Raw genomic sequence first — 114,556 nt, 5'->3', positions numbered from 1 at the left:
CGTGGCCGGTCGGCGTGCGCGGACCGCAGCGCCGCGGCCCGGAACGCCTGCGGTGCCTGGGTCAGCACCGTGCCGTCCTTGGGCAGCGTCGCCACCACGCGTCCGTCGACCACCCGCTGCACGACGTCGAGCATCGGGAGGACCGGCACGGCGCCGTCGGCGCCGGCCCGGACGGCCGCGATCACGTCGTGGTGCAGCCGGTCCGAGGCCAGGGGGTGCGCCGGGCTGTTCACGAGCACGACCGCCGCGTCGCCGGCCACCGCGGCCAGCCCTGCCCGCAACGACTCCGACGCGTGGTCGCCGCCGACGGCGAGCGCGTCCACGGGCTCGCCGTCCCACTCCACGCCGGCGGGAAGTACCAGCGCGACCCTGTCACAGGTCCGGCGTGCGGTGGCCACGGTGTGGTCGACCAGACGCATCCCGTCGAGCGGCTCGAACTGCTTGAGCCGTCCGAAGCGGGTGCTGCGGCCGCCGGCGAGCACGATGGCCCACGTCGGGCCGTCACGGTCGGTCATGTCGTCCTCCCTGGTCGGGTGCCCGCCCGCCCGGAACGGCGGACGGTCACTCGGGGAGCCCCCGTATCCGTGATCGAGGACGATCGACGACCCGTTACTCTCGCTCCCCCGACAGCTCTGCGATGAGGGGACACATGACGGTGCGACCGGACGTGCGGGGCACGGCGGACGTCGCGCCGACCGGCCCGGACGTGCTGGCGGGAGCCCCCGCCGCGCAGACCCTGGCCCGCGAGATCGTGGCGGAGCCGGGCTCGCCGCGAGCGGTCGGTGTCGTCGGGCCCGCCGGGAGCGGCAAGACGGTGACGCTACGGGTGCTGGCCGACGCGTGGTCCGCCGCCGGTGTCACGGTGCGTAGCGAGCTCTCCTCCGACGACGACCCGTCCGGTGTCGCGGTGGTCGTCGACGACGCGCACCTGCTCGACGAGCCGGACCTGGAACACCTGCAGGCCTGGGCCGCTCGACCCGGGGCCCGGATCGTGGTGGCCGGACGTCCGTGGCCGCGCGGGGTCGCGGTGGCCCGGCTCGGCGCGGCGCTGGCCGCCGCCCGCCCGCCGCTGGTGCTGGGCTCGCTGGACCGGACGGGGGTCGCGGCCCGGGCCGCCCGCGTACTCGGACGGCGGCCCGCGGGCTGGCTGGTCAAGCTCGCGCACGAGAGCACCGGCGGGTCCCCGCTGCTCACCGACCGCCTGCTCGTCGCGATGCGGGACGAGGCCGGCGCCGACGTCGCGCGCCTGGCAGAGGGCGACGAGCGTCCCGTGCCCACCGGGACGTTGCGGCTGCCCCCCGCCCTGGTCGAGCAGATCGGCTACGCCGTCGACGGCCAGGACCTGCGGGTCCGCGAGCTGGTGCTGGCCGGAGCGCTCGGCGCCCCGATGGACGCCGAGGTCCTGGTGCCGCTGCTCGGGCTGATGGACGCGGCCGGCAGCGGCATCGACGAGCTCGACGAGCTGGTCGAGCAGGCACGGGCGGCCGGTCTGTGCCGGTCCGACGGCACCGTCGTGCCGCTGGTCGGGGTCGCGCTGCGGGACCGCACACCGCCGGCCCGCCGCACCGAGATCCGGCGGACGCTGGCCGAGATCGAGCTCGACCGCGGGGGCAGCGTGCTCGCCGTCGCCCGCACGATGGTCGGCTCGCACGCCACCGGGGACCGGGCCGCCGCCGTGTTCGCCGCGGCCGCCGACGAGGCCGCGCGCGCCGAGGACGACGACGCCGCGGCCCTCTACGCCGAGGCCGTCCGGGCCGGGCGTCCCCCGCTGTCGCTGGCCGCCCGCCGCGCCGAGGCCCACCTGCGGACCGGGGACCTCGACGCAGCGCTCGCCCAGTCCGACGCCGTGCTGAGCGCGCTGGACGCGGTCGACCCCGACGACGCGGTGCAGGCCGGCTCCGTCGCCGCGTCCGTGCTGGCCCGGCGCGGGCTGCTGGCGCGCAGCGCGGAGCTCTACCGGTGGATGGCTGCGGCGTCCGGCGGGGTCGCGCCGACCGTCGCCGTCCCGGTGCTGATCGGGACCGGGGCGCTGGACGAGGCCCGTGCCGCGCTGCACGTCGTGGATCCCCCCGCGCCGTCCGCCGGGAGTGCCGCGTCGGTGCTGGGGGCACCGCCGTCGCTCGGCGGCTCGCCCCTGGGACGTCCGCCGACGCTGCTCGCCGGGGCCGAGGACCTGATGGCCCGCGGGATCCTGGACTCCGTCGAGGGTTCGCCGACCGCGGCGTTGTCGCAGCTCGCCCGCGCCGCCGGGCTCCTGGAGACGGCGCACCGGGCGGCGCTGCTCCCGGACACCCCGGCTGCACTCGCCGCGCTGGTCGCGGTGCACACCGGGGAGTTCGACGTCGCCGGATCGGTGCTCGAGCGGGCGCTGGCGGTCCGGCTCGGCGGCCGGCGCGCGCAGGCCCGGCACCGGCTGCTGCTCGGCTGGATCGCGCTGCTGCGCGGGGCGACCGGCACCGCGGCGTCCCGGCTGGCCGCGGTCGACGCCGACCCCACGACGTCCGGGGACGGCGGCCTCGAGGCGCGCGACGAGTTCCTGGCCGCGTCCCTGCAGGTCGCGCTCGCCCGGCGCTCCGGTGACCTGGGTTCGCTGATGCGGGCCTGGACCCGGGCGCGGGAGGCGATCGTCCGGCACCCGGTGGACCTGTTCGTGCTGCAGCCCCTCGGCGAGCTGGTCACGGCCGCGACCCGGCTGCGCGAGCAGAGCTGGGTGCGTCCGCACCTGGACGAGGCCACCGCGCTGCTGGACCGGCTCGGCCGCCCCGCCCTCTGGTCGGCCCCGCTGCACTGGGCGCAGCTGCAGGCCGCGGTGCTGGTCGCCGACGCCGACGCCGCCCGCCGGCACACCGCCGCGCTCGCCGAGGCCGCGGGCGGGAGCCGGTTCGCCGCCGCCATGGCCGCCGCGGCGCCGCACTGGGTCGCGCTGCTCGACGGCGTCGTCGACCCGGAGCCGGTGGAGACCGCCGCGCGCGGGCTGCACGCCGTCGGGCTGTCCTGGGACGGCGGCAAACTCGCCGGTCAGGCCGCCATCCGCACCGACGACCGCCGCGCGATGACGGCGCTCCTCGCCTGCGCCCGGGCCCTGCAGGCCGAGTCCCGTCCCGGCGAGGAGCAGCCCGCCCCCGAGCCCTCCGGTCCGTCCCCCTCCCCGTCGTCGTCCCCGCCGTCGCCCGGGGCCGCGTCGACGGAGCCGTCCGGCCTGCTCAGCGAGCGGGAACGCGAGGTCGCCGCGCTCGTCGTGGCGGGCCGGACGTACAAGGAGATCGGCGAGACGCTGTTCATCTCCGCGAAGACGGTCGAACACCACGTCGCTCGCATGCGTCAACGCCTGGGCGTCGGCGGTCGTGGAGAACTCCACGACCGCCTCCGCACGATCCTGGCGACCTGACCCGCCGCCCGGTTCCGCCACTGTCCTGGCCCCACTCACCGGCCCCGGGCCCACCCGCCGCGCCAGGGCCTCCGACGTCCAGCGAGCGGCACTCTCGTCGGAACCTTTGCGACGAGGGTGCCGACCGCTGCCCGGCCGACCCACCCTGCGCCGCGCGGGCGGATCAGCGAACGGCACGCTCGTCGGAACCTTTGCGACGAGAGTGCCGCTCGCTAAGTCGGTGACGCCTCAGCGGTAGGGCGCGGAGGAGGCGAGGATGCCCTCGCAGCTGCGGACCACGACGCGGGCCGCGTCGGCGGAGCTGCGGCCGGTCAGGGGGCTCTCGGCGCGGCGCTTCCAGCGGGAGAGGGCTTCCCGGGCGGCGGCGTGGAGCTCGCCGGGCTCGGTGCCCGGGTCCAGGCCGAGGCGCGCGGCCGGTGATCCGCCGTCACCGCCGAGCAGACGTTCGGCGTCCTCGGCGGCGTCCGGGGAGAACGTCACCGCACCGCCGCGCAGTGCGGACAGGGTCCGCAGCTCGACGAACTCGTGCGCTCCGGCGAGGATCCGTTCGACCTCGGCGCGCAGCGGGGCCGTCGACGGGCGCGGTTCGCGGGTCAGCACCAGGTCGATCGCCAGCAGCGCGGAACGGGACTTGAGCAGATCGCGGCGCTCGGCGAACTGGTTGGCCAGCACCGTTCGCAGCTCGTCGAGCCCGGAACGTCGGATGAGCTCGGTGGTCAGCGCGGAGGAGTCGGTGACGCCCTGCCGGATCAGGGTGGTGCCCAGCCGGACCCCGAACAGGCCGAAGCGCTCCAGCAGGGCGATCCGGGTGTCGCTGTCGGGGCGGTCCAGCTCGGCGCGCCCGAACCGATCCGCCGACAGCAGCATCGCCTCGACGTCCGCGCGGGGCAGGGCGGCCAGCTCGGTCAGCGCCGTGAACTCGTCCTGACGCATGGTCCGCGCGCTCTCGGCGAGCAGCCCGGCGACCGCGACGACGGTCTGGCACAGCCCGCGCAGCTTCTCGTCACCGCGGTAGCGCCGGGCGATCCGGCGGGCGGAGGTGAGTGCGTCGAGGCGTCCGACGCCGATCTCGTCGGCGCGGGAGAGGACAGCGATCGTGTTCACCGGCGTCGCCCGGGCCACGCCGCGGTCGTGGAAGGCCTCCAGGAACCGGACGTCACCGGCGTGCAGGTGCCGCATCAGGTAGACGACGGCGTCGGCCGGCGACGGCGAGTCGTCCGGGGTGAGGAACGCACTCGCCCGGGCCGAGGTGTCGGCCGAGAGCGACCCGATCCCGGGGGTGTCGATCAGGTTCGTGGTGCGCAGGCTCTGCGACGGCCAGTCGACGAGCAGCCGGTCCACCTGCTCGACCGGCATCCCCTGAAGGTCGAACGAGAGCGCGCCCCGGTTGCGCGAGATCGTCAGCGGTCGCGGGGGCCCGTTGCGCGGGAACACCTGGACCTTCGGCGACGGCGCGTCCTGGTACCAGGTGACGACCCGGGTGCACTCCCCCGCGTCGGTCGGCGCGATCTGCTCACCGACGAGCGCGTTGAGCAGAGTCGACTTGCCCGCCTTGACCTTGCCCGCGATCGCCACCCGCAGCGGCTCGCCGAAGCGGTCCAGGTGGTGCTGCAGCCAGCCGGCCGCCTGCGGGCTGTCGGCGTAGGCCTCGATCGTGCGGCGCAGCAGCTCCCGCACCGACGCGGTCAGGTCCATCGACGTCGGCGGCGGGGCCGGGGCGCGGAAGCCGTGGGTGGGGCCCGCGGGATCGCGCTGCGGCGGGACCGGCCCGGACGGTCGGCTCCAGCCGGGTCCGCTCATACCGTCGTCACCGCCCCGACCAGGGAACGGGCGCGCTCGGCGAGGGCCTCCACCCGCTCCAGCTCGGCGCGCAGGTCGGCGATCCGCTTCTGCCGGTCGGCGTCCGAACGCACGGCGGTCTGCGCCGCGCCGACCGACTCGGCCAGCGCGGTCGAGAGCTCCTCGGCCAGGACGGTGAAGTGGTCGCGCAGCTCGCGCTGGATCTGGCGCAGGTTGTCGCGGGAGTCCTTGCCGACCTGGAACGTGGCCTCGTCGATGTGGCGGCGCACCGCGCCCTTGGCCTCGGCCTGACGGCGCTGCACCAGGCGTTTGCGCTCGTCGCGGACCGTCTTCGCGCCGAACAGCAGACCGGCGCCGATCGAGACCGGGTTGAGCAGGGCGAACCCGGCGACGGTGGAGGCCAGGCCGAGCATCAGCATGCCGCCGTAGCCGCCGCGCATGCCGACGAACAGCTTCTGCCCCGCGCCGAACTTCTCCCCGACCGGCAGCTCCAGGGCGTCGACCTTCCCGGCCACCGCCCCGCCGGAGATCCTGAGCTCGGGGAGCTGGACGTCGATGTCCTCGGCGAAGTGCTCGGCGACCTGCTCGGCCAGCCACCGGGCCCGCTCGGTCGTCCACACGAAGTTCTGCGCCACGGCCTGGGAGACCTGGCGGTGGAACCACTCGGCGAACTGCTCCCAGATGTCGGACGGGTCGGCGTCCTCGAGCAGCTGCTCGGCCTCCCGGGACACGGTGCGCAGCCGGTCGCGCAGGTCGTAGTCGATGTCGGCGATCAGATCGGCGATGCCGTCGTTGAGGGTGGTCTGCCAGCGGGCCGAACGCTGACGCAGCGCGTCGACCCGGGCCTTGGCCTGCTCCAGCTCGGTGGTCAGCCGCCCCGCCCGTTCCGGGTCCTCCTGGCTGAGCAGCTCGGCGCGCATCGTCGCCGACAACGACTGGCAGGTGATCAGCACGTCCTGGCCGACCGACGTGCGGTCGAGGTCGTCGGCGCGGGCGACGACCTTGCGCAGCAGGAACCCGACGAGCTCCTGGAAGCCGGACTCGGCGATCAGGTCCAGGTCCTGGGTGCGCGCGGCGTGCAGACGCAGCGCCGAGGACACCGGGTAGATCCGGGCGTCGATCCCGGCCGTGCGCAGGTGCCCCTCGTCGAGCTCGACGATCCGCCGCCAGTGCGGGTAGAGGTCGGTCTTGGTGACCACGCAGCCGACGTTCGGGCACAGCTTCATCGCCGCGCCCATGAACTCCAGCTCCGGCGCCGAGTACTCCTGCGAGGCGTCCGAGACGAGCACGACGGCGTCGGCGGACGGCAGCGCGGACATCGTCGCCGCACCGTGCGCGGAGCCCAGCCCGCCCACCCCGGGGGTGTCGACGAGGACGAGCCCGGACGCGAGCAGCTTGCGCGGCAGCGTCACCTCGGCGCGGGTGAGACGGGCCCGGTTGCCGGGGTTGCCGGCCTCCGAGACGTACTCCGCGAGACGCTCGACCGGGACCGAGGTGCGCTCGTCCGACCCGCCGCCCTCGCGGACCAGCGTCACGGTGGTCTCCTCGCCGTGCCGCACGAGTGTCGGGACGGCGGTGGCGATGTCGTCGTCGACGGGGCAGACGGTCGCGTTGACCAGCGCGTTCACCAGCTGGCTCTTGCCCTGCTTGAACTCTCCGACGATCAGCACCCGGACGTTCGGGTCGGCCAGGCGGGCGCGGGTCTGCTGCAGCCGGGTCGCGAGGTCGGGTCGCTCGTAGGCGGTGGTCGCCTTCAGCGCGACGTCGACGAGCTCGACCGCCTCCGGTACCGCCACGAAACGACGCCCCCTGCCCCCTCGTGCGACCGGGCCACCCGGCCCGGTGCAAGCGTCTTGCTTACACGAACGAAACCGGCCCCGTCCCACCCGGGTGGGTGAAACGGGGCCGGTGCGCGGTGGACGGTCCGGACCGTCCGAGGCGTCGGATCAGGCGATGTCGACGTGCGTGTCGTTGTGCGACAGGAAGTCGTTGTGGCTGTTGTCCTCGACGTGCGTGTCGACCGAGTTGTCGGTGGTCTCGTTGTTCGAGTCGTGGATCTTCGTGACGTCGTTGTCCTCGGTGTGGACCTTGTTGTACGAGTCGGTCGTCGAGTTGTCGACCGACGCCGCACCGTTGCCGGAGAAGGCGCTGCCGTCGTCGACGCTCACGTCCGAGATCGCGCTGCCGGAACCGAACGCGGTGGTGTTGTCGTTGCCGCTGACGACCGCGTTGCCGTCGCCGACGACGTTGTGGTTGCCGGTGGTGATCGTCGAGTCGTTGATGTCGTCGCCGGCCGCGACGGCGCCGTCGCCGGTGGCGTTGACGGAGTGGTTGTCGATGTTCTGACGGAAGTCGCCGCCACCGGTGTCGATGTTCTGGTTGACCGACTGGTCGATGATCGTGTCGCGGTCGTCGATGTTGTTCGTGACGTAGTTGTTGGTCACGTACTTGTCGATGTACTTGATCGCGGCCTCGTGGTCGGGCTGGCCGTGGTGGGCCTCGACCGGCGGGGGCGGCGGGACGCTGGCGCCGGCGACCTGGGTGTGGTGACCGCCGGTGTTGTAGTCACGGTCGAAGCTGACGTCGTCGTTGTCCTGGGCCAGCACGATCGCGTCGTGGACGTCCTCCGGGCTGACGTTGGTCAGGCCGCAGGCGCGCAGGGCGGCGTCCGGGTCGTCTTTGAACTCGGCCAGCGCCTTCGGGTCGCGCAGCAGGTCGAGGATGAACTGGATCAGGGACTTGTCGGCGGACATCTCGTAGTTCTCCTTGTGCGAGGTGGTCGGAGAGCCGTGCGGGGCTCACCGGAAGCGGGGATGGAGCGAGGAGGTGCGGGTGCCGGGCCGGTCGGGGGCGGCCCGGCACCCGGGTCTGTCGGGCGGCTCAGCCGAAGTGCAGGTCGGTGTCGTTGTGCGAACCGACGTGGGTCTCGCTGTTGTTCTCGAGGTGCGTGTGGACCGAGTTGTCGGTGTCGACGTTCCCGGAGTCGCTGGTCGAGCTGTAGTCGTTGTCCTCGGACCAGCTCTGGTTGTGCGAGCCGTTCGTCGAGTTGTCGACCGACGCCGGGCCGTTGGCGGAGAACGCGCTCCCGTCGTCGACCGAGACGCCCTTGACGGCGCTGCCCGAGCCGAAGGCGGTGGTGTTGTCGTCGCCGCTCACGACCTGGTTGCCGTTGCCGACCACGTTGCCGCTGCCGGTGGTGATCGTGGAGCCGTTGATGTCGTCGCCGGCGGCCACCGAGCCGTCGCCGGTCGCGTTCACCGAGTTGTTGTCGATCGTCTGGCGGAAGTCGCCGCCGTCGGTGTCGATGTTCTGGTTGACCGACTGGTCGATGATCGTGTCGCGGTCGTCGATGTTGTTCGTGACGTGGTTGTTGGTCACGTGCTCGCGGACGGCCGTGTCGTGCCCGCCCTTGTGGCCCCAGTCGCCGCCGTGGTCCTTGCCGCCGTCCTCGTGGTGCCGGCCGGCGGGAGAGCCCCAGCCGCCGTCCTTCCAGTCGAAGCCGGTGTCGTAGTTGCGGTCGAAGCTGACGGTGTCGTTGTCCTGGACCAGCGTGATCGCGTCGTTGACGTCCTCGGGCGAGAGGTGGCCGAGTCCGTACTCGTTCAGCGCCGCCTGCGGGTTCTGCTGGTAGAAGTCGCGCAGCTCGATCGCCTTGCTCTCGCCCTCGAGGCCGAGGAGCTCGCGGATGAAGTCGATGAGGGTCAGGTTCTCGGCCATCGGGATCGTCTCCGGGTGTGTCGGTGGGTACCGGAGCGCTGCGGCGACCGGTGTTGAGATCGAAAGGTAGGGACCGGGGGTCCGCCCGCCATCGGGGATCTCTCCGAGTCCGATGGGGACCCCCGGGGGGATCGGGGGGAAATCGGTTAGGGGATCGGAAGGAACGGCTAACGGCGGCCGGTGGATCTCCGATGGGCGTGTGAGGAGGGCCGGTGCCACCGGCTCGACGCCATGCTTCGCAGAGGGGACGACCGCCATGCCGTACCTGCTCGGGATCGACCTGGGTACGACCTTCACGGCCGCCGCCGTCCTGCGCCTGCGCGGCGGTGAGGCGGCCGGCGAGCCCGAGATGCTCGCCCTGTCCGACCACGGCACGGAGATGCCGTCGGTGCTCCTCGCCTCCGCCGACGGCGAGCTGCTGTTCGGTGACGCCGCCCAGCGCCGTGCGCTCGGTGAGCCGGACCGTGTGGCGCGGGAGTTCAAGCGCCGCATCGGTGACCCGACCCCGGTGTCGCTCGGCGGGCGGGCGTTCGCCGCGCACGAGCTCGCCGCGCTGGTCGTCCGGCACGTCGTCGACGTCGCCGCGCGCCGTGAGGGAGAGCTGCCCGAGCGCGTCGCCCTGACCCACCCGGCCTCCTGGGGCGCGCACAAGAAGGAGCTCCTCGGCGGGGCCCTGGCCGCGCACGGGCTGACCGTGACGTTCCTGGCCGAGCCGCAGGCCGCGGCGCTCTGCTACGCCCGCGCCGAGCGCGTCGGCCCCGGCTCGACGATCGCCGTCTACGACCTGGGTGGCGGCACGTTCGACGCCGCCGTCGTCCGCAAGGACGCCGCCCGCGAGGTCGGCAGCGGGTTCACGCTGCTCGGCCGTCCCGAGGGCGTCGAGTACCTGGGCGGGGTGGACTTCGACGAGGCCGTGTTCGACCACGTCCGGAAGGCGGTTCCGGACGCGTTCGCCGACCTCGACGAGTCCGACCCCGACGTGTGGGCCGCCGTGGCGCGCGTACGTCGCGACTGCTGCGAGGCCAAGGAGGCGCTGAGCTCGGACACCGAGGCCTCGGTCGTGGTCTGGGCCCGCACCGGCCGCACGTCGGTGCGGCTGCACCGCAGCGAGTTCGAGGAGCTGATCCGGTCTCCGCTGGAGGACTCCGTCGAGGCGCTGCGGCGTGCGGTGTCCTCGGCCGGGATGGAGTCCGCCGACCTGACGTCGGTGCTGCTGGTCGGCGGGTCCTCGCGGATCCCGCTGGTCGCGCAGCTCGTCTCCGAGCAGCTCGGACGCCCGTTGGCGGTGGACGCCGACCCGAAGAACGCGATCGCGACGGGGGCCGCACTGGCCCTCGCTCCGCAGCCCGAGGCGTCGTGGCCGGGAGTCGACGTGCCGGTCTACGCCGAGACCGACGCCGAGCGCACCGGTCCGATCGCCGTGGTCCCTGCGGCGGCCCCGGCCACCGCCGCCGTGCCCGCGGCCGGTTTCGCCGGCACCGCGGTGATGGCGACCGAGCCGCCGACCGAGCGGTTCGCCGCCTGGTCCCCCGGCCCCGCACCCCTGCGGCCGGCCGTCATGGACACCTACGTCACCCAGGACCCGGCCCCCGCCCAGCGACGGTCGGACATGCGGGCCCGCCTCCTGGTCGGGGCGGGCGGCCTGGCCGGCGCTCTCGCGATCATCGGAGCGGTCCTGTTCTGGCCGACGACGGCCAACCCGACGGCGACCGGCATCAGCGCGGCCCAGTCGACGGCCACGCCGACGACGTCCGCCCCGGCCCCTGCACCGGGCACGCCGGCCGCTGCCGTGGCGGCACCGGCCGACAGCTCCGTCCCGACATCGGAGAACGCGGCCGCTCCTGCGACGGTCACCTCGGCCGCGGTTGCGGCACCGGCCGCAGCGCCCGTGCCGGCAGCCGCTCCCGTGGCCCCCGCTGCGGATCCGGCAGCGGCCAAGAGGGCGGCGGACGCGAAGGCCGCGTCGGACGCCGCTGCGAAGGCGGCTGCGAACAAGGCGGCGGCCGACAAGGCGATCGCGGACAAGGCCGCGGCGGACAAGGCGGCTGCGGACAAGGCCGCCGCAGACAAGGCCGCAGCCGAGAAGGCGGCAGCCGACGCGGCGGCGAAGAAGGCTGCTGAGGAGAAGGCCAAGAAGGAAGCCGAGGAGAAAGCGAAGAACGAGGCCGCGCAGAACCCGGCCCCGGCGCCGACCCCGACGACCTGACCGATACCGCATTCCGCGACACGCCGGGACCCACCCCCACCCCGATCGGAAACGGACACCGGGCGGAATGATGCGAGCCGCCGGGCCGGCGTGGACCGGGAGCCCCCACGCCGGCCCGGCCCCACCTCTCGATCGGGCAACGGTGTGACCACGTCGGAGTGAAGTAGGCCGTATCCGGCCTGCTACGCGTGGTAAAACTAGTGCTCTGAGCTGGGAAGAAGGGGGGCCGCGGTGGCGCGGTTGGCAGGGTTGGTCATCGGGATGGCGGCAGCTGCGTTGCTCGTGGCGTATCTGGCGTTCGGATGGCCGGTACTGGTGGTCGGGGGACCGCTGTTCGTCGGGATCGTCGCGACCGTGCTCGTGGTCGCCCTCACCGAACGGCCGCGGCGCGCGCTGCGCGACCGCCGGAGCGGAGTCACGCCCGACAGCCCCTGGAGGACCGCCGCCGAGCGTGGCGAGATCCCGAGTGCCGGTCTGATGAGCGGCTTCTTCGAGATCAGCCCGCAGACGTCCGTCGCGCCGATGGGGGCACAGGTTCCGATGCAGGCCGGACCGTCGCGTCCCGCCCGCCCGGCGGGTGTCTGAGGCGGTCGGAGAGAATCGGCGTCGTGCATCTCGCAGCGACGCTCGATCCTCGTGCCGGTAGGGCCCTCCGGTGCTGATCGGTATGGCCTTCGCGCTCGTCGCGATGGTCTTCAACAGCGTCGCCGCGATCCTGCAGGCGGATGCGGCCGGGCAGGCCCGGCGGACCCGCGCGATCCTGGCGCGTCCCCGGTTCATCGCCGGCCTCGGCATGGACCTCCTGGCCTGGACCTGCACGGTCCTCGCCCTGGGGTACCTGCCGGTGTTCGCGGTCCAGGCCACGCTGGCCGGGTCGATCGCGATGACCGCGCTCTACGCGCGGTTCTACAAGGACGAGTGGCTGCGCCCGGTCCACCGGATGGGGATCGTCGCGAGCATCCTCGGCCTGATCCTGGTCGCCAGCAGCGCCGGGGAGGACCGGGTGGCACCGCGCACGGGCGAGGGCGGCACCGCGCTCGTCCTGCTCGGGGCACTGGCCGCGCTGTTGCTGATCTCGGTGGCGCTGCGCAAGGTGAGCCGCCCGTGGCCGTCGGCGATCGTGGCCGGGCTCGGGCTGGGCGGCGGCGCGGTGGCGGTCCGGGCGATGCACGTGTCCGAGGGCAACGTCTTCGTCGGGCTGCTCACCGAGCCGCTGGTCTACGTGCTGATCGGCATGTGGGCGACCGGCCTCTACAACTACGCCCGCGCGCTGCGGCTGGGTGACGTGTCCACGGTGACGGCGCTGTTCATGGTCACCGAGGTGGTCGTGCCGGGCATCGTGGGGATCGCGCTGCTCGGCGACACGATCCGCGACGGCTGGTACGTCCCGATGGTCCTCGGCCTGCTGCTGGCGGTGTACGGCGTGTCGATTTTGGCGCGGCGCAAGAGCGAGAAGCGGACACCCGCCCGGGTCCACTGACTCCCCGGACGGCCGCCGGCGCCGGTAGCGTCGCGTCCCGTGTCGACGTTCGAACGCCCCGGTGTCACGATCCACTACGAGGAGCACGGGACCGGTTTCCCGATCCTGTTGATCGCCCCCGGCGGGATGCGGTCCGCCATCGACTTCTGGGGCCACGCCCCGTGGAACCCGATCGAGCACCTCTCCGACCGCTACCGCGTCATCGCGATGGACCAGCGCAACGCCGGCGAGTCGGTCGCCGACATCCACGGCACCGACGGCTGGTCCACCTACACGACCGACCAGCTCGCGCTGCTCGACCACCTCGACGTCGGCGAGTTCGGGGTGCTCGGCATGTGCATCGGCGGCTCCTACATCGCGAGCCTGCTGGCCACCGCGCCGCAGCGGGTCCGGGCCGCGGTGACGCTGCAGCCGATCGGCCGGCACGAGAACCAGGAACGCTTCCACGAGATGTTCGACAACTGGGCGCAGACGCAGCGCGAGTCCCACCCGGACGTCACGGAGAAGGACTGGGCCGAGTTCCGCGGGAACATGTACGACGGCGGCGGCATCCTGTTCAGCGTCCCGGACGAAGCGCTCGCGCGGTTCACGACGCCGTGGCTGGTCCTCAAGGGCGGCGACGAGTTCCACCCGGGGCCGGTGTCACAGCAGCTCGTCGATCTCGCACCGGGCGCGACGCTGGTCGAGCAGTGGAAGGAACCCGAGCACCTCGAGGCGGGGAAGAAGGCCGTCGACGCGTTCCTGGCCGAGCATCTGGGCGACTGACCGCTCGCGGAGTTCGGGCATCGACGCGGCTCCGTTTCGTCCACGACAGGTCGTCCCCGGCTCGGCCAGGATGGCTCCATGCCGAGCTGGGACGACGTCGTGAGGATCGGGTGCGCGCTGCCGGGGGTCGAGGAGTCGACCTCCTACCGCACCCCCGCGCTGAAGGTCCGGGGCAAGTGTCTCGTCCGCCTGCGGACCGAGGCCGAGGGCGGCCTGATGATCGTCTGTCCGTTGGAGGAGAAGGAGGCCCTGCTGGCCTCCGGTGACCCGGCGTTCTACACCACGCCGCACTACGACGGGTACGGATCTATTCTTGTCGACTTGACGAAGATACGTCTCGACCAGCTGACCGAGCTGATCGAGGACGCCTGGCGGGGCAAGGCTCCGAAGACGCTCGTCCGTCGTCACGACGAGAACTCGGCACTCTGACGAGAAGATCCTGAGGCGACTGTCGGGGGTCCGTGCCAGGGTGATCGGCATGCGGTACGTGGTGATCGGGGCGGGCGCGGTGGGCGGCACGATCGGGGCCCGTCTGGCCGAGGCGGGACGTGACGTCGTCCTCGTCGCGCGGGGGCGGCACCTGGACGCGATCCGGGAACAGGGCGGGCTGCGCCTCGACGATCCGGACCGCTCGCGCGTCGTCGGGGTCCCTGCCGTCGCGTCGGTGGACGAGGTCGACTGGCGGCCCGGCGACGTCGCCGTGCTGGCGACCAAGACCCAGGACACCGAACCGATCCTGGACGCCCTCGCGGCGCGGGCACCGGACGTCGTGGTCGCGTGCGCGCAGAACGGCGTCGCCAACGAGCGGATGGCCGCGGCCCGGTTCGCCCGGGTGCAGGCGGTGCTGGTGATCCTGCCGGCCGAGCACTACGAGCCGGGCGTGGTGATCGCGTCGTCGGTGCCGGTCCCGGGCGTGCTCGACGTCGGCACGTACCCCTCCGGCGTCGACGACGTCAGCGACGCGATCGCCGCGGACCTGACCGCCGCCGGTTTCTCCTCGAGGGCCGACCCGGCCGTCATGGAGGGCAAGTACGGCAAGCTGCTGACGAACCTGGCCAACGCCCTCGACGCCGCGTGCGCCTCCGACGACCCCGCCGTCGACGAGCTGCGCGAGGCCGCCGCCGACGAGGGCGAACGAGCCCTGGCCGCGGCCGGGATCACCGCCCGTACCGGCGACGACGACCGGGTCCGCCGCGAGGGGCTGATCACCCAGCGGCCGGTCGGCGGCCGGGAGCGGGGCGGCAGCTCCTCCTGGCAGAGCCTGCAACGGGGCGCGGGGTCGATCGAGGCCGAGTTCCTCAACGGCGAGATCGTCGCCCTCGGCGCCGCGCACGGCGTCGCGACGCCCGTCAACGCGGTGCTGACCCGCGTCGCCGGGGAGATGGCCGCCGCCGGGGAGCAGCCGGGCTCCCGGCGAGGCCAGGACCTCCTGGCCGCGGTGGCGGCGTTCCCGCTGCTCGGCTGAGCGACGTAACAACGGGTTGGTCCGGCCGTCATCGCGCGGTCACGCCCGCCGGGTGGACTGCTCTGGATGACTGTCGAGCCGACCCCCCTGCGCATCGCCCTGCTGACCTACTCGACGAAGCCCCGCGGCGGCGTCGTGCACACCCTGGCGCTGGCCGAGGCGCTCGCCGGTCTCGGCCAGGACGTCACGGTGTTCTCGCTCGGCCGCGGTGGCGACACCGGCTTCTTCCGCGACGTCGCCCCGGCCGTCCGGGTGCGCGTCGTACCGCTGGCCGAGATCGAGGGCGAGGACCTCGGCCCGCGGATCCTGCGGTCGATCGCGACCCTCGGCGCCGGCCTGGAGCCGGAACGGGGCGCCTTCGACGTCGTGCACGCCCAGGACTGCATCAGCGCGAACGCGGCCGGACGGCCGATCCGCACCGTGCACCACCTCGACGAGTTCACGACCCCGCAGCTCGTCGCCTGCCACGAGAGGGCGATCCGGGCCCCGGTCGCGCATGTCTGCGTCTCCGACCCGGTCGCGGCGGAGCTGCGCGAGGGCTGGGGCATCACCGCGACCGTCATCCCGAACGGGGTCGACGCGGCCCGGTTCGCCGCCGCGGCCGGCCCGGACGCCGCCGGTGCGCGCGCCGCCTGGACCGACCGACTCGGGCGCTACGTGCTGGCCGTCGGCGGGATCGAGCCGCGGAAGGGGTCGATGGAGCTGCTCGAGGCGTTCGCGCTGCTACGGGGCGCGCACCCCGGCGTGCGGCTGGTGATCGGCGGCGGCGAGACCGTGTTCGACTACCGCGACTACCGCGTCGCCTGGCAGGCCCGCGCCGACGAGCTCGGCGTCGAGCCGGTGGTGCTCGGCCCGGTGCCCGACCCGGACCTGCCCTCCCTCGTCGCAGCGGCGGAGGTGTTCGCGTTCCCGTCGGTGAAGGAGGGCTTCGGCCTGGCCGCAATGGAGGCACTGGCCGCCGGCGTTCCCCTGGTGGCCTCGGACCTGCCGGTCCTGCGCCGGACGTTCGACGGCTCGGCCGCGTTCGCCGGATCGGTCCCCGAGCTCTCGGCAGCGCTCTCCGGGGTGCTGCACGACGGCCCGGACCCCGGCCGCCGCGCCGCGGGCCGGACGCTGGCCGCCCGCCACACCTGGGACGCCGCCGCCCGGGCCCATCTGGAGCTCTACCGCCGACTGCCGGCGGCCGAGCGGGTGGTCATCCGATCGTGAGGTGGGCCCCGCCGGACCGTAGCTGCGCGGCCGAGAACGGGACCCCGTCGCCGTTACCGCTACCGATCTTGATGCGGTAGAACTCGCTGTCCGCCGGGACGTCGTCGAGCGTGAACGAGAATATGCAGTCGCTGTAGTAGTAATAGCCGCTCGACGAGCTGGGGGTACCCGAGCCGAGCGATCCGCTGCCGACCAGCGTGCCGTTCGCGTCGTAGATGGTGACGGGCGCGCCGTAGTCCACGTACGACATGAACCCGAGGCCGCTGCACGACGAGCTCGACGTCACCGACGTCGACGACGACGCCAGCGTGACGGTGCCCGGCACCGTCATGGTCGCCCCGGAGGCGAGGGACCCCAGCATCGCCACCACCAGGATCGCCCCGACGATGCCGATCGCGATCCATCCCCACCGCATCCCCTGCGGCGAGCCCCACCCGGCCGTGGGCGGCGGTCCGTATCCGGGTCCGAGGCCGGCGGGGTGCCCGCCCGGCAGGGCGTACGGGGCCCAGGCGGCGTCGGGACGACGGGGGTCCGGCCCACCGGGGGTCGGACCGGGCCGGAACGGTGCGGAAGCGGCCGGGACACCCGGACCCATCCCGCGCGGCGCCGGCCGGTACGCCCGCGGGACCGGGGAACCCGCGGGCGGCACGGCGTGCGGCGATCGCCCCGGTGTCGCGGCGTGCCGGGCCGGTGTCACGGGCGCGATGGCAGCGGTGACCTCGGTCGGGTGCGCTCCGCCGCCGGAACCGGCTCCGCGGTGCTCGGTCGTGCTGCTCATCGTCATCGTCCCCCGACGTCGGTCCGGGTCGTCCGTCCGACGGCCCGCTGCTCGGCTTTCGGTGGAGTCCGTTAGGCCGTTACGTCGTATCCACAACAAAGATGAACTGTGCGAGCCGCGCGGTCGGCGCCGATAACAACAGCCTGTCGCACCCGATGAGCAGGGAGAACGGCCGGGAACGCCCGGCCTCGGGTCGTCGGGAGTGGTCGTGATGGTCGAGCGGTGCCGGTGTGGAGCGGAGCTGCTGCCCGAGCTGCACTTCTGCGTCGGATGCGGGACGAACCGGGTCGGCGCGCCGGGCCGTCCGGCTGTCCGCCCCGCCGTCGCACGGCAGGCCCGTCACGGCATCCCGCGTCCCGCCGCCACGGTCGTCGCGCCGGCTCTCCGCGAGCCGCGACACGGCTCAGCCGCCCCACGGCACGGTGTCGCGTCCGCACCGACGGTGTCGCGACCCATGTCCGGACCGGTACCGGCCTGGACGCCTCCGGCGCCACGGCCGCAGCCGGCCTGGGCTCCGCCCGCGGCACCGGTTCCGTCCTGGTCACAGGGCCCGTACGCCGACCGTCCCGCGCCGGGCACCTCCTCCACACCGTGGATCGTGGCGTCGGCCGCCCTCGTCGTCGTCACCGTTCTCGCCGCCGTCGCGGTGCTGGCACTGAAGCCGGCGTTCCTCTTCGGTGAGGCGGTCGCGCAGGCCCCGGTGTCCTCCGGCTCGTCGCCGTTCCTGACCACCGCACCCGCCGGTGCGACCCCGACGGCCGCAGCCCCCGCGACGTCCTTCCCCACGGCCTCGTCGGCCACCGACCGGCTCACCGAGCAGGCCGACCTCGACCGCGCCGCGGTCGAGAGCGTCACCGGCTGGTGGGTTCCGCAGCTGTCGTCCAAGCGGTCCGGCACGGTAGACGGCGGCATCAGCTACGACTCCGACCGGATCCTGAGCCACTACCAGGGCCTGGCCGTCCAGTACCCCGGCGCCGCCCTGCTGTGGTCCGGCGACTGGCCGGTGTTCAAGGGCAGCGACTACTGGGTCGTCGTCGTGGCGCAGCCGTTCTCGACCGCCGCCGAGGCCAACGCCTGGTGCGACGCGCAGGGCTTCGGCGCCGACGACTGCCTGGCCAAGAAGCTCTCGCACTCCGGTGGCCCGCAGGGCACCACCGTTCCCCGTTCGTGAACCACCGCCACCCGGAGACGACGATGCACCCGACCGGTCCGCGCCTGCCCGCTCCCTCGGTCCTGTTCCCGTGGCGCGCGTGGGTGGCGCATCCGCTGCTGCGCTCCTGGACGACCTGGCTCTTCGTGGCCCTGGTCGCGGTCCCGCCGCTGGGGCTGTCGCTGACCTCGTCGCGTTCCACCGACCTCCTGACCGCCGCCGCGGCGTTCGCCTTCTACTTCGCCGCGGCCTGGTTCCTCGTCCTGTGGGTCGTGGTGCGACCGCAGCGGGTTCACGGAGCCCTGCTGGCCCAGGTCGTGGCCCTCGCACTGGTCGTGGAGTTCCCGCTGGCGACCTGGCTCGAGACGGTGCTGAACGCCGACCCCGACAACCTCCTGCTCGGGATCGTGACGGTCGGGGTCCCGGAGGAGGTGGCCAAACTCGTTCCGGTGGCGATCCTGGCGTTTGCCCGGCGTCGGCTGTTCTCGACCCTGTCGCCGCGGGACTTCCTGTTCCTCGGCGCGGTGAGCGGCCTCGTGTTCGGTGCGGTCGAGGCCGTCCACTACGCGGTCAACGTGATGGACGTGTCGACGACACCGGAGGCCTTGGTGCTGGTGTGGCGCCTGGTCACCGGCCCGATCGCTCACGCCTGCTGGGCCGGTGTCGCCGCGTACTTCCTCGGCCTCGCGACCCGTTACCGGGACGCCGGCCCCTGGCTGGCCCTCACCGGTACCGGCGTCGGCGTGACGGCCGTTCTGCACGGACTCAACAACTGGGTCGCGGGTGACGTCTTCCCGGTCTGGGTGCTGATCACGGTGGTCAGCACACTCCTGTTCCTGGCCTACGCCCGCGTCGGCATCGCCGTCGGCGCGCCGGGACCGGATCGGTCCCCGGCCCTTCACGGAGCACCGAGGCCGATGCGGCCCCACGTCGAGCTGGACCTGCCGACGATGCGGATCCCGAGGTCGCGATCCCTGAGTCAGGACATTTCCCTCGCGACCGGGGCTCGCGCGTCCTAGCGTCGAGGTGTGGACACCGACACCGAGATCCGCACCGTCGAGCAGCTCCAGGACCTCGTCGGGCCGGTGATGGCGTCGGCGGCGAACAAGGTCCGGGACCGGATCGGTCCGATCCACCGCGAGTGGCTCGCGACGTCACCGCTCCTGCTGCTCGCCACGAGCGACGCCGACGGCCGGTGCGACGTCTCCCCCAAGGGCGACCCGCCCGGCTTCGTGCACGTCATCGACGACCACACCGTCGCCGTCCCGGAACGGCCCGGCAACCGCCGCGTCGACGGCTGGCGCAACGTCCTGGCCAACCCGCACGTCGGGCTGCTGTTCCTGACCCCGGGCCGCTCCGACACGCTGCGGATCAACGGCCGGGCCCGCCTGCTCACCGACGCGCCGTACTTCGACGAGCTCGTGGTCAAGGGACGTCGTCCGATCCTGGCCTGCGAGGTCGACGTCGAGGAGGTGTTCTTCCACTGCCCGAAGGCGTTCATGCGGTCGAAGCTGTGGGAGCACGAGCAGTGGCCGCCGGACACGCTGCCGTCGGTCGCGAGGATCGCCAAGGCTCTGACCCGGCCGGAGACCCCGCTCGCCGAGCTGGAGGAGTACTACGGCCCGTCCTACGCCGAGCGCCTCTACTGAGACCGGTTTCCGCGAACAGCCGTGGCCGTCGCCGCCGGTCGGTAGCTTCCCGCCGGTGGGTGCCCCGATCCGTGGAGGTGGGCAGTGGCGGCCTTGCTGTTCTTCGTCGGGATCGTGTCGATCGGGATCGGTGCGGTCTTCTTCTGGATCGCGATCGGGTCGAACCGAACGAGCAGTGGGTCGAGCGCAGGAGGTTCGACGAGAGGGGCGAGCCGTCGAGAGATCCGATGGTTCGTCGGAAGTCCCGATCCGGGTGGACCCTGGTCGGTCACGATGGCCGGACGCTCGACGTCGACGGTGGTCGACTGTTCGTGCACAAGGGCGACAAGGTGGTCGACCGGTTCGACCGACCGACACCCGGCTCGGCAGAGTCGTCGCGCGGAACGATCGGGTACGAGCGGAAGGAATGGATCCTGCGGTCGGGCACGGTGGTCCACGTGCTCGGAGAGGTCCATGACCGGCATGGAGGTCTGACGATCGGACCGCCCGACTCCGCTCCGCACGTCGAGGTGTCGACCAGTGCCAAGCACGACCGGGTCAGCGGTGGGCACGGGGTCAAGGGATGGTCGGCGCGTATCGGTCTGGTGTTGGCGGTCGTCGGCCTGGCGCTGACCCTGGGCACCGTGCTGCTCGGGTAGGTCGTGGACCGTCGCTACCGACCTGCGGCGTTCCGCGACGCCTCGGTGCCCGCCGTCGGTGCGGCGGGCCGTGTCCTGCTGGTCGGCGACGCCGTGCACGTCATGCCCCCGACCGAGGGCCAGGGCGGCAACACCGCGATGCTCGACGGGTACCACCTGGGCCGGCGGCCGGCCGCCGTCGTCCGGCGCGGGACCGACGCCGGGCAGGCGATCGAGGTCCTGCGCGCGATCCTGTACCGCTGCGCCGGTGCCGTTCGGCGTGGACGTCTGCGCCGGACGGACCATGGTCTGTCGACCTCAAGATCGAGCCGAGCGGGCGAGCGGTCAGGTGAACGGTCGTCCGTCGTCAAAGTTGTGGATCTCGACCCGAGGTGTGACTGGATCGATGCTCCACAGGGCACTGATCAGGTCGAACACGGCGCGAAAGACCGTCGAAGATCGTTTTCGACGTCGTTCGGACCGGACACGACGAAGGCCCAGCTCCGGTGTGGACACCGTGTGAGCTGGGCCTTCGTTTTACGAGCGGATGACGAGAATCGAACTCGCGTATTCAGCTTGGGAAGCTGATGTTCTACCATTGAACTACATCCGCAGAACGTGCCCCGACTCTAGCACCCTGCTCCGGACGGGTGTAGGGCCCGGGCCCGGACGCCGAATGATGGTGACCACCTGGCGAGAAGTGCTCGACGGGCCCGATCCCGGTCGTCCAGACTCTGTTCCGGCGGTCAGCTCCCCGGCCGGAAGGATTCCGATGTCGATGTTCGACCCCTTGGCGGGCGATCTGGATCACGAGCACGACGTTCTGCTCGTGGCCGGGAGTCGTCCTGAGGTCGCGCGTCTGGCTCCCGTCGCCGCGTCGATCGCGGCGGCCGACCGGATCCGCGCCATCACCGTGGCCACCGGTGCCGACCCGATGGGCGTGCACGAGGCGTTCGACGCGTTCGGCGTCCCGACCGACATCACGATCCTGCTGCCGCTGGACACCGCGCCCGGCGTGGCCGACGTCGCCGCCGCGCTCATGACCCGTCTCGACCGGCTGATGGTCGACCAGGACCCGTCCGCGGTGCTGGTGCACGGTGGTGGCCTGGCCGCCGAGGTCGCGGCCACGGTCGCGTTCTGGCGCCGGATCCCGGTCGTGCACATGCAGGCCGGCATGGGTACCGACGACCTGCTCTGCCCGTTCCCGCAGGAGGCGCACCGCCGCGTGATCGGCCAGCTGGCCTCGCTGTTCCTGACCACGAGCGGCGCCGCACTCGGCAGCCCGCTCGGGCCGAACGTGCTCACCATCGGCGACACCGTGAACTCCCTGCCCCGCCCGGAGGACGTCCGGTGCGCCGACGCCCTGGGCCGGGTGCGCGACGACATGCGGCGCCTGGTGCTGGTGGCGCTGGACCGGCCGTCCTCGCACAGCGCGCTGGCCGGCATCGCGTCGCTGCTGGAGCGGCACTCCGACATCGAGGTCGTGATCACCGGCGAGTTGGCGCGCGACGAGCCGTCGCTCTCGCTGGGACGGCACCCGCGGGTCGTCGTCACGCCGGAGCCGTCGATGTCGGACCTGCTGGTCGTGCTCGCCGCGGCGACCGTGCTGGTCTCCGACGATCCCGACCTCGTGACCGACGCCCCCGGCCTGGGCACCGTCGCGGTGCTGGTCGACGGGCCGAACGTGCCGCAGCCCGGCGACTCGATCCGTAGCATCGGCGGCTCGTCGGTGTCCCCGACCGTCGCCCAGATCCTGGACGGCGACCACGGGCGCCGGCCCGCTCCGTCGGACGGGCTGGAGGCGGCCCGCGCCGAGCAGGCCGTGGCCTGGATGTTCGGCCTCTGCCGGTCGCCGCACCTGGCCGAGGACGAGGCCGCCGCCGAGCCGGTCGAGGACATCACGGCCTCCTCGGCCGACGCCGAGGAGTCGAGCGACGCCTGAGCCGGGCGACGCCTGAGCCGGGCCCACGCCGGGGCGGGCCGGACGCGTCGATAGGCTGAGCTTGCCCAGCTCCTCAGGTCCGGGAAGAGGTGCACGAGCCGGTGCTGCTGTCCGACGGCGACCTGCGCAAGGAGATCGACTCCGGTCGGCTGACCCTCGACCCCTGGGATCCGGGGATGATCCAGCCGTCGAGCATCGACGTGCGGCTCGACCGCTTCTTCCGGGTCTTCATGAACTCGCTCTACACCCACATCGACCCGGCCGAGCAGCAGGACGAGCTGACCACCGCCGTCGAGCCGCAGGGTGACGACCCGTTCGTGCTGCACCCGGGCGAGTTCGTGCTCGGGTCGACGTTCGAGTCGGTCGGCCTGCCGGACGACCTGGCCGGGCGGCTGGAGGGCAAGAGCTCCCTCGGACGCCTGGGCCTGCTCACCCACTCCACCGCCGGGTTCATCGACCCCGGCTTCACCGGGCACATCACGCTCGAGCTCTCGAACGTGGCGAACCTGCCGATCACGCTCTGGCCGGGGATGAAGATCGGCCAGCTGTGCCTGTTCCGGCTCTCCAGCCCGGCCGAGAAGCCCTACGGCAGCGACGGTGTCGGCTCCCGCTACCAGGGGCAGCGCGGCCCGACCCCGTCCCGGGCGTTCCAGAACTTCCACCGCGTGGACACCCGCCGCTCCTGAGTCGCCCGTCGGGAACCTGGGGGCAGGTCGGTTGCGGCGCTAGGCTGACCGGCGATGGAGCCCACGCCCGAGCCGACCCCGAACCTGCCCGCGGTGCCCCCGGAACGACGCCCGGTGGTGGACCCGTGGGACACCGGCCGTCGCCGGGCCGCGGGCCCCGAGCCCGAGCCCGAGCCGGGTGGCCCCGGCCGGCAGCCGGGTGCCGGCCCGCCGAAGGGCGACGGCCCGGACTGGCGGACGCGACTGCGTCCGCGGAACCTCAAGCTCGCCGTCGGGCTCGGGCTGGTCGCGGCCGCGCTGCTCCTGCTGCCGTTCCTCGACGACCCGTCGCGCTGGTACGTCCCGGTCGGGATCGGCTTCGGCACGCTGGTGCTGCTCTACCTGCTGCGGCTGGACCGGCTGCTGTTCGGCTGGGCGCCGCACGTCGCCGGTGTCGTCCTGGTCGGGGCGCTGGTGTGGGCGACGAGCGGGAACCCGTGGTCGTGGGGGCTCGCGGTCGGCGCCGGGGTCGTGCTGGCCGGGCTGCTGCTCCTCCCCCGCTGGAAGGTGCTCGCGGTGGGCGTGGCGGTGCTGGTGATCTCCGGCGTCGGGTACCAGTTCCGGTCGGCCGAGATCACCGAGCAGCAGGCGCAGGTCGACGCCCAGGCCGGTAACGAGATGCGGATGGTGCTCGGCGTGGACCGGCCGCAGTTGGCGCTGGTCTCGCTCGACTCCGGGGTGGCGGGCAACAACCCGCGCCGGGTCTGCCGACTGGTCGACGACGCGGCGCTGGCCCAGCTCATGCAGGTCACCGCTGCACCCTCGTGCGAGCAGGCCGTCGCGGTGCTGCACTCCCGGGCGGGCTCCGGGCGCGAGACCGAACCGGACCGCAGCACCGACCCCGAGGTCGAGCCCGGCGGATCGGTCACCGTCGACGGCTGCGCGACGGTCTGGGGCACCTCCGCCCCGTCGATGGGCCGGGTCGTCCTGACCCGCACGAACGCCCCCACCCCGACCTACCAGATCGCGGCCTTCCAGCCCTGCTGACCCGATCCGCCCCCAGCGGACGGCACACTCGTCGGAACCGATGCGACGGGAGTGCCGTTCGCTGGACGGCGCGGCGGTGGTGGCGGACGACGAGGGCCGGCCCACCTGCTCGGTGGCCCGGCCCTCGTCGTGACTGACGTGCTGAGGATCAGCTCGTGGTGTCGGTCTTCTCCTCGGTCGGCTTGTCCGCCTCGGGCTTACCGTTGCCGGAGGAGCCGTCGCCGGCGGCACCGTTGGCCGCGCTCCCGTTGCCGGAGGTCCCGTTCTCGTGGGCCTCGTCGTTCGGGGTGCCGTTGTGGGCGGCGCGGTCGGACCCCTCGGTGGAGCCGGCGGCCTGCGGGGACAGCTCGGCGGGCTCGTCCTCCGACGCACCGGCGCCGTTGGTGGAACCATGCCCGTTGGTGCTCGGGTCACCGCGCTTGACGGCCGCGAGCAGCATCTGCGACACGTCCTGGACCTGGACGTTCTCGCCCGATCCCTCGCCCTGACGCTCGGTCAGGCCGTCGGAGATCATCGTCCGGCAGAACGGGCAGCCGACGGCGATCGTGCCCTGGGCCGAGGCCCCGTCCCCGCCCGCGGCGGCGGCGCTGTCGAGGGTCGCGATGGCCTCGGTCGTGCGGTTCACGTTGACCCGCTGACCGATCCGCTCCTCCATCCACATTCGGGCACCGCCCGCGCCGCAGCACATGGAGCGCTCGGCGTGACGCGGCATCTCGGTGAGGGTGGATCCCACGGCCCCGACGAGCTCGCGGGGCTCCTCGTAGATCTCGTTGTGGCGTCCCAGGTAGCACGGGTCGTGGTAGGTGACCGGTGCGCCCTTCTCCTCCGCCGGGGCGGCGACCGGGACGAGCTTGCCCTCGCGGACGAGCTTGTTCAGCAGCTGCGTGTGGTGCACGACCTCGTAGTGGCCGTCGAGCTGCGGGTACTCCTTGCCCAGGGTGTTGAGGCAGTGCGGGCAGGTGGTGACGATCTTGCGGGTGCCCGCCTCGCGGCCCTCGAACACGCCGTTGAGGACCTCGACGTTCTGCTGGGCCAGCATCTGGAACACGAACTCGTTGCCCGAGCGCCGCGCCGGGTCACCGGTGCAGGTCTCCTCCGGGCCGAGGACGGTGAACTTGACGCCGGCCCGGTGCAGCAGCTCCGCGGTGGCCCGGACGGTCTTCTTCTGGCCGTCCTCGAACGCGCCGGCGCAGCCGATCCAGAACAGGTACTCGGTGTCGTCGGAGAGCTCGCCGTCGAACACCGGGACCTCGAAGTCCAGCGCCTTGGTCCACTCGAGGCGGTCCTTGGCGTTCTGGCCCCAGGGGTTGCCCTTGTTCTCCAGGTTCTTGAACAGGACGCCGAGCTCGGACGGGAACTCGGACTCGATCAGCACCTGATGGCGGCGCATGTCGACGATGTGGTCGACGTGCTCGATGTCCACCGGGCACTGCTCGACGCAGGCGCCGCAGCTGGTGCACGACCACAGGACGTCGGGGTCGATGACACCGCCCTGCTCGGCCGTGCCCACCAGCGGACGCGCGGCCTGCTCCGGGCCGGACCCGCGGACGCGCTCGAAGCCGGACTCCGGCACGCCGTGGCCGGGGTGCGCGGTGAGCCCGGCCGAGAAGTCGATCGAGCCCTCCTCCGGCATGTCCTTGCCGCCGATCATGTACGGGGCCTTCGCGTTCATGTGGTCGCGCAGGTCCATGATCAGGAGCTTCGGCGAGAGCGGCTTGCCGGTGTTCCAGGCCGGGCACTGGCTCTGGCAGCGACCGCACTCGGTGCAGGTCGCGAAGTCGAGCATGCCCTTCCAGGTGAAGTCCTCGATCTTGCCGCGGCCGAAGACGTCGTCCTCGCCCGGGTCCTCGAAGTCGATCTTGACGCCGTTCGACTCCATCGCCGGCAGCGCGCCGAGGGCCTTCGGGAAGCGCTTGGCCGAGACGTTGATCGGCGCCGTGAAGATGTGCAGGTGCTTCGAGTAGGCGATGATCACGGTGAAGACGAGCATGACGCCGATGTGCAGCAGCAGCCCGATGCTCTCGACGATCTCGAGCGCTCCGACGGACAGGCCGCTGAACAGGTAGCCGACACCGATCGAGGCCCAGGCACCCGACTCGTACGGGAAGACGCCCAGCGCCGAGGACGCGCCGCGGAACAGGAACATCGTCCACAGCACGTTGAAGATCATGAACAGGATCAGCCAGGCGCCACCGGTGTGCGACCCGTAGAAGCGCGAGTCACGCTGCTTGCGCGCCGGCTGGTTCTGCAGCCGGATCACCGAGAACACGCCGAGCGAGATCAGCGCGAGTACGGCGATCGTGTCCTGCAGGAACCCGAGGACGGCCCAGCGGCCGATGATCGGGATGTGGAAGTCCGGCACGAACAGCGCGCCGTAGGCCTCCAGGTAGACCGAGGCCAGGATGACGAACGCCCAGAACGTGAACAGGTGCGCCAGGCCGGGGATCGACCACTGGAGCAGTTTCTTCTGGCCGAAGACCTCGACGAACTGGGCGCGGATGCGCTGACCGAGTCCGTCGGTACGGTCGTTCGCCGGCTGCCCGGACCGGATCAGTTTGTAGATCCAGAAGGCGCGCCGCCCCGAGATCGCCAGGGCGATCACGGTCAGAGCCAGACCGATCACCAACCGCCACACCATGCGTGCCTCCTTGAACCTCTCTCCGCGTAGTGGTGGGTACGCGGAGGCAATCGGCCAGAAGGGTAGTGCGCCCCGCTGCGGGACGCCCGCTCCTGTTCACGGCCGGGTCGTGCTTGTTACCGAACAGTAGTGGCCGACTCTGACAGTTCCGACGTCGGCGGGAAAGCCGAGTGGTGCAGGTGGGGTACGGGTCACGTGTGACACGTACCGCCCCAAGGGAATACGGCCGATCGTGTCCACCCGGTCGCGTTCCGTGTGCCCGGCGGCCGACGGCCGGGTCACTCCACTACTATCCGGCTGGTCGTCATGGTTTAGTCGGACCGGTCACGAGCGCAAGAGCAAGCGGGAGCCTGCGGACCACGGTCCGCTCGGAGGAGGAGCCGTGAAGACCTCGTACGAGGCCGCATCGTCGTGGCTCGCCCAGGGGCAGCTCAGCACCGGAAACCTGCAGGGCTGGATCACCAACAACATCGTCCCGTTGATCCTTCTCGCGATCGCGGTGATCCTTCTGTGGATCGGCGGCAAGGGCGACAACGCCGGGGTCGCGCGTCGCAGCGTCGGCCTCATCGTCGGGCTGATCGCACTGGGCATCGCGGTGAGCGGCAGCGGCCCGGCCGTCGGACAGGCGATGGCCAACCTGCTCACCGGGTGAGCCGTGCTCGTTCGCACTGACGACGAGGTGTACCGCGTCGACGCCGTCTGGCTGGGCCCGCCGCGCGCGACGTTCCCCTGGCGTGCCCGCTACGTGAGCTACGGAGTCGGCCTGCTGGTGATGCTGTTCATCATGTTCCTGCAGCGCAGGCTCGGGATCGGGCTGGACTTCTTCTCGGTGGCCTGGTCGCTGGTCGGCACCGTCGCGATCACCCGGTTCCTCGGCAACAAGATCGACTACGAGCGTCCGCTCGGTCAGGTCGTCAGCCAGTTCTGGGCCGAGGTGACCGGCCCCCGCGCACGGAGCCGGGCGGCCGGCGGCTCCGTGCGCGCGGGGCATGTCCGGGTGCGGGCGTCCGGTGGGCGCGGACGGGGTGCCGCCACGTCACGTACCTCCTCGCCCGCGCAGGTCGGGGCCCCGTCGGGGCCCGGATCGGTCGCCGAGGTGTGGGCCGGCTCCGGCACGGCGGGCGCGCCGAAGGCGTCCCCGGTGCGGGTCGGCTCGCGTACCCCCGTCGCCCCGGCGGGCGGGTCGCGACCCGCGGCCCCGTCCCGTGCCGAGCGCAAGGCGGCGAAGAAGGCCGCGCGGCAGACGGGGAAGGCGGCGGGGAAGGGTACGACGACGTCCGCGAAGAAGGCCGGGACGGCATCCTCGCCGAAGCCCGCCGGCCGGCCGGTCGAGTGGGAGAAGGCGGCCCGTACGACGACGGTGGCCGACGCCTGGCAGAAGGCGGGTTCCCGTGGCCGTCGCTGAGGGCCGACGACGGGGGCGGGGCCTGGCCGGAGAGGGCGGGTCCTCCTACTCCCCGACGATCGCGCTGCGTTCCATCGACGGGCACATCACCCGCACCGGAACGCAGGTCATGGCCTGGTATCGCCTCGCCGCGCAGGCCTGGAGCTTCCGCAGCGACTCCCAGCGCGAGGTGCTGATCCGCCAGGTCGCCGCGCAGATGGGCGAGCTGCAGGGGCGCTGGCTGCACCTGCGCGTCACGACGCGCCCGTACCCCGTCCACATGTGGGCGGAGTCGTTCGACCAGAACGCGCTCGGCCGGATGCCCGACGTGCCCGGCGCCCTGGGCTGGGACGGGTTCCTCGAGGGCGAGCAGCGCCACCTGATGGGCCTGTCCATGTCGGACAAGGAGGTCTTCCTCGGCGTCGAGGTCTCCGGCCGCGGGATGCTCGACCGCTGGGTGGAGAAGGCCGCCCCGGTGCTGGACCGGATCGCGCCCTCGGCCGTGCGGGCCGAGCTCGCCGCCGTCGAGTCCGAGGTCAACCACCTCGACGTCGTCGTCGCCAACTCCGGCATGGACGCCGTGCCGGCCAGCGCCGAGGACATGGCCTGGCTGATGCACCGCTCGGTCGCGCTCGGTCTGCCCGCCCCGCGCGGGCTGTCGTCGGTGCCGCGCGGGATCTCCCGGTGGGAGAGCGAGGACCTAGCCGCGTTCACCGAGGGTGTGGACCTGCACCAGGAGCCCTACGCCCCGACCGTGCAGGTGGTCGGGCGGATGCGCAGCCAGGCCGTCTCGCGCAACGTCGCGGTGCTCTCGGTCGGGCTGATGGACGGCCTGCGCATCCCGGAGATCGACGACCCGTGGATGCAGCACTCGGACCGGCTGCCGTTCCCGGTGGAGTGGTCGGCCCGGATCTACGTGCGCCGGCCGGAGGACGTGACCGGTGAGCTGCAGCGTCAGATGGGCAAGGTGCGCAGCCAGATCCGGCACTACACCCACGACCACGACCTGGACCCGCCTATGTCGCTGGCGCGCCAGGCCGACCGGGTGCTCGAGGTCGAGGACGAGCTGACCAGCGGCCTGACCCAGCTCAACACCCGCCTCTACGGCTGGTGGCGGATCGCGGTGTCCGGCCGCGACGAGGCGGAGGCGACCACGCGCGCCCAGCAGGTCGTCGACCTCTACCGGCCGAAGGTGCAGATCGAGCACCCGGAGGCGCAGTACCGCTACGCGCGCGAGTTCATCCCGGGTGAGCCGCTCGCCTCCACCGCGTACCGGCGCCGGGGCAGCGTCACCTGGGCCGCGGCCGGCGTCCCGGCGGCGACGGCCAGTGTGGGCGACCGTCGCGGGATCATGCTGGGCGAGACGTGTACGGCCACCCGCCGTCCGGTCGCGTGGGACCCGTGGCTGGCCCAGGAGGTCCGTCGCGCGTCCGGCCTGACAGCGATCGTCGGCGGCCTGGGGTCGGGCAAGTCGTTCCTGACCGGGCTGATCGTCTACAAGACACTGCGCGCCGGTGCACGGTGGACGGTGCTCGACCCGTCCGGCCCGCTGGCCGAGCTCGCGCGCCTGCCCGAGCTGGCGCCGTTCTCCCGGCACATCAACCTGCTGCGCGCCGACCCCGGCATCCTCAACCCGTACCGGGTGGTGGCCGAGCCGCGGCCGGACCACTTCTCCGACGAGGAGGACCCGGAGCGCGCCTGGCGCCGGGAGCGCTCGCTCGCCGCGGCCACCCGCCGGCGCCTGGTGCTCGACGTGCTCTCCGGCCTGCTGCCCTACGAGATCTCGCGCCAGCCCAACACCCGGATCGTGCTGTTGCGCGCGGTCCGCGAGGTCGGCGGTCAGCCGGACCGCCACCCCGGCATGGTGATCGAGGCGCTGCGCCGCCACGCCCGCGAGGGCGAGGAGCACGCCGGCGTCGTCGCCGACTTCCTCGACGAGCGCCGCGAGCTCCCGCAGGCCGCCCTGCTGTTCCCGGACGAGACCCGCGACGACCCCTGGCAGGCCGACCGCGACTACCGCCTCACGGTGCTGACCATGCAGGGCCTGTCCCTGCCGCGGCCGGGCAGCCCGCGCGAGGAGTGGACGGACAACGAGTCGCTCGGCGTCGAGCTGCTCAACCTCGCGTCCTGGCTGACCCAGCGCACGATCTACGACGCCGACCGGAACCTGCGCAAGGGCGTCGCGCTCGACGAGACGCACTTCCTGTCCCAGGTCCCCACCGGCAAGGTCCTGATCGACCGGCTGGCGCGCGACTCCCGGAAGTTCAACGTCCGCGCGCTGTTCGCCTCCCAGCTGGCCGGCGACCTGCTGCGGGTGTCCGGGTTCGCCTCCCTGGTCAACGCCGTGTTCGTCGGCCGCACCGACGACGAGGAGGCGCAGGCCGAGGCGCTGCGGCTGCTGCGGGTGCCCACCGACGTCGGCTACGAGCAGATGCTCGGCACGCTCTCGCCGCGCCCGCGCCACGACGACCGCCCGGACGACACCCCGCGCCAGTTCATCTTCGCCGACGGCCACGGCGGCGTGGAGAAGATCCGGATCGACCTGGAGGCCCCGCACGTCGAGCACGTGCGCGAGGCACTGGACACGAACCCGGACGCGAGCCGGATCTCCTCGTCCGGGACGCCCGTCGTCGCCGAGATCCAGGCGCCGGACGAGCCGGCTCCGCTGCCGTCGGCGCCGCCGCCGGTCTCGGAGGCGGCCTGGCCGAACACGGGCTGGAGCGACGTCGACGGCGACGACCTCCCGACGCGGATCGGCCCCGGCGAGGGCGACCACCTGCTCACCGGCGCCGACCGGATGCGCGCCGGCGGGGTGACGGTCGTCCCGGCCGAGGCCGAGCTCCTCGACGACGAGCAGCTCGACCTCCTCGACGAGCTCGACGAGGGCTGGCACGAGGACCTCGCCGACCCGCCGACGTCCCCCGCCGACCCGCCGACGTCCCCCGCCGACCCGCCGACGTCCTCCGGTGCGCGCCCCGGGGACCCCGGAGTGGTCGAGGCGGCGGAGCCGCAGGTCCTCCCCGGCGAGGGCGGGCGGTGATCGGGGCCGCCGATCCGACCGGTGGTGCCGGCCTCTGGCCGGTGCTGCTGATCGTCGCGGCCGCGGTGTGGGCGGGTCTGCGCAAGGCCCGACGTGCGCGGGGTGAGACCCCGGACCCCCGACGTCGGCGGCGCGGGTACTCGCTGCTGGTGGTCGCCGCCCTGGTCGGGGGCAGCATCCTGATGGGCTCCCCGGCGATGGCCCAGCCGCTGGACTGCAAGCAGGCCCCGGAACCGGACCGTCCCGGCACCGGGCTCGTCGGGTCGCTGGACGGGCCGAGCGCGCTGCACGGCGAGGCCGGCAGCGTCTACGAGGAGGTCGGCTACGCCGGGATGGTGTGGCACAACTACGACCTCGGCTGCGCCGCGTCCGGCGTCCTGAACCCGTCGGTCACCACCGACACCTGGCTCGGCAACCAGACGTTCAACCTGGCCAAGCTGACCGTCGGCGGCGTCAACTGGGCGCACTACCTGATCGCCGAGGGCGGGTCGGTCTTCGCGCCCCTGGACGACGTGATCTCCACAGCCACCCGGGCGATGTACGAGACCGTTTTCACCACGTGGGTGGGCATCGCCCTCGTCGCGTTCGCGGTCATCCTGCTGGTGCTGGCCATGCGCGGTGACCTCGCCAGACAGGCGCAACGGGCGGGGATCGGCGTGTTCGCGCTGCTCATCGCCTCGGCCGCCTATCTGGCCCCGGTGGACTGGTCGAAGGCGGCGGACGGCCTGCTGCTCGACGGCGTCACGCAGATGCAGGAGGGCTTCCTCGGCCAGATCGGGCTGGGCACCCGGGACACGCTGCCCACCGTGCTCGTCGACCAGGTCGCCTACCGCAACTGGCTGCGCGGCACGTTCGGCTCCCCGGACGTCCCGCAGGCCCAGGAGATGGGCCGCGACCTGCTGCGCGCGCAGGCGTTCACGATCGACGAGGTCGACCAGCGCCAGGACAACAGCGAGCTCGCGGAGCGGAAGAAGTCGGACTACGCCGCGCTCGCCGACCGGATGGGCGACCGCTACAGCTACTTCACCGGCGCGTCCGGCAGCCGGATCGGCGCCGGGATGCTGGCCGCGATCGAGGCCGTCTGCATCGCGCTGTTCCAGCTGCTGTCCAAGGTGCTGGTGCTGGTGGCGATGCTGATCATCCGGCTGATGGTGATCACCGCGCCGGCGATCGCGGTGGTCGCGCTGCTCAAACCCGAGGTGATCCCCGCGCTGTTGCGGGTCGGCGGCGCGGCGATCGTGAACACGCTCGTCGTCGGTGCGCTGGCCGGGCTGCACGCGTTGCTGGTGGTGTCGCTGTTCCGGCCCGGCGCGAACATCGACCTGTGGCTGGCGCTGCTGGTCACCGGCGTCGTGACGATCGTGCTGTGGGCCGTCGCGCGGCCGTTCCGGCGGCTGGTGTCGATGGTGTCGCTGACCCGCGAGCAGTTCGGCGGGATCGTGCCCGGCGTCGCCGACGGGCCGACGGCGCGGATGTGGCAGCGGATGCGCGGGTCGGGCGGGGACACCGCGGACCGGCAGTCGCGCTGGTGGTCCGAGCGCTCCGGCGGGACCGGCGACGTCGACCGGGACGCGGTGCGCCCGGAGGCCGAGACGGTCGCCGGTCCGGCGGGCCCCGGCGCGCGCTCCTGGCGTCGACGTCCGGCGTCGCCGTCGCCCGAGGCGGGCCGTCCGACCGGTGTGATCGCCGAGCCGCGACGCGGGGCGCTGCCGGTCGGCGGGCAGAGCCGGACGGCGGGGACCGGCGGCTTCCCCGGCCGCACCGACCCGGGCGAGGTCGACGACCGGTCGATCTACCGGCGCTCGGACTCGCCGCGCCGGGCCGGTCAGCCGGTGCCGGTGAGCCCGGAGCTCGTCGACGGCGTGCCCGTCTACAAGATCTACCGCCCGCGGGCCGCGCGCACCGCCGACGGGTCGACCTGGAGCCGTCGTGCCGATTAGGTCCTCGCGCGGGCGGGCCGGCGCCTACCGCTCGGTGTGGCAGTGGCCGCTGCGCTCCCCGGTCAATCTCGGGATCTCGATCGTCGTGCTGGTCCTGGTGGTCGCCGGGCTGGTGTTCGTCGGCGGCAAGCTCGGCGGGTCGGCCGGGAACGGCGGGCTGCTGGCCGCCGGGGAGGGTCCGTCGGAGTCCGCGCAGCCCTCCACCGGCTACGCGCCGCCGAGCACCACCCCGACGCCGACCGCCCTGCCCCCGGTCACCCCGCTGACCCCGCGGGAGCTCCCGCTCTCCGCCGCCCCGCCCGAGGCGCTGGCCGCGGCCCGGAACTGGACCGCGGCCTGGGTGAACCACCCGCCGGGCACCACCAACGAGCGCTGGACGGCCGGCATGCGCCCGTTCACCACCGACGAGTACCTCGGCGTGCTCGCGGCGGTGGACCCGTCGAACGTGCCGGCCACCGCCGTCACCGGTCCCCCGAAGCCGACCCGGGTCTCGCCGCGCAGCGTCGAGTGCGAGGTCCCGACGAACACCCTGAAGCTCTCCGTCCTCGTCGTGGACACCGACGCCGGCTGGCGGGTCTCCCGCTACGACCGGGTGTGAGCCGGCCGTGAGCACCCCGCTGACCCGGAGCCTGCGGCCGTTGCGGCTGCTGCTGCCGATCGTCGCCATCGGCGCGGTGCTGGTGCTGTTCCTGACCGTCGGGTTCCTGGCGTTCAGCCCGAACCTGAACAACCAGTCCCGCGGGTCGACGACGTGCGACACCGGCATCGGCACCGTCGGCGAGGGGGGCGGCGGGGGCACCACGATCGACACGCTGAGCCCGGACCAGCGGGCCAACGCCGAGGCGATCATCGGCGTCGCGAAGGGGATGGGGGCGCCGCCGCGGGCCTGGCTGGTGGCGCTGGCCACCGCCATGCAGGAGTCCACCCTGCGCAACATCGACTACGGCGACCGGGACTCCCTCGGGCTGTTCCAGCAGCGGCCGTCGCAGGGCTGGGGCACCCCGGCGCAGGTCACCGATCCGGCATACAGCACGACGATCTTCCTCGAGCGGCTGATGGAGGTGCCGGGCTGGGAGCGGATGCCGGTCACCGACGCCGCGCAGATCGTGCAGCGCTCGGCCTTCCCGGACGCCTACGCCAAGTGGGAGGGCCTGGCCGCGAGCCTCGTCGAGCAGGTCGGCGACGTCGCGAACCCGACCGGCTGCGGCACCGCGCCGACCGGTGCGCTGCCGCCGGGCGCGGCCGGGACGGCGATCTCGTTCGCGCTCAAGGAGGTCGGCAAGCCCTACGTCTGGGGCGCGACCGGCCCGGACTCCTACGACTGCTCCGGGCTGATGCTGCGTGCGTTCCAGGCCGCCGGGCTCACCCTGCCGCGGGTCTCGCAGGACCAGTACAACGCCGGCGCGCACGTCCCGGTCAAGCAGGCGCAGGCCGGTGACCTGCTGTTCTACGCGACCGACCCGTCCGACCCGTCGACGATCCACCACGTGGTGCTCTACATGGGCGACGGGCAGATGGTGGAGGCGCCGAACAAGGACAACCCGGTCCGGGTCAAGCCCGTGCCCTGGGACTACGAGGAGCTGGTCCCCCTGGCCACCCGCCCCGGGACGACGGCGAGCCCCGCCTGACCCCGGAGTCGATCTCCCTCCCGGGCGGGCGTCCCGTCGGTTGCGCCATCATGGCGCCATGCCCGACCCGACCGGACGCGCCGCCTCGACGACACCCCTGCGCGACTACCTGGACCGCCCCGCCCCGGGCTCCGCGGGTGAGGACTACCTGGTCGTGCCCCGGTCGGTCGCCCAGTCGATGCCGCTGCGCTGGCAGCAGGTGTTCACCGGTCTGCTGGCCGACCTGCACGACGCCTACGGGCACCTGACCTGGCCGGAGTACCAGGTCGGTGCGGCGCGGCGGGAGCTCGTCGCCGACCTCGACGACGACCAGCTCGACGCCCTGGGCTGGTACACCGACCTCGCCCCGGACGGGCACCTGGAGTTCCACGACGCCGACGGCCGCCCGGTCGCCGACCCCGAGACTCAGCGGGTGCTGGCGCCCGTCCAGGACCCGATCCCGCCGGCGTCCGCGGGGCGGGTCGAGCCGCGCCCGGCGCCGCGGCGGTAGCGGGGGTCCGGCCCGTCCAGGGTGGTGGCGACCAGCTCGTCGACCTCGAACAACAGCCGCGCCCGGTCGATCGGCCCGGCCTCGACGACGTCGTCCTCCCCGGGCCGGGCCCGCAGCCGCTGGCGGTGGTGCCCGGCCGCGTTGTGCTGGACGGTCAGGACGTAGGGGCCGCGACGCTGCCCGGTCGGCGTACGGACGTTCGCCCCGATCTGGGCGAGCGCGTCGACGTCGTCGTTGGTGGCCACCAGCGCCCGGGCTGCGGTGCCGGTCATCCCGCGCCGCATCAGCTCGACGACGAGCCGGTCGGCGTCGTCACCGGCGTCGCGGACCGCCTCGGAGAGCACCCGCGCAGGAACCCGGACGGTCGAGCCGGACGCCGGGGTGAGCGGCCCGAGCAGGTCGACCAGGGCCTCGGCCGCCCGATCCGGCGGGACCCGGAGCAGCGCGATCTCGTCCTCGTGCCGGACGGCGAGCACCGCGTCCGCACCGTCGACGGCCACGACCGCACCGAGCAGGGCCCGGTAACGGTGCAGCAGGTCCAGCGAGAGCGCGGGCCGGGCGAGCAGGTGCAGGTCGCGGGCCAGGTCGGTGTCGCGACCCGGGTCGAGCCCTCGGGCCCGGAGACGGTCGACGGTGCCGGAGACGATCCGGGCGCGTTCGGGCAGCGACCGGCCGTGGTGCGGCGGGTCCAGCGCCGCCGGTGGGGTGTCGATGCCCAGGACGTCGAACGCGACGTCGGCCTCGACGAGGGTGAGGACGGTGGCCCGGGACCAGTCGGTGCCGACGCCGGTGCTGCTCCCGGTGCTGCTCCCGGTGCTGCTCCCGGTGCCCCTGCCCGGTCCGCGACCGACGGTCATCGCTCGTCCTCCTCGTCGGGTTCGGCGCCGAGCACCGGCGGGGTGGCCTGCAGGTCGAGGTCGAACGCCTCGCTGCTCGGCAGCAGGTAGCGGTTGCGGTGGTCCTGGTCGGAGCCCCGCCCGCCGGCGCCCATGCCGCCCATCGGCGTGACGCCGTTCGTCCCGGTGCCGGACCGTCCGGGCGCCGGTTCGGAGATCCCGCGGCCCGGCACGGTCTCGGAGACACCCGCGCCGCCGTAGCGACCGGGACCGCCCTGCCCGGTGCCGCCCGAGCCCCCGCCCGAGCCCCCGCCCGAGCCCCCGCCCGAGCCACTGCCGCTCCATCCGGTGCCCGGTCCGCCGGCCCGGGGGGCCGGTTCCGCGCCCCACGCGCCCGTCCCGCCGGCGCCCGGGACCCGTCCGGGCTGGTTGCGCAGCAGGTTGGAGCCGAAGTCGGAGCCGGACCGGGGTAACGGGAGCGACGGTGTGCGCCCGATGCCGCCGTTCGAGCCGGACGGGGGCACGGCGCCGGGGACGTAGGCGGGGACGCCGGCCGTCGGTGCCCCCGGGGCGGGCGTGGTGGGTGACGAGGGCGCGGGCGGGGTGACGTTCGGGGCCCCGGTCCCCGCGGACGGGGCGGTCACCTCGGCCTGTGCCAGCGGCGGCGGTGCCGTCGTGCGGTCGCTCCCGCCCCTACCGTCGTCGCCGCCCTTGCCGTTGCCGGGCGCGTCCGGTGCGGACGGGGTCGCCGGGGCATCGTTCGCACGTGGAGCGTCGATACGTCCGGCCCCGTTCCCACCGCCGTTCCCGTTCCCGTTCGCGCCGTCGCCCGCTCCGTTCCCGTCGGTGCCGGGTCCGTTCGCCACGGACGGTGCCGCGGGGGTCGGAGATCCCCCGTCGGGGGCGGACGGAGCCGGAGTGACCGGGGTGGCGGACGGGGCACCACCGCCCCCGGTCGCCGCCGACCCGCCTCCGGTGCTGATCCCCCCGCCGACCCCCGCGGACCCGTTCCCGGCGGGAGCCGAGGGCCCCCCGGGCGGTCCCGACGACGGCGTCGAGGTCGGGAAGGCCTGGACGGCCACGCGCGCGGCGCTCTCGTGGGCCTGCAGCAGGTGGTCGGCACGCTTGCCCTCGGACGCGTTCATCATGACCTGGGCCACCTGGTCGGTGACGCCGGCGCCGGCCAGGATCGGGGCCGGGAGCACCGACTGCGCGGCCGGCGCCCAGTCGCCGAGTGCGCTGGTCAGAGGACCCTCGTGGTAGGTGAACTTGTTCTTCAGCCCATCGAAGGAGTGACCGTAGGTGCCCACCGGGACCGTGCCCTGCGCCGAGGCGTCCCCGCTCGCCCCGCCGGCCGCGGCCACCTGCGTGAGGGCCTCGGTGGCGCTCCCGGCGGCCCGGCCCTGCCACCCGACCTGCATCTCGCCGAGCTGACGGCGGACCTGTCCGTCGGAGTCACGGAACCGCCCGCCGAGGTCGTCCAGCGCGCCGTGGGTGGAGTCGATCGCTTGGGCGCCGCTCCCCTGTGACGTCCAGGCGATCTTGTCCTTCAGGCTCCACCCGGACCAGTCCACCCCCGGAAGGTCCTCGAGGGCGACGCCCTGCGACGGCTCGGGATCGGGCAGGAACCAGTCGACGACGGGGACGTCGTGCCAGTTGAAGCCCTGCGACCCACCCGGCTCGGCCATCGCGTCCCCTCCTCGTCGCGGCGTACGGAGGCACGGTAGGGACGGCCGGGACCGGGCGACGCCGGATCGGCGGACGCGGCCGCGGATCGTTCACATCGGTGAACGCACGGCATGTCGTCGCAGCTCGGAAACCGGTCCGGAGAAAGTTGAGCCGGGTGGGAACAACTCTGCATGCCCGCCCGTTGGACCGGGTACGAGCAAGTTGAGCAGGACGTACTCAAGCCCGATGCGATCGGCGCTCCCCGTTCTGCTACAACTTGAGCCGAGCACACTCAGACCTGAAGTACGCAAGATACAAACGGAGGCAGTCACCATGGCTCGTACGGTCGGTATCGACCTCGGGACCACCAACTCCGTCGTCGCTGTCCTCGAGGGTGGCGAGCCGACGGTGATCGCGAACTCGGAGGGGTCCCGCACGACCCCCTCGGTGGTCGCGTTCGCTCGCAACGGTGAGGTTCTCGTCGGCCAGTCGGCGAAGAACCAGGCCGTCACGAACTCCGACCGCACGTTCCGCTCCGTGAAGCGGCACATCGGTACGGACTGGAAGACGCCGGACATCGACGGCAAGACCTACGGCCCGCAGGAGATCAGCTCCCGCGTGCTGCAGAAGCTCAAGCGCGACGCCGAGGCCTACCTGGGCGACGAGGTCGCCGACGCGGTCATCACCGTGCCGGCCTACTTCGAGGACGCCCAGCGCCAGGCGACCAAGGAGGCCGGGCAGATCGCCGGCCTCAACGTGCTCCGGATCGTCAACGAGCCGACCGCGGCCGCTCTGGCCTACGGCCTGGACAAGGGCGACAAGGAGCAGACCATCCTGGTCTTCGACCTCGGTGGCGGCACGTTCGACGTCTCGCTGCTCGAGATCGCGGAGGGCGTCGTCGAGGTCAAGGCGACCAACGGCGACAACCACCTCGGCGGCGACGACTGGGACGAGCGGATCGTCACCTGGCTGGTGGACAAGTTCAAGTCCGCCCAGGGCATCGACCTGACCAAGGACAAGATGGCGATGCAGCGGCTGCGCGAGGCCGCGGAGAAGGCCAAGATCGAGCTGTCCAGCTCGTCCTCGGCCAGCATCAACCTGCCCTACATCACGGTCGACTCGGACAAGAACCCGCTGTTCATGGACGAGACGCTGTCCCGCGCGGAGTTCCAGAAGATCACCTCGGACCTGCTCGAGCGGACCCGCAACCCGTTCAACCAGGTCGTCAAGGACGCCGGCATCCCGGTCGGCTCGATCGACCACGTGGTGCTCGTGGGTGGTTCCACCCGCATGCCCGCCGTGACCGAGCTGGTCAAGGAGCTCACCGGCGGCAAGGAGCCCAACAAGGGCGTCAACCCGGACGAGGTCGTCGCCGCCGGCGCCGCGCTGCAGGCCGGTGTCCTCCGCGGTGAGGTCAAGGACGTCCTGCTCCTCGACGTCACCCCGCTGTCCCTCGGCATCGAGACCAAGGGCGGCGTCATGACCAAGCTGATCGAGAAGAACACCACGATCCCGACCAAGCGCTCCGAGGTCTTCACCACGGCCGACGACAACCAGCCATCGGTGCAGATCCAGGTGTTCCAGGGCGAGCGTGAGATCGCGGCCTACAACAAGAAGCTCGGCATGTTCGAGCTGACCGGCCTTCCGCCGGCCCCGCGTGGCGTGCCGCAGATCGAGGTGTCCTTCGACATCGACGCCAACGGCATCGTCAACGTCTCCGCCAAGGACACGGGCACCGGCAAGAGCCAGGAGATGACGATCACCGGCGGGTCGAGCCTCGGCAAGGACGAGATCGACCGCATGGTGCAGGAGGCCGAGGCGCACGCGGACGAGGACCGCAAGCGTCGCGAGGACGTCGAGACCCGCAACCAGGCCGAGACGCTCGTCTTCCAGACGGAGAAGTTCGTCAAGGAGAACGACGAGAAGCTCCCGTCCGAGGTCAAGGACTCGGTGAACGCCGCCCTCGGGGAGACCCAGGAGGCGCTCAAGGGCACCGACTCCGACGCCATCAAGGCGTCGGTGGAGAAGCTCGCCACCGAGTCGCAGAAGATGGGTTCGGCGCTCTACGCCCAGCAGCCCGACGCCGGCGCCCCCGGCGCCGAGGGTGACGCCGGTTCCGCCGGTGGCGCCCAGTCCGGTCAGGACGACGTGGTCGACGCCGAGATCGTGGACGACGACGACAAGGACAAGGGCACCAAGTGAGCACCGGCGACCTTCCCCAGGACAGGACGGTCGGCAGTGAGAACGGCAAGCAGCAGGACGAGCCGGTCACGATCCGGGACCGCCGCAGGGTGGACCCGGTGACCGGCGAGGCACGCCCGGACGGCGCCGGCGACGGCGTCACCGCCGAGGCCGGGAGCGAGACCGCTCCCGGCCCGGCGGCCGGGCCGGGCGACGGCGCCGACCCCGAGGTGGAGAAGCTGACGGCCGAGGTCGCCGAGCGCACCGCGGACCTGCAGCGCGTCTCCGCCGAGTACGCCAACTACCGGCGCCGGACCGACCGGGACCGCGAGAGCACCCAGCTCTCGGCCAAGGTCTCGTTCGTCTCCGACCTGCTGACCGTGCTCGACGACTTCGAGCGGGCCGAGCAGCACGGCGACCTCACCGGTGCGTTCAAGTCGGCGGCCGACAAGGTCGTCGGCGTGGTGAACAAGCTCGGCCTGGAGCCGTTCGGCATCGAGGGCGAGCTGTTCGACCCGGCGATCCACGAGGCCGTCCAGCACGAGCCGGCCGAGGCGAGCGGGCCGACCGTCACGGTGCTGACCGCGGTGCTGCGCCGCGGCTACCGGATCTCCGACCGGGTGCTGCGCCCGGCCATGGTCACGGTGCAGGACCGCGCGGAGAACGAGGTCGCGCCGGAGGTCGTCGCCGAGGCGGCCGAGGGCGGGGCGGAGCCCGCGGACGGCGGACCCGGCTCGGGCGAGCCGCAGAACCCGGCCTGAGGCCGGCACACCCGGCCTCGGGCCGGTGATCGATATCGACGTGGACGCGAGGCTCCGGTCCGGCAGCAGCCGGGCCGGAGCCGAAGTCGGAGAGGAGGCGCGGTGACCCAGCGCGACTGGATCGAGAAGGACTTCTACAAAGATCTGGGTGTCTCGAAGACGGCGTCCGCGGATGAGATCAAGAAGGCCTACCGCAAGCTGGCCCGCGAACTGCACCCCGACGCGAACCCGGGTGACGCGAAGGCCGAGGCCCGGTTCAAGACGGTCTCCGAGGCCTACGGCGTGCTCGGCGACAAGGACAAGCGCAAGGAGTACGACGAGACCCGCGAGATGTTCGCCGGTGGTGGCGGCTTCGGTGGCGGGGGCTTCGGCGGGGGCGGCTTCCCCGGCACCGGCGGAGGGTTCCCCGGTGGCGGTGGCTCGCAGAGCTTCGACCTCGGTGATCTCTTCGGTCAGGCCGGGCGCGGTGGTGGCGGTGGAGCGACCGACATCAACGACCTGCTCGGCGGCATCTTCGGCCAGGCCGGACGGGGTGGCGCCGGCGCGGGTGCTCCGCGCGGTCAGCGCGGTGCGGACGTCGAGAGCGAGGTCCGGATCTCGTTCGAGGACGCGGTGCGCGGCGCGACGCTGCCGATCCGCCTGTCCGCCCCGGGGCGCTGCGAGCGCTGCGGCGGGACCGGGTCCAAGCCCGGGACCACGCCGCGGAGCTGCCCGACCTGCAACGGCGTCGGCCTCGTCAGCCGCAGCCAGGGGTCGTTCGCGTTCTCCGAGCCGTGCCGCGACTGCCGCGGGACCGGCCGGATCATCGACGACCCGTGCCCGGAGTGCCGCGGCGACGGCGTCAGCTCGCGCACCCGGTCGCTGACCGTGCGCGTGCCGGCCGGCGTGACCGACGGGCAGAAGGTCCGGCTCGCCGGCCAGGGCGAGCCCGGACGCGGCGGCGCACCCGCGGGTGATCTCTACGTGCTGGTCCACGTGAACCCGCACAAGGTGCTCGCGCGGTCGCCGAAGAACTCCGACGACCTGGTGATCACCGTGCCGGTGACCTTCCCCGAACTGGCGATGGGTGCGACCCTGACCGTGCCGACATTGGACGCGACGGTGTCGCTGAAGATCCCGGCGGGCACCACCAGCGGCCGCACCCTGCGGGTGCGCGGACGCGGCGTGGAGCGCAAGAACGGCAAGAAGGGCGACCTGCTCGTCACGGTCGAGGTGGCCGTCCCGCAGAAGCTGGACGACGCGGCGACCGAGGCGTTGCAGGCCTACGCCGAGGCGACGAAGTCGTTCGACCCCCGGGCCGACCTGCTCGGGAACGCTGGGAGGTGACGGCGGTGGCGGCACGACGGGGGCACGGTGCCGGTGACGGTCCGCGCCCGACCGAGACCGGGCTCCCGCCCGGCGCCGGCGCGGACAGTCCGGTGTTCGTGATCTCCGTGGCCGCCGAGCTCGCCGGGCTGCACGCCCAGACGTTGCGCAGCTACGACCGTCTCGGGCTGGTCAGCCCGGGCCGATCGGCCGGCGGCGGGCGTCGCTACTCGGCGCGCGACATCGCCCTGCTCCGCGAGGTTCAGCGCCTGTCCCAGGACGAGGGCGTCAACCTCGCCGGGGTGAAGCGGATCATCGAGCTGGAGCAGATGGTCGGTGAGCTGCGGGAACGCCTCGACGAGCTCACCGCCGAGCTGGCCGCCGCCCGGACCGCGGGACAGCAGGCCGCGGCGGCGGTGCACCAGTCCTACCGCCGCGACCTGGTCCCGGTGGACCGCCGCTCGGCCCTCGTCGTCTGGCACCCCGACCGCAAGGACTGACACTCACCCAGCGAGCGGCACGCCCGTCGGAACCTTTCCGACGAGCGTGCCGCTCGTTCGTGTGTGGGGCGCGCTCCGGAGGGACCCCGGGTCCAGCCGGCGGCACTGTCGTCGGAACCTTTGCGACGAGCGTGCCGTTCGCTGGATCGGGACGGGTTCAGGCCGGGGTGGCGGGGGCCAGGGCTCCCCGGCGGGCCAGGGTGGCCAGGACCAGGGCCCCCGCGACCGGGACGGCGGCGAGGACGAAGAACGGGACCGCGGCGGGGACGGACGGGTCCAGGAGCGCGCCGACGGCCGTCGAGCCGATCAGGACCGCCACCCCGCCGGCCGAGGACAGCACGCCGAAGTAGGCGCCCAGGCGTCGTTCCCCGGCCAGTCGCGGGACGAGGTCCTGCGCGACCGGGACGGCGAGCATCTCGCCGAGCGTCAGCAGCACGACCATCGCCACCGCCGGCACCAGCACCGCCCAGGACGGCGGGTCCGGCAGCAGCCGCGCCACCCCGACCGCGGCGAACGCCAGCGCCATCAGCGAGAAGCCGAGCACGATCGCGCGTCCACGCCCGATGGAGCGCGCCCAGCCGGTGATCCGCAGCTGGCCACCGATGACCATCACCGAGGACAGCACGAACAGCCAGCCCAGCGCGGACTGCCCGCCGGTCGCGCGGCGCAGCTCGTCGGGCAGGGCCAGGTAGAGCTGGTTGTAGCAGAGCAGCCAGCCCGAGTAGCCCGCGGCGAAGGCGAGGAAGCGGCGGTTGGCCAGCACCTCGGACCACCCGGCCAGCAGCGGCTCGCCGGCGTGTGCGGCCGGGCGGCGGGGCAGCCAGCGCAGATGCGCCAGCCCGACCAGGACGAACGCGAACGCCGCGACCATGCAGGCCAGCCGGAAGTCGACGAGCAGCAGTGCCGTCCCGACCAGCGGACCGGTCACGGTCCCGACCTGCCCGCTGACGGCGAACAGCGCGAACACCTCGGAACGGGCCGGGCCCTCACCGGAACGCTCACGCTCCCCGGCCTCGCGGGCCAGCGACGACTCCACCGCCGGCGAGAACAGCGCCGCCGCGAACCCGGTGAGCAGCGCCCCGGCGATCACCCCCGTCGCCGACCCGGCCAGCCCGAGCAGCACGAACCCGAGCACGCGCAGCGCACATCCGGCCAGCACGACCGGCTTCGGCCCGTACCGGTCGGCGAGCGCTCCCCCGACGACGAACAGCCCCTGTTGGCTGAACGTCCGCAGCCCGAGGACGAGCCCGACCATCGCGGCGGCGAGCCCGAGGTCCTCGGCCAGGTGCGTCGCGAGGTACGGCAGCACCATGTAGAAGCCGACGTTGAACGCGAGCTGGGTGAGCACCAGCAGCCGCATCACCGGCGGCAGGGCCGCGAGCTGGGTGATCTGACGGGGCCGCCACCTGCGAGGACGGACCGGGTCCAGGTCCGGCGACGCGGCCGTCCGGGGGCTGATCTTCACCACCGTCCATTAGTAGCAGCCGTGCCCGATTGGTGCGACATTGTGGCAGCTACTACATATGCGCGTTGATGCACATCTATTGACGGTCTGCGCAGCCTTGCAGACGATCTCTCGGGCGCTCGGAGACACCGGCGCCCCTGCCCGATCTCCCCGGTTCTCCCGAGAGGCCCACCCCCGCGATGCCTGCCGCTCTTCCCACCCGCCGTCGACGCGTCGGCGTCGTCCTGACCTGTGCCGCGTTCGCTCTCGTGACGGCCTGCGGGGGTGGCGGGGCCGGTTCCGGCACCGTCGTCCCGGACGCACAGCTGACGATAGCGATGCAGTTCGCGCCCGGCGCCGGCTACGGCATCGACACCGACGACGCGCTGGTCGTGTCGCAGCTCGGCGTCAGCGAGTCGCTGGTCGCCTCCGGCGCGGACGGCGTCGCGCGGCCGTCGCTGGCCACCGAGTGGGCTCGGACCGACCCGCGGACCTGGCGGTTCGTGCTCCGGCCGAACGTCACGTTCCAGGACGGGACGCCGCTGAACCCGGCCGCCGTGGTGAAGGCGCTGACCTGGGTCGCCGGCGTCAGCGCCCCGCCGCGGGCGATCAAGGGAATCGGGCTGACCGCCGTCGCCGACGGAGCGGACGCGGTGAAGGTGTCCACCACGGCCCCGGACCCGATCCTGCCGCTGCGCCTGAGCAGCTCCAACGCCGCGATCCTGGCGCCGTCGGCGTACGCGTCGAACCCGCCGAAGGTCCAGGACACCGGCACCGGCCCGATGCGGATCACCGCGGTCAACGGCACCCAGAGCGCCACCCTGGCGCGCTTCGACGGCTACTGGGGTGGTCGTCCGCAGCTCGCCGGCGTCACCGCGAACTACGTCTCCGACCCGGCGGCCCGCGCGCTGTCGCTGCGCGCCGGCGACGTCGACATCGCCCAGGAGCTGCCCGAGTCCTCGGCGCTGGAGTTCACCGGGTCGAACGGGTTCGTGAACCAGACGGTCGCCTCGCCGCGGACCGACTCGCTGCTGCTGAGCCAGTCCGCGCCGCCGTTCCGCGACATCCGGGTGCGCCAGGCGATCACCAAGGCGATCGACCGGACCGCGCTCGGTGAGCAGGCCCTGGCCGGGTCCGCCGTCCCGGCGTCGGAGCTGTTCGGCCCCGCCGTCGCGTGGGGGTCGCAGGAGCGCCCGCCCGCACCGGACGTCGAGGGGGCGAAGGCGCTGCTCGCCCAGGCGGGGTACGGGCCGCAGAACCCGCTGCGGGTGAGTCTGGGGACCTACGCCAACCGCGCCGAGCTCCCCACCCTGGCCACGGCCGTGCAGGGGATGCTGCGTGCTGTCGGGGTGGAGGCGACGATCCAGGTCGCCGACTACGACGCGAAGGAGCCCGACCTGCTGGCCGGGCGCTACCAGATGTACCTGCTCTCGCGCAGCTACCTGCTCGACGTCCCGGACGCCGGCGCGACGCTGACCAGCGACTACTCCTGCCAGGGCTCCTACAACATCAACCGCTACTGCTCGCAGGCCTTCGACGCCCTGATCGCCCCGCTCGGCACGACGACCGACCCGGCGGCACGCCAGGAGATCTTCCAGCGCGCGGCCGCCCAGCTGAACACCGACGCCGTCGGCGTCCCGCTGGTGCACACCCAGGCCAACGGCGTCGGCTCGAAGGTCACCGGCTACACCGTCGACCCGCTGGCCAAGACGCTGGTGACGGCCGGGCTGGCGAAGACGGAATGAGTGCGGCGTGAGCGCCGTGCTCGCTCGTCGCCTGCTGGCGCTGCCGGTCGTACTGTTCCTGGCCTCGGTGCTGATCTTTCTGCTGCCGCGGATGGCCGGGGTGGACACCGCTCGCGCGATCCTGCGCAGCCGGCTCGGCGAGGCCGAGCCGGATCCGGCGGTGCTGGCCGCGATCCGGCTCGAGTTCGGTCTCGACGCCTCGCTCACGACCCAGTACTGGCGCTGGCTCTCGCACGTCGTCGTCGGCGACCTGGGCAACTCGTTCACGACGCGGACGTCGGTCGCGGGCCTGCTGTTCCCCGCGCTCGGGGTGTCGCTGGTCCTCACGGCGGCGGCGCTGGTCCTGGCCGCGCTGGCCGGCATCCCGGCCGGGGTGTGGTCGGCGCGGCGCCCCGGCGGACGGCTGGACCGGGCGGTGACGGCGACGTCGGTGCTCGGGGTGGCGACGCCGGAGTTCGTGCTGGGCACCGTGCTGGTCCTGGTCTTCGCGGTCGCGTTGCCGGTGCTGCCGGCGACCGGGTGGGGGTCGGTCGCGCAGGCGGTGCTGCCGGTGCTCACCCTGGCCGCGTTCCCGGCGGCGCTGGCCGCGCAGCTCACCCGCGCCGAGACCGTCGACGCGCTCGCGCGCCCGCACGTCATGGTCGCCCGCTCCAAGGGTATCGAGGAGCGGGCGGTGCTCTGGCGCCACGGCGGACGGCTCGCGCTGACGTCGGTGACGTCGCTGTCCGGGCTGTTCTTCGGCGGCCTGCTCGGTGGTGCGGTCGTGGTCGAGGTGGTGTTCGCGGTGCCGGGGCTCGGCGGGCTGCTCTACGACTCGGTCGTCGGCCAGGACCTGCCGGTCGTACAGTCCGGGCTGCTGGCCGTCGTCGCGGTGGCGGCGCTGGCGAGCATCGCGGCGGAGGGGCTGCAGCTCGCGCTGGACCCGGTGGGCCGGAGCACGGCCACATGACGGCCGTCGCCGTGACGATGCCGTGGTGGCGCCCCCGTCACCCCGCCCGGATCGCCGTGGTCACGGCCGTCGTGCTGCTGGTGGTGCTCGCCGCCCTGCCGCTGGACGCGATCACCACGAACCTGTCCGAACGGTTCGCCGGGCCGTCGGCGGCACACCCGTTCGGGACCGACCAGCTCGGCCGTGACGTGCTCGCCCGGCTCGCCGCCGGGACCCGGCTCTCGGTCGGGTTCACCATGGTCGCGCTGGTGATCTGCGCCGTCGCCGGGACGCTGCTCGGGGTGCTCGCCGCGTCGGCCGGACGGGCCGTGGGCCAGGCGTTCCAGCGGATGGTCGACGTGCTGGTCGCGATCCCGGCGATCGTCGTCGGACTGGTCGTCGTCGCCGCGAGCGAGGGGCCGCCCGGTCTGGACACGCTGCTGCTGGCCGTCGTCCTCACCGGATGGACGCCGTTCGCGCGGCTGACCTACCAGCTCACCCTGCGCGAGCGGAGCCGCGAGTACGTCGAGGGTGCGGTCGCGGTCGGCGCCGGCCCGTTCCGGATCGCGTTCCGGCACGTCCTGCCGAACATGCTGCGCCCGCTGACGGCGCACGCCTGCCTGCGGTTCGCGAACGTGCTGCTCTCGCTGGCCGGGCTGTCGTTCCTCGGCCTCGGCGTGCAGCCGCCCACGCCGGAGTGGGGCGCGATGCTCGACGAGGGCCGCCAGTACATGTTCGTCGCGCCGCAGCTGGTGCTCCTGCCGGCCGTCGCGATCGTCGGGACCGCTCTCCTGGTCACCGTGCTGGGCCGCCTGCTCGAAAGGCGGTGGAACGGTGCCTGATCCTGGTATCGGACAGTAGGCTGCTCCTGCGAGCTATGTGCGACAGGCTCGCGCGACGACGACGTCAGGAGAGAACGTGGCGGAGACCGACGCGGGTGGACGGCGCCGGGGCACGGTGCGCCCGGAGCTCAAGGAGATGCTCGACGGGGTGGGTGTGGTCCCGATCCGGACGGGCGTCGACGACGCGCGCAGGGCCTTGCAGGCCGAGGGCGCGGTGATCGTCCGCGGGCTTCCGGACGACCCGGAGCAGCTGGTCACGACGGCCGCGGTGACGCTCGGCGGGAACCTGCGGGAGCTGTTCGGCATCCGTCCCCAGGGCGGCGTGGACTCCCCGCCGCTGGGCCTGCACTCCGACGGCGCCTACCTCCAGGTCGACGTGCACGGCCGGACCACGCGGCTGCGCGACCCGGACGAGGACTACCTCTACATGCACTGCGGCGACCCGGCCGACTCCGGCGGGGACTCCGTCCTGGTCGACGGGTACGCGCTCGTCGAGGCGATCCGGGAGCACCTCCCGGAGCTGCACGCGTTTCTGACGGGTGTCGACGTCGACTTCTTCGGCAGCCGCGTCGACCCGCCGCGCGGCGTCCCGCTCACGCCGCTTGTGCGGCGCATGGTCGAGCACACCCGCGGTGGACGACGGGTCGTGCGCGCCAGCGACTACGCGATGCCGGTGCCGCGGGTGCCCGGCTGGGACGCCCACCTGGCCCACATCGAGACCTACGCCGACGTGCTGGCGACCGCGTTCGAGGTCGCGCCGCGGTTCCGGCTCGAGGGCGGGGACCTGTTCGCGCTGGACAACTACCGCTTCCTGCACGGCCGCGACGGTTTCCGCGGCGAGCGCCGCCTGCACGTCCTGTCGGTCCGTAGCAGCGAGGCCTTCTGACTCACAAACGGCCGGGCCACAGGCCCGGCCGTCCGGCGTTCGTCGTGGTGCTGCCTAGTCCATCGTGAACGGGTCGTACGTGATCCGGTCCAGCGGCGTGCCCGCGACGAGCATGCGGGAGACGGTCGAGCGGATCATCGACGGCGAGCCGCAGACCAGCACGTCGTGGTCGGCCCAGGCGCCGTAGCGGGTGACGACGTCGGCCAGGGTGCCGGTCTCGGCGCCGGAGGCCTCCTCCTCGGTCTCGACGACCGGGATCACGTCCAGCCACGGCTCGCTGTAGGACAGCTTGCGCAGCGCCGTGAAGTCGTAGAGGTCCTCCCACGTCCGGCCACCGACGAACACCTGGGTGCGCGGCGGGTTCGGACGGCGGCGCACCTCGTCGAGCAGCGCCTTCATCGGAGCGACGCCGGTACCGCCGGCGATCATCAGCAGCTCGCGGTCGGCGTTGTCCGGGACGGCCATCCGGCCCATCGGCGGGCCGATCCGCCAGGTCTCGCCGACCTGGGTGTGGGCGACGACGGCCCGGCTGACCCAGCCGTTCTCCACCGCGCGCACGTGGAACTCGATGGTCCCGTCGCGACGCGGGGCGTTGGCCGGGGACAGGTAGCGCCACAGCCGCGGGCGGTGCGGCGTCTCGACGCTGACGTACTGACCGGCCTGGTAGGGCACGGGCTCGCTGGTCGCGATCGTCACCACGGCCAGGTCCCAGCCGATGCGGCGGTGGTCGACGACGCGGCCCATCCAGGACGCCGGGCCGCGCTCGGCGGCGGCGGCCTGCTGCATGGCGTTCGCGACGGTGCCGTAGGCGCCGACCCAGGCCTTCTCGATCTCCGGGGTCCAGGCGTCACCGGCGTAGGTGGCGATCGCGGAGAGCAGCGCCTCGCCGACCGCGTCGTAGTGCTGGGAGAGCACGCCGAACTTGCGGTGGTCGCGGCCGAGCTGCTGCAGGAACGGGACCAGGTCGTCGGGCTGGTCCACCATCTGCACGACGTGGACGAGGGCGCGCAGCAGGCGGCTGCGCTGCACCTCCATGTTGACCGGGAAGAGGTCCCGGGTCTCCGGGGCGCGGGTGAACAACGTCGAGTAGAAGTGCTTGCCGAGCTCGTCGGCCTGAGGCTCGACGGCGGCGAAACTGGCCCGGATCAGCTCGACCGTGCGCTCGGCCTCGGTGGCCGGCCGGTTGGGCGGGGCGACGTCCCTGGCGATCAGCTGATCAGCGGTCATGCCTGGCCGACACTCTCCTCGGTCGTGCTCGTCCCCGTCCCCGGGCCGCTCGTCGTCACTCGGGTGCTCGCGCGGTACGCTACGCGAACTCCGCCGTTCGCCGGTATGGCAAGCGGCAACCGGAGGAAAGATCCGGCGGTGATCGGACGCATGGTCACGGTTTCATCCGTTCGGGGACGGGTTCACTCGTCATGGCGTGGGGTGCGCCGCCGACAGAATAGCGTCCGCGCCTCCCCTTGCCGACGTCCCGGTGCCGTTGTGTCGCTTCGGCCGACCGTTTGGTGATCCCACGTCGGGATGGCACCGTATCGGGGTGCCGTTGCGAACCCCCGCTCTGGTGGTCGGCCCGCGCAAGCGGCCGGTCGTCTCCGCCCCGGTCCGTCCGTCGGTGACCCCGCCCGCGCGCCCGGCCCCCGAACCCGAGCCGCGTCCCACGCCCGGTTCCAAGGGCGAGCACACCCTGCAGGAGCAGTTCGGCAGCGTCGCCCGCGCCGGCCGCTTCTACGACGACCAGGTCCGGGACCGCCTGCTGCCGCGCATGGTCGAGTTCATCGGCCGCATGGAGATGGCGTTCATCGCGACCGCCGACTCGCACGGCGAGTGCGACAACTCCCTGCGCGCCGGACCGCCCGGCTTCCTGCAGGTGCTCGACGAGTTCACGCTCGCCTACCCCGAGTACCGCGGCAACGGCGTGTTCGCCAGCCTCGGCAACCTCGCCGAGAACGGTCACGTCGGGATCCTGATGGTGGACTTCGTGGAGTCGCTGATCGGGCTGCACGTCAACGGCCGCACCCGGATCCTCGACGACGACGCCTTCCGCGTGGAGTACCCGGAGCACGCGCGGGATCAGGCCCCCGGACGGCGGGCCGAGCGGTGGGTGGTGGTCGACGTCGAGGAGGCCTACATCCACTGCCGCAAGCACATCCCGCGGATGGAGCGGGTCACGCAGAAGCGCGACTGGGGCACCGACGACCCGGCCCGCAAGGGCGGCGACTTCTTCGGCGCGAAGGGCACACCGGCCCGCGTGACGCGCCCGCCCCGCCGTCGGTTCCCGTCCACCACGCACCTCTCCGGCGGGGCCACCAAGGCGCTGCGACGCCGCTGAGGGGACTCAGTGCCGGGTGCGGTGGCGACGGGTCGCGCCCACGATCACCGCGAGCAGGGCCAGGCCGAGCAGCACGATCCACACCACACCGGCGAGCACCCCGATCCCGGTGACGGCGACCGCGACGTAGAGCGCGACGCACAGCCCCAGCGCCACCCACGTCACGGCCAGCGGCCGGTCCGCCCGCACCGCGGCGACGATCACCGGCCAGGCCCCTTTCGGCAGCTCGCGGGTCTCGTAGCGAGCCAGCAGCGCCCCGACCAGCAGCACCGCCACCGCCCCGATCCGGGCGCCCGCCGTGCCGCCCTCCGGCCGCGCGGACAGGGCCAGCACCACGAACACCGACACCAGCAGCACCAGCCGCAGACGCCAGGACAGCTGCCAGAGCACGGCGGCGACGGTCCGCAGCACCCCGGTCTCCCCCGGCGCGAGCCGCCCGGCGTCGACGAGCCCGCCCAAGGCCCGTCCGGGGTGGTGCGAGCGGGCGTCGAGGACGGCCAGGTCGTGCCGGGCGCCGGCGTGCGTGGGGTCGAGACGCAGCGTCTCGGTGTAGGCGGCGCGCGCCGTCGTCCGGTCGCCGAGGTCGCTGGTGACGTCGGCGAGCAGGAAGTGCGAGCCGGCCTCCAGCGGGGCCAGGTCGACGACCCGGCGGGCGACCTGCGCGGCGTCGGCGAGGCGCCCGGCCCGTTGCAGCACACGGGCGTAGCCGGTGGCGGCGTAGCGGTCGTCGGGGGCGAGCGTGACGGCCCGGTAGCCGGCCTCCAGCGCCTCACCGTGCCGGTTCAGCATCGACAGGTGCAGGGCGCGCAGCCGGTGCGGGTGCTCGGCGTCCGGCTCGGCCGCGCACGCCGCCTCGGCGGCGGCGAGTCCCTCCTCGTGCCGGTCCGGCCGGTCGCGGTCTGCGGCCAGCAGCAGCACGGCCAGGCCACGGAGCAGCCCGGGGTCCTGCGGGTACTCCGTCAGCCCCTCGCGGACGGTGCGCTCGGCGTCGTCGAGACGCCCGACGGCCCGCAGGTGCTCGGCGCGTTCGACGAGGGAGCGGGGGTCCCCGCTCATGCTCGTTCCGCTCCGCTTCTCTCGGGGCTCATGCCTTGCGGTTCTTCTTCAGGTACGCCGCCAGCTCGTCGTAGCTGCCGTCGGTGTTGCCGAACAGGGCGACGTTGCGGGCGGTGGAGAACCACGGGCCGGTGCTCGGGGTGACCTCCCGCGCGGCCGCGACGAGGTCCTTCGTCGTCAGCGAGCGGACCTTGCCCGACCGCATCGACTCGGCCAGCGCGCGCTCGGTGGCGGTGTCGACCAGGTGCGCCAGGTCCGCGCCGGAGTAGTGCTCGGTGGCTCGGACGACGCGGTCGAGGTCCAGGTCGGTGACCGGGCGGTCGCGCAGGTGGTGGCGCAAGATCGCGGCCCGGGCGGGCGCGTCCGGGGGCAGGACCAGCAGCATCCGGTCGAAACGCCCCGGGCGGCGCAGCGCCGGGTCCATGTCCCACGGGTGGTTCGTCGCGGCCAGGACGAACACGCCGTCGTTGCGCCCGGACAGCGAGTCCATCTCCGAGAGCAGCGTGTTGACGGTGTTGCGCAGGCTCCCGGAGTGCGCCAGGTTCGAGCGCTTCTGCCCGAGCGCGTCGACCTCGTCGAGGAACAGCACGCACGGGGCGTTGCGCCGCGCGGTCCGGAAGATCTCCGCGAGGTTGCGCTCGCTGCGCCCGGTCCACATGTCCAGCACGTCGGCGATCCCGATCTCGGAGAACCGCGCCCCGAGCTCGCCGGCCACGGCCCGGGCCAGGAACGTCTTGCCGCAGCCGGGCGGGCCGTAGAGCAGCAGCCCGCCGCCGGGGCGCTTGCCGAACGCCTTCGCCATCTCCGGGTTGCGCATCGGGCCCAGGAACGACAGCTCCAGACGGGACTTGACGTGCTCCATCCCGCCGACGTCGTCGAGCCGGACGTCGGGGCGCTCGGCCCACTCGACGTCGGAGTCGCCGCTGCCGCCGGGCCCGCCGCCGTCGTCGAACGCCGACACCGGCTCGGCGATGTCGGCGACCTGCTCCTCGGCGCGGGCCCAGTCGAAGCCGGCGGGCTCGTGGGGCTCCTCGACCGGCTCGTCCGCCGGCGGATCGGCCGGGGCGTCGGCGACGGGAAGGGCCGGCTCGTCGGCGGTGGTCGCTGTGGTCGGAGCGGAACCCGTGGTCAGAGCCGTCGTCAGGCGTTGCAGCAGCGCGATCGCCCCGGGGTGACCGGGCTCGGCGGCCAGGGCGGCGGTCGTGTGCTGCAACGCCTCCGGCACGCGTCCGGCGTCGGCCAGCCGCTCGGCGAGGTGCAGGCGCAACGGGACGTCCCCGGGAGCGGCGGCGACGGCCGCGAGCAGGCTGGTCAGAAGCGGGTCCTCGCTCATCGGACCCAGTATCGCCGGTCTCGCGAAATTCGGTCACTTGAGCGGAACAGACTCAACTTTCCTGACGTTGTCGGTAGTGACGGGCACACTGGCCGGTACTTCCACGAGGGACCTCCCACGAGGGGGACCGACCGGCTGCCACTCCCACTCATGACGATCCAGGAGGACGCGGGGGCATGGATTCCTTCAACCCCACCACCAAGACCCAGCAGGCGATCTCGGCGGCCGTGCAGGCCGCGACGCTGGCGGGCAACCCCGACGTCGGTCCCACCCACCTGCTCGGCGCACTGCTGGCCCAGGGGGACGGGATCGCCGCGCCGCTGCTCGCCGCCGTCGGTGCGGACGCCGACAAGGTCCGTGCCGAACTGACCCAGCTCGGCCAGCGGCTGCCGTCCGCGGCCGGTTCCTCGGTCAGCGCACCCCAGCTCTCGCGCGACGCGCTCGCCGCCATCACCGCGGCCCAGCAGCTCGCCACCGAGATGGGCGACGAGTACGTCTCCACCGAGCACCTGCTGGTCGGGCTCGCCCGCTCCGGCGGCCCGGTGGCCGACCTGCTCGGACGCCACGGCGCAGGTCCGGACGCGCTGCGCGAGGCCTTCTCCAAGGTCCGCGGCTCGGCCCGGGTGACCAGCCCGGACCCCGAGGGCACCTACCAGGCGCTGGAGAAGTACGGCGTCGACCTCACCGAGCGCGCCCGCTCCGGCGAGCTGGACCCGGTGATCGGCCGCGACACCGAGATCCGCCGCGTGGTGCAGGTGCTCTCGCGCCGCACCAAGAACAACCCCGTGCTGATCGGCGAGCCCGGCGTCGGCAAGACCGCGATCGTCGAGGGCCTGGCCCAGCGCGTGGTCGCCGGCGACGTGCCGGAGTCGCTGCGCGGCAAGCGCGTGATCTCGCTCGACCTCGGCTCGATGGTCGCCGGGGCGAAGTACCGCGGCGAGTTCGAGGAGCGGCTCAAGTCGGTGCTCAAGGAGATCACCGACTCGGCCGGTGAGGTCATCACCTTCATCGACGAGCTGCACACGATCGTCGGCGCGGGTGCGACCGGCGACGGCTCGATGGACGCCGGCAACATGATCAAGCCGATGCTCGCCCGCGGTGAGCTGCGCCTGGTCGGTGCCACCACGCTGGACGAGTACCGCCAGCACATCGAGAAGGACGCCGCCCTGGAGCGCCGGTTCCAGCAGGTGCTCGTCGGTGAGCCCTCCCCGGAGGACACCGTCGGCATCCTGCGCGGGCTCAAGGAGCGCTACGAGGTGCACCACGGCGTGCGGATCACCGACGCCGCCCTCGTCGCCGCCGCGACGCTGTCCGACCGCTACATCACCGCCCGGTTCCTGCCGGACAAGGCGATCGACCTGGTCGACGAGGCCGCGTCCCGGCTCCGGATGGAGATCGACTCGCGTCCGGTGGAGATCGACACCGTGGAGCGCGCCGTGCGCCGGCTGGAGATCGAGGAGATGGCGCTGGACAAGGAGTCCGACGCCGCCTCGAAGGACCGCCTGGTCGCGCTGCGCGCCGAGCTGGCCGAGAAGCGGGAGGCGCTGTCCGCGCTGACCGCGCGGTGGCAGAACGAGAAGAGCGCCATCGACGTCACCCGCGACCTCAAGGAGCAGCTCGAGCAGCTGCGCGGCGAGTCCGACCGGGCCGAGCGCGACGGCGACCTGGGCCGGGCCGCCGAGCTGCGCTACGGGCGCATCCCGGCGCTGGAGAAGGAGCTCGCCGAGAAGGCGGCCGCCGTCGAGAGCAACGCCGAGACGGTGATGCTCAAGGAGGAGGTCGGTCCGGACGACGTCGCCGACGTCGTGTCCGCGTGGACCGGGATCCCCGCCGGGCGGATGCTCGAGGGCGAGACCGCGAAGCTGCTGCGGATGGAGGACGAGCTCGGCCGTCGCGTGGTCGGGCAGACCGAGGCCGTCCGCGCCGTCTCCGACGCGGTGCGCCGCGCGCGGACCGGGATCTCCGACGAGAACCGGCCGACCGGGTCGTTCCTGTTCCTCGGACCGACCGGCGTCGGCAAGACCGAGCTGGCCAAGGCGCTGGCGGAGTTCCTGTTCGACGACGAGCGGGCGATGGTCCGCATCGACATGAGCGAGTACTCCGAGAAGCACTCGGTGGCCCGCCTGGTCGGTGCCCCTCCCGGCTACGTCGGTTACGACCAGGGCGGCCAGCTGACCGAGGCGGTGCGCCGTCGTCCGTACACGGTGGTGCTCTTCGACGAGGTCGAGAAGGCGCACCCGGACGTGTTCGACACGCTGCTGCAGGTGCTCGACGACGGACGCCTGACCGACGGCCAGGGCCGCACGGTGGACTTCCGGAACACGATCCTGGTGCTCACCTCGAACCTGGGCGGCGGCGTGATCGCCGACCAGAGCCTCGACGAGCAGCAGCGCCACGACGCCGTCATGGCGGTGGTCCGGACGCACTTCAAGCCGGAGTTCCTCAACCGGCTCGACGACGTCGTCGTGTTCCACGCGCTGTCCACCGACGAGCTCACGCACATCGTCGACATCCAGGTCGACGTGCTGCGCGGGCGTCTGGCCAAGCGCCGGCTGACCCTGGAGGTCACCGACCCGGCGCGGGAGTGGCTGGCCATGAACGGGTTCGACCCGGTCTACGGCGCCCGCCCGCTGCGCCGGCTGGTGCAGTCCTCGATCGGCGACCAGCTCGCCCGGGAGCTGCTCTCCGGCGGCGTCCGCGAGGGCGACACGGTGCGGGTCGACCTCGACCCGTCCGCGTCCGGCGGGACCGGCGGCCTGGTCGTCGGCAAGGGCCTCGGGACCGGCACCGAGGAGCCGGTCGCGATCGCGAACCGATAGGTCCGATCGCCGGTGCGCCGGGGCGGTGACTCCTACCGTCCCGGCGCATGGACCCACGACCGTCCCGCCACCTGACCGGCCTCCCGTCCGCGCCCTCGTCCTCCGCCCCTACCGACACGTCGGACGTCCGGGCCTGGCTCGCCGACTATCGCGGCCGCATGGAGGAACTGCGCGACCGCGCCGAACGCGCCCAGGCCCAGCTCGAGGGCCTGACCGCCACCGCGTCGAGCCGCGACGGAGCCGTCACCGTGACGGTGAACGGCTCCGGCGCCCTGCTCGAGCTCCGGTTCGGCTCGCGTGCCGAAGAGATGCCCCGCGCCCGTCTGGCCGACCTGGTCCTGACCCTGTCCCGTGAGGCCGCGGCCGACGCGTCGCGCCAGGTCCGTGAGGTGGTGGAGCCGGTCACGGCGGCCGGGAGGGCCGCGCGGTGACCGACGACGTGTTCCGCGTCGTCCCCGGGGACGTCCGCGGGCACGCGACGGCCGTCGGGAACGTCGAGCACGCGATCGCGGGGAAGACCCCCGCGCAGAACACGCTCTCCACGGACGCCTACGGGCTCATCGGCCAGGCGTTCTCCGGAGCGGCGATGGCTGCGATGGGATCCGGCTCGGTCGCGGTCGAGAAGCTGTGCCGTGCTCTGGGCGACGCGGCCGGCGGACTGCGCGACTGCGCGGCCGACTACGAGAGCGCCGACCGGCGGGTCGCGGATCTGTTCGGTGGTGACGGATGACCTCGGTCGAGCCGGAACGGGACTGGGCCGAGGGGTCGGGGATCCTGTCGAGCTACAAGGATCTCGGCGAGTCGTTCGGCGAGCAGGACGCGGGCGGGATCGCCGCGGCCGGGACCGCGGCCGGCCTGGACACCCTCGGCCTGGTGATGGACCCGGTGGGCACCATCCTGGCCGGCGCCACCGGCTGGGCGATCGAACACGTCTCGTTCCTGCGCGAGCCGCTCGACGCGATGCTCGGGGACCCGCCGGAGATCGAGGCCCGGGCGGAGGCGTGGCACCTGCTGTCGCTGGAGCTCGCGGCCCAGGCCACCGCGTTCGAGGGGGCCATGGCCCGCCAGGTGGCGGGCTGGGAGGGCGAGGCCGCCGACGCCTACCGGGTCGCCGCCGGTCGCCTGCGGGAGGCGCTGTCCACGACGTCGTCGGACACGGCGGGAGTCTCGGAGACGGTCCTGACCTCGGCCGCGATGGTCGGGACGGTGCGGTCTCTCATCCGGGACATGATCGCCGGCTGGCTCGGCAGGCTCGTCGCCTGGCTGCTGGCGACGGTCGTCAGCGGGGGTCTGGCCGCCGCGGCGGCCGTCCCGGCGATGGTCCTGGAGGCCACGACGCTGGCACTGCACGCGGCCGAGAAGATCAGCAAGGTCGTTGCACAGCTGGACGAGGCGTCGGCGGCGCTGGCGACGCTGGTCTCCGGGATGGGGAGGCGGGCCGACGAGCTGGCGTCGATCGGGAGCTTCCTGCCGGCTTCCGCCGTGCCCGGCGCGAACGGTCTGGCGGACACCGTGGCCAGGGCCGGCGCGGCGATCCCCACACCCACCGTCCCGGCGGGTGTGGCCGACCGGCTGAAGAACGTGCGGGCGGGCCTGGAGGGCGCCGCCGAACGCAGGGTCGCCCCCGACCTGCGTGCCGGGGAGCCGGCCGGACTGTCCGAGTCGGCCGGGGTGGAGGCGGTCCGCCCCGGCTGGAAGGGCGCCGGTGAGGGCGTCGAAGAGCTCCGGGACGACGTCCGGGTCAAGGCGGCCGTCGAGTCCGGAAAACAGGCGGGCGAGGCGCGGGGCGAGATCGCGGAGCAGGAGGACGAGGCCGGCGGGTACCGGTGAGCCGGCACCGGTCGCGGCCCGGGTGACCGACACCCCCCGGACGAGGGCGATCCACCGTCGTGGCGCTACCACGTTCGGCGGTGGTTCGGGACTAGGCTCCGCCGCATGTCGGTCTGGTTCGTCATCGCCATCATCGCGATCATCGTGGGCGTCGGCCTGCTGCTGTTCGATCGGTTCCGTGGCGGTGGGAGCCGCGACCGCAAGCGGTGGGCCGCGACGCGGGAGTGGGAGTTCCTGGACAGCGATCCGGTCCTGCCCAGCCGCTGGCGCTACGGCACCATCCACCAGGGCGGGCCGGGCGTGGCGCGCAACCTGGTCAGCGGCGACGTGCCGACCCCGGACGGTCCGCGGCAGTCCTACGCGTTCGACCACGAGCAGGCCGGCCGGGTCAGCTCCGTGCTGTGCGCGGTGCAGGTGCAGACCGCGCTGCCGGCCGCGGTGGAGCTGCGGCTGCCGTCGGCCCCGCTGCCCGACGACGCCGGGCTGGACCTGCTGGAGCCGGTCGGCGAGCGGTACGCGTTCGTCAGCGACGCCGAGGCCGTCCGCCCGCTGCTGACCCCGCGCCTGGCCGACGCCAGCGACGCGATCGGCGAGGACGTCGAGCTGCTCTGGGCCGAGGACGCCTGGGTGCTCGCGGCCGCTCCGGTGGGGATCTCCCCGGACCGCATGCAGGACCTCCTGGCCGACCTCGCCGAGGTGGCCACCGCCCTGGAGGAGGGCCTCTCGGCCGTGCGACCCTCGGCCGGGGCCTGACCAGCGATTCGTCGCCGTGTGTTGATCGACTGATGCGCAAAGTGACCACCCGATTGAGCTAGGTGGAGTAGCGCTGGATACCCTGTTCGGGTGCCTCTCGCTCTCATCACCGGCGGTAGCGCCGGCATCGGCGCCGCGTTCGCCGATCGTCTCGCGGCCCGCGGACACGACCTGATCCTCGTCGCCCGCGGAGAGCTGCGGCTCAACGCGACGGCCCGCATCATCGCGGCCCGCCACGGCGTCCGGGTGGACACCTTCGTCACCGACCTCGCCGACCGGCACGGCCTGTTCCGGCTGGAGGCCCTGCTGAGCGGGCCCGAGGGCCTGGTCGTCGACGTCCTGGTGAACAACGCCGGGTGCGGCCGGGCGGCGGAGTTCCCGCACGCCGAGCGGGAGCACCTGCAGGCCGAGATCGACCTCAACATCACCGCGACGATCGGGCTCACCCACGCGGTGCTGCCCGGGATGCTGCAGCGCGGCCGGGGGACGATCGTCAACGTGGGCAGCGTCGCCGGGTACCTGCCCGCGGCCGGCTCGTCCTACGGCCCGACCAAGGCGTGGGTCTCGGCGTTCACCGACTCGCTCGCGCCGGTTCTGCGCGGCACCGGCGTCGCCGCGATCGCGGCCTGCCCCGGGTACGTCCGCACCGGGTGGCACGACTTCACCCCGCCCGAGGGCATGGCCGGTCGGCTGCTGTGGTCCGAGCCCGAGCAGGTCGTCGACACCTGCCTCGCCGACCTGGACCGCGGTCGCACCCTGAGCGTCCCCGGACCGGTCTACCGGCCGCTGGTCGACGCGCTGGAGATGCCGCGCCGGGCGCTGCGCCTGGCCGCCCGGGTGGCAGGGGCGTCGCGGGAGCGTCGCGAGCCCGTCCCGGCACCGGCCCCGGTGGCCGCCTCGGCCCCGGCGCGGCCCGTCCGCCGTCCGGGCCTGCCGGACCTGCCCTCGCGCCCGGCCCAGCGGGTCGAGCCGCCGCATTGCGTGCGCACCCCGGCGGCGGACCACTTCGTCCCCACCCGCCGGTCCACCCGCGAGAGCCGCGCCCGCGCCGTCGCGGCGGCCCGTTCCCGCGCGTCGGCGACCGTCTCGTCGACCACGCCGGCGGCCGTCGAGCCGGTGCGTGTCCCGCGACCGGCCGACGGGATGGCCGTCCCGAGCGCCTGACGTCCCACCGCTTCCGGCCCCGGCGTGGATCCGACCCCACGCCGGGGCCGGTTTCCCGCGTGAGGTCAGCCCACCGCGAGCTCGTCGGTGCGCGGGAGGGGCAGGGCCGGCTCCAACGGCCGCCCGGCCCCGCGCGGGCCGTACCGGGTGCGGAACGGCGCGAGCTTGAACCGCCGGGTCCGGAGCTGGTACTCGGCCGAGTTCGCGGGCCACATGACGACGTTGACGCCGTCGTCGTTCTGGTAGTAGCTCGCGCACCCGCCGCGTTCGTAGACCGTCCGCGCGGAGCGGCGCCGGATCCGGCGCGTCCACCGGTGCTCGACCTCGGGCCGGACGTCGGTGACCTCGATCCCCTCGCGCGCCATCGTGACGACGGCGTCGGCGATGTAGCGGCCCTGGGCCTCGGCGAAGAGCAGCGTCGAGCTGGCGCCGCTGGTCGCGTTCGGGCCCTGGGTGAGGAAGAAGTTCGGGAAGCCCGGGTAGCTCATGCCCAGGTAGGCGCGCGGCTGGTCACCCCAGTGCTCGCTCAGCGAGGTCCCCGACGCGTCCCGGATCCGGCGGGCGATCGGCGAGGTGATCCCGATCTGGAAGCCGGTGTTGAGCACGATGACGTCCACCTCGGCCTCGGTGCCGTCACCGGCGACGACGCATGCGCCGCGGACCTCGGCCAGACCGCCGGTGTGCAGCGTGGTGTTCGGCTCGCCCATCGCCGGCAGGTAGGAGTTGGAGATCAGCGGGCGCTTGCACAGGTACTCGAAGTCCGGGGTCAGGCGGGCGCGCAGCTCGGTGTCCGGCACCTGCTCGGCCAGGTGCCGGCGCCCGACCCGCATCAGGCCCTCGCGCAGCAGCTTCGACCGCCGGGCCGAGGCGAGCACCTCGGCGCCGGCGTAGAGGACGTCGAACTGCAGGCGGCGTAGCCGCGGGCTCGCGTCCAGCGCGCGGCGCAGCTTCTCCGCCCCGGGGCGCTCGGGCTTGGGCATCACCCAGGCCGGGGTGCGCTGCACGACGTGCAGCTCGCGGACCAGCGGCTGGATGGCCGGCACGATCTGGATCGCCGACGCGCCCGTCCCGATCACCGCGACGCGCTTGCCGTCGAGGTCGACGTCGTGGTCCCAGCGCGAGGAGTGGAACGCCGGTCCGGGGAAGCGGGACAGGCCCGGGACGTCGGGCATCGCCGGGTCGGAGACCAGCCCGGCCGCGCTGACGAGGACGTCCGCGGTCACCTCGCCGCGCCCGGTGCGGATGCGCCAGCACCGGGTGTCGGGGTCCCAGCGCGCCTGCTCGACGTCGCTGTGGAAGCGCACGTGGGACAGCAGGCCGTCGGTGCGGGCCAGCGTCCGTGAGTAGTCCAGGACCTCGTGGCCCTTGGCGTAGAGGTCCGACCAGTCCGGGTTGGTGAGGCGGCGCAGCTGGTAGAGCGGTGAGGGCGTGTCGACGCCGACGCCGGGGTAGGTGTTGTCCCGCCAGACGCCGCCGACGTCGTCGGTCCGTTCCAGGATGACGAAGTCGTGCACCTCCCGGCGCAGCAGGGCCAGACCGGCGGTCAGGCCGCTGAAACCGGCGCCGACGATGATCACGCGGTGGTGGTCGGACGTCGGACGGTCCGACGCGGGGCGCGCGGCCGCGGGTCTCGGGGCCTCGGACGTCATACCCCGACGGTAAAGGCACCGTGACCGTCACGTGATGTGAAGTAGGTCCGGTTGCTCCCACCGGCGCAGTGCGGAGCCGGTGACGCCTGCGTGGCGGGGCCGCCGTCACGCACTAGGCTCGCCCCGTGCCCTCCGTCATGATCACCGGCGCCTCCGCAGGGATCGGGGCGGCGTTCGCCGACCGTCTGGCCGCGGACGGGCGCGATCTCGTGCTGGTCGCCCGGGACGCCGAACGCCTCGAGGCCTCCGCGGCCCGGCTCCGTGACCAGGGCGTATCGGTCGAGGTGCTGCCGGCGGACCTGGCCGACCCGGCCGCCCGCGCCCGCGTCACCCGGCGGCTGACCGACCCGGACCTCTCCCCCGTCGAGCTGCTGGTGAACAACGCCGGTCTGGCCACGGGGAGCGACTTCCTGCAGGCCGACCCCGCCGACCTCACCCGCCAGCTCGAGGTGAACGTGGCGAGTGTGCTGGCTCTCACCCGGGCCGCGCTGCCCGGGATGGTGGACCGCGGCACCGGTGCGGTGGTGAACGTGGCCAGCGTGGCCGGGTTCCTCGCCGGGCGCGGGTCCACCTACAGCGCGGACAAGGCGTGGGTCATCTCGTTCACCGAGGGGATCGCCGCGTCGCTGAACGGGACGGGGGTGCGGGCGATGGCGCTGTGCCCGGGCTTCGTCCGGACCGAGTTCCACGAACGGGCCGGGATCGAGGTCGGCGGACGGCGTGGGCCGCTGTGGCTCGACCCCGTGCAGGTCGTCGACGAGTGCCTGGCCGACCTGGCCAGGGGACGGGTGGTGTCCGTGCCTTCGCGGCAGTACAAGGCGATCGTCGGGCTGGTCGGGGTGCTCCCCCGCGGTGTCGTCCGGCGACTGACGGCGACGTTCGACCGGGACCGCACATGAGCGCCCATGGGGACCGGGCGCGGCTCGCGGCACTGGTCCGCGAACTCGGCGTCGTCCACGAGCGGGTCACGCTGTCCTCCGGTGCGGAGGCCGACTACTACGTCGACCTGCGCCGCGTCACGCTGCAGCACGAGGCGTCCCCGCTGATCGGGCGGCTGCTGCGCGCGCTGACCCAGGACTGGGACTACGACGCCGTCGGCGGGCTGACGCTCGGCGCGGACCCGGTCGCGACCGCCGTGCTGCACGCCGCGTCCCTCGAGGCCGGTGCGCCGCCGATCGACGCGTTCGTGGTGCGCAAGGAGACCAAGAAGCACGGCATGCAGCGGCTGATCGAGGGCCCGGACGTCGCCGGACGCCCGGTGCTGGTCGTCGAGGACACGTCGACGACCGGCGGCTCCGTGCTGACCGCGGTGCGCCAGGTGCGCGAGGCCGGGGCGACCGTGGTCGGGGTGTGCACGGTCGTCGACCGCGACACCGGGGCGCGCGAGGCCGTCGAGGCCGAGGGCGCGCCGTACCGGGCGCTGCTCGGGCTGGCCGACCTGCAGCTGGGCTGACCCCTCCCCCGTGGACGAGGACTCCGTCGGGCCCAGCGAGTGGGAGATCCCGGGGCAGGTCGGGGTCGGTCCGTGGCCGGGCGGGCCCGCGGCCTGGCCGTCGGGTGGGCACTACAACCCGGAGCTGCTCGAGCACGGTGACCGCCGCAACGTCGTCGACGCCTACCGCTACTGGCGCCGCGAGGCCGTCGCGACCGAGCTGGTGCGGCGCGCGCACCCGTTCCACGTCGCGATCGAGAACCTCGGGCACGACCACAACATCGGCACCGTCGTCCGCACGGCGAACGCGTTCGGCGCGGGCGGGGTGCACATCGTCGGGCGGCGGCGCTGGAACCGGCGCGGAGCCATGGTCACCGACCGGTACCTGCAGCTGCACCACCACCCCGACGTCGCCGGGCTGGCGACGTTCGCCCGGGACCACGGGCTGACGATCGTCGCGGTGGACAACACGCCGGGCTCGGTCCGGCTGGAGACGGCGTCGCTGCCGCGGGCCTGCGTCCTGCTGTTCGGGCAGGAGGGGCCGGGACTGTCCGAGCCGGCCCGCGAGGCGGCGTCGTTGTCGGTGTCGATCGCGCAGTTCGGGTCCACGCGTTCGGTCAACGCGGGCGTCGCGGCCGGGGTGGCGATGCACGCCTGGATCCGTGAGCACGCCGACCTGGACGCCGCGTGGTGACGCCCGTCCCCGGGGAGCAGGGGACCTGGGCGGACCGTGCCGCGGCCGCGGAGAGGGCCGTCGCCGGACGGTTCGTGCGGCGCTTCGGCGGGATCGTGCCGGGCACGGCGATCGGGCGGGTCTCCTGGCCGCGGCGGTGGCCGATCCGGCCGTGGCCGTGGCACTACTGGTGGCAGGCGCACCTGCTGGACTGCCTCGCCGACGCGCGGGGGCGGGCGCCGTCGTCGTCGCGGGACGCCGGCATCGCGACGTTCCTGCGCACGGTGCGCCTGCGCAACGCCGGGAGCTGGGTCGACGACTACTACGACGACATCGCCTGGCTCGGCCTGGCGATCGACCGCGCGGGCGACGCCGCCGGTCCCGCCGCGCGGCCCGCCCTGGACGCGATCCTGGCCCGCCTGCGCGCCGGTCACACCGCGGCCGGTGGGGGCGGGGTCTACTGGCGCCGTCGCGACGACTTCAAGGCCGCCCCGGCGAACGGCCCGGCGGCGATCCTGTTCGCCCGCCGCGGCGACCTCACCGCGGCCGCCGCCCTCGCCGACTGGATGCACGTCCGGCTGCCCGACCCGGAGACCGGGCTGATCCGCGACGGCGTGCGGGTCGGCCGCGACGGCCGGGTCCGCACGGTCGAGCCGGCGATCTACACCTACAACCAGGGCGTGTACCTGGGCGCCTGCGTGGAGCTCGCCGAACGCGACGGTCACCCGCGCTGGACCGAGCGGGCCACGAGCGTCCTGGCGGCGACCGCGACGCACCTGGCCGAGCCGGACGGCGTCGTCGGCGGCTACGACGACGGCGGCCTGTTCAACGGGATCCTCGCCCGCTACCTCGCCGACGCCGCGGTGCGCCTGCCGGAGCTCACCGACGTCGCCGGACGCCTGGTCCGGGCGAGCGCGGAGTCGGTCTGGGAGAACCGGGCCGAGATGCGCGGCGGCCCGGTGTTCGCCCACGACTGGCGGGCTCCGGCGCGGGTGGCCGCGGCGGGGAACCCGGAGTCGGCGCTGTCGGTGCAGCTCTCGGGCTGGATGCTGCTGGAGGCCGCCGCCCGTCTGGAGCGGGGCCCCGGAACCTGAACCCGCCGGGGCTCAGCGGTCGGTGTCGCCGTCCTTCTCCGAGGACGGACGGGCGGCGGTGGCCGGGCGGGCCGGGGTCGTCGGGCGGCCCATCACCGGGCGTCCCGAGGATCGGCTCTCGACCGGCGCGGGGGCGTGGGCGGGGAGCCCACGGGTCGGCTCGTCGGTGAACGCCGGAGTGGCGTCCGGCGAGGGGCGTCCGGTCACGGCGTCCGGCACGTCGCCGTTGACCGGAGCCGGCTGCGCCCCCGCGGACGGGGAGCCGTTCGCGTGCGAACCGTTCGCCGGGATCCCGTTCGGCGGCGGGTCGTTCGGGCCGACGGGCGTGATCCACGTGGTCGCGGTGTTGTCGGCGGATCCCGAGGTCGGGTGCCCGTTCGGCCCCGCGACCGGGTCGCTCCAGCCGGAGCCCTGCGGCGCGCCGGTGTCGCGGGGCAGCTGGATCGGCTGCGTGAGGTCGGAGGCGGCGGCGCCCGGTCCGGCCGGGGCGGCGACGGCGGCCGCGGCCTTCTTGTTCTTCGACCGCGCCCGCAGCACCTCGATGACGATCGGCAGGATCGAGACCAGCACGACCAGGATCAGGATGAAGTCGATGTTCTCCCGGACGAACGCGAACTGGCCCAGGAAGTAGCCCAGCACCGTCACCCCGGCCGCCCACGCGACGCCGCCGATCAGCGAGTACGTCATGTACCGCTTCGGGTCCATCCGGGCCACGCCCGCGCTGACCGTGATGAACGTGCGCACGATCGGCACGAACCGGCCCAGCACGATCGCCCGGTTGCCGTACTTGTCGAAGAACTCCTGCGTCTTCGCGACGTGCTTGGGGTTGAACAGCTTCGACCTCGGCTTGTCGAAGATCGCCGGACCGGCCTTGTAGCCGATCGCGTAGCCGACGACGTTGCCGGCGAACGCGGCCACCACCAGGATCACGCAGACCAGCCACAGCGGGACGCCGATCGTGCCCTGGGCGACGAACAGCCCGGCGGTGAACAGCAACGAGTCGCCGGGCAGGAAGAAGCCCAGCAGCAGGCCGCACTCGGCGAAGATGATCGCCGCGAGCCCGACCAGGGCCCAGGGGCCCAGCCATTCGATGATGACGGTCGGGTCGAGCCAGTCCGGACCGAGCGCGAGCGTCTGAGTGGCGAGGGGCGTCACGGGGCACGACGGTACCGGCCGGACCTGTGGCCCCGATGAGCCGCCACCACGGGCTCGCCCAGTGCGACGACGGACGAATCCGGCGAACCGCCCGGTACCGCCCGGCCGGTGATCACCGGGCGAGCAGCACCACGTCAGGGTCCCCGCGGCCGACCGGCACCTCCAGCGTCGCGACGTCGTCGAAGATCGTGCCGAGACGCTCGGCGAGCTCGGGAGATGGTGCGGCACACCAGAGTGCGAGCACACCGCCCGGTGCCAGGACGCGTCGCGCGGCGGCCAGGCCGGCGTCGTCGTAGAGGCCGGCGTTGCCCGGGTCGACGAGCCAGTCCGGGCCGTTGTCGGTGTCCAGGCACAGCCCGTCGACGCTGCCGGGCGGTGCGTCGCGGAGCCAGTCGGCGAGATCGGCGACGTGGGTGCGCACGCGCGGATCGTCGACGGCGTGCCCGTTCCCGTCGGCGAGCGGTCCGGAGTTCCAGCGCACGACGTCGGGCTCCCGCTCGATCACGTCCACCGTGCCGACCGCGGGATGGGCGAGTGCCGCGGCGAGGGTGAACCCCACCCCCAGCCCGCCGACGGCCAGACGGCCCGGTGCGGGCATCCGGTCGGCGGTCGCGGTGGCCAGCAGCCGTTCGGAGTCCCCGCCGCGGGTGTCCATCAGGAACACCCCGTTGGCCACGATCTCGTGGTGGGCGCCGACCCGGCGCAGCACCAGCTCCCCGCAGCGCCCGATGACCCGTTCGACGACGACCGCCTCGTCCATGGGAGATCATCCTGGTCAGGACGGCGGGGGACGTCCAGGCGGTTGCTACCCCAGGGCCGGGAGCGCGCCGGGCAGGAGTACCGAGACCAGCCCGATGCCGCCGCCGAGGATGGCGCCGATCAGCAGCGTGACCAGCAGCGCCCAGACGATCTGACGCCGGTCCGAGCGCGCGGGCGCGGCGGCCGGGGCCGGGGCCTGCGGCGGCATCGGGCGCGGTGCCGGCGGCGGGACGCGACCGGGCATCCGCGGCGGGACGGGCGGCGGGCCGAACCGGCCGGGCCCGGGGGGCGGCATCGACGACGACACCCGGTCGCCCGGCGGCGGGGGCACGCGCCCGCCGCTCACGGCCTGGGCGTGCAGGGCCTCGCTCAGCCGCCGGGCGGCGGCGTCGTCGTCGCGCGGGACGGTCATCGGTGCTCCATCTCGCCGGAACCGGGACGGCGCACCGCGTCGCCCCCGGACCGCTCGTCCATGATCCGGGCGACGGCGTCGAGCGCACGGCTGGCCGTCGACTTCACGGTGCCGCGGCTCATCCCGGCCGCCTCGGCGATCTCGGACTCCGACAGCCCGCCGTAGTAGCGCAGGACCAGCACCTCGCGCTGGCGCGGCGGCAGGCCGGACAGGGCGTCGACCACCTGCTGGTGCTCGGCCGAGAGCATCGCCAGCGACTCCGCCGAGCGCGCGTTCGCGGCGTGCGGGGGCACGTACTCCCGGGCGGTGCGGCGCCGTCGCAGCACCGAGCGCGACCCGTTGACGACGGCCGCGCGCAGGTAGGCGACGGCCGCGGTCTCGTCGCGCAGCCCCGACCAGTGCCGGTGCAGCCCGGCGAACGCCTCCTGCACGACGTCCTCGGCGGTGGCCGGGATGTCGACGAGCAGCATCGCCAGGCGCATCAGGCGGGTGCGGTGGTCGCGGTAGAGGTCGGCGAGCGTGCGGGGTTCGACGGGGCCGGTCGCGCCGGTCGTCTCGACCGGCGGCGTCTCGTCCGCGGGACGACTGTCGATGCGACGCAGACGGCTCAGCGTCCGGTCGACGGCGCTCTCCGCCCGTGCCTCCTCCACGTCACCAGCGTAGCGGTGGACCGGATGGATCTTCGCGGTATCGGCCCCGGCCGGGTGACCAGGCACATGTTCTTTCGCTATGGGGCCGTGCGGATCGGGTACGTGATACTGGCCAGCAAGTACACCCGCCCCGACCCGAGGAGCGCCGATGCCGATCGCCACGCCCGAGATCTACAACCAGATGCTGGACAACGCCAAGAGCGGCGAGTTCGCCTACCCGGCGATCAACGTGACCAGCACGGAGACGCTGAACGCCGCGCTGCGCGGGTTCGCCGAGGCGGGCTCGGACGGCATCGTGCAGGTGTCCACCGGCGGTGCCGAGTTCCTCTCCGGAACCCGCGTCAAGGACATGGTCACCGGCTCGGTCGGCCTGGCCGAGTTCGCGCACGTCGTCGCCGAGCAGTACCCGATCAACGTCGCGCTGCACACCGACCACTGCCCGAAGGACAAGCTGGACACGTTCGTCCGCCCGCTGATCGCGATCAGCCAGGAGCGGGTGAGCAACGGGAAGAACCCGCTGTTCCAGTCGCACATGTGGGACGGCTCGGCGACCGAGCTCGAGGAGAACCTGAAGATCGCGGCCGAGCTGCTGGAGCAGGCGGTCAAGGCGAACATCATCCTCGAGGTGGAGATCGGCGTCGTCGGCGGCGAGGAGGACGGCGTCGCCAACGACATCAACGACAAGCTCTACACCGCGCCCGGGGACTACGAGCGCACCGTCGACGTGCTCGGCACCGGCGAGAAGGGCCGCTACCTGCTGGCCGCGACGTTCGGCAACGTGCACGGCGTCTACAAGCCGGGCAACGTCAAGCTGCGCCCGGAGATCCTCAAGCAGGGCCAGGACGTCGCCCGGGAGAAGATCGGCTCCGGTGCGTCCGAGAAGCCGTTCGACCTGGTCTTCCACGGTGGCTCCGGCTCCTCGCTGGAGGAGATCCACGAGGCGCTGGGCTACGGCGTGGTGAAGATGAACGTCGACACCGACGCCCAGTACGCGTTCACCCGCCCGATCGTCTCGCACATCTTCGAGAACTACGACGGCGTGCTGAAGATCGACGGCGAGGTCGGCAACAAGAAGGTCTACGACCCGCGGTCCTACCTCAAGAAGGCCGAGGTCGGCATGGCCGAGCGCGTCCAGGAGGCCTGCGAGTCGCTGAAGTCGGCCGGCAAGGCTCTCGGCAAGTGACCCGCTCGCGCCCACCCGCTGGCACGACGCCGCGGGTGGGCGCGAGGATGGGCACATGAGTCTGCACGGCAACCTGCTCGAGCCCGAGTCCACGCGACTGCCCGCCGACCCGGCCTCCGCCGAGCTCGACGCCGGCAAGGACGCCTCCGAGGTCGCGGCCGCGAGCCCCACGTCGAGCATCGCCTGGGCGGTGCTGGCCGAGCGCGCCCTCGACGGCGGCGACGCCGTCACCGGCTACGCCTTCGCCCGCACCGGCTACCACCGCGGCCTGGACCAGCTCCGCCGCAACGGCTGGAAGGGCTTCGGCCCGGTGCCGTGGTCGCACGAGCCCAACCGCGGCTTCCTGCGCGCCACCGGGGCGTTGTACCGCGCGGCGCAGCAGATCGGCGAGACCGCCGAGGTCGAGCGCCTGCTCACGCTGCTCTCGGACTCCGACCCCGAGGCGCCCGCCGCCCTCGGCCTGTCCTGACCGACCCCTCGACAACGGGTCTCCGGTGACCGGGGCGGTCGGCCGGACGGGGTCACGGGTCCGTCGCCGGGTCGAGCTCGGGCTCCGGCGGCTGCGGGCGTCCGCGCTGCCGATCGTGCAGTGCGCCGTCGCCGCCGGGCTCGCGCTGTACGTGGCCGGGGACCTGGTCGGGCACGCCCGGCCGTTCTTCGCCCCGATCGCCGCGGTGATCAGCCTCGGGCTGACGCTGAACTCCCGCGTGCGCCGCGCCGCCGAGCTGGTGGTCGGGGTGAGCCTCGGCGTGCTCGTCGGCGACCTGCTGATCGCGCAGATCGGCAGCGGTGTCTGGCAGCTGGCTCTGGTGGTCGCCCTGGCCATGGCGATCGCGGTGTTCACCGACGGCGGGACGCTGATCGTTGCCCAGGCCGGTGCGTCCGCCGTGCTCGTCACGACGCTGCTGCCGCCCGGTGAGACCGGCGGGATCGACCGCTGCGTGGACGCGCTGATCGGCGGTGCGGCCGGGATCCTGATCGCCGCGCTGATCCCGGTGAACCCGATCCGGATCGTGCACCGCGAGGCCCGGCGCGCCCTCGACGAGCTGGTCGCGGTGCTGCACGACGTCGCCGTCGCGCTGCGCGAGAACGACCGCGACGCCGCGTCGGCGGCCCTGGACCGGTCCCGCGACACCCAGCCGATGATCGACGAGATGCGCGCCGCCGTCCGGTCGGCGAGCGAGGTCGCCTCGGTGTCGCCGCTGCGACGGCCGCGCCGGCGGATGCTGCAGCGCTACCGGGAGCTCGCCGAACGCACCGACTACGCCGTCCGCAACCTGCGGGTGCTGACCCGCCGCGCGCTGACCGCGATCGAGGACGGCGAGCCCGTCCCGGACGGTCTGGCCGACACCCTCGACGAGCTCGGCACCGCCGTCGGCGCCCTGATCGGCGAGCTCGGCGTCGACGGCGACCGGGAGCGTGCCCGCGGGGCGATCCGGGACGCCGCGCACCGCGCGGCGGCTCTGGCCGAGGATCCCGGCCTCCCGTACGGGCCGTCGGCGGCGGTGCTCGTCGCGCAGGTGCGCTCGATCGCGGTCGACCTGCTGCAGGCCACCGGCCTGGACCGGGCGCAGGCGCAACAGGCTCTCCGCGAGACGCCCTGACGGGTCCGCTCACGAGAGGTCACGCGGGGTGACGGAGCAGGAGGCGCCGCTGCGGCGGGTGAGTACCGGTTGCGCTGATCGGGGGGTGCTGCGCGACAGACATTCCCTGTCCGGAAGGACAGGGCCAGACTCTCGGGTGCTGAACTCGGCGCTGGGACTCCACTGGTCCCACCCCACGGTGTGGTGTGGCCGTCGCCGTCCGAAGGTAGAGGCTCGAGGTCCTGGTGCAGTTCCTGATCAAGTACGTGCTCGCCCCCCTCCTCCGTCTGCTGTGGCGCCCGCGCGTGCTGGGTGCGGACCGGGTGCCGGTCACCGGGCCGGTGATCCTGGCCGCCAACCACCGCGCCGCCGTCGACACGGCGTTCATCCCGCTCGTCACCCCGCGCCCGGTCGCGTTCCTCGGCAAGGCCGAGTACTTCACCGGCCGCGGGGTCAAGGGCCGGCTCATGGCCCGGTTCCTCACCGCGCTGGGCTACGTCCCGGTGGACCGCGGCAACGTCAAGGCGGGCCTCGCCGCCCTCGACGCCGGGCGCACCGTGCTGCGCGCCGGAGGGGCGTTCGGCATCTACCCGGAGGGCACGCGTTCGCTCGACGGCCGGCTGCACCGCGGGCACACCGGCGTCGCGTCGCTCGCCCTGTCGACCGGCGCCGTCGTCGTCCCGGTCGCGCTGACCGGCACCGAGAGGGTCCAGCCCGTCGGGCGCCGCTTCCCGCGGATCGCGCCGGTCCAGGTCCGCTTCGGCACGCCGCTGGAGTTCAGCCGCTACGAGGGACTCGAGGGCTCGCCGGCCATCCGCCGCGCGGTCACCGACGAGATCATGGACGCCATCGCCGAGCTCTCCGGCCAGGTCTACGTCGACAGCTACCACCGCCGCCCCACCGACGGCCGGGCCGCCGCCTGACCCTCGCGCGCCCCGCCCCCGGGTCCCGTCCCCTGGGCCGCACTCATGCGGCTTCCGTTCGGCATGGCGGCACCGAAGCGCCATGAGTCCGGCGGTCCTCCGGCGTCGGCGCCGCGCTCATGGAGCTTCGGTGCGGCACAGCGGTACGGATGCGCCATGAGTGCCGGGTCCGGTCAGGGGCGGACCAGCTGCCAGGGCTCGGTGTGGCGGTACCAGGCCCAGCGGGGGATCTCGCGGGGGTGCTCGACGCCGTCGCTGGTGACCCGGGCTCCGCTGGTGCCGATCTGCACGGCGCGGCCGACGGCGGCGCGGACGTCGCGGTCGGGCAGGACCGAGACCCCGTCCGGGCCGGCGTCGACGAGCAGGCGGCGGACCCGTCCGCGCAGGACGAGGGTGGCGTCGCAGTAGCCCTCGCCGTCGAAGTCCCGCATCTCGCCGCGCCCGACCAGGACCCCGCCGGCGTCGTCGCGGACCAGCGGGACCGGTCCGGCGACACCGTGCCGGGCGAGCTCTGCGGCCGCGTCCGGGCGGAGCGGAAGCCCCCAGACGGCCGCGGCGACCGAGCGGCGCGCGACCGGGACGTAGCCGACCTCGGTGCCGAGACGCTCCGTGCGCAGCAGCCGGACGAGCACCGCCGCCAGGTCGGCGTCGGTGCCGTGCACGATCAGCCGGGCGTCCGGACGATCGGCGAGGATCGGGTCGACCTCGTCACGTCCGGGGCGCGGACCGAGGGTGACCGACGGCACGTCGGCCAGAGCGGCGGGCACCCGTTCCCGCTGCGCACGGCGCCGGATACCGTAGGACCGAAGACGGTGTCGCGTCTCGCTCGCGCAGGTCAGCAGCACCGCTTCAGGATCGGTCGAACCCACTGATCGGTTACCCTCCCCGCCGCGGTGTCCGGAAAACGGACCCGTCGACGTGACGTGCGTGCAGAACTGGAGTCTCACATGCCAGCCATCGTGTTGATCGGCGCCCAGTGGGGCGACGAGGGCAAGGGCAAGGCGACCGATCTGCTCGGCGGCCAGTACGGCTGGGTCGTGCGGTACCAGGGTGGCAACAACGCCGGTCACACCGTCGTCACCCCCGACGGCCGCGACTTCGCGCTCAAGCTCATCCCGTCCGGGATCCTCACCCCCGGCGTCAAGAACGTGATCGGCAACGGGGTCGTGGTGAACCCCGAGGCGCTGATCGAGGAGAAGGAGGGGCTGGAGAAGCGTGGCGTCGACACGTCCGGCCTGCTGATCTCCGCCGACGCGCACCTGATCATGCCGTACCACGTGGCGATCGACCGCGTCACCGAGCGCTACCTGGGCAAGGCCAAGATCGGCACCACCGGTCGCGGCATCGGGCCGGCCTACGGCGACAAGGTCGCCCGGGTCGGTGTCCGGGTCGCGGACCTGCTCGACGAGAAGATCCTGCACCAGAAGGTGGAGGCCGCCCTCGAGCTGAAGAACCAGATCCTGGTCAAGGTCTACAACCGGCGTGCGCTCGACCTGGACGAGGTCGTCGACACCGTCCTGGAGCAGTCGAAGAAGTTCGCCGACAAGATCGTCGACACCCGCCTGCTGCTCAACCAGGCCCTCGAGCGCGGCGAGACGATCCTGCTGGAGGGCTCGCAGGGAACGCTGCTCGACGTCGACCACGGCACCTATCCGTTCGTCACCTCGTCGAACCCGACGGCGGGCGGCGCGGCCGTCGGCTCCGGGATCGGGCCGACCCGGATCGACCGGGTGATCGGCATCCTGAAGGCCTACACGACGCGCGTCGGGTCGGGCCCGTTCCCGACCGAGCTGCACGACGAGATGGGCGAGCGGCTGCGCAAGGTCGGCGGCGAGATCGGCGTCAACACCGGCCGCGAGCGCCGCTGCGGCTGGTTCGACGCCGTGATCGGCCGCTACGCCGCGCGCGTCAACGGGATCACCGACTTCTTCCTGACCAAGCTCGACGTGCTCTCGGGCCTGGACACCGTCCCGATCTGCGTCGGCTACGAGATCGACGGCCGTCGCGTCGACGAGATGCCGATGACCCAGACCGACCTGCACCACGCCGTCCCGGTCTACGAGGAGATGCCGGGCTGGTTCGAGGACCTCTCGGCGTGCCGCACGTTCGAGGAGCTCCCGCAGGCCGCGCGCGACTACGTCCTGCGCCTGGAGGAGCTGACCGGGGCCCCGATGTCCGCGATCGGCGTCGGCCCCGGCCGCGACCAGACCATCACCCGGGACGTCTGACCTCTCGCAGGAGCTACCAGCGGGACGTCGTCGGCTCCTGGCGGACGGGGGTCAGGGCGATGGCGGCCACCGGGGCCAGGGCGGCGATCGCGAAGCCGGCCGCGTAGCCGGTGGCGCCGATCAGGACGCCGAGGACGATCGGCACCGCCGAGGACACGATGTTCTGCCCGGTGTTCTGCACGCCCAGGGCCCGGCCGGACCAGGCCGGGCCGGCGATCTCGGCGGTGCTGGTGAACGCCAGGCCGTTGTCGGCGACGCTGACGACGGCGCCGATCGCGAGCGCGACGACGGCCAGCCAGCCCGCGACCAGGTCCCCGAGCGCGAACAGCAGCAGCACCGCCGCGGCGCCGACCGCGACCTGGCGCATCGGCCGCAGCCGGGACCCGACCCGGTCCGACCACACGCCGGTCCCGATCCGCCCGGCCGCCCCCGCGACCTGCACCGCGGCCATGAACCCACCGGCCGCGGCCAGGCCCCAGCCCTGCTCGCGGACCAGGTACTCGGTGCCGAACGCGGCCACCGCGAACTGCGGGACGACGAGCATGGCGCTGGCCGCGTGCACCCGCCACAGCACCGGCGTCCGGTACGGCGACCGCGGACGCGCCTCGCCCGCGGGCCGCGGCGTGCGCGGCGGGTCGGGCGCCAGCACGGCCACCAGGACGGCGGAGGCCAGGCACAGCGCGGCGGGCAGGATCAGCGCCTCGAACGGCCCGCCGGAGCCGGCCAGCGCCGGCAGCGACACCCCCGCGACGGCGACGCCGAGGGGCTGCGCGGTCTGCCGGATCCCCATCGCCAGCCCACGCTCGTCGCGGCCGAACCAGCCCATCACCATCCGGCCGCTCGCCGAGGACACGCTCGCCCCGCCCGCGCCGCCGGCGGCCAGCAGCAGGAGCACCGGGACGTGCCCGAGCCCCGGCAGCAGCGCGACGGCCGCGATCGCGAACGACGACAGCGTCAGCCCGACGCCGATCACCACCCGCTCACCCCACCGGTCCGCGGCCGCACCCCAGGCGATCAGCGCGACGAGCAGCCCGGCCGTCGGCGCGGCGACGTAGGTCCCGGCCTCGGCGAGCGAGAGGCCGTAACGGTCGCGCAGCACCGGGACCAGGAACGGCATGCCGTAGACGAACGCGCTCGACGACGTCTGGGCGAGCACCCCGAGCCCGAGCACCAGCCACCGTCGACGGGTGCGGGTGACGTCCGGGGCGTCGGTCGACGGCACGGTGGCTCCTCGCGGTCGGGTGCACGGTCCCCGGCCACGCTACGAGCGTTCCCACATGTCAGCGAGATCCTCCCGCATCATGGGACGACGATCAGGAGGCGCACTCCCCGGTGTCGACCGACCGCGAGTCCTCGCCCGCGGCCACGTTCAGCGCCTGGCCGACCTGCTCGGCGGTCAGCACGAAGCCGGTCTCCGAGTCGTCGAGCGCCGCGCCGAACACCACGCCCAGGACCCGCCCGTCGGGCGCGATCATCGGTCCGCCGGAGTTCCCGGAACGGACGACGGCGCGCACCGTGTAGACGTCGCGGGTGACGCTGCCCTGGTCGTAGATGTCCGGGCCGCGGAGCCGGATCCGCTCCCGGATCTTGCCCGGGGTCACCGTGTAGGGGCCGTCCAGCGGGTAGCCGATGATGATCGTGTCGTCGCCGACGCGGGCCGGGTCCGGGCTGAACTGCAGCGGGTCGGCCTCGAGGTCGGGCACGTCGAGCACCGCGACGTCGACCTCGGGGTCGTAGCTGATCACGTCCGCGTCGAGCTGGCGGGTCCGCCCGGAACCGGTCGTCACCTCGACGCTGGTGCTGGTCGTGCCGGCGACGACGTGGGCGTTGGTCATCACCCGCTGCGGGGCGACGACGAACCCGGTGCCCTCCAGCGCGCGACGGCACGACGGCGCCCGCCCGCGCACCTTGAGGATGCTGTCGCGGACCTCGCTGACCACCGGGGAGTTCGCCAGACCGGAGTCCGGCGGCCCGACGGCGGCGACGGGCGTCCGGGCGAACGGGCTGACGACGTCCGGGAAGCCGGAGTTGTCCAGGATCTGGCGCAGCTCGGCGGGCAGGGCCCGGGCGGCGTCGGGCATCACCGAGTCCACGGTGCGCAGGACGGTGGAGTCGCGCACCGCCGAGGTCACCCCGGCCAGGCTCGTCGAGGCCAGCGGCAGCGCGATCAGCCAGGCGGCGATCACCACGGCGACGGCCTGCACCCCGGCGCCCAGCGCCGAGTCGATCTTGATCACGCTCTCGCCGCGGATCCGGTCCCGGATCTTGCGGCCGAAGTACACCCCGGTCGCCTCGCCGAGCGCGACCAGCAGCACGACGGCGCCGATGCTGACCAGGATCTTCGCCTGCTGCGACTCGACGCCGCCGGCCAGCAACGGGGCCAGGCGCAGGCCGAGGACGGCCCCGGCCAGCACGCCGATGAACGACAGCAGCGCGACCGCGACCCCGTGCCGCCACCCGGACACCGCGGCCAGCAGTGCCAGCACGACGACCAGGATGTCGACCCAGCTCACGTAGCCTCCTGGCGTCGGGTTCGGGCCCGTGACCAGGCCTCGTCGAGGTCCTCCGTACGGGTGGCGTCCCAGGGACGCTCCCAGCCGGAGCGGTGCAGCAGCGCGGACAATAGGCCAGCGGTGAAGCCCCAGATCAACAGCCCCGACGTCCGGAACGCCGGGCCCGTGTGACCTCGCGGGCCGCGGACGCTGAGCCGGTTGTCGGGGTCGAGGAGCTCACCCACCGGGACCCGCAGCACCCGTTCGGTCTCCCCGCGGTCGACCACCCGGACCGGTGCCGGTCGCGCCCAGTGCGCGAGCACCGGCGTGACCAGGAAGCCGGTCGGCGGGATCAGCAGCTCGGGCAGCACGGCGAGCGGGACGACCCCGGACGGGTCCAGCCCGGTCTCCTCCTCCGCCTCGCGCAGGGCGGCGGCGACCGGGCCGTCGTCACCGGGGTCGATGCCGCCGCCGGGGAACGAGACCTGCCCGGCGTGGGCGCGCAGCGTGCTGGCGCGCTCGGTGAGCAGCACGTCCGGCTCGTCGCCGTGCTCGCCACCGGAGCCGTCGGCGAACAGCATCAGGACCGCGGCCTTGCGCCCGCCGGACTCCGGCGGGGTGCGGCGGTGCCCGAAGAACGCGGGGTCGATGCCGTCCGCGCCGTCGACCAGGGGGCGCAGCGACTCCGGAGCGGCGGCGGGGTCGAGAGAGGGGCTCACGACGCTCCCAGCTTCGTGACGGCGGCGGCGACCTCGTCCGCGGAGCGGAACGGGATCGGCGGGTCCACCCGGGCCACGGTGCCGTCGGCGCGCACGACGTAGCTGGCCGGCAGCGCGGGCGGGATGTCCAGGGCGGTGCGCAGCGCGTTCCGCGGGTCGGTGACCGCGGGCAGCGTCACGCGCAGGTCGCGCAGCAGCGACAACGCGGCCACCGGGTCGTCGCGGACGTCGACGGTGAGCACCGGCACCGAGCCCGGCCGCGCGGCGTACTCGGCGAGCGCCGGCAGCTCCTCGCGGCACGGCGCACACCAGGACGCCCAGACGTTGACCAGCGCCGGCCGCCCGGCCAGCGCCGCGCCGACGTCGACGGTCCCGTCGGCGCCCAGGCACGGCACCGTCACCCCGGCCAGCGGTCCGGCTGCGGTCGCATCGAATGCGGGGGCCGCACCGGGCCGGGGGGCCGGGCACGGATCGAGCGCGGCGCCGGCGCGGGCCGAGGCCAGCGCCACCGGGTCCGCCGCGGCCGGGTCGCCGTCCGGCTCACCCGCCGTCGACGAGTCGGTGCCCGTGCCGGACGACGATCCGGACGGGGAGTCCGGCCACAGGGCGAACACCGCGAGCGCGACGAGGACGACGACGACCACCGTCGCGACGATCTCCGAGCGGGAGGCCCCGCCGTGGCGCGACCGGGTGCCCGACCGGCTCACCGCCCGTTCCCGGAGGGAGCGGGGGTCCCGTCGCCGAGGCCGACCAGCTCCAGCAGGTGCGGCCGCTCCGGGCCCTTGACCAGCGCGGCGGCCTGTTCGGGCTCGGTCGGTCCGAGCCCGAACGACGGGCAGTCGACGGCCAGCGAGCACGCCCCGCAGGCCGGTTTCTTGGCGTGGCAGACGCGACGGCCGTGGAAGATCACGTGGTGCGAGACGATCGTCCAGTCCCGCCGCGGGACGAGCTCGCCGATCGCGTGCTCGACCTTGACCGGGTCCTCCTCGGTGGTCCAGCCCCAGCGCCGCACGAGCCGGCCGAAGTGGGTGTCGACGGTGATCCCGGGGACGTCGAAGGCGTTGCCGAGGATGACGTTCGCCGTCTTCCGGCCGATCCCGGGCAGCTTCACCAGCTCGTCGAGGGTGGCCGGCAGCTCGCCGCCGTGGTTCTCCACGACGGCCGCGCCCAGCCCGATCAGCGAGGTGGCCTTGTTCCGGTAGAAGCCGGTCGAGCGGATGCGCTCCTCGAGCTCGGTGCGGTCCGCCCCCGCGTAGTCCGCGGCGCTCGGGTACGCGGCGAACAGGCCGGGCGTGACCTGGTTGACCCGCTCGTCGGTGCACTGCGCGGACAGGATCGTGGCGACGGCCAGGTCCAGCGGCGTGCCGAAATCGAGTTCGCAGTGGGCGTCGGGATAGGCCACGGCGAGGCCACGCAGGATCCGGCCCACGCGGCGGGCTCGGCCGATCGGGCTCTCGCCGGCCTCGACGCGCGCGGCGAGCCCGGCGGCGGCCCGCCGGGTGGGTCGCCGGACGGAGGTGCTCACCCGTCCGAGACTACGGGGACCCACCGACAACCCTCGCCGGAGGAGTCCGGCCCGCGGTAACGGTGGGTGAGGTTGCTCCGATGAGGGTCACGAGTGCATATCAGGATCGCCGCCACGGACACCCCGCGCGACGGACCGGCTCCGGTGTGCGAGAGGATCAGCTCTGCCATGACTGCCTGGTTGTCCGTCCTCGTGCCGCTGCTCGTGATGTTCTTCGCGCTGGGTATGGAGCGCGTCGAATCCCGGCTGCGGGAGTCCACCGTGCGTCAGGACGAGCTCGACGAAATGCTCGAGCAGCCCCGTCCCGACGAACTCCGCGCCCTGTTCCGTCAGGGCACCGGCCGCGCGCTGGAGCTGTTCCGGTTGCGCAACAGGGGCCGTCGACGGGGAGCCCGGCGCAGCCGGATCCCGTCGGCCTGACAAGATCGTCCGTGGGCCGCGGGCATCCTGCAGCGGTCCGAACGAGTGACGGAACCCGGTCGGGCGCGCCCGAACGGGTTCCTGCTGCGCATGCGCACGGCGTCGGGCCCTACACTGGCGCGCCGACGACCCGCCGCGCCTGTGCGGTAGGTGAACGAGGAGCTGTGCAGTGGACGACGTTCTGATCCGGGCCGGGATCTTCCAGGGCGTGGAGCCCCAGGCCGCCGAGGCATTGGCCGAGGCGCTGGAGCCCGCGGAGTTCTCGCGTGGGCAGGTGATCTTCAGCGAGGGTGAGCCCGGTGACCGCCTCTACATCGTCTCCGGTGGCAAGGTGAAGCTCGGCCGCAAGTCCCCGGACGGCCGGGAGAACCTGCTGATGGTCGCCGGTCCGTCGGACATGTTCGGCGAGCTCTCGATCTTCGACCCGGGCCCGCGGACCTCCACCGCGACCGCGGTCACAGAGGTGCGCACGCACACGATGGACCGCGCCGCGCTGCGCGAGTGGATCGGCAAGCGCCCGGAGATCGCCGAGCAGCTGCTGCGCGTGCTGGCTCGCCGTCTGCGCCGTACGAACAACATGCTCGCCGACCTCATCTTCACCGACGTCCCCGGCCGTGTCGCGAAGTCGCTGCTGCAGCTCGCGCGTCAGTTCGGCTCCCAGGAGTCCGGCCTGCTGCGGGTCACCCACGACCTCACGCAGGAGGAGATCGCCCAGCTCGTCGGCGCCTCCCGCGAGACCGTGAACAAGGCGCTCGCCGACTTCGCGCACCGCGGCTGGCTGCGGCTCGAGGGCAAGAGCGTCCTCATCCTGGAGCCGGAGCGCCTGGCCCGCCGGGCCCGCTGACCGGGTCGGCCGACCCCGTCCGACGGGGCCGGCCGATATCGACTGGTACGCCCGTACCAGTTTGTGTGATGCTGAGGGCATGGCTGCATCCCTCGGTGACTACCGCGCTGCGCTGAGCGCCCCGGGAGCCGCGGCCCCGGTGCTCGCCTCGATCCTGGCGCGGCTGCCGATCGCGATGCTCAGCCTGGCCGCCCTGCTCTACGTGCAGGGTGTGTCGGGCTCCTACGCGTTCGCCGGGGCGGTCTCGGCCGGGACCCTGGTCGGTATCGGCGTCGGGATGATCGTCCAGGGGCGGTGGCTGGACCGGGTCGGCCCGACCCGGCTGCTGCTGATGTTCAGCGCCGCGTACCTGGTGATGGTGTCGGTGCTGTTCGCCGGGATCGAGCTCGGTGCCGGTCTCGCCGTGCTGGTCCCCGTCGCGCTCGTGACGGGCCTGGTCACGCCCGCGATCGAGGGTTCGTCGCGGGCCCTCTGGACGGACCTGGTGCCGCCCGGTCCGCGCCGCGAGGCCGCCTACACCTACGAGTCGATCAGCCTCGAGGTCTTCTTCATCCTGGGTCCCGCGCTGGCCGCGGTGCTCGTGGTGACGGCGCCCTGGCCCGGCACCGCGCTCGCCGTGGCCGTGGCGGCGGAGGTCACCGGCACCGTCTGGTTCGCCCTGACCCGCGCCACCCGTACCCGCACCGCGCGCATCCGTGCCGAGCGGGCGCGATCCGGGCTCACCCGCCCGGCCGTGTCGGGGACGTCGCGCCTGTTCGGTGTGATGGCCCGGCCCGGGATGCGGACCGTCGCGCTCGCCTCGCTCGGGTTCGGCCTGACCGTCGGGTCGGTGGAGGTCGGCGTCCTGGCCGCGACGGCGGCGGCCGGCGCCCCGGCGATGGGCGGCGTGCTGCTCTCGGCGTGGTCGGTGGTCTCGGTGCTGGCCGGTGTCGCCTACGGCATGCGCCCGTGGCCGCGGGCGCTGCACCTGCGGTTCCCGGTCCTGCTCGCCGGGTTCTCGGTGCTGGTCGTCGTGCTGGCGCTGGTCGCGCCGAGCGGGTCGATCCTGCTGCTGGGGGTGGTCATGTTCCTGGCCGGCGCTCTGATCACGCCGCAGACCACGGCGCACTCGCTGGGCGTGGAGCTCGCCGCACCGGGGGAGTCGGCGACCGAGGCGTTCAACTGGGTGGTGACGGCGGTGGTGTTCGGGGTGTCGATCGGGCAGTCGCTGGCCGGGGTCGCGGTGGACGCGTTCGGCCCGGTCGGGTTCCTGACAGGCGGCGTCCTCGGTCTCGTCGTCGCGGGCCTGCTGTGGGTGCTCCGCGGCACCCTGGCCGCCGACGCGCGGGTCCCGTCCGCGGCGTCCGCGTGATCGACGTCTGCGGTCATGCGCGGGTCACCGGTGGCCGGAACGTGACCGCGGAGATCGATCACCGATGAGGGAGCACGCCGTGCGCGGTTTCGAGGGGCTGGTCGACGACGCCGGGGTACGCGGGATCGAGCGGGTCCGCCAGGTCGTCGCCGCGGACTTCGTCGACGTCGACGCCGCCCATGACCTCGCCCACCTGGACCGGGTCGCGCGCCTGGCCGCGACGATCGCGCACCGCGAGGGCCTCGACCCCCACGTCGCCGCGCTGGCCGCCTACGTGCACGACTACCACCGCCTCGAGGAGGCCCGCACCGGCGCGACGGTGGAGCCGCCGGAGTGCGCGCACCTCGTCCGGTCCGCGTTCGAACGGGCCGGGATCGCCGAGGAGACCTGGGCTCCGGTGCCGGCCGCGGTGGACGCGACCGGGCGGTTCAGCTTCTCCGACCGGTTCACCGAGCCCGCCCAGGGCGTCGCCGCCTGCCTGCACGACGCGGACATGCTCGACGCCATGGGCGCGATCGGCATCGCCCGCGCGTTCACCTACGGCGGGACGATCGGCGAGCCCATCTGGGAGCCCGGCGAGGACCTCGCGTCGACCTACACCTCCGGGCGGACCAGCTCCGTCGTCGCGCACTTCTACGAGAAGCTGCTGCACCTGCGCGACGAGCTCACCACCCCGTCCGGACGCGCGATGGGCGAGCCCCGGCACCGCGTCCTGGTGGAGTTCCTGCAGCGCTTCCACATCGAGTTCGGTGACGGTCCCCCCGGGCGGGACCCGGAGGGCCCGGTCAGGCCCGGAGGTACTCCAGCTGCGCCGTGACCGACCACTCCGCGGCGTCCCAGAGCTTCTCGTCGACGTCGGCGTAGACGACCTCGACGACCTGACGCGCCGTCGCGTCCGGCCCCAGCTCCTCCAGTGCCGCGCGGACCTGGTCCAGGCGCTCCTCGCGGTGCGCGAGGTAGGTCCGGGCGATCTCGGCGGCGTCCGGCAGGTCGGGCCCGTGCCCGGGCAGCACCGGCACCCCGGGCGGCAGCTCGGCGAGGCGCCGGAGCGAGTCCAGGTACGGGCCCAGCCCGCCGTCCGGCTGTGCGATGACGGTCGTGCCGCGCCCCAGGACCGTGTCACCGGTGAGCAGGGCGGGGGCGTTGCCACCGATCAGGAACGACGTCGAGTCCGCGGTGTGCCCGGGCGTGGCCATCACCCAGAGCGGCAGCCCGGCGGCCTGCACGGTCTCGCCGTCGGTGAGCGGGTCGGCGCCGGAGCACAGCCCGGGGTCCTGCGCCCGGATCGGGGCGCCCACCATCTCGGCGAAGCGCGGGGCTCCGCCGGAGTGGTCGTGGTGGTGGTGGGTGAGCAGGACCAGCGCGACCGGCGGTCCGTCGGCGAGGCGTTCGAGGTGCTCGCCGTCGTCCTCGCCGGGGTCGACGACGATCCGGTCGGAGGCGCCCGGACCGGCCAGGACCCAGGTGTTGGTGCCCTCCAGCGTCATGTGGCCGGGGTTGTTCTGCAGCAGCACCGAGGCCAGCGGGTGCGCCGGGCGGAGGACGCCGTAGGCGGGGTGTTCAGGAGCGGCGGTCATTCGTCCGGTCCCTTCGGGGTGAGGTGGTCGGCGGCGGTCTCCCAGTCCGGGTCACCGGGCAGGACGACGGCGACCGACCGCCCCTCCCGGCGCACCCGCGGGATGACCGGGGAGATCGTCCGGTGCTCGGCCGCGGCGAACACGTCGTCGGCGGTGTCGTGCTCGGCGATCTCCTGCAGCGTGCGCAGGGTGGGCGCCATCAGCTCGATCTCGCGCTCCTCGTAGGAGGCCAGGGCGTGCGCCGGGGACCACCAGCGCGCTTCGACGGCCTCGGTGGTGCCGTCGTCGGCGCGCTGGCCGTCCGGGACGCGCGCGACAAGGAACGCGGTGTCGTAGCGCTTCGGGTTGGCCGGCGGGGTGATCCAGCGGGCCCAGCCGCGCAGCAGGTCCGCGCGCAGCACGAGGTCGTGCGCGTCGAGCAGCTCGCCGAACGTGCTGCGGCGTTCCACCAGGTCGGTCCGCAGCGCGCGGGCCTCCGGGAGAGCGGCCGGGTCACCGCCGTCGGGGCCGGCCAGCAGCACGCCGCACTCCTCGAACGTCTCCCGGACCGCGGCGCAGACCAGCGACCCGCCCAGCTCCGGCGTCGTCTCCAGGCGCTGTCCCCACCAGGCGGGGTCGGGCCCGCGCCACCGGGCCGGGTCGATCACGTCCGAGGACGAGACGCCGCCGCCGGGGAACACCGTCATGCCGCCGGCGAACGCCATCCCGGCCACCCGGCGCTGCAGGAACACCTGCAACGGCGTGCGTCCGGCCGGCGGGTCGGGATCGTCGCGCACCAGCAGGACGGTCGCCGCCGGGCGCGGGACCACCGGTGTGTCGGGCGCGTCGGCCCGGGACGTGCTCATGCCCGGACCCTAGGTCATCACCGGCGCCCGGACAGCAGCGAGAATCGTCTCCATGGACGTGCGGCGCATCGGGTTGGTCGGTGCCGGACCGTGGGCCCGCGCGGTGCACGCCCCGGCGATCGCGGCGCACCCGCGCTGGGAGCTCGCGGGCGCCTGGACCCGCCGTCGGGAGGCCGCGCGGGAGATCGTCGGCGGGTTCGGTGGGCGGGCGTTCCCGCGTCTCGACGACCTGGTGGACGCCTGCGACGCCGTCGCGTTCGCGGTCCCGCCCGCCGTGCAGGGCGAGCTCGCGCCCGGGGTGGCTGCGGCCGGACGGCACGTCGTCCTGGAGAAGCCGCTGGCCCAGGATCTCGCCGGGGCCCGTGCGGTCGCCGGCGCCGTCGCCGCGGCCGGGGTCTGCTCGGCGACGATGCTCACGCTGCGCTTCGACCCCGGCGTCCGGGCGTGGCTGGACGCGATTCCGGACGGCCCCGCCGGGCCGGACACCACCGGCTCCGCGCGCTGGCTCTCCGGCGCGCTGCTCGGCGGCCCGTACGCCGGGTCGGGCTGGCGGGCCGAGCACGGCGCGCTGCTCGACATCGGCCCGCACGTGATCGACCTGCTCGACGCCGCGCTCGGCCGCGTCGTCGGGGTGGACCTGGCCCACCGCGCCGACCCCGACCTCTGGCGGTTCGGGCTCGCGCACGCGGGTGGGGCGCGCAGCACGGTCACGCTGTCGCTGCGGATGCCGATCGACCCCACCGAGTTCGAGGCGACGGTCCTCGGCGCGGCCGGGCGGCACCGCCTCGACCGGCGCCCGCCCGACGCCGCGGCCTGCTACGGACGGCTGCTCGACGACCTCGCGACGGCGATCACGGACGGCCGCACCGACCTGCCCGTGGACGCGGCCCGGGCCCTGCACCTGCAGGAGGTCGTCGACCGAATGCTGCGGGCCGCGGGCTAGGCAGGGGTTCAGCCGGCGTCCGGGTGCGCCGAGCCGTTGCGCGGCCCGAGGTCGCCGCCGCCGTTCTCCCGCGCGGCCAGCTCCTCCTGCAGACGGCGCAGCAGCTCCTGCTCGTTCGGGGTCAGGCGTCCGCCCAGGTCGGGGCCGGGCGCCGGGCGGCGATCGCCGCCGCCGCGGGACGGGTGCGGCGTCGGGCGGCGGCCGTTCCCGGACGGCTCCGGCGTGGACCGGCCGGGCGGGTCCTGGGCGGCCGGGTGCTGGGCCCGGGCGACGGTGTCGCGGTCCTTGGGCGGCGCGGTGCCCGCCGTCGGGCCGTTCTCGGGGAGCCGTCCGGTCGGCACGGCGTCCTCCCCACCGGCGTCGACGGCCGGATACCCCTCGGTCCGGAGGCCGGCTGCGGGGTCCTCGGCCCCGTCAGCGGCCGGAGGCACCGTCTCCTCGGCGTCGGGGGTGTCCAGGCGGTGCCGGGGACCGGAGGGCCGCACGGCCTCGGGTGGAGCCGTCTGCGACACCGGCCCGGTGGTCTCCGGCACGGCCGGCCCCGTCGTGCCCGCCGCTGACGCGCCCGCCCCCGACGCGCCGGCCTCCGGCTCGGGAGGCTGCGCCCGCGGGACGGGCGTCGGCCGGAGCGGCCCGGTACCGGAGACACCCGCACCGGGCGGGGCCGTGACGGACCCACCGGATGCGGACGAGCCGGGAGACGCCGGATCGGGTGCGGACGAGTCGGTGGCCGACGGACCGGGGTCGGTCGACTCGACGCCGGACGGCCCCGGTCCGGGGTGGGCGGGCGGGAGGGGTGCCCGCAGGATCGGTGGCGGACCCGAGACCGACCGCAGCCGCATCCCCTCCGGCCCGCCGTCCTGCGACACGTCCCGGAGCCCCGTCGTCGGGGTCGGGCCGGTGACCGGCTCGACGTCCGGGTCCGAGGTCGACCACGCACCGGTCGCCCAGTCCCGGTCCCAGTCGTCCTCGCCCGGGTACGCCGCGCCCGTCGAGGTGTCGGCGGAGGACCGCGTGGGGTCGGCGCGGTCGTACCCGCGGTCGTCGACGCCGCGGCCGCCGATCGTGGGGGCACCGATCGCGGGGGCAGGATCGCCGATCGCGCGGACCGCATCGTCGATCACCGGCCCGTCGATCCCGGGGCCGTCGGCCGCGGGGCCGTCGGTCCCGGCGCCGTCGTGACCGTCGTGGTCGAGGCCCCGGTCCAGCGGCGGGCCGTCGAACCATTCCGGGCCGTCCGGCACGGGCGCGATCCGGCGCGGTGCCGGTCGGGGTGCGGGGTGCCCGTCGACGGAGGGGTTCGTGCCCGCGCCGGGACGGGGGACGTCGTCCGCCGGCACCGCGTACATCCCCGGCCGGGAGCTGTCGTCGACCTTAGGCGGGGCGACGGGCCGGGCAGGAGCGACGGGGTGGAGGGGCGCGACGGGGTGGACGGGGGCGCCGAGATCGGGAGCGCCGAGGCCGGGGGCGTGGGTCCGGCCGTCGTCGAACGGACCGGCCCCGGGTGCCGGCCCGGACGGCGACCCGCTCGGCCCGGACACCGGCGCCGGTCCGGTCGTGTCGTTCGCCGTGGACCAGGCGTGCGCGGCACCGGCCGCCGCGGCGACACCGACGGCGATCCCGCCACCGGCGGCGAGGTTCCCGCCGCCCGGACCCGCCGGGACCGGCGGCACGCTCGACGGCCCGGGATCGGTGTCGGTGAGGTCCCGCCGGTCGTGGTCCGGGAACGGGGTGTGCACCGCACCGGAGGATCCGCCGGGCTCCGACGACCCGTTCCCCGGGACGTCGGGACGCCCGTCCGAGGACGGCGGAACGTCCTGGTGGGTCAGGAGCTCGTCGATCATCCCGGTGTCGGGGCCGGGAGCGTGCGGGCCGGGAGCCTCGGGGCCGCTCGCGTGGGCGCCTGCTGCGTGGGGGCCGCCTGTGTGGGGGCCGCCTGCGTGGGATCCCGGGACGTCGGGCTGTCCGGGACCCGCGGGCGGAAGGGCCGTGGGCGGTGCCCCGCCGGGTGCGACCGGGCCCGTGCGGGGCTGCGGAGCGGGTGGTACGAGCCCCCGCACCGGGATCATCCCGACGGCCGGGGTCGCCGCGCGAGCATCCGGAGCGGGCCCGGAGTCCGGCGCCTCCGGAGCACCGGCCGGGGTGGCCCCGGGGCCCGGCGCCGCCGGCACACCGGACGGAGCGGCCGCCGGTGCGGGCGCGGCGTCGTCGGCGGTGGGGTCCAGCGGGAGGGCCTCGGACAGAGCGGCCAGGTGGTAGGGCGGCAGCGCCGTCCCGTCGACGAACGCCTCCACCGACGCGGGCACGCCGGCCCGGGCCAGCGCGGCGCCGAGCTGGTAGGCCAGCACCTCGACCGGCCCGCCCGTCTGCACGGCGGCGAGCAGCACCGGGTGCGGCAGCGGCCCGGGCGCGGCCCCGGCCGGGGTCAGGCGCCAGACCAGCGACACCCGGGCCCCGCTGCGGGCGACGACCGGCAGGTTCGTCCCGATCCCCGCGACCCGCACCGCGACGTCGGCCGGCCCGGCCTCGGCCGCGAACCGGTGCGCCGTCTCCCCCGGCGGGACGCCCGGGGGCAGCGCACGGTCGGCGTGCGGTTCGACCCGCAGCGCGACGGCCGCGTCGACCAGCGCGTCCCGCAACGGCGACGGCAGCGCGGTCCGCGCGGCGGCCAGCGAGGCCACCAGCAGCTCGAGCGCCGGGACCTCCTCGCCGACGGCGACGAGCTCGCGCCCGGTGGCGAGCAGGTCGTCGTCCACCCACCCGGCCAGGGCCAGGAGCAGCTCGTGCGCGGTCGGGGCCGCAGCCACGGTCTCGGACATGGGTGTCTCCTTCGCGCCGACGACCTGGGGTCAGGTCCCGGTCAGCGCGCCCGAGGGGATCTCGGTCGCGGGGGCACCGGCCTCCTGGCCGGGGGCGGGCACGGCGTCGGCGGGGTGCGCCGGCGCCGCCCACAGCGTCGCCGAGCCGAGGAACGCGGCCTGGTGGTAGGCGGGGACCTCCATCTCGATGGAGAGCACCTCGACGCACGGGGTGCGGTCGCCGTGCACCCGCAGCAGGCGCTGCAGGGTCGCGGTCAGGTCCCACGGCCGTTCGGCGCCGAGCACCAGCAGGACCCGCTGCTCACCGTGCGGGCCGCGCAGGCTCTGCCGCAGCTCCTCGACGCCCGGGTGACCGGCGACCACCGACGTCGCCGACAGCGCCGCCAGGTCGGGGAGGCCGTGCCCGGCCGCGAACGCCGTCCACGGGTCGTCGAGCTCGGCCAGCGGCAGGATGGCGTCCACCAGCCGCCGCGACGGCGAACGCTCGTCGACGCACAGTGCCAGCAGGTCGCGCTCGTGGTCGGTCAGCCCGAGCCGGTGCCGCAGCAGCGCCCGCGGCAGCACCGCGTCCACCGAGTCGTGCGCACCGGCCGCGAGCCAGTCCCGCAGGCGCCACAGCAGGTCGTCGGGCAGACGCCCGGCCAGCCGGACCAGCAGCTCGTGCCCGGCCGCGACGGAACCGGCGCCCGGCCCGTCGACGCCGGGGGCGCCCGCGGTCATGTCAGCCGACCTCCACGATCAGCTCGACCTCGACGGGGGCGTTCAGCGGCAGCTCGGCCACACCCACGGCGGACCGGGCGTGCGCACCGGCCTCACCGAAGATCTCGCCCAGCAGGTCGGACGCGCCGTTGATCACCTTCGGCTGCCCGCCGAAGTCCGGCGAGGACGCGACGAACCCGACGACCTTGACGATCGAGGTCACCGAGTCCAGTCCCACCAGGTCGTCGATCGCGGCGAGCGCGTTCAGCGTGCAGATCCGGGCCAGGTCGTAGGCGTCCTCGGCGGAGACGTCGCCGCCGATCTTGCCGGTCTTCGGGAGCTTCCCGTCGACGAACGGGACCTGCCCGGCCGTGAACACGAGGTTCCCGGAGCGCTTGGCCGGGATGTAGGCCCCGGCGGGGGTGGCGACCGGCGGAAGGGTCAGGCCGAGCTCGGCCAGCTTCGCCGTCGGGCTCATGCCGGGATCGGGCGCTTGAAGAACGCCACCAGCTGCTCGGCGTTGGCGCCGGTGGTCACGGTCACCAGCTCCCAGCCGTCCTGGCCGAAGTTGTCCAGGATCGCCTTGGTGTTGTGGATCAGCAGCGGTGCGGTCAGGTATTCCCACTTGGTGGCCGGGGAGCTCATGTCACGGAACTGTAATGGCCGTACGTCCGTCCCATCGCATCCGCCTCGGCGGGCGGTGGGGTGTGAGCGACGGCCGTCACCAGGCCGGAGGCCCGTCGGCTCCGTACGCTGGCCGACGTGACGACGACCGGTTGGCCCGATCCCCTGTCGACGGCTCGGTTCCATGTGGTGTCCGGCAAGGGCGGTACCGGCAAGACGACCGTGGCCGCCGCGCTCGCCCTGGCCCTGGCCACCGGCGGCAAGCGCACCCTGCTCGTCGAGGTCGAGGGACGTCAGGGCATCGCCCAGGTCTTCGACACCCCGCCGCTGCCCTACGAGGAGCGCAAGATCGCGATCGCGCCCGGCGGCGGCGAGGTGCGCGCCCTGGCCGTGGACGCCGAGGCGGCGCTGCTGGAGTACTTCGAGATGTTCTACCGGCTCGGGGTGGCCGGACGGACGCTGCGCCGGATGGGCGCGGTCGAGTTCGCCACCACCCTGGCCCCGGGCCTGCGGGACGTCCTGCTCACCGGCAAGGCCAAGGAGTGCGTGAGCCGCACCGACCGCGACGGCCGCCCGGTCTACGACGCCGTCGTCCTCGACGCCCCGCCCACCGGACGCCTGGTCACGTTCCTCGACGTCACCCGCGCGATGGCCGACCTGGCCAAGGCCGGTCCGATCCACGGCCAGGCCGAGGGCGTCGTCGAGCTGCTGCACTCCCCGCGCACGGCCGTGCACCTGGTCACGCTGCTGCAGGACCTGCCGGTCACCGAGACGCTGGAGACCGTCACCGAGCTGCAGGAGGCCGGCCTGCAGGTCGGCACCATGATCGTCAACCGGATGCGCGAGCAGTGGCTGCCGGACCGCTCGGTCACCGCCGCCGCGCACGGCCGGGTCGACAGCTCACGGATCCGCACCGGCCTGGCCGGTGCGGGCATCGACCTGGCCCCCGACGAGATCGACGGCCTGGTCGCCGAGACCGTCGAGCACGCCGTCCAGGTCGCCGGGGAGGCCGCGGCGCTGCACCGGTTGGACACGGAGCCGGATCCGGGGCTCGCTCGCGTCACGCTCCCGCAGGTGCTCGGCGGGGTGGACCTGGGCTCGCTCTACGAGCTCGCCGAGACGCTGACCGCACAGGGTGTGCGACTGGAGGCACGCACGTGACCCGCGGTATCCATCTCGACGTCGACGCCGTGATCGACGACCCGGCCACCCGCGTCGTCGTGTGCTGCGGCTCCGGCGGCGTCGGCAAGACGACGACGTCGGCCGCCCTGGCCCTGCGCGCCGCCGAGCGCGGGCGGAAGGTCGTCGTGCTGACGATCGACCCGGCCCGCCGCCTGGCCCAGGCCCTCGGCCTCGACGAGCTGAGCAACGAGCCCAGCACCGTCCCCGGCGTCGGCCGCCCGGACGGTGGCGCGCTCGACGCGATGATGCTCGACATGCGTCGCACGTTCGACGAGATGGTCGAGGGCCACACCGAGCCGGACCGGGCGCAGAGGATCTTCGAGAACCCCTTCTACCAGACGATCTCCACGTCGTTCTCCGGAACGCAGGAGTACATGGCGATGGAGAAGCTGGGCCAGCTCGTCTCGTCCGGCACGTGGGACCTCGTGATCGTCGACACCCCGCCGTCGCGTTCGGCGCTGGACTTCCTCGATGCCCCGCAGCGCATGTCGAAGTTCCTCGACGGCCGCATGATCCGGCTGCTCTCCTCGCCCGCCCGCGCCGGTGGCCGCGGCATCCGCAAGCTGGTCGGGGCCGGTTTCAGCCTGTTCGCCAAGGTCGTGTCGACGATCCTGGGCGGGCAGCTGCTGGCCGACGCGTCGGCGTTCGTGCAGGCCTTCGACACGATGTTCGGCGGGTTCAACGAGCGCGCCGAGAAGACCTACGCGCTGCTGCGCTCGCCGGGGACGGCGTTCCTCGTCGTCGCCGCGCCGGAGGCGGACGCGCTGCGCGAGGCGGCCTACTTCACCGACCGTCTGGGCAGCGAGAACATGCCGCTGGCCGGGCTGGTGCTCAACCGCACCCACCCGGTCCTCGCGCCGGTGTCGGCGGCCCGCGCCCGGGCCGCGGCCGAGAAGGTGGGCGGGGCCGGGTCGCAGATCGCGGCCGCGGTGCTGCGCCTGCACGCCGACCGGGTCGACCTCTCCGAGCGCGAGGAGCACCTGCTCACCCGCTTCGCCGCCGCGCACCCGTCGGTGCCGGTGGTGCGGGTGCCGTCGATCTCCGAGGACATCGCCGACCTCGACGGCCTGCGCAAGGTCGGCCGGCTCCTGGCCGGCGCCGGGACCGCGGACGCGACGGCCGTCGCCGGCAGCTGACCCCGGCGGCCGGGGATCAGGGCAGGTTGAACCAGATCATCGGGTTCTTCGTGCTGCCCCGCGCCCCGGTCAGGCCCAGCTCGGTGCGGACCTCGTTGATCGCGTCGAAGTTCTTCGGCGAGTTCTTGCGGGCGGCGGTGAAGAACGGGACGTCGTGGTCGGCGAGCCACTTCACCACGACCTGGCCCTCGGACCAGACGCGGGCGGACCGGCCGTGGAACACGTCGTGGACGCTGGCCGGGATCCCCGACGTCATCCGCGGGAACAGGTTGTCGACGTACCACTGGCCGAACTTCTTGCCGTGGTCGGCGTCGATGAACAGGTAGTCGGTGTCGGCGGGCAGCGCGTCGAGGTTCTCCTTGACGTCGCCCTTGGTGAACGTCCACCGCCCGTCCGAGAGCTCGGACGGCACGGTGCGCTTCACGTGGTCGACCATGTCGAACGAGTGCAGGTGCCCGGTGCCGTTGTCGCGCAGCGCGCTGAGCAGCCAGGTCGTGGACCAGCCGTAGAACGTGCCGATCTCCACCACGTGCTCCGGGCGGTACTCGCGCAGCAGCAGGTAGGTGATCTCGGCCTCGAGGTCGTCGAGCTGCGGGGTGACCGTCGAGGCGTTGGTCGCCAGGAACGTGCGCTGCTGCTCCACCACCGCCGCGAGGTCGGAGGTGTACTTCCGGTAGAGGCCGGAGACGAACTCCAGCTCGCCGGTCGCGATCACGAGCGTCCTCCAGGGGTCTGGCCTGCGGCCGGTGGGCCGCCCGGCGGGCAGAGAGCGCAACGGGTTCGCGCATCTGCGAGGTCGGAGCGACGAAGGTACCGACCCGGCCCCGGCCGCCGCCGTCCAGGTCACGCGCTGCGCGCGGCGCCCCCGGCGTAGTGCTCGCTCCGGGCACGTCCGAGCAGCTGCGCCCAGGACCGGACGTCCGGGCGCCGGCGCAGCAGAGCGCGCCGCTCCCGCTCGGTCATCCCGCCCCACACGCCGAACTCCACCTCCTGGTCCAGCGCGTGCGCGAGGCACTCGGTGCGGACCGGGCAGGAGAAGCAGAACTCGCGGGCGTCGCGCTGCTCGGCGCCGGTGACGAACAGGTCGTCGGAGTCGGAGGTGCGGCATCGGGCGGCCGAGCGCCAGTTCCAGGTCGGCAGGCTCATCGGCTTGCCGGTGCTGCGCAGCCGCGGACGGGTCGGGCGGCGGCGGGAGGCGTCGGTGCCCGGTTCGCAGGCCCGGGGGGCGGGGACGGAGGACAGCGGGGAGACGGGGGACGGTGCGGACATCGTGGGTTCCACCTCGGGGACGGGGCGGGACCTCCGACGGGTCCCGCGCTCTGGCGACGAGAACGATTTTCGGCCGCCCCGCCCGTCCGGGTCACCGCGCAAAACTACGCAACCGTGGGCGTGTGACCTGACGGGTTCCTGACCTCGCGACCCGTACGCTCACCTTGTGAGGTTTCCCCGGCATCTTCTCCGGCCGATCGGCGTGATCGCCGGGCTCTGCGTCCTCGCCGGTGTGGTGTTCGCCGGCATGGCGTTCCCCGTCGCGGCCGGTCTCGGCGTCCTGTCCAACGAGGCCGGGGACAGCGTGAGCTCGAGCTCCGCGGACCTGGTCGGCACCGACGCGCCGCTGACCACGACGGTGACCGACTCGGCCGGGGCGCCGATCGCGTACCTGTTCGACCAGAACCGCACCAACGTGACCAACGAGCAGATCGCGCCGTCGATGAAGGCCGCGATCCTGGCCATCGAGGACCGCCGGTTCTACGACCACCAGGGCGTCGACTGGCAGGGAACGCTGCGCGCGGTCGTCGCGAACTCGGCGTCCGGGGAGACGGTGCAGGGCGCCTCGACGCTGACCCAGCAGTACGTCAAGAACTACATGCTCTACGTCGACGCGCAGACCGAGGCCGAGCGGCTCAAGGCCACCGAGCAGACCCCGGCGCGCAAGCTCAAGGAGGCGCGGGTCGCCCTGCAGCTGGAGCGCCAGCTGAGCAAGGACGAGATCCTCAACCGCTACCTCAACATCGTCTTCCTGGGCAACGGGTCCTACGGCGTCGCGGCCGCGTCGCGCACCTACTTCAACACCACCCCGGACAAGCTGACGGTGCCGCAGGCGGCGCTGTTGGCCGGGATGGTCCGCAGCACCACCCAGTTCGACCCGATCCAGAACCCGAAGACCGCGACCGACCGGCGCAACCTCGTCATCGCGCAGATGCGCGACCAGGGCATGATCGACGACGCCCAGGCGCGGCAGGCGGCCGCGTCGTCGCTGGGCGTGGCGAACCCGCTGGTCAGCGTGCCGAACGGCTGCAACGGCGCCGGCGACATGGGCTTCTTCTGCAAGTACGTCGTGCAGTACCTGACCGAGGCCGGGTTCTCCCTGGAGCAGATCAACCGCGGCGGCTACACGATCAAGACCACGCTGGACCGCAACGCGATGACCCAGGTCAAGGCGTCGCTGGACCGCGAGGTCCCGCCGGACACCCCGAACGTCGCGAACGTGATGTCGCTGGTGCAGCCGGGGCAGGAGAAGCACCGGGTGCTCGCGATGGGCGCCAGCCGCACGTTCGGTCTGAACGCCGACGAGGAGGAGACCAGCTACGGCTTGCCGTACCAGCCGGTCAACCTCGGCGCGGGATCGGTCTACAAGATCTTCACCGCGGCCACCGCGCTGGAGAAGGGCCTGGGCATCAACTACAACATGCAGGTCCCGGCGTCGGGCTACGCGTCGCCGATCTACGTCGACGGCAGCGGGCGCCCGATCCCGGTCGCGAACTCCGGCACCTACCCGCCCAACATGTCGATGACCGACGCGCTGGCGACGTCGCCGAACACGGCGTTCATCAAGCTCGAGGAGTTCACCGGCGTCCCGGACGTGGTGGACATGTCGGTGCGGCTGGGCCTGAAGTCGCTGGCCACGACGAAGTTCACCGACCCCAACACCGGCGAGCGCACGGACCGCTCGATCGCCGAGGTGACCAAGGCGCAGAAGCTGGCGTCGTTCACCCTGGGCGTCACGCCGACGAGCGTGCTGGAGCTGGCCAACGTCGGCGCGACGCTCTACAGCCAGGGCAAGTGGTGCCCGCCGACGCCGATCGACGCGATCACCGACGCGTCCGGCAAGCCGGTGCCGATCACCGAGGAGCCCTGCGCCCAGGCCGTCGACCCCGGCCTGGCGAACACGCTGGTCAACGGCCTGAGCAAGGACGACATCAGCGGCACCTCCGCGGCCGCGGCCAAGCAGGTCGGCTGGAACCGGCCGATGGCGGGCAAGACCGGGACCACCCAGCAGCACAAGTCGGCGACGTTCGTCGGCGCGATCCCGGAGATGTCCGGCGCGGTCATCACGTTCGACAACTCGAACTCCCCACGCCCGCTCTGCGACGGCGGCGGGGCCCCGTTCGCCTGCGGTGAGGGCACGATCTTCGGCGGCAAGACCCCGGCCGAGACCTGGTACGGCGCGGTGAAGCCGCTCGTCGAGGGCAAGCCGGTGTCCCCGCTGCCGACACCCGAGGGCCGCTACCTCGAGGGCGGCGCGGAGTCGCGGATCCCGGACGTCGTCGGCAAGGACGTCGACGACGCCCGCTCCGAGCTGCAGGACGCCGGCTGGGCCGTGACCACCCGCGAGGTGGACAACCGCGCCACCGCGGGAACCGTGGTCGGGCAGACCCCGCGCGGCGCCGCGCTGCCGGGTGAGCAGGTCTCGCTGCAGATCAGCTCCGGGACCGTGCCCGCGCCACCGCCGATCCCGGGGGCGGCGACCCCGTCGCCGGCGCCGGGCGCAGCGCCACCGGAGGGCGGCGGGGACGGCGGCTGATCCGTTCCCGCTGGTCACCCGACCGGGCGCAGATCTGCTCTGCGTCGCGTGTGGACCTCGCCCGACGCGGCCCGTGGTCCTAGCATGCGCCCATGGCCGAGCAGCGACGTCCGGGCGGGCGGGGAGGCGTGGACCTCTCGTCCCTGCCCCCGGACGCCGAGGACGGCCGCTGGGGCGTCGCGCGACTGGTCGCGCAGCGGGAGGCGGAACGCCGCGCCCGTGAGCGGGTCGCCGCCGCACCCCCGCTGACGGAGGACGCTCCCCCGCCGGCGTCGGCCGAGCCGGCTGCGTCGGCGGAGTCGACGGCGGCCCCGGCGGAGGCGCTCGCGACGGCCCCGCCCACCCCTCCCGCTCCGCGTCGTCCCGAGTCGCCCGTGCCGCCCGCCCCGCGGGCACCGGTGCCGGTCCCGCCGATGCCCCGGCCCCCGCTCCCCGCCCCGCGCCGGCCGTACGGGGGGATCCCGCAGGCGAGTGACCCCCGCGCCCCGCGCCCGCGCGTCGAGCCGGACCCCTCCCTGTTCGGGTTCGCCCGGCGCACCCGCAGCCGGCGTGGGTCGCGGATGTTCTGGTTGTTCTTCGCGCTGGTCTTCGCCGTGATCGCGATCCAGACGGTGGCCTCGATCGTCTGATCGGGTACGACCGCTCACCCGCTCGTCCGGAGTAACTCGGCGCCGTACCGTGCGGCCCTGCCCGCGTGTGTCGGGGGTCCCGACTACCCTGATGTCAACTACCGGCATGCCGCCGGGGCCCGTCAACCGCCGATCCAGCGTCGCCGAAACACTCCCGGTGACCCCGGCCCGGTACGAGGAGGTGAGCCGCCATCGGTTCCCCCGCGACCCCGCAGGTCTCCGCCCCGACGTCGCACCGGGTGTCCTCGGTGCTGGCGATCCCGGCGTTCCGCCGCCTGTGGACGGTCACCGCCATCACCTCCACCGGTGAGTGGCTCTCGGTCCTGGCGATGACGTCGCTGGCCACGCACCTCGCCGCCGGCGCCGGGTACACGGCACAGAGCTTCGCCCTCGGCGGCACGGTGGCGGCCAAGCTGCTGCCGTCGCTGCTGTTCGGGCCGTTGGCCGGGGCGCTGGCCGACCGGTTCGACCGGCGCAAGCTGATGGCCACCTGCGACATCCTGAAGTTCGGGCTGCTGTTCTCGATCCCGATCGTCGGTTCGCTGTGGTGGCTGCTCATCGCCACGTTCCTGATCGAGCTGTGCGCGATGTTCTGGATCCCGGCGAAGGACGCGGCGGTGCCGAACCTGCTGCGCCGCCCGGACCAGATGGAGACCGCCGCGCAGCTCGGGCTCGTCGTCACCTACGGCGTCGCCGTGGCCGGTGGTGCCGGGCTGTTCGCGCTGGTCACGAAGTTCGCGCCGCTGGTGGACGCGACGACGCCGACGACCGCGGTCTACCTCGCGCTGTTCGTGAACTCGTTCGGGTTCCTGTTCTCCGCGCTGATGGTCTGGTTCCGGATCCCGGAGCTGTCCGGGCGTCCGAACAAGGCCGACCGGGCCGCGAAGCCGCCGTCGCTGATGTTCATGCTGCGCGACGGCTTCACGTTCGTCGCGACCACGCCGCTGATCCGCGGGCTGGTGATCGGCATCATCGGAGCCTTCACCGCCGGTGGCGCCGTGATCGCGACCGCGAAGCTCTACTCGTCGAGCCTGGGCGGCGGCGACGCGGCCTACTCGATCCTGTTCGTCGGTGTCTTCGGCGGGCTCGCGCTCGGCATGGCGTTCGGGCCGCGGCTGGCCCAGCGGCTGCCGCACAACCGCCTGTTCGGCACCGCGATCGTCGGAGCCGGGCTGTCGCTGGTCGTCGTCGCGCTCGCGGTGCACCTGTTCATGGCGATCGCCGCGGTGATGTTCGTCGGCGGGTTCGCCGGCGTCGCGTTCCTGACCGGCCTGACGATCATCGGCACGCAGGTCGCCGACGAGGTCCGCGGCCGGGTCAACGCGTTCGTGCAGTCGCTCGTGCGCGTGGTGCTGCTCGGCGCGATGTCGCTGGTCCCGATCGTGGTCGGCGTGGTCGCCACCCGCACGATCACCATCGACGGCACCCCCTACCTGGTCGACGGCACGCGCTTCGTCCTCGCCGGCGCCGGCATCGTCGCCGCGGTCGTCGGTACGTTCGCCTACCGGCAGATGGACGACCGCCGCCTGGAGCCGCTGCTCACCGACCTGGTCGCCGCGCTGCGCCACGGCGAGCGCCGCACCGGCTCCGGCGTGCTGATCGCGATCGAGGGCGCGACCCCGGCCGAGACCTCGCGCCAGGCCGACCTGCTCGCCGCGGCCCTGCGCGAGCGCGGGCACCGCGTCGTCGAGCCCGACGACGAGGGCGACGCGGCCCGCTGGAACGCCGCCACCCGCGAGGCCGACCTGGCCGGTGCGCGGGCCAAGGCCCTGGCCGCGGCCGCCGTGCGCGCCGACCTGGTGGAGCGCGTGATCCGCCCGGCGCTGGAGTCCGGCGCCGTGGTCGTGATGGACCGGTTCATGGCCAGCCCGCTGGCCCAGTTCGGCGTGGCCGCCGAGCAGATGGGTGCCGCACCCGACGACGGCGAGCTGGAGAACCTGGGCAAGTGGGCGTCGGGCCGGCTGCGCCCGGACATGTCGGTGCTGCTCGACCGGGCCCCGGACGCCGCCGGTGGCGCGGCCGCCCCGGTCGCCGGCGCCGAGCACGCCCGCGTGCAGAAGCTGCTGGCCCGGATGGTCGCGGTGGAGCCGCACCGCCACGTCGTGATCGACGCCGACGGCACCGAGGACGACGTCGCCGAGCGCGTCCGCAACGGTGTGTTCCCGCTGATCCCGGCCCCCGGTTCGGCCGACGCCGAGACGCTGACCACCTCGACGAGCGCCACCGGCCCGCTCCCGGCCGTCGGCGACGACGTCCCGCCGACGTCCCGACCCTGAGACCGGCGCCATGAGTGTCTGGGACGACGTCGTCGGCCAGCCCGCGGTCGTCGCCGAGCTGGGCGACGCCGCGTCGCACCCCGCGTCGATGACGCACGCGTGGCTGTTCACCGGCCCGCCCGGCTCGGGCCGCTCGAACGCCGCCCGCGCGTTCGCCGCCGCCCTGCAGTGCCCCGACCACGGCTGCGGGCAGTGCGCGTCGTGCCGCACCATCATGTCCCGCACGCACGCCGACGTCCGCGAGATCGTGCCCGAGGGCCTGTCCATCTCGGTCGCGGAGATGCGCAGCCTGGTCCAGCTCGCCGCCCGCAAGCCGTCCACCGCGCCGTGGCAGATCGTGATCATCGCCGACGCCGACCGGCTCACCGAGGGTGCGTCGAACGCGCTGCTCAAGGCCGTGGAGGAGCCGGCGCCGGAGACGGTGTTCCTGCTCTGCGCACCGTCGGACCACCCCGACGACGTGCCGGTGACGATCCGGTCGCGCTGCCGCCTGGTGCACCTGCGCAGCCCGTCCGCCGAGGCCGTGGCCGGGGTGCTGCGTGACCGCGACGGCATCGACCCCGACCAGGCACAGTGGGCCGCGTCGGTCTCCGGCGGGCACGTCGGACGGGCACGGCGCCTGGCCCGCGACCCCCAGGCCCGGGCGCGGCGCGAGTCGATCCTCGCCGTCCCGACGAAGCTGAACCGGCTCGGCGACGCGTTCTTCCACGCCGAGTCGCTGATCAAGTGGGCCGAGACCGAGGCGAACGACCTGCGCGAGCAGCGCGACGAGACCGAGCGCGAGGAGCTCGCCGTCGCGATGGGCGCCGGCGGCACCGGCAAGGGCGTCGCGGGCGCCGCGCGCGCGGCGAAGGCGGCCGAGCGTGACCTGGAGAAGCGCCAGAAGTCCCGCGCGACGCGGACCCAGCGCGACGCCCTGGACCGGGCCCTGGTCGACCTGGCCGGCTTCTACCGCGACATCCTGATCGCCGCGAGCGGCGCCGACGTCGTTTTGACCAACCCGGACCGGGAACAGGAGATCCGGGTCGCCGCCGCGGAGTGGCGGTCCGAGTCCGCGCTCCGGCGCCTGGAGGCCGTCCTGGCCTGCCGGGAGGCCCTGGAGCAGAACGTCAAGCCGCGGATCGCGGTGGAGGCCATGATGACCGCACTGCACAGTGGTTGAGGGACACGGTGGCTGATCGGCCGCTCATCCTCACCGCGCTCCTCGAGGAGTCGGCCCAGGAGCACTTCGACGACCTGCGCCGCCGCCACTTCCCGTCCGACCGCAACCACCTCGCCGCGCACCTGACCCTGTTCCACCACCTCCCCGGCGACCAGGAGCCCGCGGTCGACGCCGCCGTCGCCGAGGCGACGGAACGGCCGCCCCTCACCGCGCGGGTGAGCGCCGTCCGCCTGCTCGGCCGGGGCGTGGCGTTCGACCTGCGATGTCCCGAGCTCACCGGGCTGCGCCGTGACCTGGCCGCACGGTGGGAGCCGTGGTTGACCCGGCAGGACAGCGGGAAGTCCGACCTGCACGTGACGGTGCAGAACAAGGTCACCCCGGCCGCGGCGCGGAGCCTCTACGACGACCTGTCGGCCGGCTTCGAGCCCTACGACGTCCCGGTCGTCGGCCTGGCGCTGTGGCACTACCTGGGTGGCCCGTGGTCCGAGGGACCGCGCCATCTTTTCGACCACTCGTAGCGAACCGCCACCTCAGCGACCGGGACGACCCAGCTCCAGGACGGCCGCGGCGACGTCCCGCGGTGCCTCCTGCGGGACGTTGTGGCCGGCGTCGACCCGGCGGTGGACGACGATCCGGCCGAAGTGACGCTCGTGCTCGGCGGTCGTCCGGGGAGACGAGAGCGTGGCCTCGGTCGGGTCGAGCACGACCGTCGGGACCTCGATCCGGGGCTGCGCCGCGATCAGCCGCTCCGTCGCGGCGTAGGCCGGGTCGCCGTCGACGAGCCCGTAGCGGTGCCGGTAGGAGTGCACCACGACGTCGACGAAGTCCGGGTTGTCGAACGACGCCGCGCTCGCCTCGAACTGCCGGTCGGTGAACGCCCAGGTCGGCGACCACTCCGACCACAACAGACGGGCGAACGCGGCCCGGTGCTCGGCCAGCCCGGCCCGCCCGCGCTCCCCGTGCAGGTAGTACTGATACCAGAGGCGGCGCTCCACCTCGGGCGGCTGCGGAGCCGAGAACCCGGCGATGTCCTGCACGTTGTAGCCGGCCACGGTGACGAGCCCGCCCACGCGCTCCGGCCACAGCGCGGCGACCAGACACGCCGCCCGGCCGCCCCAGTCGTAGCCGGCCACGACCGGCCTCTCCAGACCCAGCGCCTCGATCAACGCGAGCAGGTCGTGGGCGAGCGCGGCCTGCTGTCCCGACCGCGGGGTCGCCGCGTCGCGGAACCGCGTCGGCCCGTAGCCACGCAGGTAGGGGACGACGACGTCGGCACCCGCCTCGACCAGCGGGCCGACGACCTCGTCGTAGCTGCGAGGGTCGTAGGGGAACCCGTGCGACAACACGACCGGCCATCCTCCATCGGGGCCGTGCCGCTCGAACGCCACCCGCAGGACGCCCGCATTCACAACGTCGATCGGCATGACGACGTCGTACCCCGACGTCCGACGACGCACACGACACGGCCCGCGGGGGGCCATCAGGTTCGCTCGGGCCTACGGCTACACTTTGAGCCGCAGTACCCGCCGCCTTAGCTCAGTCGGTTAGAGCGACGCACTCGTAATGCGTAGGTCTGGGGTTCGACTCCCCAAGGCGGCTCCCCAGGTCAGAGCCTCATACGAGGCCCCTGACCACCCCTCAGAATTCGGTTCGTGGCCTCCTTTGTGGCCTCCCGGTCGTCTTAGCGTCGGGTCATGGCCTCCGCGAAGCGTCCTCGCCCCCGTCGGCGGGGCTCGATCTCTTGGCTCCAGAGCGGCTCCGCACGCGTCAAGGTGTACGGCGGCGTCGACCAGATCACCGGCCAGAAGCTGTGGCTCCGGCAGACCGTGGCCGCGCGCGAGACTAGGGCGGAGACCGCCGCGGAGGCCGAGCGCGTCCTGACCCGGCTGCTGAACCGGGTCGACGAGCACCGGAGTCCCCGGACCGAGGTGACAGTCAGCCAGCTCGTGGACCGGTGGCTCGAGGTCATCGACATTGAGAAGAAGACCCGCGCTGGCTATGTCGGCAAGATCGAGAAGCACATCCGGCCGACGATTGGCCGGCTTCCGGTCGGCAAGGTGACCGCGGAGACGCTGGACACCCTCTACGCGCGCCTCCGCCGCTGCCGGGACCACTGCGGTGGGAGGAAGTACGTCCAGCACCGGACGACGCACGAGCACACCTGCGACGAGCACTCCCCTCGACGTAAGTGCCAGAAAGACGTCACCGGCGACCCGCAGGCGGAGTGCCGATGGTGTGACCGAGTGTGCGGACCGCACGTCTGCGTCCCGCTCGCTGGGGGAAGCATCCGCATCGTTCACGCGATCCTGAGCGGCGCGTTCCAGCGGGCGATCCGCTGGGGCTGGATCGCTGTGAGCCCGGTTGACCAGGTCGAGCCGCCGTCGGTGCCGCGGCCGAACCCGAACCCGCCGACGGCGGAGGAGGCTGCGGAGATCATGAAGGACGCGGAAGGCGATCCCGACTGGTCCGCGCTGATCTGGTTCGCGATGACGACCGGTGCGCGGCGCGGCGAGATCTGCGGGCTCCGGTGGGCTGACATCGACTTGGACCGTGGCGTCGTCGTCCTCCGGTCGAGCATCGGGCAGATCGCCGGGGACGTGTGGGAGAAGGACACCAAGACGCACCAGCACCGCCGGGTCACCATTGATCCGGGAGCTGGTCCTGGTGCTCATGTCGCACCGCGAGAGGTGCGACGCGCGCGCTGCGGAGCTGGACACGACCGTTCGACGGGACGCCTTCGTGTTCTCTCCGGCGATTGACGGCGCAGCTCAGCTCAACCCGGACACTGTCACGCAGCGGTATGGGCGGATGGTGAAGCGGCTCGGGATCAGCACGCACCTGCACTGTCTCCGGCACTACTCGGCGACGGAGCTGATCGCGGCTGGTGTCGACATCCGCACGGTGGCCGGCAGACTCGGCCACGCTGGCGGTGGGTCGACAACCTTGCGGACCTACACGGCGTTTGTACTGGAGTCCGAGCAACGCGCTGCAGCCGCTCTGGCAGCGCGACGCCCGCGTGGTACTCCAGCATTGAGTCGTCGATGCCCTGGTTGAAGGCGAGCGGCGTTCGTCGACCACCGCAGGCGTAACAGACCGAGGCCTGCTCGCAGCTCAACGTTCTGCTAGGGAAACTCCAACACCGAGGCCATCGGCGGCCGCTCATCCCGGCAGACTGACAGATTGAGCCTTTCGCGTGACGTTGTTTGCGGGGTCGGGCCCGGGTGATCAACGACTTCGCAGAGAGCCGGCTGGCGTTGTGCGTTCGTCGGCTGTCGGCCGTAGTATCGCTCCGTGCTTCCTCGACTGAAGTCGGTTTCATTGCAAAACGGTCAGCGGGTCGACCCGAGCGATGGTGTAACGGTTATCGTTGGACCAAATAATGCTGGCAAGACAAGACTCCTCAGGGAGACATTTGAGCGGCTAAATCAGCCTAATATTGGCCCCAATCAGCATCTTGTTGTGGGTGAAGTAGAGCTTGAGTGGCCAGGGAGCCTTCAGGAATTTATAGGTTGGATCGATCGGGTTTATGGATGGCGGCCCCCTGGTCAGTACCCCGACGGAACTCATGGTGAGCGCACCTTCCAGGCTGCAAGTGGGGTGACGCTTGAGTCGCAAGTTCACGCACTGTGGGGAACTCAGACCCATATACATCCTCTCGGTGGAATGTACGCTCTTCAATTGGATGCGCAGAGCCGATTGAACGCATCGTTAGACTCGCCCGCATTCAATCCGCGCACCCAGACTCCAACGGCGCCTGCTCAGCATCTGTGGAACTCACGAGAACTTGAGGCCGAAGTCAGTGCGCTAATGGATCGCGCATTTGGGGAAAGTCTGACAGTTGACCGCTACGCGGGTAACGAGATACATCTATTGGTGGGAAGGCCGTCTTCAGTCGAATCCGGCCCGCCGCCGTCGAAGATCTATCTTGACGAACTACAGGCTTTACGTCGATTAAATGAGCAAGGCGACGGAATGCGCGCCTTCATGGGAATGCTTTTGACGATCCGGACATCCGAATACAAGGTCATTCTAATAGATGAGCCAGAGGCGTTTCTCCACCCTCCCCAGGCGCGACTCTTGGGAAGGATTCTTTCAGAGCAGCATGGCCGCGGAACGCAAGTAATAGTTGCCACGCATAGTGAGAATATCGTCCAAGGGATTACGGGTGGAGCACCAAAAGCAGGCTTCGACCCTACAATCGTCCGTATTAGTCGGCAGGGTGGGCCGTCTCATGCTTCTCAAATTCCGATCGAGAAGGTTCAGCAGCTATATCACGATCCACTCCTGCGTCATTCATCTGTTCTTGATGGTCTATTCTATCAAGGTGTTGCCGTCTGCGAAGGGGACTCGGATTGCGCATACTACAATGCCGTTCTGACTCACCTCACGGGTAGCGATCAGCTGCAGGTTCGCGACGTCCACTTCATGCATTGCGGCGGTAAGGATAGAGTCTGGAAGGCGATAGACGCGCTCAGGGCAGCACGGGTTCCATGCGTAGCGGTCCTAGATTTTGACGCACTGAGATCTGATGCGGTACTAAGCTCGCTAATGTCTACCCAGGGCGGAAATCTGGAAGAGATTCGCTCTGACTTGAACACTATGCGAAACGCAATAATTTCGAAAACTCGACCGGCGAGCCGCATTGCCGCGAAAGCCGAGATCGACCAAGTCTTCACGAGATCCGGGAGCCAAGGTAATATCTCGAACAACGATCGTGAGTTGATCTCAAATGCTCTGAGCGGTTCCGACGGTTGGGCTGAGGCAAAGAATAACGGCCGACGAATCCTCGCTGGCGACGCGTTGAATGCGTTCGACCGCGTGAATAGCTGGCTTCGGCGGCACGGGGTATTTGTAGTCGCCGATGGTGAGTTGGAGTCTTTTAACCGTGAGGTTCCCGCGGGCAACAAGGCAAAATGGCTAGCAACAGTCCTGGAGGGGCGCCTTTACGAGGGCGCAAATAAGGCGCATAGCTTTGTAAAAGAAATGTGTAAGGCGCTATCCGATCAAAAGCTTCCATAGCAGCCTGTAAGTGGATGATTCACCGAACATTCTGGGCCATCGGGCGTGAGGCGACCGCCGGGCTGCATCTCAACGCTCGAACTGTGCCTTCGTAGCTGGAAGACTTGCACCTGAGAGGGAGCGTGCCAGTTGGGCGCCGTAGAATAAGTCTGTGGAGGGAGACAGCACGATCGCAAACTTTGGTCGAGATTCGGCCGAGAATGTACTTCGCGCTACTGGCAGCCTGAGAGCGCTAGACATCCGGCACGCGAGGCTCCTGCGTCTTGGGGAAAACGCGATCTATCACTGCCCCCAAGCTCATGTAGTCGTGCGGATTGCGCGCTCGATGGCGCGTTGGTCAGACGCCGTGAAGGAGGCGCAGGCTTCGAGATGGTTGGACGGCTGCGGGGTCTTGGTGTGCAGGTTGGCCTCCGGCGATCAGCCTATTGAAGTAGACGGCCATCCAGTCACCTTCTGGGAGTTTATCGACGGTCGCCGTGGCCGTCCGAGCGATGTGCGGCAGCTCGGTGATCTGGTGGGCAGAATCCATCGGCTCCTGCATCCGGCAGAGTTCGTGTTGCCGCGTTTCAACCCACTGGGTCGAGTCGCCGCACGTATCGAAGATGCACCGATCCCCGACGTCGACCGTCGCGTCCTCACTGAAATGCTCGACGAGATCGCGGCGCAGTTGCCGCGTCTCGATTTCCCCCACGCGCCGACCGTCATCCACGGCGACGCCCACGTTCAGAACCTGATGGTCCCCGCCGACGGGAAGCCGATCCTCATCGATCTGGAGAACGTTGCGATCGGCCACCCCGAGTGGGACCTGGCCGTCACCGCGACCGAGTGGCAGGTCGCCGGCTTCTGGACCGACGAGCAGTACCAGGAGTTCGTTGAGGGCTACGGGGGCTTCGACGTGACCAGCTGGTCCGGGTTCGAGGTCCTGCGTCGCGCGCAGGCGATCAAGATGACGACCTGGCTCATGCAGAACGTCAACGAGTCGCAGGAGATCCGCGACGAGTACGAGCTGCGTATGCGCACGATCCGCGACGGCGAGCCGCTTCGCTGCTGGACGCCGTTCTGATCACTTGCCGACCGGCGTGCGCAGCACCGGATCGGTGAGGACCGCCAGCTCGACGGCTCGCGGGTCGCGCGGGTGGGCTTCGGTCACCTGTCGCACGAAGTCCGAGACGTAGCGCCGGTATCGGCTGGACTGCAGCGGCCCGGCCAGTTCGATCGCTTCCCTGGCGACGACGATCGCCTCGTCGAGCGATCCTTGCTGCAGCGCGCCCGCGGCCGTGACCATGTTGATGAACGCTCGCGTCCGGGGCGGCGTCGTCGGCGAGGCGACGGCCAGGCCGGCGAAGTGTCGAGCTTCCTCTCCCTTGCCGAGATCTCGGAAGCAGTGCGCGGCCTCGCCTGCGAGCTCGGCAGGGTCGAAGTAGCTGATCCAGGGCGGATCGGCATCGCCGCCGCGGTGAAGGGACACCTCGGCGCGTTCGAGCGCGCGAGAGGCACCGGCACCGTCGGAGAGCGACGCGAGTGCGCGAGCCTCCATCGCGTGCAGGAGTGCCAGGGTGGCCGGCGCTGGGATGTCGACGCTGGTGCTGATCGCCGCGCGGGCGAGCTGGACGCTGTCCCGGAATCGGCCGAGGTAATTGGCCTGGTGGCTGAGGTTCGAGAGCAGGCGCGCCCCGAGCAGGACGTCGCCCGCATCCCGGGCGAGGCGCAGTCCGTAGACGAGGTAGCGCTGCGCGGCGGCGTGCCGTCCGGCGTCGTAGGCACTCCAGCCGAGCATCTGGGCGAGCTCAGCCGTCGCGGACAGGATGTCGCTGCGCTGGGCCCCGCGCGGCAGGGACTGGAGAAGCGGCAGGACCTGGCTGCGGAAGTAGAAGAGCAGGAGCTCGCGGGTGTGGCCGCCGCCGAGCTGGAAGTCCAGCTCCATCAACCGAGCCGTTGTCAGTCGTATCGCCTCGGCGTCGAGCGGGCCGTCACCGGCGTCGAGGCGACGGTGCTCGCTGTGACCGTCGAAGAGGTAGCCGGTGATGATCGAGGGTGTGGCGAAGCGGTCCCACGCCTCCGGTCCGGGGACGAGCACGCCCGCGGCGTCCGCGTCGGCGACCGAGTCGAGGCCGTCGGTCGCGGTATCAGCATCGTCGGGGTACACGACCGGCTCGACGGACGAGTTCCGGCTGTGGTCGGCAACAGGCCCGGCGGTGAACCCGAGGCCGGCGGGAGTGATGGTCCGGCGGAGCTTCTCGGACAGGGGCGCCGCGATGAGCATCGCGGTCTCCGCTTTGGGCTGTGTGCCGTCGAGCCAGCGCTTCACGGCAACGTGGTCGGCGGAGCTCCGTGCACCGCGGGCCGCAGCGAGTTCGCGCACCCGCCGCGCAAGCCCGTTGTTGCTCATCCTTGCTTCGCTCATCGCGCGGCCCAGCGCGATGTTCGCGGTCGTGCTGCCCATCTGGTTCACCGCCCGGAGGGACGCCCTGCACCCCGCGTGCACCCCCTGTGCACGGATGCACCCCCCGAGCACACTGTAGGTGGGGGGTCCGACACTGTTTGCTGATTCGCATGAAGTCGAACGCAAGAGCAAACAGAACGCCTCGTGAGCTACTGCCCGGGAGCGCGACCCTCCAGCTGGGCCACACGGGATTCGAGCGATGCGAGGGCGGCCGACGTCCGCTCCTCGAGCTGTTGCAGGCGGGCCACCAGGTCGGACTGCGTGACGGAATCCGGCGGTTCTTCGCCCGGCTCCGCCGTCACGTAGACGGCCTTGCCGGGCTGGCCCTGGGCGACGCCCTCCTGGCGCAGCTCCCGGATCGCAGCGCGGACGACGGTCGTGGACACGTCGTACGTGCGGGTGAGCTGGGAGGTCGACGGCAGCTCGCTGCCGACGGGGTACGACCCGGCTCGGATGGCGCGACGTAGCTCGTCGGCCACCTGCAGGTACTTCGGGCGCCCCGTGTGCTCGGTCATCAGCCTCCTCCGCGGGGCAGCCTACGCAGCTCGCCGATGACCGCGTCATAGCCCCGCGGTGGGTGGACAAGTCGAACTAAGCTTGTGCACTATGTGCATATAGCACACCATGTGTGTATGGATACGAACCGAGAGGAAGCCATGACAAACAGCGGAGTCCCGACCGTGGGGCCGACGTTCTACGACGTCCAGGAGGTGGCCGCGATGCTGAAGATGTCGCGGATGACCGTCTACCGGGCGATCTCGACCGGGGAGCTGCGCGCGGTGCGCGTACGTGGCCGGTGGCTCGTACCGGCCCAGGTGATCCAGACACTCGTCGAGAGCGCCGTCGCCGGTGCAACGGCCGACGCACCCGGCGGTGCCTGATGGGCAGCGTCGGAATCCTGATCCTGGTCGCGCTGATCGGCGCGTTCATCTGCGCGAAGGCCCGCTCGGCCGGTGGGGCGATCGCGTTCGCCTCGCTCGCGCTCGTCCTGTTCATCGCCACCCCGGTCGGCTCCGGTTTGCCGGGTGCTGTCGGAACCTTCATGTCGGCGTTCGACCAGGCGGCCACGCCCGCTCTGAACCGGACACAGCAGGCCGGCACTGACGGGAGTGGGTCGTGAGCGCGGGAGCCGGTCGGCAGGCCGGGGACTCTGCGCTCACGGCCGCGCAGGCCTGGGAGTCGGGTGGTCCCGCCTTCGGCGGGGCGGTGGACCGGCCGGCCCGAGTTCAGCACGGCCTCACTCAAATTCAAGGGTCGCTGCGCGATCGGCTCCGCCGACGGCCTCCGGCCGCCCTTGAGTTCGAGCCTAATGGGGCCCGCCGCACCCGGTCGATCTTGGTTGGCAGGGTCGGTGACCGTAGCCGCCGGTCCGGTGAGCACTCGTCGAGCCTGGGGCCCGTGAGGGATCTCTGCTCTGAGACCGTGCCCCGGCCGGTGGTCGGGAGGACAGAGACCGCTGATGGGATGGCGTGCCCGGCACGACGTGGCGTGAGCACTGATCCATTAGGCCGCCGGCAGTCCTCTCGCGGCTACTCCCGTTGTCGATCGGTGAGAGCGAGGAACATCAACATGCTGTTCGTGGGGGACGACTGGGCCGAGGATCACCACGACGTGGAGATCCAGAATGCCGCTGGCGAGCGGTTGGCCGCTGCCCGGCTGCCGGAAGGTCTAGCCGGTGTCGCTCGGCTGCATGAGCTGGTCGCGGCGCACCTGCCCGAGCCCGATTCCGAGTCGGAGGGTGAGGTACTCGCGCAGGTGTGGGTGGGGATCGAGACCGAGCGTGGCCCGTGGGTGCAGGCGCTGGTGGCGGCGGGGTATCGGGTGTTCGCGATCAATCCCCGCCAGGTCGCCCGCTATCGGGAGCGGCACTCCAACGCCGGTGCGAAGAGCGACGCCGCGGACGCGCGCGCTGGCGGACATGGTCCGCACCGATGGCCATCAGCTGCGCTCGATCGCCGGTGACACGGAGCTCGCGTCCGGGATCAAGGTCTTGTCCCGGGCGCACCAGCGGTTGATCCGTGACCGCACCCGTCAGGTGCTGCGGCTGCGTCAGAGCCTGTTGGAGTACTTCCCGGCGGCGTTGGACGCCTTCGACGACCTGACGCGCGCCGACACCGTGGAGCTGCTGGCCAAGGCGCCCGACCCGGACACCGCGGCCCGGTTGACCCGAGCCCAGATCAGCGCGGCGATGCGTCGGGCCCGGCGGCCCGGGATCGATGCCAAGACGGCCACGATGGCCGCGGCGCTGCGCCGGCCAGGGTTGACTCGCTCTGAGCCGGTCACCGCCGCCTTCGCTGCCGCGACCCGCTCGTTAGCCGCTGTGATCGCTGCACTGAACAGCGAGATCGCCACCCTGCAGCGGCAGCTGAGCGCGGAGTTCGAGCGGCACCCGGCCGCGGCGATCTACCGCAGCCAGCCCGGTCTCGGTCCGATCGTGGCCGCACGGGTGCTGGCCGAGTTCGGGGATGACCCCGACCGTTATGCCAGCGCGCGTTCGCGCAAGAACTACGCGGCGACCAGCCCGATCACCCGCCAGTCCGGGAAGAAGACCTCGGTGCACGCCCGCTACGTGCACAACGAGCGGCTTGTCGACGCCCTCGGGCGTCAGGCCCAGGGCGCGCTGGTCGGCTCGGTCGGGGCGCGGGCCTACTACGACCTGCAACGAGCGCGCGGGCTCGGGCACCGGGCCGCGCTGCGGCAGCTGGCCAACCGGCTGGTCGGGATCCTGCACGGCTGCCTCAAGACCGGGGCGCTCTACGACGAGACCACCGCCTGGGGCCACCGCTCCACCGAACCGACACCACCACCAGCTGCAGCTGACGCTGCCTGAACACAACCACACAGTCCACACAGGATTTATCAGAGCCCGGCGGGTCCGGTGCTGGTCGACGGCCCGGATTCTGCGGGCTCGCCCCTCACGCCTCAAGGGCGCCTTCGGCGTCGCTGACGCGACAGCCCTTCGGGCTGCCCCGGACCCGTGAGCCTCCGCGAGCCCTCCGGGCAGGCCCTAACGGGCAGGCGCAGCCAGCCCGCCCGACGGGCCGAGCCGACGACCAGCACCTACGAGCACCACAACCAACCGATCTTGACGACGGGACGGCCTGGGATGTCTCGGAGGCCATGCGCGCCTGACGGCGTGGTGGCGGGGCAGACGCCGCCACCGAGGGGCCGGGCCGACCGGTCCACCGCCGTCGAACTGGAGGCCAGGATGGACACGATCGCCGAGTACGGCGTCACCGCACGAGACCTGATCGACGTCACCGACCTGGTGTGCCCTGGCTGCTGGGAGCCGGTAGTCGACGCCTCGCCGTCGGGATGGCCTGCCCGGGCCGGGAGTGCACCCGAGTTCTCGCACCCGGACGGATCGGTGCTGTGCCCGGATCAGATCGGCCGGGTGCCGGACCCGGTCGAGGCAGGCGGGCTGAGGTACGGGCTGACGGACGCCGGAGTCGCCGTATCGCCGGACGAGGCCCGGTGGTCGCGATGACCGGTCGTGCAGCCCGCGAGTGGGCGGTGCCCGAGCGGGCAGCAAGGACCGACGAGATCGACCCGCGACTCATGCGGCCGGCGGGACGCACGGACCTCCTGCAGGTCCTGGTCGACCACGACGCGCCGGCCGTGGGCCGGTGCCCGGGGTGCGGCACGCCGGTTCTGCAACGGCGGGACTGCCCCTCGCGGGTGATCGCCCTCTGCCTGCTGGAGAACAAGCCGTTCCCGGTCCGGTTGGCGCACCTGGTCGAGGCCGTCCCCGGTGCACGGGCCGGGCGCGACGCCGCGGCGGACCGCGACGCGGGGCGACAGGCGCAGGACGCGTTACCGGGGCTGTTCGAGGCGCCGGCTCGGCGCCCGGAGACGAGAAGGACGCAGTGAACGGCAGACACATCAACGAGGTGGGACGGCCCGGCGACGGGATCTTGGCGGAACACGACCGCCGGGCCGCTCTCACCGCACATCAGCTGAAGGCAGGCGAGGAGACGATGGTAGGACGTGGGAACGGTTGGCGCGCCCGTGCGGCGTGCCTGTCGGTGGACCCCGAGCTGTTCTTCCCGGCGGCGGAGAACGGCGTCGCACACGCACGACAGGTGGCCCGCGCGAAGCGCGTGTGCGGGCGGTGCCCGGTGCGCGACGAGTGCTTGGCCTGGGCGATCGAGTCCCTGCCGCACGGCATCGCAGGCGGGACGACCGCGGGCGAGCGGCGGGTGGCTCGCACGACCCGCCCCGCACGCTGTGTTTCGGCCTGTCGGGACTCGGCGGGCTTCCACGTGCCCGTCGGAGCGCAGCAGATCCCGTCACGCCGTCGATCCCCGATCGTCGCCGCCGGCAAGGCGGCGCTCGCAGGCGGAGCGCCACGTGCGCAGGTCGCCGTCGAGTTCGGCGTCTCCCGGCGCACGGTCGACCGGTGGGCCGCGGCCGTGCGCTCCGCATCTCTCCCGGGCGGAGGTGCGTGATGGACATCCTGTTCACCGCTACACCTCTCGTCCTCGCCGTGTTCGCGGCCGGCGCGCTGTTTGCGTACTCCCGAGGTGCCCGCGCCCTGGCGTTCGGATTGGGCGCCATAGCGCTGCTTCCAGCAGCGACGATGCTGCAGGCGCTGTCCTGGCCCGCGTTGATCGCGGTCGCCGCTCTCGCGTTGGTGATCGTTTGGCATCGGTGGTCACGGTCCTCGGCGACCGTCTCCCGGTGGGCGTCGCGCAGCCGCCGCAACGTCGGTGTCGCCTCGACCATGGACATCGTCCGGCACGCCGGAACCCTGGCCGTCCGCCGCCGCCGTGGGACGGTGCGCCCGTCGCTGGCCGTACTGGGCCGGTGGCACAGGCTGCGCACGGCGACGACCGAAGGCGCGGTCGAGCTGTGCCGCACGGGCCCGCTGCGGGTGTGGGCGCTGGTCGAGGACGTTGTGATCGTCGTCGGAGGGCCCCGCACCGGCAAGACCGGGTGGCTCGCCGGACGAGTGCTCGACGCGCCGGGTGCCGCGCTGGTCACCTCGACCCGCACCGATCTGCTGGATCTCTGCGCTCCGCTACGAGCGCAGAACCGGGGACCCGTCTTCGTCTTCAACCCGGCCGGGCTGGGGGACCGACCTTCGACGATCACATTCGACCCACTGACCGGCTGCTCGCATCCGGTGACCGCGACCGAGCGCGCGACCGACATGCTCGCCGCCGTCACCTCCGGCAGCGGCGGGGACCGGGAGTTCTGGGACGGGCAGGCCCGCCGTGTCCTCGCCGCCCTCCTGCACGCGGCTGCGCTCGGGAACAAGCGGATGGCCGACGTCCTCGGGTGGGTCGCCGAGCCGGACGTCGCCGGCCGCGAGGTGCCGGCGTTGCTGCGCCGCTCGGGTGTGGCGGCGTTCGAGCAGGACGCGATGCAGTTCGTGACCACCAACGAGCGCACCCGCTCGTCGATCACGTCGTCGGTGATGCCGGCACTGGGCTGGCTGACTCACCCCGCAGCCGCGGCCGCGGCACAGCCGGGGCAGGGCTTCGACGTCGCCCGGCTGCTCGACGAGCGGGCCACCGTCTTCCTGCTCGGCGCGGAGGAGGCCCAGACCGCACCGCTGGTGTGTGCCCTGACCGGGCACATCGCCCGAGAGGCCCGCCGCATCGCCGCTGGCCGTCCCGCGGGGCGACTGGATCCGCCGCTGGGCCTGTTCCTCGACGAGGCCGCCCTCATCTCACCGGTCCCGCTGGAGTCCTGGACCGCTGATATGGGCGGTCGGGGCGTGACGATCCTGTGCGCGTTCCAGTCCCGCGCCCAGCTCCTGGCGCGCTGGGGCGAGCACAAGGCCGCGACGATCCTGAACAACACCGCCGCGGTCATGATCTTCGGCGGCACCCGCGACAGGTCGGATCTGGAGTTCTGGTCGACCCTCGCCGGGGATCGCGACGAGCGGATCACCACGACCGACCTGCACGGCCGGGTGGCGTCCCGCACGGTGCGGCGGGTCCCGGGTCTGGCTCCCGCGCAGATCGCGAACCTGCCTGCGGGGCGGGTGGTGGTGATCCGGCGCGGTATCGCGCCGGTGATCGGGCGGGCGCAGATGGCGTGGAAGCGTCGTGACGTCCGGCGTCGTGCCCGGTTGATGTCGCGGATCGCGGCTGAGACCCGCCGGAGACGGCGCGGCGAGGCGTTCCGCACATGGCGGGACGTCCAGCTCGAACGCGCGCTCACGGTGCTAGCGCGCCGGTGGCCGGACCGGTTTGCCGAGCCGGCCCAGCGGGTGCGGGCGGCGAACGCGATGTTCGCGGAGCTGCGCGCCATCCGGAACGCGCACGACCAGCTCGACGACGGGCGGGCACTTCCGGAGCGACTCGCGCGACCGACAGCTGTCGACGGTGACGGTCCGGACGCCGAGGGCCGGTGGGGGCGATGAGGACTCCTGCGCACCCCGAGCCCGCGGGCTCGGAACCCGTCGACAGCGCCGTGTACTCGGGCCTGGCCCGCGAGGTCAGCGAGCTGAAGCGTCGTCTCGATGCCCTCGACCCGGTCGAGGGACGTGTAGACGAGCTCGGCCGCCTCGTGTCTCAGATGGCTGACACCCTCGCCACGCTGGCCGCGCGGCGGCGCCCGGCCGCGGCGCCCTCGTGGCTTCTCGCCCCCACTGATCCGGAGAAGGTCCGCGCGCTGGTGGAGGAACTGTGCGCGTGGTTGGGCGCGGTGTTCATGCGCTACCCCGACGGCGCGCAGGTCCTGCCCGACTGCTGGCTGTTCCACGCCGACGTCGTCGAGGAACTGCTCTGGCTGATGTACGCGTGGTGCGCCGCCTACCAGGGCGGCGAGGCCTCGGTCAGCGCGGCGGGGGACTGGAACGAACGCCACCGCCCCGGCGTCGTCGCGCGCCTGCGCAGGTCGGTCGGGTCGTGCTCGATCGAAGCCCACCAGACCCGCCCTGGGTGGGGCGCGCCCGCCTGCGCCCCGGTCCCGGTCCCCGGCCTGGACCACGCCACAGCGATCACCGGCTGGTGGGCGACCGCACGCGATCAGACCCCGCCCGAACCAGCGCAGACCGAACGAGCCCCGATCGGAGGTGCTCTCGGATGACCCACCACGACACCAGCGCGCATGGGTGGGGACGGTCGGTGGCGTGGCTGCCCGGTCTCGCCGTCGCCGTGGGCGCCGCGGTGGCGACCGCGCACGGCCTGTTCGAGGTCGCCGTCGCGGCGAAGGTCCCGGCCGGGATCGCGTGGATCTACCCGCTGATCACCGACGGCCTCGCGCTGGTCGCCTACACCGCCACCGCGCGTCTGGCCGGGTCGGCGGCCCGCTACGCCTGGTCGGTCGTGATCGTCTCGGCCGGGCTGTCGGGCCTTGCCCAGGCGAGCTACCTGGCATCCGACGCCGTCGCGGCGGGCGACGGGTTCGCGGTGTCACCGGCGCTGCGGTTCGGGGTCGGAGCGTGGCCCGCGGTGGCCGCCGCGATCGTGGCGCACCTGCTCTACCTCCTCGCCGACGACCACACCGCAGCGTCCGACGAGCCGGGGGTGGCGAGCCGGTCCGGCCCGCCCGTCCCGGCGACCATCGCTGTCCCACGGGACGGTGGGACATCGCCGTCCCGGCCGGACCCCGTGAACACCGGCACGGGCGTCCCACCGGCACTGGACGGCCCGATCATTCGGGCCCTTGCTCAGACCGAGTCCCGACCTCAGCCGCATCCGGTCCCACCGTCGCCGGCCGGACGGGCCGAGACGGCGCAGGACCGCGCCCGCGCCGTCGCTCAGGACCACTGCGACCGCCACGCAGCGCTTCCGACCGTGCGCGAACTCCAAGACCTCGCCGAGGTCGGCCGCGGAACCGCCGCGCGAGCTCTCCAGCAGCTCCGCGAGTACCCGCAGGCCGACCCGACCGCCCTGCACCTCGTCGACGACGAGCCCCACGAAGGACACCGACCATGAACACCAGCAGCAAGCAGACCCGACCGAGCACGAACAAGAGCACCGCGACCGAGCACAACACCAGAACCGACAGCGACTACACCGAACAGCCGAACAAGAGCAGAAGATCAAATGCCTCACACCGAGGCATCACGATCCGAGGGTGCGGGCCGGCCTCCGGCCGGCCACGCCGAACCCCGAGAGCTGTCGATCTTGACGGAACCGGTCGCAAGATCGTTTCGAGGTGGTCGGGGTGCTGAGGATCGCCACCGGCTACAGCCCGGACTACCTGTTGAAGGAGGTCGCGACCGGGCGGGAGAACTACTACACCGGCGCGGTCGCCGAAGGCGAGCCCCCAGGCCGCTGGTGGGGCGCCGGGGCCGAGCAGCTCGGTCTGCGCGGCCTGGTCGAGGCCCAGGACATGCGGGCGCTCTACGAGCGGTTCCTCGATCCCCGGGACGAGGGGTTCCGCGATCCGACACGGTGGGACGAGGTCGGGACGCTGGGACACACGGGACGCAAGTACCTGTCCGAGGACGACCTCTACGCCCAGGCGATGGAACGCGAACCGGACGCGTCCGCTGAACGCCGCGCCGAGCTCCGGACAGAGGCCGGCAAGGCGGCTCGGCACAACGTCGCCTTCCTGGACGCCACGTTCAGTGTTCAGAAGTCGGTGACGCTGCTCCATACCGCGTTCGAGGCCCGCGAGGTCGCCGCCCGCAACGCCGGTGACGAGGAGACCGCCGCGGCGTGGGGCGAGTTCCGCACGGCGGTCGAGGACGCGATCTGGGCGGGCAACAACGCCGCCCTCGGCTATCTGGAGGACAAGGCTGGCTACGCCCGGGTCGGGCACCACGGCGGCTCCGCCGGGCGGTGGGTGGACGCGCACGCGTTCACGGTGGGGTCGTTCTTCCAGCACGACTCCCGCGACCGGGATCCACAGCTGCACGTCCACAACGCGATCCTCAACCGGATCCAGGGTCCGGACGGGGAGTGGCGGACTCTGGACTCACGGGCGATCCACCGCTGGCGCGCCGGCGCCGGAGCGGTCGG

106 protein-coding genes, 2 tRNA genes and 2 pseudogenes (2 of these 110 cut by a window edge) are annotated in these 114,556 nt (G+C 73.1%); 74 read left to right on the top strand and 36 right to left on the bottom strand.

The window, feature by feature from the left end; translation table 11 throughout:
• Positions 1-515 carry the 5' portion of a 2-C-methyl-D-erythritol 4-phosphate cytidylyltransferase gene (locus EV383_RS30110; RefSeq protein WP_130293491.1) on the bottom strand. 184 nt of this gene lie to the left of the window's left edge, so only the first 515 of its 699 coding nucleotides appear in the window; it begins with the start codon at positions 513-515; its stop codon lies off the left edge, out of view.
• Positions 516-649: 134 nt separating this feature from the next.
• Between EV383_RS30110 and EV383_RS30105 the strand changes: the two genes are divergently transcribed.
• Positions 650-3,388, top strand: coding sequence for a helix-turn-helix transcriptional regulator (locus tag EV383_RS30105; protein WP_130293489.1), 2,739 nt, complete (start codon positions 650-652; stop codon positions 3,386-3,388).
• Positions 3,389-3,616: 228 nt separating this feature from the next.
• Here the strand turns inward: EV383_RS30105 and EV383_RS30100 are convergent, their stop codons facing one another.
• The 4 genes from EV383_RS30100 to EV383_RS30085 form a co-directional block, all read right to left on the bottom strand.
• Positions 3,617-5,188, bottom strand: coding sequence for a dynamin family protein (locus EV383_RS30100; protein WP_242623375.1), 1,572 nt, complete (start codon positions 5,186-5,188; stop codon positions 3,617-3,619).
• Complete coding sequence (locus EV383_RS30095; RefSeq protein ID WP_130293487.1) at positions 5,185-6,984, bottom strand: dynamin family protein; 1,800 nt, start codon at positions 6,982-6,984, stop codon at positions 5,185-5,187. The genes EV383_RS30100 and EV383_RS30095 overlap by 4 nt, the downstream gene beginning before the upstream one ends.
• 150 nt (positions 6,985-7,134) lie before the next feature.
• Positions 7,135-7,941, bottom strand: coding sequence for an IniB N-terminal domain-containing protein (locus EV383_RS30090; RefSeq protein ID WP_130293484.1), 807 nt, complete (start codon positions 7,939-7,941; stop codon positions 7,135-7,137).
• Positions 7,942-8,068: 127 nt separating this feature from the next.
• A complete protein-coding gene (locus EV383_RS30085) occupies positions 8,069-8,905 on the bottom strand; it encodes a hypothetical protein (RefSeq protein WP_130293482.1) in 837 nt (278 codons plus the stop codon).
• A gap of 256 nt (positions 8,906-9,161) precedes the next feature.
• Here EV383_RS30085 and EV383_RS30080 point away from each other — a divergent pair, with 256 nt between their 5' ends.
• From EV383_RS30080 to EV383_RS30050, 7 genes are all read left to right on the top strand, one after another.
• On the top strand, positions 9,162-11,111 hold the full coding sequence (locus tag EV383_RS30080; RefSeq protein WP_165438548.1) for an Hsp70 family protein: 1,950 nt from the start codon (positions 9,162-9,164) through the stop codon (positions 11,109-11,111).
• Positions 11,112-11,351: 240 nt separating this feature from the next.
• Complete coding sequence (locus EV383_RS30075; protein WP_130293477.1) at positions 11,352-11,696, top strand: hypothetical protein; 345 nt, start codon at positions 11,352-11,354, stop codon at positions 11,694-11,696.
• Between the two features lie 70 nt (positions 11,697-11,766).
• Positions 11,767-12,591: a hypothetical protein gene (locus EV383_RS30070; protein WP_130293474.1), complete on the top strand. Its 825-nt coding sequence runs from the start codon at positions 11,767-11,769 to the stop codon at positions 12,589-12,591.
• Between the two features lie 39 nt (positions 12,592-12,630).
• Positions 12,631-13,356: an alpha/beta fold hydrolase gene (locus EV383_RS30065; protein ID WP_130293472.1), complete on the top strand. Its 726-nt coding sequence runs from the start codon at positions 12,631-12,633 to the stop codon at positions 13,354-13,356.
• 78 nt (positions 13,357-13,434) lie between these two features.
• Complete coding sequence (locus tag EV383_RS30060; RefSeq protein ID WP_130293468.1) at positions 13,435-13,785, top strand: MmcQ/YjbR family DNA-binding protein; 351 nt, start codon at positions 13,435-13,437, stop codon at positions 13,783-13,785.
• Between the two features lie 49 nt (positions 13,786-13,834).
• Positions 13,835-14,821, top strand: a complete 987-nt coding sequence (locus EV383_RS30055; protein ID WP_130293465.1) for a ketopantoate reductase family protein — start codon at positions 13,835-13,837, stop codon at positions 14,819-14,821.
• Positions 14,822-14,887: 66 nt separating this feature from the next.
• Positions 14,888-16,030 carry an MSMEG_0565 family glycosyltransferase gene (locus tag EV383_RS30050; protein ID WP_242623374.1) on the top strand — a complete coding sequence of 381 codons (1,143 nt, stop codon included), beginning with the start codon at positions 14,888-14,890 and terminating at the stop codon, positions 16,028-16,030.
• Here the strand turns inward: EV383_RS30050 and EV383_RS30045 are convergent.
• The gene (locus EV383_RS30045) at positions 16,017-16,808 is read right to left on the bottom strand and encodes a hypothetical protein (protein WP_130293461.1); all 792 of its coding nucleotides are present in this window, start codon (positions 16,806-16,808) and stop codon (positions 16,017-16,019) included. The two genes, EV383_RS30050 and EV383_RS30045, sit on opposite strands and share 14 nt — an antisense overlap.
• 454 nt (positions 16,809-17,262) lie before the next feature.
• Here EV383_RS30045 and EV383_RS30040 point away from each other — a divergent pair, with 454 nt between their 5' ends.
• The 5 genes from EV383_RS30040 to EV383_RS32990 all read left to right on the top strand — a co-directional run bounded on the left by EV383_RS30040 (position 17,263) and on the right by EV383_RS32990 (position 20,812).
• Positions 17,263-17,979 (top strand): hypothetical protein, encoded by a 717-nt coding sequence (locus tag EV383_RS30040; RefSeq protein ID WP_130293458.1) that lies wholly within the window; start codon positions 17,263-17,265, stop codon positions 17,977-17,979.
• Positions 17,980-18,002: 23 nt separating this feature from the next.
• Positions 18,003-18,977: a PrsW family glutamic-type intramembrane protease gene (locus tag EV383_RS30035; RefSeq protein ID WP_207223711.1), complete on the top strand. Its 975-nt coding sequence runs from the start codon at positions 18,003-18,005 to the stop codon at positions 18,975-18,977.
• 9 nt (positions 18,978-18,986) lie between these two features.
• Positions 18,987-19,607, top strand: a complete 621-nt coding sequence (locus EV383_RS30030) for a pyridoxamine 5'-phosphate oxidase family protein (protein WP_278044861.1) — start codon at positions 18,987-18,989, stop codon at positions 19,605-19,607.
• A gap of 71 nt (positions 19,608-19,678) precedes the next feature.
• Positions 19,679-20,245 carry a GIDE domain-containing protein gene (locus EV383_RS30025; protein ID WP_130293453.1) on the top strand — a complete coding sequence of 189 codons (567 nt, stop codon included), beginning with the start codon at positions 19,679-19,681 and terminating at the stop codon, positions 20,243-20,245.
• Between the two features lie 3 nt (positions 20,246-20,248).
• On the top strand, positions 20,249-20,812 hold the full coding sequence (locus EV383_RS32990) for an FAD-dependent monooxygenase (RefSeq protein ID WP_165438608.1): 564 nt from the start codon (positions 20,249-20,251) through the stop codon (positions 20,810-20,812).
• On the opposite strand, the gene EV383_RS30015 is transcribed toward EV383_RS32990, so the two are convergent.
• A tRNA-Gly gene (locus tag EV383_RS30015) sits at positions 20,767-20,837 on the bottom strand. The genes EV383_RS32990 and EV383_RS30015 overlap by 46 nt on opposite strands.
• A 165-nt stretch (positions 20,838-21,002) precedes the next feature.
• On the opposite strand from EV383_RS30015, the gene EV383_RS30010 reads away from it, so the two are divergent.
• The 3 genes from EV383_RS30010 to EV383_RS30000 all read left to right on the top strand — a co-directional run bounded on the left by EV383_RS30010 (position 21,003) and on the right by EV383_RS30000 (position 23,878).
• Complete coding sequence (locus EV383_RS30010; RefSeq protein ID WP_242623373.1) at positions 21,003-22,166, top strand: UDP-N-acetylglucosamine 2-epimerase; 1,164 nt, start codon at positions 21,003-21,005, stop codon at positions 22,164-22,166.
• Positions 22,167-22,267: 101 nt separating this feature from the next.
• The gene (dcd, locus tag EV383_RS30005; RefSeq protein ID WP_130293449.1) at positions 22,268-22,852 is read left to right on the top strand and encodes a dCTP deaminase; all 585 of its coding nucleotides are present in this window, start codon (positions 22,268-22,270) and stop codon (positions 22,850-22,852) included.
• 54 nt (positions 22,853-22,906) lie between these two features.
• A complete protein-coding gene (locus EV383_RS30000) occupies positions 22,907-23,878 on the top strand; it encodes a hypothetical protein (RefSeq protein WP_130293447.1) in 972 nt (323 codons plus the stop codon).
• A gap of 148 nt (positions 23,879-24,026) precedes the next feature.
• Here the strand turns inward: EV383_RS30000 and EV383_RS29995 are convergent, their stop codons facing one another.
• Complete coding sequence (locus EV383_RS29995) at positions 24,027-26,516, bottom strand: (Fe-S)-binding protein (protein ID WP_242623372.1); 2,490 nt, start codon at positions 26,514-26,516, stop codon at positions 24,027-24,029.
• A 382-nt stretch (positions 26,517-26,898) separates the two neighbouring features.
• Here EV383_RS29995 and EV383_RS29990 point away from each other — a divergent pair, with 382 nt between their 5' ends.
• Genes EV383_RS29990 through EV383_RS29960 form a run of 7 tightly spaced genes read left to right on the top strand, consistent with a single transcriptional unit; the run spans position 26,899 to position 34,998 of the window.
• Positions 26,899-27,168 carry a hypothetical protein gene (locus EV383_RS29990; RefSeq protein WP_130293445.1) on the top strand — a complete coding sequence of 90 codons (270 nt, stop codon included), beginning with the start codon at positions 26,899-26,901 and terminating at the stop codon, positions 27,166-27,168.
• Between the two features lie 3 nt (positions 27,169-27,171).
• A complete protein-coding gene (locus tag EV383_RS31865; protein WP_207223710.1) occupies positions 27,172-27,921 on the top strand; it encodes a hypothetical protein in 750 nt (249 codons plus the stop codon).
• Positions 27,908-30,940 carry an ATP-binding protein gene (locus tag EV383_RS29980; protein ID WP_207223709.1) on the top strand — a complete coding sequence of 1,011 codons (3,033 nt, stop codon included), beginning with the start codon at positions 27,908-27,910 and terminating at the stop codon, positions 30,938-30,940. The genes EV383_RS31865 and EV383_RS29980 overlap by 14 nt, the downstream gene beginning before the upstream one ends.
• Positions 30,937-32,880 (top strand): MFS transporter, encoded by a 1,944-nt coding sequence (locus EV383_RS29975; RefSeq protein ID WP_242623371.1) that lies wholly within the window; start codon positions 30,937-30,939, stop codon positions 32,878-32,880. Before EV383_RS29980 ends, EV383_RS29975 begins: the two co-directional genes overlap by 4 nt.
• Positions 32,870-33,478 carry a hypothetical protein gene (locus tag EV383_RS29970; RefSeq protein ID WP_130293443.1) on the top strand — a complete coding sequence of 203 codons (609 nt, stop codon included), beginning with the start codon at positions 32,870-32,872 and terminating at the stop codon, positions 33,476-33,478. The genes EV383_RS29975 and EV383_RS29970 overlap by 11 nt, the downstream gene beginning before the upstream one ends.
• A gap of 7 nt (positions 33,479-33,485) precedes the next feature.
• Positions 33,486-34,508 carry a C40 family peptidase gene (locus EV383_RS29965; protein ID WP_130293441.1) on the top strand — a complete coding sequence of 341 codons (1,023 nt, stop codon included), beginning with the start codon at positions 33,486-33,488 and terminating at the stop codon, positions 34,506-34,508.
• 58 nt (positions 34,509-34,566) lie between these two features.
• Positions 34,567-34,998 (top strand): hypothetical protein, encoded by a 432-nt coding sequence (locus EV383_RS29960; protein ID WP_130293439.1) that lies wholly within the window; start codon positions 34,567-34,569, stop codon positions 34,996-34,998.
• Here the strand turns inward: EV383_RS29960 and EV383_RS29955 are convergent.
• Together EV383_RS29955 and EV383_RS29950 are read right to left on the bottom strand one after the other, a co-directional pair.
• On the bottom strand, positions 34,914-35,855 hold the full coding sequence (locus tag EV383_RS29955) for an ESX secretion-associated protein EspG (protein ID WP_130293437.1): 942 nt from the start codon (positions 35,853-35,855) through the stop codon (positions 34,914-34,916). The two genes, EV383_RS29960 and EV383_RS29955, sit on opposite strands and share 85 nt — an antisense overlap.
• Positions 35,852-37,522 carry a hypothetical protein gene (locus EV383_RS29950; RefSeq protein WP_130293435.1) on the bottom strand — a complete coding sequence of 557 codons (1,671 nt, stop codon included), beginning with the start codon at positions 37,520-37,522 and terminating at the stop codon, positions 35,852-35,854. Before EV383_RS29950 ends, EV383_RS29955 begins: the two co-directional genes overlap by 4 nt.
• Before the next feature lie 313 nt (positions 37,523-37,835).
• Between EV383_RS29950 and dnaK the strand changes: the two genes are divergently transcribed.
• From dnaK to EV383_RS29930, 4 genes are all read left to right on the top strand, one after another.
• The gene (gene dnaK, locus EV383_RS29945; RefSeq protein ID WP_130293433.1) at positions 37,836-39,704 is read left to right on the top strand and encodes a molecular chaperone DnaK; all 1,869 of its coding nucleotides are present in this window, start codon (positions 37,836-37,838) and stop codon (positions 39,702-39,704) included.
• Positions 39,701-40,444 carry a nucleotide exchange factor GrpE gene (gene grpE / locus EV383_RS29940; RefSeq protein ID WP_130293430.1) on the top strand — a complete coding sequence of 248 codons (744 nt, stop codon included), beginning with the start codon at positions 39,701-39,703 and terminating at the stop codon, positions 40,442-40,444. Before dnaK ends, grpE begins: the two co-directional genes overlap by 4 nt.
• Positions 40,445-40,546: 102 nt before the next feature.
• Positions 40,547-41,770 (top strand): molecular chaperone DnaJ, encoded by a 1,224-nt coding sequence (gene dnaJ, locus EV383_RS29935; protein ID WP_130293428.1) that lies wholly within the window; start codon positions 40,547-40,549, stop codon positions 41,768-41,770.
• 5 nt (positions 41,771-41,775) lie between these two features.
• Complete coding sequence (locus tag EV383_RS29930) at positions 41,776-42,249, top strand: heat shock protein transcriptional repressor HspR (RefSeq protein ID WP_130293426.1); 474 nt, start codon at positions 41,776-41,778, stop codon at positions 42,247-42,249.
• Positions 42,250-42,406: 157 nt separating this feature from the next.
• On the opposite strand, the gene EV383_RS29925 is transcribed toward EV383_RS29930, so the two are convergent.
• Entirely contained in the window at positions 42,407-43,717 is a 1,311-nt protein-coding gene (locus EV383_RS29925) for an MDR family MFS transporter (RefSeq protein WP_242623370.1), read from the bottom strand.
• Positions 43,718-43,893: 176 nt separating this feature from the next.
• On the opposite strand from EV383_RS29925, the gene EV383_RS29920 reads away from it, so the two are divergent.
• The 4 genes from EV383_RS29920 to EV383_RS29905 all read left to right on the top strand — a co-directional run bounded on the left by EV383_RS29920 (position 43,894) and on the right by EV383_RS29905 (position 48,094).
• Complete coding sequence (locus EV383_RS29920; protein WP_130293424.1) at positions 43,894-45,438, top strand: ABC transporter substrate-binding protein; 1,545 nt, start codon at positions 43,894-43,896, stop codon at positions 45,436-45,438.
• 7 nt (positions 45,439-45,445) lie between these two features.
• Complete coding sequence (locus EV383_RS32800) at positions 45,446-46,387, top strand: ABC transporter permease (RefSeq protein WP_130293422.1); 942 nt, start codon at positions 45,446-45,448, stop codon at positions 46,385-46,387.
• The gene (locus EV383_RS29910; protein ID WP_130293420.1) at positions 46,384-47,208 is read left to right on the top strand and encodes an ABC transporter permease; all 825 of its coding nucleotides are present in this window, start codon (positions 46,384-46,386) and stop codon (positions 47,206-47,208) included. Before EV383_RS32800 ends, EV383_RS29910 begins: the two co-directional genes overlap by 4 nt.
• A 76-nt stretch (positions 47,209-47,284) precedes the next feature.
• Complete coding sequence (locus tag EV383_RS29905; protein ID WP_130293418.1) at positions 47,285-48,094, top strand: TauD/TfdA family dioxygenase; 810 nt, start codon at positions 47,285-47,287, stop codon at positions 48,092-48,094.
• 54 nt (positions 48,095-48,148) lie between these two features.
• Here EV383_RS29905 and EV383_RS29900 read toward each other — a convergent pair whose 3' ends face one another.
• Positions 48,149-49,321 carry a globin domain-containing protein gene (locus EV383_RS29900; protein WP_130293416.1) on the bottom strand — a complete coding sequence of 391 codons (1,173 nt, stop codon included), beginning with the start codon at positions 49,319-49,321 and terminating at the stop codon, positions 48,149-48,151.
• Between the two features lie 313 nt (positions 49,322-49,634).
• On the opposite strand from EV383_RS29900, the gene EV383_RS29895 reads away from it, so the two are divergent.
• Positions 49,635-50,426, top strand: coding sequence for a pyridoxamine 5'-phosphate oxidase family protein (locus tag EV383_RS29895; RefSeq protein ID WP_423213675.1), 792 nt, complete (start codon positions 49,635-49,637; stop codon positions 50,424-50,426).
• Positions 50,427-50,432: 6 nt separating this feature from the next.
• Here the strand turns inward: EV383_RS29895 and EV383_RS29890 are convergent, their stop codons facing one another.
• Positions 50,433-51,482 (bottom strand): tetratricopeptide repeat protein, encoded by a 1,050-nt coding sequence (locus EV383_RS29890; protein WP_130293414.1) that lies wholly within the window; start codon positions 51,480-51,482, stop codon positions 50,433-50,435.
• A 28-nt stretch (positions 51,483-51,510) separates the two neighbouring features.
• On the bottom strand, positions 51,511-52,815 hold the full coding sequence (locus tag EV383_RS29885; protein WP_130293412.1) for an ATP-binding protein: 1,305 nt from the start codon (positions 52,813-52,815) through the stop codon (positions 51,511-51,513).
• Positions 52,816-52,991: 176 nt separating this feature from the next.
• Between EV383_RS29885 and clpB the strand changes: the two genes are divergently transcribed.
• The 6 genes from clpB (at position 52,992) to EV383_RS29855 (ending at position 59,381) form a co-directional block, all read left to right on the top strand.
• Positions 52,992-55,634, top strand: a complete 2,643-nt coding sequence (clpB, locus tag EV383_RS29880) for an ATP-dependent chaperone ClpB (protein ID WP_130293410.1) — start codon at positions 52,992-52,994, stop codon at positions 55,632-55,634.
• A 47-nt stretch (positions 55,635-55,681) separates the two neighbouring features.
• The gene (locus tag EV383_RS29875) at positions 55,682-56,065 is read left to right on the top strand and encodes a YbaB/EbfC family nucleoid-associated protein (RefSeq protein ID WP_130293408.1); all 384 of its coding nucleotides are present in this window, start codon (positions 55,682-55,684) and stop codon (positions 56,063-56,065) included.
• Entirely contained in the window at positions 56,062-56,364 is a 303-nt protein-coding gene (locus tag EV383_RS29870) for a type VII secretion target (RefSeq protein ID WP_130293406.1), read from the top strand. Before EV383_RS29875 ends, EV383_RS29870 begins: the two co-directional genes overlap by 4 nt.
• Positions 56,361-57,464, top strand: a complete 1,104-nt coding sequence (locus EV383_RS29865; RefSeq protein WP_130293404.1) for a WXG100 family type VII secretion target — start codon at positions 56,361-56,363, stop codon at positions 57,462-57,464. The genes EV383_RS29870 and EV383_RS29865 overlap by 4 nt, the downstream gene beginning before the upstream one ends.
• 105 nt (positions 57,465-57,569) lie before the next feature.
• Complete coding sequence (locus EV383_RS29860) at positions 57,570-58,217, top strand: type III secretion system chaperone family protein (RefSeq protein WP_130293402.1); 648 nt, start codon at positions 57,570-57,572, stop codon at positions 58,215-58,217.
• 90 nt (positions 58,218-58,307) lie between these two features.
• A complete protein-coding gene (locus EV383_RS29855; RefSeq protein ID WP_130293400.1) occupies positions 58,308-59,381 on the top strand; it encodes an SDR family NAD(P)-dependent oxidoreductase in 1,074 nt (357 codons plus the stop codon).
• A gap of 65 nt (positions 59,382-59,446) precedes the next feature.
• Here EV383_RS29855 and EV383_RS29850 read toward each other — a convergent pair whose 3' ends face one another.
• The gene (locus EV383_RS29850) at positions 59,447-61,030 is read right to left on the bottom strand and encodes a flavin-containing monooxygenase (protein WP_130293398.1); all 1,584 of its coding nucleotides are present in this window, start codon (positions 61,028-61,030) and stop codon (positions 59,447-59,449) included.
• Between the two features lie 125 nt (positions 61,031-61,155).
• Between EV383_RS29850 and EV383_RS29845 the strand changes: the two genes are divergently transcribed.
• The 4 genes from EV383_RS29845 to EV383_RS29830 are packed head-to-tail and all read left to right on the top strand — an operon-like array spanning position 61,156 to position 64,229.
• The gene (locus tag EV383_RS29845) at positions 61,156-61,929 is read left to right on the top strand and encodes an SDR family NAD(P)-dependent oxidoreductase (RefSeq protein WP_207223708.1); all 774 of its coding nucleotides are present in this window, start codon (positions 61,156-61,158) and stop codon (positions 61,927-61,929) included.
• Positions 61,926-62,483, top strand: a complete 558-nt coding sequence (gene pyrE / locus EV383_RS29840; protein ID WP_130293395.1) for an orotate phosphoribosyltransferase — start codon at positions 61,926-61,928, stop codon at positions 62,481-62,483. The genes EV383_RS29845 and pyrE overlap by 4 nt, the downstream gene beginning before the upstream one ends.
• Before the next feature lie 10 nt (positions 62,484-62,493).
• On the top strand, positions 62,494-63,156 hold the full coding sequence (locus tag EV383_RS29835; RefSeq protein ID WP_130293393.1) for a TrmH family RNA methyltransferase: 663 nt from the start codon (positions 62,494-62,496) through the stop codon (positions 63,154-63,156).
• Entirely contained in the window at positions 63,150-64,229 is a 1,080-nt protein-coding gene (locus EV383_RS29830; protein WP_242623369.1) for a glycoside hydrolase family 76 protein, read from the top strand. Before EV383_RS29835 ends, EV383_RS29830 begins: the two co-directional genes overlap by 7 nt.
• Before the next feature lie 426 nt (positions 64,230-64,655).
• Here the strand turns inward: EV383_RS29830 and EV383_RS33240 are convergent.
• From EV383_RS33240 to EV383_RS29810, 4 genes and pseudogenes are all read right to left on the bottom strand, one after another.
• Positions 64,656-65,384 (bottom strand): annotated as a pseudogene (locus tag EV383_RS33240) (DedA family protein); the annotation flags it as partial.
• A gap of 112 nt (positions 65,385-65,496) precedes the next feature.
• Positions 65,497-66,144 carry a spermidine synthase gene (locus tag EV383_RS29820; protein ID WP_130293389.1) on the bottom strand — a complete coding sequence of 216 codons (648 nt, stop codon included), beginning with the start codon at positions 66,142-66,144 and terminating at the stop codon, positions 65,497-65,499.
• 45 nt (positions 66,145-66,189) lie between these two features.
• Positions 66,190-66,555: a hypothetical protein gene (locus EV383_RS29815; protein ID WP_130293387.1), complete on the bottom strand. Its 366-nt coding sequence runs from the start codon at positions 66,553-66,555 to the stop codon at positions 66,190-66,192.
• A complete protein-coding gene (locus EV383_RS29810) occupies positions 66,552-67,205 on the bottom strand; it encodes an RNA polymerase sigma factor (RefSeq protein ID WP_130293385.1) in 654 nt (217 codons plus the stop codon). The genes EV383_RS29815 and EV383_RS29810 overlap by 4 nt, the downstream gene beginning before the upstream one ends.
• A gap of 148 nt (positions 67,206-67,353) precedes the next feature.
• On the opposite strand from EV383_RS29810, the gene fbaA reads away from it, so the two are divergent.
• The 4 genes from fbaA (at position 67,354) to EV383_RS29790 (ending at position 70,894) form a co-directional block, all read left to right on the top strand.
• Complete coding sequence (gene fbaA, locus EV383_RS29805) at positions 67,354-68,388, top strand: class II fructose-bisphosphate aldolase (protein WP_130293383.1); 1,035 nt, start codon at positions 67,354-67,356, stop codon at positions 68,386-68,388.
• A gap of 55 nt (positions 68,389-68,443) precedes the next feature.
• Positions 68,444-68,857 (top strand): DUF3151 domain-containing protein, encoded by a 414-nt coding sequence (locus EV383_RS29800; RefSeq protein ID WP_130293381.1) that lies wholly within the window; start codon positions 68,444-68,446, stop codon positions 68,855-68,857.
• 25 nt (positions 68,858-68,882) lie between these two features.
• On the top strand, positions 68,883-69,992 hold the full coding sequence (locus EV383_RS29795) for an FUSC family protein (RefSeq protein ID WP_130293379.1): 1,110 nt from the start codon (positions 68,883-68,885) through the stop codon (positions 69,990-69,992).
• Positions 69,993-70,213: 221 nt separating this feature from the next.
• Entirely contained in the window at positions 70,214-70,894 is a 681-nt protein-coding gene (locus tag EV383_RS29790; protein WP_130293377.1) for a lysophospholipid acyltransferase family protein, read from the top strand.
• A gap of 173 nt (positions 70,895-71,067) precedes the next feature.
• Here the strand turns inward: EV383_RS29790 and EV383_RS29785 are convergent, their stop codons facing one another.
• Entirely contained in the window at positions 71,068-71,661 is a 594-nt protein-coding gene (locus EV383_RS29785; RefSeq protein WP_242623368.1) for a hypothetical protein, read from the bottom strand.
• Positions 71,662-71,841: 180 nt separating this feature from the next.
• On the opposite strand from EV383_RS29785, the gene EV383_RS29780 reads away from it, so the two are divergent.
• The gene (locus tag EV383_RS29780; RefSeq protein ID WP_130293375.1) at positions 71,842-73,122 is read left to right on the top strand and encodes an adenylosuccinate synthase; all 1,281 of its coding nucleotides are present in this window, start codon (positions 71,842-71,844) and stop codon (positions 73,120-73,122) included.
• 13 nt (positions 73,123-73,135) lie between these two features.
• Here EV383_RS29780 and EV383_RS29775 read toward each other — a convergent pair whose 3' ends face one another.
• From EV383_RS29775 to nth, 5 genes are all read right to left on the bottom strand, one after another.
• Positions 73,136-74,344 (bottom strand): MFS transporter, encoded by a 1,209-nt coding sequence (locus tag EV383_RS29775; protein WP_242623367.1) that lies wholly within the window; start codon positions 74,342-74,344, stop codon positions 73,136-73,138.
• Positions 74,345-74,435: 91 nt separating this feature from the next.
• Positions 74,436-75,635, bottom strand: coding sequence for a MarP family serine protease (locus tag EV383_RS29770; RefSeq protein ID WP_130293373.1), 1,200 nt, complete (start codon positions 75,633-75,635; stop codon positions 74,436-74,438).
• Positions 75,632-76,333 (bottom strand): NUDIX hydrolase, encoded by a 702-nt coding sequence (locus tag EV383_RS29765; RefSeq protein ID WP_207223707.1) that lies wholly within the window; start codon positions 76,331-76,333, stop codon positions 75,632-75,634. Before EV383_RS29765 ends, EV383_RS29770 begins: the two co-directional genes overlap by 4 nt.
• Complete coding sequence (locus EV383_RS29760; protein ID WP_130293371.1) at positions 76,330-77,040, bottom strand: TlpA family protein disulfide reductase; 711 nt, start codon at positions 77,038-77,040, stop codon at positions 76,330-76,332. Before EV383_RS29760 ends, EV383_RS29765 begins: the two co-directional genes overlap by 4 nt.
• Positions 77,037-77,858 (bottom strand): endonuclease III, encoded by an 822-nt coding sequence (gene nth, locus EV383_RS29755; protein ID WP_207223706.1) that lies wholly within the window; start codon positions 77,856-77,858, stop codon positions 77,037-77,039. The genes EV383_RS29760 and nth overlap by 4 nt, the downstream gene beginning before the upstream one ends.
• Positions 77,859-78,026: 168 nt before the next feature.
• Here nth and EV383_RS29750 point away from each other — a divergent pair, with 168 nt between their 5' ends.
• The 4 genes from EV383_RS29750 to EV383_RS29735 all read left to right on the top strand — a co-directional run bounded on the left by EV383_RS29750 (position 78,027) and on the right by EV383_RS29735 (position 81,290).
• Positions 78,027-78,278 (top strand): hypothetical protein, encoded by a 252-nt coding sequence (locus tag EV383_RS29750; RefSeq protein WP_130293369.1) that lies wholly within the window; start codon positions 78,027-78,029, stop codon positions 78,276-78,278.
• 169 nt (positions 78,279-78,447) lie between these two features.
• Entirely contained in the window at positions 78,448-79,122 is a 675-nt protein-coding gene (locus EV383_RS29745) for a Crp/Fnr family transcriptional regulator (protein WP_130293367.1), read from the top strand.
• A 79-nt stretch (positions 79,123-79,201) separates the two neighbouring features.
• On the top strand, positions 79,202-80,473 hold the full coding sequence (locus EV383_RS29740; RefSeq protein WP_130293365.1) for an MFS transporter: 1,272 nt from the start codon (positions 79,202-79,204) through the stop codon (positions 80,471-80,473).
• 79 nt (positions 80,474-80,552) lie between these two features.
• Positions 80,553-81,290, top strand: a complete 738-nt coding sequence (locus EV383_RS29735; RefSeq protein ID WP_130293363.1) for an HD domain-containing protein — start codon at positions 80,553-80,555, stop codon at positions 81,288-81,290.
• Here the strand turns inward: EV383_RS29735 and EV383_RS29730 are convergent.
• Both EV383_RS29730 and EV383_RS29725 read right to left on the bottom strand, forming a co-directional pair.
• Positions 81,259-82,050 carry an MBL fold metallo-hydrolase gene (locus EV383_RS29730; protein WP_130293361.1) on the bottom strand — a complete coding sequence of 264 codons (792 nt, stop codon included), beginning with the start codon at positions 82,048-82,050 and terminating at the stop codon, positions 81,259-81,261. The genes EV383_RS29735 and EV383_RS29730 overlap by 32 nt on opposite strands.
• Positions 82,047-82,895: an NUDIX hydrolase gene (locus EV383_RS29725; RefSeq protein WP_130293359.1), complete on the bottom strand. Its 849-nt coding sequence runs from the start codon at positions 82,893-82,895 to the stop codon at positions 82,047-82,049. The genes EV383_RS29730 and EV383_RS29725 overlap by 4 nt, the downstream gene beginning before the upstream one ends.
• Before the next feature lie 52 nt (positions 82,896-82,947).
• On the opposite strand from EV383_RS29725, the gene EV383_RS29720 reads away from it, so the two are divergent.
• Complete coding sequence (locus tag EV383_RS29720; protein ID WP_130293357.1) at positions 82,948-83,838, top strand: Gfo/Idh/MocA family protein; 891 nt, start codon at positions 82,948-82,950, stop codon at positions 83,836-83,838.
• Positions 83,839-83,846: 8 nt separating this feature from the next.
• On the opposite strand, the gene EV383_RS29715 is transcribed toward EV383_RS29720, so the two are convergent.
• The 4 genes from EV383_RS29715 to sp36 are packed head-to-tail and all read right to left on the bottom strand — an operon-like array spanning position 83,847 to position 88,001.
• Positions 83,847-86,657 (bottom strand): hypothetical protein, encoded by a 2,811-nt coding sequence (locus EV383_RS29715; protein ID WP_130293355.1) that lies wholly within the window; start codon positions 86,655-86,657, stop codon positions 83,847-83,849.
• A 30-nt stretch (positions 86,658-86,687) separates the two neighbouring features.
• Positions 86,688-87,377 (bottom strand): hypothetical protein, encoded by a 690-nt coding sequence (locus EV383_RS29710; protein ID WP_130293352.1) that lies wholly within the window; start codon positions 87,375-87,377, stop codon positions 86,688-86,690.
• A gap of 1 nt (position 87,378) precedes the next feature.
• Complete coding sequence (locus tag EV383_RS29705) at positions 87,379-87,834, bottom strand: RidA family protein (protein WP_130293350.1); 456 nt, start codon at positions 87,832-87,834, stop codon at positions 87,379-87,381.
• Complete coding sequence (gene sp36 / locus EV383_RS29700; RefSeq protein WP_130293348.1) at positions 87,831-88,001, bottom strand: Sp36 family protein; 171 nt, start codon at positions 87,999-88,001, stop codon at positions 87,831-87,833. The genes EV383_RS29705 and sp36 overlap by 4 nt, the downstream gene beginning before the upstream one ends.
• Before the next feature lie 117 nt (positions 88,002-88,118).
• On the opposite strand from sp36, the gene bagA reads away from it, so the two are divergent.
• The gene (bagA, locus tag EV383_RS29695) at positions 88,119-89,141 is read left to right on the top strand and encodes an ATPase BagA (RefSeq protein WP_130293346.1); all 1,023 of its coding nucleotides are present in this window, start codon (positions 88,119-88,121) and stop codon (positions 89,139-89,141) included.
• Positions 89,138-90,298: an ATPase BagB gene (bagB, locus tag EV383_RS29690; RefSeq protein ID WP_130293344.1), complete on the top strand. Its 1,161-nt coding sequence runs from the start codon at positions 89,138-89,140 to the stop codon at positions 90,296-90,298. Before bagA ends, bagB begins: the two co-directional genes overlap by 4 nt.
• Before the next feature lie 16 nt (positions 90,299-90,314).
• Here the strand turns inward: bagB and EV383_RS29685 are convergent, their stop codons facing one another.
• Together EV383_RS29685 and EV383_RS29680 are read right to left on the bottom strand one after the other, a co-directional pair.
• Positions 90,315-91,013, bottom strand: coding sequence for a class I SAM-dependent methyltransferase (locus tag EV383_RS29685; RefSeq protein ID WP_207223705.1), 699 nt, complete (start codon positions 91,011-91,013; stop codon positions 90,315-90,317).
• Between the two features lie 128 nt (positions 91,014-91,141).
• Positions 91,142-91,444, bottom strand: a complete 303-nt coding sequence (locus EV383_RS29680; RefSeq protein ID WP_130295222.1) for a WhiB family transcriptional regulator — start codon at positions 91,442-91,444, stop codon at positions 91,142-91,144.
• Positions 91,445-91,733: 289 nt separating this feature from the next.
• Between EV383_RS29680 and EV383_RS29675 the strand changes: the two genes are divergently transcribed.
• From EV383_RS29675 to EV383_RS29655, 5 genes are all read left to right on the top strand, one after another.
• Positions 91,734-94,103 carry a penicillin-binding protein gene (locus EV383_RS29675; protein WP_242623366.1) on the top strand — a complete coding sequence of 790 codons (2,370 nt, stop codon included), beginning with the start codon at positions 91,734-91,736 and terminating at the stop codon, positions 94,101-94,103.
• Positions 94,104-94,195: 92 nt separating this feature from the next.
• Positions 94,196-94,732: a hypothetical protein gene (locus tag EV383_RS29670; RefSeq protein WP_130293342.1), complete on the top strand. Its 537-nt coding sequence runs from the start codon at positions 94,196-94,198 to the stop codon at positions 94,730-94,732.
• Positions 94,733-94,971: 239 nt separating this feature from the next.
• The gene (locus tag EV383_RS29665; protein ID WP_242623365.1) at positions 94,972-97,008 is read left to right on the top strand and encodes a bifunctional MFS transporter/dTMP kinase; all 2,037 of its coding nucleotides are present in this window, start codon (positions 94,972-94,974) and stop codon (positions 97,006-97,008) included.
• Positions 97,009-97,018: 10 nt separating this feature from the next.
• Complete coding sequence (locus EV383_RS29660; protein WP_130293340.1) at positions 97,019-98,170, top strand: DNA polymerase III subunit delta'; 1,152 nt, start codon at positions 97,019-97,021, stop codon at positions 98,168-98,170.
• 8 nt (positions 98,171-98,178) lie between these two features.
• Positions 98,179-98,688: a 2'-5' RNA ligase family protein gene (locus tag EV383_RS29655; protein WP_130293338.1), complete on the top strand. Its 510-nt coding sequence runs from the start codon at positions 98,179-98,181 to the stop codon at positions 98,686-98,688.
• Between the two features lie 12 nt (positions 98,689-98,700).
• Here the strand turns inward: EV383_RS29655 and EV383_RS29650 are convergent, their stop codons facing one another.
• Positions 98,701-99,594: an alpha/beta fold hydrolase gene (locus tag EV383_RS29650; protein ID WP_130293336.1), complete on the bottom strand. Its 894-nt coding sequence runs from the start codon at positions 99,592-99,594 to the stop codon at positions 98,701-98,703.
• Positions 99,595-99,695: 101 nt separating this feature from the next.
• Between EV383_RS29650 and EV383_RS29645 the strand changes: the two genes are divergently transcribed.
• The 5 genes from EV383_RS29645 (at position 99,696) to EV383_RS29630 (ending at position 104,252) form a co-directional block, all read left to right on the top strand.
• Positions 99,696-99,769, top strand: a tRNA-Thr gene (locus EV383_RS29645).
• 95 nt (positions 99,770-99,864) lie between these two features.
• Positions 99,865-100,929 (top strand): tyrosine-type recombinase/integrase, encoded by a 1,065-nt coding sequence (locus EV383_RS29640; RefSeq protein WP_207223704.1) that lies wholly within the window; start codon positions 99,865-99,867, stop codon positions 100,927-100,929.
• The gene (locus EV383_RS33235; protein ID WP_423213674.1) at positions 100,841-101,224 is read left to right on the top strand and encodes a tyrosine-type recombinase/integrase; all 384 of its coding nucleotides are present in this window, start codon (positions 100,841-100,843) and stop codon (positions 101,222-101,224) included. The genes EV383_RS29640 and EV383_RS33235 overlap by 89 nt, the downstream gene beginning before the upstream one ends.
• 237 nt (positions 101,225-101,461) lie before the next feature.
• Entirely contained in the window at positions 101,462-103,189 is a 1,728-nt protein-coding gene (locus tag EV383_RS29635; protein WP_130293334.1) for an ATP-dependent nuclease, read from the top strand.
• Positions 103,190-103,340: 151 nt separating this feature from the next.
• A complete protein-coding gene (locus EV383_RS29630; protein WP_130293332.1) occupies positions 103,341-104,252 on the top strand; it encodes a phosphotransferase in 912 nt (303 codons plus the stop codon).
• On the opposite strand, the gene EV383_RS29625 is transcribed toward EV383_RS29630, so the two are convergent.
• Both EV383_RS29625 and EV383_RS29620 read right to left on the bottom strand, forming a co-directional pair.
• Positions 104,253-105,632: an NsdA family TPR-like regulatory protein gene (locus tag EV383_RS29625; RefSeq protein WP_130295216.1), complete on the bottom strand. Its 1,380-nt coding sequence runs from the start codon at positions 105,630-105,632 to the stop codon at positions 104,253-104,255.
• Positions 105,633-105,781: 149 nt separating this feature from the next.
• Positions 105,782-106,147, bottom strand: a complete 366-nt coding sequence (locus EV383_RS29620; protein ID WP_130293330.1) for a winged helix-turn-helix domain-containing protein — start codon at positions 106,145-106,147, stop codon at positions 105,782-105,784.
• 141 nt (positions 106,148-106,288) lie between these two features.
• Here EV383_RS29620 and EV383_RS29615 point away from each other — a divergent pair, with 141 nt between their 5' ends.
• The 10 genes and pseudogenes from EV383_RS29615 to mobF all read left to right on the top strand — a co-directional run.
• Positions 106,289-106,513, top strand: coding sequence for a helix-turn-helix domain-containing protein (locus EV383_RS29615; RefSeq protein WP_130293328.1), 225 nt, complete (start codon positions 106,289-106,291; stop codon positions 106,511-106,513).
• Entirely contained in the window at positions 106,513-106,752 is a 240-nt protein-coding gene (locus EV383_RS29610) for a hypothetical protein (RefSeq protein WP_130293326.1), read from the top strand. Before EV383_RS29615 ends, EV383_RS29610 begins: the two co-directional genes overlap by 1 nt.
• Before the next feature lie 449 nt (positions 106,753-107,201).
• Positions 107,202-108,462 (top strand): annotated as a pseudogene (locus EV383_RS29605) (IS110 family RNA-guided transposase).
• A gap of 378 nt (positions 108,463-108,840) precedes the next feature.
• Positions 108,841-109,119, top strand: coding sequence for a hypothetical protein (locus EV383_RS29600; RefSeq protein WP_130293324.1), 279 nt, complete (start codon positions 108,841-108,843; stop codon positions 109,117-109,119).
• Positions 109,116-109,502 (top strand): hypothetical protein, encoded by a 387-nt coding sequence (locus EV383_RS29595; protein WP_130293322.1) that lies wholly within the window; start codon positions 109,116-109,118, stop codon positions 109,500-109,502. The genes EV383_RS29600 and EV383_RS29595 overlap by 4 nt, the downstream gene beginning before the upstream one ends.
• Positions 109,503-109,609: 107 nt before the next feature.
• On the top strand, positions 109,610-110,080 hold the full coding sequence (locus EV383_RS33230; RefSeq protein ID WP_130293320.1) for a WhiB family transcriptional regulator: 471 nt from the start codon (positions 109,610-109,612) through the stop codon (positions 110,078-110,080).
• Entirely contained in the window at positions 110,080-112,005 is a 1,926-nt protein-coding gene (locus EV383_RS29585; RefSeq protein ID WP_130293318.1) for a type IV secretory system conjugative DNA transfer family protein, read from the top strand. The genes EV383_RS33230 and EV383_RS29585 overlap by 1 nt, the downstream gene beginning before the upstream one ends.
• Entirely contained in the window at positions 112,002-112,673 is a 672-nt protein-coding gene (locus EV383_RS29580; RefSeq protein WP_130293316.1) for a hypothetical protein, read from the top strand. The genes EV383_RS29585 and EV383_RS29580 overlap by 4 nt, the downstream gene beginning before the upstream one ends.
• Complete coding sequence (locus tag EV383_RS29575; protein WP_130293314.1) at positions 112,670-113,524, top strand: hypothetical protein; 855 nt, start codon at positions 112,670-112,672, stop codon at positions 113,522-113,524. Before EV383_RS29580 ends, EV383_RS29575 begins: the two co-directional genes overlap by 4 nt.
• A gap of 232 nt (positions 113,525-113,756) precedes the next feature.
• Positions 113,757-114,556, top strand: partial view of a MobF family relaxase gene (gene mobF, locus EV383_RS29570; RefSeq protein ID WP_242623363.1) — the 5' portion only. The gene runs 3,619 nt beyond the window's last position; the window shows 800 of its 4,419 coding nt (coding positions 1-800); it begins with the start codon at positions 113,757-113,759; its stop codon lies beyond the right edge, outside the window.

Source organism: Pseudonocardia sediminis (assembly GCF_004217185.1).
GTDB lineage: Bacteria > Actinomycetota > Actinomycetes > Mycobacteriales > Pseudonocardiaceae > Pseudonocardia > Pseudonocardia sediminis.
The sequence above is the reverse complement of the archived record's forward strand: the minus strand, read 5'-3'. Positions and strand labels throughout refer to the sequence as shown.

Coding starts and splice junctions, on each gene's coding strand:
- EV383_RS30105 (WP_130293489.1), top strand. CDS start 650: ATGACGGTGCGACCGGACGTGCGGGGCACGGCGGACGTCGCGCCGACC.
- EV383_RS30100 (WP_242623375.1), bottom strand. CDS start 5,188: ATGAGCGGACCCGGCTGGAGCCGACCGTCCGGGCCGGTCCCGCCGCAG.
- EV383_RS30090 (WP_130293484.1), bottom strand. CDS start 7,941: ATGTCCGCCGACAAGTCCCTGATCCAGTTCATCCTCGACCTGCTGCGC.
- EV383_RS30085 (WP_130293482.1), bottom strand. CDS start 8,905: ATGGCCGAGAACCTGACCCTCATCGACTTCATCCGCGAGCTCCTCGGC.
- EV383_RS30080 (WP_165438548.1), top strand. CDS start 9,162: ATGCCGTACCTGCTCGGGATCGACCTGGGTACGACCTTCACGGCCGCC.
- EV383_RS30060 (WP_130293468.1), top strand. CDS start 13,435: ATGCCGAGCTGGGACGACGTCGTGAGGATCGGGTGCGCGCTGCCGGGG.
- EV383_RS30055 (WP_130293465.1), top strand. CDS start 13,835: ATGCGGTACGTGGTGATCGGGGCGGGCGCGGTGGGCGGCACGATCGGG.
- EV383_RS30050 (WP_242623374.1), top strand. CDS start 14,888: ATGACTGTCGAGCCGACCCCCCTGCGCATCGCCCTGCTGACCTACTCG.
- EV383_RS30045 (WP_130293461.1), bottom strand. CDS start 16,808: ATGAGCAGCACGACCGAGCACCGCGGAGCCGGTTCCGGCGGCGGAGCG.
- EV383_RS30040 (WP_130293458.1), top strand. CDS start 17,263: ATGTCCGGACCGGTACCGGCCTGGACGCCTCCGGCGCCACGGCCGCAG.
- EV383_RS30035 (WP_207223711.1), top strand. CDS start 18,003: ATGCACCCGACCGGTCCGCGCCTGCCCGCTCCCTCGGTCCTGTTCCCG.
- EV383_RS30010 (WP_242623373.1), top strand. CDS start 21,003: ATGTTCGACCCCTTGGCGGGCGATCTGGATCACGAGCACGACGTTCTG.
- EV383_RS30000 (WP_130293447.1), top strand. CDS start 22,907: ATGGAGCCCACGCCCGAGCCGACCCCGAACCTGCCCGCGGTGCCCCCG.
- EV383_RS29995 (WP_242623372.1), bottom strand. CDS start 26,516: ATGGTGTGGCGGTTGGTGATCGGTCTGGCTCTGACCGTGATCGCCCTG.
- EV383_RS29960 (WP_130293439.1), top strand. CDS start 34,567: ATGCCCGACCCGACCGGACGCGCCGCCTCGACGACACCCCTGCGCGAC.
- EV383_RS29955 (WP_130293437.1), bottom strand. CDS start 35,855: ATGACCGTCGGTCGCGGACCGGGCAGGGGCACCGGGAGCAGCACCGGG.
- EV383_RS29950 (WP_130293435.1), bottom strand. CDS start 37,522: ATGGCCGAGCCGGGTGGGTCGCAGGGCTTCAACTGGCACGACGTCCCC.
- dnaK (WP_130293433.1), top strand. CDS start 37,836: ATGGCTCGTACGGTCGGTATCGACCTCGGGACCACCAACTCCGTCGTC.
- EV383_RS29920 (WP_130293424.1), top strand. CDS start 43,894: ATGCCTGCCGCTCTTCCCACCCGCCGTCGACGCGTCGGCGTCGTCCTG.
- EV383_RS29910 (WP_130293420.1), top strand. CDS start 46,384: ATGACGGCCGTCGCCGTGACGATGCCGTGGTGGCGCCCCCGTCACCCC.
- EV383_RS29900 (WP_130293416.1), bottom strand. CDS start 49,321: ATGACCGCTGATCAGCTGATCGCCAGGGACGTCGCCCCGCCCAACCGG.
- EV383_RS29890 (WP_130293414.1), bottom strand. CDS start 51,482: ATGAGCGGGGACCCCCGCTCCCTCGTCGAACGCGCCGAGCACCTGCGG.
- EV383_RS29885 (WP_130293412.1), bottom strand. CDS start 52,815: ATGAGCGAGGACCCGCTTCTGACCAGCCTGCTCGCGGCCGTCGCCGCC.
- clpB (WP_130293410.1), top strand. CDS start 52,992: ATGGATTCCTTCAACCCCACCACCAAGACCCAGCAGGCGATCTCGGCG.
- EV383_RS29875 (WP_130293408.1), top strand. CDS start 55,682: ATGGACCCACGACCGTCCCGCCACCTGACCGGCCTCCCGTCCGCGCCC.
- EV383_RS29865 (WP_130293404.1), top strand. CDS start 56,361: ATGACCTCGGTCGAGCCGGAACGGGACTGGGCCGAGGGGTCGGGGATC.
- EV383_RS29860 (WP_130293402.1), top strand. CDS start 57,570: ATGTCGGTCTGGTTCGTCATCGCCATCATCGCGATCATCGTGGGCGTC.
- EV383_RS29850 (WP_130293398.1), bottom strand. CDS start 61,030: ATGACGTCCGAGGCCCCGAGACCCGCGGCCGCGCGCCCCGCGTCGGAC.
- pyrE (WP_130293395.1), top strand. CDS start 61,926: ATGAGCGCCCATGGGGACCGGGCGCGGCTCGCGGCACTGGTCCGCGAA.
- EV383_RS29820 (WP_130293389.1), bottom strand. CDS start 66,144: ATGGACGAGGCGGTCGTCGTCGAACGGGTCATCGGGCGCTGCGGGGAG.
- EV383_RS29815 (WP_130293387.1), bottom strand. CDS start 66,555: ATGACCGTCCCGCGCGACGACGACGCCGCCGCCCGGCGGCTGAGCGAG.
- fbaA (WP_130293383.1), top strand. CDS start 67,354: ATGCCGATCGCCACGCCCGAGATCTACAACCAGATGCTGGACAACGCC.
- EV383_RS29800 (WP_130293381.1), top strand. CDS start 68,444: ATGAGTCTGCACGGCAACCTGCTCGAGCCCGAGTCCACGCGACTGCCC.
- EV383_RS29780 (WP_130293375.1), top strand. CDS start 71,842: ATGCCAGCCATCGTGTTGATCGGCGCCCAGTGGGGCGACGAGGGCAAG.
- EV383_RS29750 (WP_130293369.1), top strand. CDS start 78,027: ATGACTGCCTGGTTGTCCGTCCTCGTGCCGCTGCTCGTGATGTTCTTC.
- EV383_RS29740 (WP_130293365.1), top strand. CDS start 79,202: ATGGCTGCATCCCTCGGTGACTACCGCGCTGCGCTGAGCGCCCCGGGA.
- EV383_RS29730 (WP_130293361.1), bottom strand. CDS start 82,050: ATGACCGCCGCTCCTGAACACCCCGCCTACGGCGTCCTCCGCCCGGCG.
- EV383_RS29725 (WP_130293359.1), bottom strand. CDS start 82,895: ATGAGCACGTCCCGGGCCGACGCGCCCGACACACCGGTGGTCCCGCGC.
- EV383_RS29720 (WP_130293357.1), top strand. CDS start 82,948: ATGGACGTGCGGCGCATCGGGTTGGTCGGTGCCGGACCGTGGGCCCGC.
- EV383_RS29715 (WP_130293355.1), bottom strand. CDS start 86,657: ATGTCCGAGACCGTGGCTGCGGCCCCGACCGCGCACGAGCTGCTCCTG.
- EV383_RS29710 (WP_130293352.1), bottom strand. CDS start 87,377: ATGACCGCGGGCGCCCCCGGCGTCGACGGGCCGGGCGCCGGTTCCGTC.
- EV383_RS29705 (WP_130293350.1), bottom strand. CDS start 87,834: ATGAGCCCGACGGCGAAGCTGGCCGAGCTCGGCCTGACCCTTCCGCCG.
- sp36 (WP_130293348.1), bottom strand. CDS start 88,001: ATGAGCTCCCCGGCCACCAAGTGGGAATACCTGACCGCACCGCTGCTG.
- EV383_RS29680 (WP_130295222.1), bottom strand. CDS start 91,444: ATGAGCCTGCCGACCTGGAACTGGCGCTCGGCCGCCCGATGCCGCACC.
- EV383_RS29670 (WP_130293342.1), top strand. CDS start 94,196: ATGGCCGAGCAGCGACGTCCGGGCGGGCGGGGAGGCGTGGACCTCTCG.
- EV383_RS29660 (WP_130293340.1), top strand. CDS start 97,019: ATGAGTGTCTGGGACGACGTCGTCGGCCAGCCCGCGGTCGTCGCCGAG.
- EV383_RS29650 (WP_130293336.1), bottom strand. CDS start 99,594: ATGCCGATCGACGTTGTGAATGCGGGCGTCCTGCGGGTGGCGTTCGAG.
- EV383_RS29640 (WP_207223704.1), top strand. CDS start 99,865: ATGGCCTCCGCGAAGCGTCCTCGCCCCCGTCGGCGGGGCTCGATCTCT.
- EV383_RS33235 (WP_423213674.1), top strand. CDS start 100,841: ATGTCGCACCGCGAGAGGTGCGACGCGCGCGCTGCGGAGCTGGACACG.
- EV383_RS29625 (WP_130295216.1), bottom strand. CDS start 105,632: ATGGGCAGCACGACCGCGAACATCGCGCTGGGCCGCGCGATGAGCGAA.
- EV383_RS29620 (WP_130293330.1), bottom strand. CDS start 106,147: ATGACCGAGCACACGGGGCGCCCGAAGTACCTGCAGGTGGCCGACGAG.
- EV383_RS29615 (WP_130293328.1), top strand. CDS start 106,289: ATGACAAACAGCGGAGTCCCGACCGTGGGGCCGACGTTCTACGACGTC.
- EV383_RS29610 (WP_130293326.1), top strand. CDS start 106,513: ATGGGCAGCGTCGGAATCCTGATCCTGGTCGCGCTGATCGGCGCGTTC.
- EV383_RS29600 (WP_130293324.1), top strand. CDS start 108,841: ATGGACACGATCGCCGAGTACGGCGTCACCGCACGAGACCTGATCGAC.
- EV383_RS29595 (WP_130293322.1), top strand. CDS start 109,116: ATGACCGGTCGTGCAGCCCGCGAGTGGGCGGTGCCCGAGCGGGCAGCA.
- EV383_RS33230 (WP_130293320.1), top strand. CDS start 109,610: ATGGTAGGACGTGGGAACGGTTGGCGCGCCCGTGCGGCGTGCCTGTCG.
- EV383_RS29585 (WP_130293318.1), top strand. CDS start 110,080: ATGGACATCCTGTTCACCGCTACACCTCTCGTCCTCGCCGTGTTCGCG.
- EV383_RS29580 (WP_130293316.1), top strand. CDS start 112,002: ATGAGGACTCCTGCGCACCCCGAGCCCGCGGGCTCGGAACCCGTCGAC.
- EV383_RS29575 (WP_130293314.1), top strand. CDS start 112,670: ATGACCCACCACGACACCAGCGCGCATGGGTGGGGACGGTCGGTGGCG.